The sequence below is a fragment of the Pseudomonas mandelii genome (genome assembly GCF_024138395.1).
Taxonomy (GTDB): Bacteria; Pseudomonadota; Gammaproteobacteria; order Pseudomonadales; family Pseudomonadaceae; genus Aquipseudomonas; species Aquipseudomonas mandelii_E.
Genome location: NZ_JAMYDU010000014.1, coordinates 1 through 115,343, shown reverse-complemented (window position 1 = coordinate 115,343; position 115,343 = coordinate 1). Strand labels below are relative to the sequence as shown.

General features: G+C 59.3%; 97 protein-coding genes, 1 tRNA gene, 1 other RNA gene and 5 pseudogenes (1 of these 104 running past the window's edge). 59 read left to right on the top strand and 45 right to left on the bottom strand.

All coding sequences use genetic code 11. From position 1 onward, the window contains the following. The 4 genes from NHU87_RS19775 to puuE form a co-directional block, all read right to left on the bottom strand. Positions 1 to 468 carry the 5' portion of an ureidoglycolate lyase gene (locus NHU87_RS19775; RefSeq protein ID WP_007898831.1) on the bottom strand. The gene continues 36 nt to the left of window position 1, outside the view, so only the first 468 of its 504 coding nucleotides appear in the window; the start codon lies at positions 466 to 468; its stop codon lies off the left edge, out of view. Between the two features lie 122 nt (positions 469 to 590). After that, the gene (gene alc, locus NHU87_RS19770) at positions 591 to 1,586 is read right to left on the bottom strand and encodes an allantoicase (protein WP_030131652.1); all 996 of its coding nucleotides are present in this window, start codon (positions 1,584 to 1,586) and stop codon (positions 591 to 593) included. A gap of 88 nt (positions 1,587 to 1,674) precedes the next feature. Further along, the gene (gene uraD / locus NHU87_RS19765) at positions 1,675 to 2,190 is read right to left on the bottom strand and encodes a 2-oxo-4-hydroxy-4-carboxy-5-ureidoimidazoline decarboxylase (RefSeq protein ID WP_253551776.1); all 516 of its coding nucleotides are present in this window, start codon (positions 2,188 to 2,190) and stop codon (positions 1,675 to 1,677) included. Continuing rightward, positions 2,187 to 3,113 carry an allantoinase PuuE gene (puuE, locus tag NHU87_RS19760; protein ID WP_253551775.1) on the bottom strand — a complete coding sequence of 309 codons (927 nt, stop codon included), beginning with the start codon at positions 3,111 to 3,113 and terminating at the stop codon, positions 2,187 to 2,189. Before puuE ends, uraD begins: the two co-directional genes overlap by 4 nt. A gap of 435 nt (positions 3,114 to 3,548) precedes the next feature. Between puuE and uraH the strand changes: the two genes are divergently transcribed. Further along, positions 3,549 to 3,902: a hydroxyisourate hydrolase gene (gene uraH / locus NHU87_RS19755; RefSeq protein WP_253551774.1), complete on the top strand. Its 354-nt coding sequence runs from the start codon at positions 3,549 to 3,551 to the stop codon at positions 3,900 to 3,902. Positions 3,903 to 4,113: 211 nt separating this feature from the next. Here the strand turns inward: uraH and NHU87_RS19750 are convergent, their stop codons facing one another. The 8 genes and pseudogenes from NHU87_RS19750 to NHU87_RS19715 all read right to left on the bottom strand — a co-directional run bounded on the left by NHU87_RS19750 (position 4,114) and on the right by NHU87_RS19715 (position 9,586). Beyond that, positions 4,114 to 4,740: a LysE family translocator gene (locus NHU87_RS19750; RefSeq protein WP_253551772.1), complete on the bottom strand. Its 627-nt coding sequence runs from the start codon at positions 4,738 to 4,740 to the stop codon at positions 4,114 to 4,116. A 79-nt stretch (positions 4,741 to 4,819) separates the two neighbouring features. Next, positions 4,820 to 6,169 (bottom strand): NCS2 family permease, encoded by a 1,350-nt coding sequence (locus NHU87_RS19745; RefSeq protein ID WP_437180843.1) that lies wholly within the window; start codon positions 6,167 to 6,169, stop codon positions 4,820 to 4,822. 318 nt (positions 6,170 to 6,487) lie between these two features. Further along, positions 6,488 to 6,595: pseudogene (locus NHU87_RS19740) on the bottom strand (MarR family transcriptional regulator); the annotation flags it as partial. Between the two features lie 215 nt (positions 6,596 to 6,810). Continuing rightward, on the bottom strand, positions 6,811 to 7,182 hold the full coding sequence (locus tag NHU87_RS19735) for a glutathione S-transferase N-terminal domain-containing protein (protein ID WP_253551770.1): 372 nt from the start codon (positions 7,180 to 7,182) through the stop codon (positions 6,811 to 6,813). A 104-nt stretch (positions 7,183 to 7,286) separates the two neighbouring features. Beyond that, on the bottom strand, positions 7,287 to 7,832 hold the full coding sequence (gene folE / locus NHU87_RS19730; RefSeq protein WP_253551768.1) for a GTP cyclohydrolase I FolE: 546 nt from the start codon (positions 7,830 to 7,832) through the stop codon (positions 7,287 to 7,289). A gap of 77 nt (positions 7,833 to 7,909) precedes the next feature. Then, positions 7,910 to 8,467 (bottom strand): Smr/MutS family protein, encoded by a 558-nt coding sequence (locus NHU87_RS19725; RefSeq protein WP_052963686.1) that lies wholly within the window; start codon positions 8,465 to 8,467, stop codon positions 7,910 to 7,912. Between the two features lie 75 nt (positions 8,468 to 8,542). Further along, a complete protein-coding gene (locus NHU87_RS19720; RefSeq protein WP_253551766.1) occupies positions 8,543 to 8,863 on the bottom strand; it encodes a hypothetical protein in 321 nt (106 codons plus the stop codon). Positions 8,864 to 8,995: 132 nt separating this feature from the next. Further along, positions 8,996 to 9,586 carry a cysteine hydrolase family protein gene (locus tag NHU87_RS19715; protein WP_008005646.1) on the bottom strand — a complete coding sequence of 197 codons (591 nt, stop codon included), beginning with the start codon at positions 9,584 to 9,586 and terminating at the stop codon, positions 8,996 to 8,998. Between the two features lie 238 nt (positions 9,587 to 9,824). On the opposite strand from NHU87_RS19715, the gene prmB reads away from it, so the two are divergent. Beyond that, positions 9,825 to 10,733 carry a 50S ribosomal protein L3 N(5)-glutamine methyltransferase gene (prmB, locus tag NHU87_RS19710; protein ID WP_253551764.1) on the top strand — a complete coding sequence of 303 codons (909 nt, stop codon included), beginning with the start codon at positions 9,825 to 9,827 and terminating at the stop codon, positions 10,731 to 10,733. 126 nt (positions 10,734 to 10,859) lie between these two features. Here prmB and NHU87_RS19705 read toward each other — a convergent pair whose 3' ends face one another. After that, positions 10,860 to 11,651, bottom strand: coding sequence for a hypothetical protein (locus tag NHU87_RS19705; protein ID WP_253551762.1), 792 nt, complete (start codon positions 11,649 to 11,651; stop codon positions 10,860 to 10,862). 99 nt (positions 11,652 to 11,750) lie between these two features. After that, positions 11,751 to 12,749 carry an alpha/beta hydrolase gene (locus NHU87_RS19700; RefSeq protein WP_253551760.1) on the bottom strand — a complete coding sequence of 333 codons (999 nt, stop codon included), beginning with the start codon at positions 12,747 to 12,749 and terminating at the stop codon, positions 11,751 to 11,753. 98 nt (positions 12,750 to 12,847) lie between these two features. Between NHU87_RS19700 and aroC the strand changes: the two genes are divergently transcribed. The 5 genes and pseudogenes from aroC to NHU87_RS19675 form a co-directional block, all read left to right on the top strand. Beyond that, positions 12,848 to 13,939 (top strand): chorismate synthase, encoded by a 1,092-nt coding sequence (aroC, locus tag NHU87_RS19695; RefSeq protein ID WP_030131637.1) that lies wholly within the window; start codon positions 12,848 to 12,850, stop codon positions 13,937 to 13,939. A 34-nt stretch (positions 13,940 to 13,973) separates the two neighbouring features. Then, on the top strand, positions 13,974 to 15,119 hold the full coding sequence (locus tag NHU87_RS19690; protein WP_253551757.1) for an MFS transporter: 1,146 nt from the start codon (positions 13,974 to 13,976) through the stop codon (positions 15,117 to 15,119). Between the two features lie 58 nt (positions 15,120 to 15,177). Continuing rightward, positions 15,178 to 15,279: pseudogene (locus NHU87_RS19685) on the top strand (hypothetical protein); the annotation flags it as partial. A gap of 20 nt (positions 15,280 to 15,299) precedes the next feature. Beyond that, positions 15,300 to 15,845 carry a 1,2-dihydroxy-3-keto-5-methylthiopentene dioxygenase gene (locus NHU87_RS19680; protein ID WP_253551755.1) on the top strand — a complete coding sequence of 182 codons (546 nt, stop codon included), beginning with the start codon at positions 15,300 to 15,302 and terminating at the stop codon, positions 15,843 to 15,845. A 15-nt stretch (positions 15,846 to 15,860) separates the two neighbouring features. Continuing rightward, positions 15,861 to 16,001, top strand: a pseudogene (locus tag NHU87_RS19675) (acireductone synthase); the annotation flags it as partial. A 201-nt stretch (positions 16,002 to 16,202) separates the two neighbouring features. On the opposite strand, the gene NHU87_RS19670 reads toward NHU87_RS19675, so the two are convergent. Further along, positions 16,203 to 16,481 carry a DUF3509 domain-containing protein gene (locus NHU87_RS19670; RefSeq protein WP_007898807.1) on the bottom strand — a complete coding sequence of 93 codons (279 nt, stop codon included), beginning with the start codon at positions 16,479 to 16,481 and terminating at the stop codon, positions 16,203 to 16,205. A gap of 355 nt (positions 16,482 to 16,836) precedes the next feature. On the opposite strand from NHU87_RS19670, the gene NHU87_RS19665 reads away from it, so the two are divergent. The 9 genes from NHU87_RS19665 (at position 16,837) to NHU87_RS19625 (ending at position 25,106) form a co-directional block, all read left to right on the top strand. Then, positions 16,837 to 18,675, top strand: a complete 1,839-nt coding sequence (locus NHU87_RS19665) for a long-chain-acyl-CoA synthetase (RefSeq protein WP_253551753.1) — start codon at positions 16,837 to 16,839, stop codon at positions 18,673 to 18,675. Between the two features lie 112 nt (positions 18,676 to 18,787). Next, positions 18,788 to 19,306, top strand: a complete 519-nt coding sequence (locus NHU87_RS19660) for an ankyrin repeat domain-containing protein (protein WP_007898805.1) — start codon at positions 18,788 to 18,790, stop codon at positions 19,304 to 19,306. Positions 19,307 to 19,597: 291 nt separating this feature from the next. After that, entirely contained in the window at positions 19,598 to 20,128 is a 531-nt protein-coding gene (locus tag NHU87_RS19655; protein WP_253551752.1) for a hypothetical protein, read from the top strand. Between the two features lie 83 nt (positions 20,129 to 20,211). Then, positions 20,212 to 20,403 (top strand): PLDc N-terminal domain-containing protein, encoded by a 192-nt coding sequence (locus NHU87_RS19650; RefSeq protein ID WP_007902193.1) that lies wholly within the window; start codon positions 20,212 to 20,214, stop codon positions 20,401 to 20,403. Positions 20,404 to 20,639: 236 nt separating this feature from the next. Next, a complete protein-coding gene (locus NHU87_RS19645) occupies positions 20,640 to 20,873 on the top strand; it encodes a hypothetical protein (RefSeq protein ID WP_253551751.1) in 234 nt (77 codons plus the stop codon). Positions 20,874 to 21,088: 215 nt separating this feature from the next. Beyond that, a complete protein-coding gene (locus NHU87_RS19640; RefSeq protein ID WP_007902188.1) occupies positions 21,089 to 21,430 on the top strand; it encodes a ribonuclease E inhibitor RraB in 342 nt (113 codons plus the stop codon). Between the two features lie 497 nt (positions 21,431 to 21,927). Continuing rightward, a complete protein-coding gene (locus tag NHU87_RS19635; RefSeq protein WP_223487611.1) occupies positions 21,928 to 23,337 on the top strand; it encodes a circularly permuted type 2 ATP-grasp protein in 1,410 nt (469 codons plus the stop codon). A 12-nt stretch (positions 23,338 to 23,349) separates the two neighbouring features. Beyond that, positions 23,350 to 24,300: an alpha-E domain-containing protein gene (locus NHU87_RS19630; protein WP_253551749.1), complete on the top strand. Its 951-nt coding sequence runs from the start codon at positions 23,350 to 23,352 to the stop codon at positions 24,298 to 24,300. After that, the gene (locus NHU87_RS19625) at positions 24,297 to 25,106 is read left to right on the top strand and encodes a transglutaminase family protein (protein WP_253551747.1); all 810 of its coding nucleotides are present in this window, start codon (positions 24,297 to 24,299) and stop codon (positions 25,104 to 25,106) included. Before NHU87_RS19630 ends, NHU87_RS19625 begins: the two co-directional genes overlap by 4 nt. Before the next feature lie 120 nt (positions 25,107 to 25,226). On the opposite strand, the gene NHU87_RS19620 is transcribed toward NHU87_RS19625, so the two are convergent. Beyond that, complete coding sequence (locus NHU87_RS19620) at positions 25,227 to 26,048, bottom strand: c-type cytochrome (protein WP_253551744.1); 822 nt, start codon at positions 26,046 to 26,048, stop codon at positions 25,227 to 25,229. A gap of 630 nt (positions 26,049 to 26,678) precedes the next feature. On the opposite strand from NHU87_RS19620, the gene NHU87_RS19615 reads away from it, so the two are divergent. The 3 genes from NHU87_RS19615 to NHU87_RS19605 all read left to right on the top strand — a co-directional run bounded on the left by NHU87_RS19615 (position 26,679) and on the right by NHU87_RS19605 (position 30,882). Then, positions 26,679 to 27,884 carry an acetyl-CoA C-acetyltransferase gene (locus NHU87_RS19615; protein ID WP_253551742.1) on the top strand — a complete coding sequence of 402 codons (1,206 nt, stop codon included), beginning with the start codon at positions 26,679 to 26,681 and terminating at the stop codon, positions 27,882 to 27,884. A gap of 23 nt (positions 27,885 to 27,907) precedes the next feature. Beyond that, positions 27,908 to 30,052, top strand: coding sequence for a 3-hydroxyacyl-CoA dehydrogenase NAD-binding domain-containing protein (locus tag NHU87_RS19610; RefSeq protein WP_253551740.1), 2,145 nt, complete (start codon positions 27,908 to 27,910; stop codon positions 30,050 to 30,052). 95 nt (positions 30,053 to 30,147) lie between these two features. After that, a complete protein-coding gene (locus NHU87_RS19605) occupies positions 30,148 to 30,882 on the top strand; it encodes an amidotransferase (protein WP_253551738.1) in 735 nt (244 codons plus the stop codon). Between the two features lie 108 nt (positions 30,883 to 30,990). On the opposite strand, the gene NHU87_RS19600 is transcribed toward NHU87_RS19605, so the two are convergent. The 3 genes from NHU87_RS19600 to NHU87_RS19590 form a co-directional block, all read right to left on the bottom strand. Continuing rightward, on the bottom strand, positions 30,991 to 31,962 hold the full coding sequence (locus tag NHU87_RS19600; RefSeq protein WP_253551735.1) for a magnesium and cobalt transport protein CorA: 972 nt from the start codon (positions 31,960 to 31,962) through the stop codon (positions 30,991 to 30,993). Between the two features lie 149 nt (positions 31,963 to 32,111). Continuing rightward, positions 32,112 to 32,834: a lysophospholipid acyltransferase family protein gene (locus tag NHU87_RS19595; RefSeq protein ID WP_253551733.1), complete on the bottom strand. Its 723-nt coding sequence runs from the start codon at positions 32,832 to 32,834 to the stop codon at positions 32,112 to 32,114. Positions 32,835 to 33,048: 214 nt separating this feature from the next. After that, positions 33,049 to 33,738 (bottom strand): crotonase/enoyl-CoA hydratase family protein, encoded by a 690-nt coding sequence (locus NHU87_RS19590; protein WP_253551731.1) that lies wholly within the window; start codon positions 33,736 to 33,738, stop codon positions 33,049 to 33,051. Positions 33,739 to 34,046: 308 nt separating this feature from the next. On the opposite strand from NHU87_RS19590, the gene NHU87_RS19585 reads away from it, so the two are divergent. The 9 genes from NHU87_RS19585 to NHU87_RS19545 all read left to right on the top strand — a co-directional run bounded on the left by NHU87_RS19585 (position 34,047) and on the right by NHU87_RS19545 (position 37,858). Continuing rightward, positions 34,047 to 34,136, top strand: a tRNA-Ser gene (locus tag NHU87_RS19585). A gap of 331 nt (positions 34,137 to 34,467) precedes the next feature. Further along, positions 34,468 to 34,650 (top strand): hypothetical protein, encoded by a 183-nt coding sequence (locus tag NHU87_RS19580; RefSeq protein WP_253551729.1) that lies wholly within the window; start codon positions 34,468 to 34,470, stop codon positions 34,648 to 34,650. Between the two features lie 73 nt (positions 34,651 to 34,723). Then, a complete protein-coding gene (locus tag NHU87_RS19575) occupies positions 34,724 to 35,044 on the top strand; it encodes a YbjQ family protein (protein ID WP_007902143.1) in 321 nt (106 codons plus the stop codon). A 210-nt stretch (positions 35,045 to 35,254) separates the two neighbouring features. Beyond that, positions 35,255 to 35,449, top strand: a complete 195-nt coding sequence (locus NHU87_RS19570; protein WP_253551726.1) for a hypothetical protein — start codon at positions 35,255 to 35,257, stop codon at positions 35,447 to 35,449. 347 nt (positions 35,450 to 35,796) lie between these two features. Then, complete coding sequence (locus tag NHU87_RS19565; protein ID WP_008072998.1) at positions 35,797 to 36,162, top strand: hypothetical protein; 366 nt, start codon at positions 35,797 to 35,799, stop codon at positions 36,160 to 36,162. 184 nt (positions 36,163 to 36,346) lie between these two features. Then, positions 36,347 to 36,766 (top strand): glycine zipper domain-containing protein, encoded by a 420-nt coding sequence (locus NHU87_RS19560; RefSeq protein WP_253551723.1) that lies wholly within the window; start codon positions 36,347 to 36,349, stop codon positions 36,764 to 36,766. A 129-nt stretch (positions 36,767 to 36,895) separates the two neighbouring features. Beyond that, positions 36,896 to 37,066, top strand: coding sequence for a hypothetical protein (locus NHU87_RS19555; protein ID WP_253551721.1), 171 nt, complete (start codon positions 36,896 to 36,898; stop codon positions 37,064 to 37,066). A gap of 108 nt (positions 37,067 to 37,174) precedes the next feature. Further along, positions 37,175 to 37,390 (top strand): hypothetical protein, encoded by a 216-nt coding sequence (locus NHU87_RS19550; RefSeq protein WP_253551719.1) that lies wholly within the window; start codon positions 37,175 to 37,177, stop codon positions 37,388 to 37,390. Positions 37,391 to 37,492: 102 nt separating this feature from the next. Continuing rightward, positions 37,493 to 37,858, top strand: a complete 366-nt coding sequence (locus NHU87_RS19545) for a hypothetical protein (protein ID WP_253551717.1) — start codon at positions 37,493 to 37,495, stop codon at positions 37,856 to 37,858. 59 nt (positions 37,859 to 37,917) lie between these two features. Here the strand turns inward: NHU87_RS19545 and NHU87_RS19540 are convergent, their stop codons facing one another. Both NHU87_RS19540 and NHU87_RS19535 read right to left on the bottom strand, forming a co-directional pair. After that, on the bottom strand, positions 37,918 to 38,307 hold the full coding sequence (locus tag NHU87_RS19540; RefSeq protein ID WP_253551715.1) for a hypothetical protein: 390 nt from the start codon (positions 38,305 to 38,307) through the stop codon (positions 37,918 to 37,920). Then, complete coding sequence (locus NHU87_RS19535; RefSeq protein ID WP_253551713.1) at positions 38,304 to 43,178, bottom strand: RHS repeat-associated core domain-containing protein; 4,875 nt, start codon at positions 43,176 to 43,178, stop codon at positions 38,304 to 38,306. Before NHU87_RS19535 ends, NHU87_RS19540 begins: the two co-directional genes overlap by 4 nt. Positions 43,179 to 43,441: 263 nt before the next feature. On the opposite strand from NHU87_RS19535, the gene NHU87_RS19530 reads away from it, so the two are divergent. After that, a complete protein-coding gene (locus tag NHU87_RS19530; RefSeq protein WP_253551712.1) occupies positions 43,442 to 44,137 on the top strand; it encodes an HAD-IA family hydrolase in 696 nt (231 codons plus the stop codon). Between the two features lie 74 nt (positions 44,138 to 44,211). Here NHU87_RS19530 and NHU87_RS19525 read toward each other — a convergent pair whose 3' ends face one another. Next, the gene (locus NHU87_RS19525; RefSeq protein ID WP_253551711.1) at positions 44,212 to 44,958 is read right to left on the bottom strand and encodes a 3-oxoacyl-ACP reductase family protein; all 747 of its coding nucleotides are present in this window, start codon (positions 44,956 to 44,958) and stop codon (positions 44,212 to 44,214) included. Positions 44,959 to 45,082: 124 nt separating this feature from the next. On the opposite strand from NHU87_RS19525, the gene NHU87_RS19520 reads away from it, so the two are divergent. Continuing rightward, positions 45,083 to 46,006, top strand: coding sequence for a LysR family transcriptional regulator (locus NHU87_RS19520; RefSeq protein ID WP_253551710.1), 924 nt, complete (start codon positions 45,083 to 45,085; stop codon positions 46,004 to 46,006). A 149-nt stretch (positions 46,007 to 46,155) separates the two neighbouring features. On the opposite strand, the gene NHU87_RS19515 is transcribed toward NHU87_RS19520, so the two are convergent. After that, on the bottom strand, positions 46,156 to 46,896 hold the full coding sequence (locus NHU87_RS19515) for a phosphoadenylyl-sulfate reductase (RefSeq protein WP_008074131.1): 741 nt from the start codon (positions 46,894 to 46,896) through the stop codon (positions 46,156 to 46,158). 174 nt (positions 46,897 to 47,070) lie between these two features. On the opposite strand from NHU87_RS19515, the gene thrH reads away from it, so the two are divergent. Then, positions 47,071 to 47,688 carry a bifunctional phosphoserine phosphatase/homoserine phosphotransferase ThrH gene (thrH, locus tag NHU87_RS19510; RefSeq protein ID WP_038979889.1) on the top strand — a complete coding sequence of 206 codons (618 nt, stop codon included), beginning with the start codon at positions 47,071 to 47,073 and terminating at the stop codon, positions 47,686 to 47,688. A gap of 105 nt (positions 47,689 to 47,793) precedes the next feature. On the opposite strand, the gene pabB is transcribed toward thrH, so the two are convergent. From pabB to NHU87_RS19490, 4 genes are all read right to left on the bottom strand, one after another. Beyond that, complete coding sequence (gene pabB / locus NHU87_RS19505) at positions 47,794 to 49,131, bottom strand: aminodeoxychorismate synthase component I (protein WP_253551709.1); 1,338 nt, start codon at positions 49,129 to 49,131, stop codon at positions 47,794 to 47,796. A gap of 203 nt (positions 49,132 to 49,334) precedes the next feature. After that, positions 49,335 to 50,321 (bottom strand): alpha-L-glutamate ligase-like protein, encoded by a 987-nt coding sequence (locus NHU87_RS19500; protein ID WP_038979893.1) that lies wholly within the window; start codon positions 50,319 to 50,321, stop codon positions 49,335 to 49,337. After that, on the bottom strand, positions 50,321 to 51,856 hold the full coding sequence (locus NHU87_RS19495) for an inactive transglutaminase family protein (protein WP_253551708.1): 1,536 nt from the start codon (positions 51,854 to 51,856) through the stop codon (positions 50,321 to 50,323). Before NHU87_RS19495 ends, NHU87_RS19500 begins: the two co-directional genes overlap by 1 nt. A gap of 5 nt (positions 51,857 to 51,861) precedes the next feature. Continuing rightward, positions 51,862 to 52,398, bottom strand: a complete 537-nt coding sequence (locus NHU87_RS19490; RefSeq protein ID WP_253551707.1) for an ATP-dependent zinc protease family protein — start codon at positions 52,396 to 52,398, stop codon at positions 51,862 to 51,864. Between the two features lie 300 nt (positions 52,399 to 52,698). Between NHU87_RS19490 and NHU87_RS19485 the strand changes: the two genes are divergently transcribed. From NHU87_RS19485 to prpD, 6 genes are all read left to right on the top strand, one after another. Beyond that, complete coding sequence (locus NHU87_RS19485; protein ID WP_253551807.1) at positions 52,699 to 53,418, top strand: GntR family transcriptional regulator; 720 nt, start codon at positions 52,699 to 52,701, stop codon at positions 53,416 to 53,418. Continuing rightward, positions 53,415 to 54,305 carry a methylisocitrate lyase gene (prpB, locus tag NHU87_RS19480; RefSeq protein ID WP_253551706.1) on the top strand — a complete coding sequence of 297 codons (891 nt, stop codon included), beginning with the start codon at positions 53,415 to 53,417 and terminating at the stop codon, positions 54,303 to 54,305. Before NHU87_RS19485 ends, prpB begins: the two co-directional genes overlap by 4 nt. A 223-nt stretch (positions 54,306 to 54,528) precedes the next feature. Beyond that, positions 54,529 to 55,656 carry a bifunctional 2-methylcitrate synthase/citrate synthase gene (gene prpC / locus NHU87_RS19475; protein WP_253551704.1) on the top strand — a complete coding sequence of 376 codons (1,128 nt, stop codon included), beginning with the start codon at positions 54,529 to 54,531 and terminating at the stop codon, positions 55,654 to 55,656. Between the two features lie 205 nt (positions 55,657 to 55,861). Further along, positions 55,862 to 58,459 (top strand): Fe/S-dependent 2-methylisocitrate dehydratase AcnD, encoded by a 2,598-nt coding sequence (gene acnD / locus NHU87_RS19470; RefSeq protein WP_253551702.1) that lies wholly within the window; start codon positions 55,862 to 55,864, stop codon positions 58,457 to 58,459. 71 nt (positions 58,460 to 58,530) lie between these two features. Continuing rightward, positions 58,531 to 59,721, top strand: a complete 1,191-nt coding sequence (gene prpF / locus NHU87_RS19465) for a 2-methylaconitate cis-trans isomerase PrpF (RefSeq protein WP_253551700.1) — start codon at positions 58,531 to 58,533, stop codon at positions 59,719 to 59,721. A 192-nt stretch (positions 59,722 to 59,913) separates the two neighbouring features. Then, positions 59,914 to 61,398 (top strand): 2-methylcitrate dehydratase, encoded by a 1,485-nt coding sequence (gene prpD, locus NHU87_RS19460; RefSeq protein WP_253551698.1) that lies wholly within the window; start codon positions 59,914 to 59,916, stop codon positions 61,396 to 61,398. A gap of 118 nt (positions 61,399 to 61,516) precedes the next feature. Here prpD and ppsR read toward each other — a convergent pair whose 3' ends face one another. After that, positions 61,517 to 62,335 carry a posphoenolpyruvate synthetase regulatory kinase/phosphorylase PpsR gene (gene ppsR / locus NHU87_RS19455; protein ID WP_007902088.1) on the bottom strand — a complete coding sequence of 273 codons (819 nt, stop codon included), beginning with the start codon at positions 62,333 to 62,335 and terminating at the stop codon, positions 61,517 to 61,519. A 174-nt stretch (positions 62,336 to 62,509) separates the two neighbouring features. Between ppsR and ppsA the strand changes: the two genes are divergently transcribed. From ppsA to NHU87_RS19415, 8 genes are all read left to right on the top strand, one after another. After that, positions 62,510 to 64,885, top strand: coding sequence for a phosphoenolpyruvate synthase (gene ppsA / locus NHU87_RS19450; RefSeq protein ID WP_253551696.1), 2,376 nt, complete (start codon positions 62,510 to 62,512; stop codon positions 64,883 to 64,885). A gap of 101 nt (positions 64,886 to 64,986) precedes the next feature. Next, positions 64,987 to 65,976, top strand: coding sequence for an alpha/beta fold hydrolase (locus NHU87_RS19445; RefSeq protein ID WP_253551694.1), 990 nt, complete (start codon positions 64,987 to 64,989; stop codon positions 65,974 to 65,976). A gap of 174 nt (positions 65,977 to 66,150) precedes the next feature. Next, positions 66,151 to 66,642, top strand: a complete 492-nt coding sequence (gene rraA, locus NHU87_RS19440) for a ribonuclease E activity regulator RraA (protein WP_253551692.1) — start codon at positions 66,151 to 66,153, stop codon at positions 66,640 to 66,642. A 25-nt stretch (positions 66,643 to 66,667) separates the two neighbouring features. Beyond that, positions 66,668 to 67,663 (top strand): zinc transporter ZntB, encoded by a 996-nt coding sequence (locus NHU87_RS19435; protein WP_253551689.1) that lies wholly within the window; start codon positions 66,668 to 66,670, stop codon positions 67,661 to 67,663. A 63-nt stretch (positions 67,664 to 67,726) separates the two neighbouring features. Then, the gene (locus NHU87_RS19430; protein ID WP_038979914.1) at positions 67,727 to 67,975 is read left to right on the top strand and encodes a hypothetical protein; all 249 of its coding nucleotides are present in this window, start codon (positions 67,727 to 67,729) and stop codon (positions 67,973 to 67,975) included. A 2-nt stretch (positions 67,976 to 67,977) separates the two neighbouring features. Further along, on the top strand, positions 67,978 to 68,802 hold the full coding sequence (locus NHU87_RS19425) for a mechanosensitive ion channel family protein (RefSeq protein ID WP_253551686.1): 825 nt from the start codon (positions 67,978 to 67,980) through the stop codon (positions 68,800 to 68,802). An 86-nt stretch (positions 68,803 to 68,888) separates the two neighbouring features. Beyond that, a complete protein-coding gene (sigX, locus tag NHU87_RS19420; protein WP_032830573.1) occupies positions 68,889 to 69,479 on the top strand; it encodes an RNA polymerase sigma factor SigX in 591 nt (196 codons plus the stop codon). A gap of 107 nt (positions 69,480 to 69,586) precedes the next feature. Next, on the top strand, positions 69,587 to 70,621 hold the full coding sequence (locus tag NHU87_RS19415) for an OmpA family protein (protein ID WP_095634289.1): 1,035 nt from the start codon (positions 69,587 to 69,589) through the stop codon (positions 70,619 to 70,621). Between the two features lie 168 nt (positions 70,622 to 70,789). On the opposite strand, the gene cobA is transcribed toward NHU87_RS19415, so the two are convergent. The 8 genes and pseudogenes from cobA to NHU87_RS19375 all read right to left on the bottom strand — a co-directional run bounded on the left by cobA (position 70,790) and on the right by NHU87_RS19375 (position 81,108). Then, positions 70,790 to 71,557 carry a uroporphyrinogen-III C-methyltransferase gene (cobA, locus tag NHU87_RS19410; RefSeq protein WP_253551684.1) on the bottom strand — a complete coding sequence of 256 codons (768 nt, stop codon included), beginning with the start codon at positions 71,555 to 71,557 and terminating at the stop codon, positions 70,790 to 70,792. Positions 71,558 to 71,567: 10 nt separating this feature from the next. Further along, entirely contained in the window at positions 71,568 to 74,285 is a 2,718-nt protein-coding gene (locus NHU87_RS19405) for a nitrate reductase (protein ID WP_253551682.1), read from the bottom strand. After that, positions 74,285 to 74,431, bottom strand: a pseudogene (locus NHU87_RS19400) (nitrite reductase small subunit NirD); the annotation flags it as partial. The gene NHU87_RS19405 and the pseudogene NHU87_RS19400, both read right to left, overlap by 1 nt. After that, a pseudogene (locus NHU87_RS19395) lies at positions 74,429 to 75,664 on the bottom strand (NAD(P)/FAD-dependent oxidoreductase); the annotation flags it as partial. The pseudogenes NHU87_RS19400 and NHU87_RS19395, both read right to left, overlap by 3 nt. A 391-nt stretch (positions 75,665 to 76,055) precedes the next feature. Further along, on the bottom strand, positions 76,056 to 77,726 hold the full coding sequence (locus NHU87_RS19390) for a bifunctional protein-serine/threonine kinase/phosphatase (protein ID WP_253551679.1): 1,671 nt from the start codon (positions 77,724 to 77,726) through the stop codon (positions 76,056 to 76,058). 7 nt (positions 77,727 to 77,733) lie between these two features. Continuing rightward, positions 77,734 to 78,945, bottom strand: coding sequence for a nitrate/nitrite transporter (locus tag NHU87_RS19385; RefSeq protein ID WP_253551677.1), 1,212 nt, complete (start codon positions 78,943 to 78,945; stop codon positions 77,734 to 77,736). Between the two features lie 360 nt (positions 78,946 to 79,305). Then, entirely contained in the window at positions 79,306 to 79,881 is a 576-nt protein-coding gene (locus NHU87_RS19380) for an ANTAR domain-containing response regulator (protein ID WP_008006986.1), read from the bottom strand. 15 nt (positions 79,882 to 79,896) lie between these two features. After that, positions 79,897 to 81,108, bottom strand: coding sequence for a CmpA/NrtA family ABC transporter substrate-binding protein (locus NHU87_RS19375; RefSeq protein ID WP_253551675.1), 1,212 nt, complete (start codon positions 81,106 to 81,108; stop codon positions 79,897 to 79,899). A 228-nt stretch (positions 81,109 to 81,336) separates the two neighbouring features. Here NHU87_RS19375 and NHU87_RS19370 point away from each other — a divergent pair, with 228 nt between their 5' ends. Beyond that, a complete protein-coding gene (locus tag NHU87_RS19370) occupies positions 81,337 to 82,356 on the top strand; it encodes a quinone-dependent dihydroorotate dehydrogenase (RefSeq protein ID WP_253551806.1) in 1,020 nt (339 codons plus the stop codon). Between the two features lie 290 nt (positions 82,357 to 82,646). On the opposite strand, the gene rmf is transcribed toward NHU87_RS19370, so the two are convergent. After that, positions 82,647 to 82,862 (bottom strand): ribosome modulation factor, encoded by a 216-nt coding sequence (gene rmf, locus NHU87_RS19365; protein ID WP_003223300.1) that lies wholly within the window; start codon positions 82,860 to 82,862, stop codon positions 82,647 to 82,649. 533 nt (positions 82,863 to 83,395) lie between these two features. On the opposite strand from rmf, the gene rlmKL reads away from it, so the two are divergent. Continuing rightward, positions 83,396 to 85,666 (top strand): bifunctional 23S rRNA (guanine(2069)-N(7))-methyltransferase RlmK/23S rRNA (guanine(2445)-N(2))-methyltransferase RlmL, encoded by a 2,271-nt coding sequence (gene rlmKL, locus NHU87_RS19360; protein WP_253551673.1) that lies wholly within the window; start codon positions 83,396 to 83,398, stop codon positions 85,664 to 85,666. A gap of 142 nt (positions 85,667 to 85,808) precedes the next feature. Continuing rightward, positions 85,809 to 88,199: a sensor domain-containing diguanylate cyclase gene (locus NHU87_RS19355; protein WP_253551671.1), complete on the top strand. Its 2,391-nt coding sequence runs from the start codon at positions 85,809 to 85,811 to the stop codon at positions 88,197 to 88,199. A 134-nt stretch (positions 88,200 to 88,333) separates the two neighbouring features. Here the strand turns inward: NHU87_RS19355 and dacB are convergent, their stop codons facing one another. Next, positions 88,334 to 89,794, bottom strand: a complete 1,461-nt coding sequence (gene dacB / locus NHU87_RS19350; RefSeq protein WP_253551668.1) for a D-alanyl-D-alanine carboxypeptidase/D-alanyl-D-alanine endopeptidase — start codon at positions 89,792 to 89,794, stop codon at positions 88,334 to 88,336. 234 nt (positions 89,795 to 90,028) lie between these two features. On the opposite strand from dacB, the gene NHU87_RS19345 reads away from it, so the two are divergent. Then, complete coding sequence (locus NHU87_RS19345) at positions 90,029 to 90,373, top strand: YggL family protein (protein WP_007896965.1); 345 nt, start codon at positions 90,029 to 90,031, stop codon at positions 90,371 to 90,373. A 138-nt stretch (positions 90,374 to 90,511) separates the two neighbouring features. On the opposite strand, the gene NHU87_RS19340 is transcribed toward NHU87_RS19345, so the two are convergent. Then, positions 90,512 to 91,705: a benzoate/H(+) symporter BenE family transporter gene (locus NHU87_RS19340; protein ID WP_253551666.1), complete on the bottom strand. Its 1,194-nt coding sequence runs from the start codon at positions 91,703 to 91,705 to the stop codon at positions 90,512 to 90,514. A 358-nt stretch (positions 91,706 to 92,063) separates the two neighbouring features. Between NHU87_RS19340 and NHU87_RS19335 the strand changes: the two genes are divergently transcribed. After that, complete coding sequence (locus tag NHU87_RS19335) at positions 92,064 to 92,828, top strand: GntR family transcriptional regulator (protein ID WP_253551663.1); 765 nt, start codon at positions 92,064 to 92,066, stop codon at positions 92,826 to 92,828. A 177-nt stretch (positions 92,829 to 93,005) separates the two neighbouring features. Here the strand turns inward: NHU87_RS19335 and guaD are convergent, their stop codons facing one another. The 4 genes from guaD to xdhA form a co-directional block, all read right to left on the bottom strand. Next, the gene (gene guaD / locus NHU87_RS19330) at positions 93,006 to 94,310 is read right to left on the bottom strand and encodes a guanine deaminase (RefSeq protein WP_253551661.1); all 1,305 of its coding nucleotides are present in this window, start codon (positions 94,308 to 94,310) and stop codon (positions 93,006 to 93,008) included. Positions 94,311 to 94,334: 24 nt separating this feature from the next. After that, positions 94,335 to 95,180: a xanthine dehydrogenase accessory protein XdhC gene (xdhC, locus tag NHU87_RS19325; RefSeq protein WP_253551659.1), complete on the bottom strand. Its 846-nt coding sequence runs from the start codon at positions 95,178 to 95,180 to the stop codon at positions 94,335 to 94,337. A gap of 135 nt (positions 95,181 to 95,315) precedes the next feature. Further along, positions 95,316 to 97,715 (bottom strand): xanthine dehydrogenase molybdopterin binding subunit, encoded by a 2,400-nt coding sequence (xdhB, locus tag NHU87_RS19320; protein WP_253551657.1) that lies wholly within the window; start codon positions 97,713 to 97,715, stop codon positions 95,316 to 95,318. Next, on the bottom strand, positions 97,708 to 99,162 hold the full coding sequence (xdhA, locus tag NHU87_RS19315) for a xanthine dehydrogenase small subunit (protein WP_253551655.1): 1,455 nt from the start codon (positions 99,160 to 99,162) through the stop codon (positions 97,708 to 97,710). The genes xdhB and xdhA overlap by 8 nt, the downstream gene beginning before the upstream one ends. Before the next feature lie 266 nt (positions 99,163 to 99,428). Here xdhA and NHU87_RS19310 point away from each other — a divergent pair, with 266 nt between their 5' ends. From NHU87_RS19310 to ffs, 6 genes are all read left to right on the top strand, one after another. Next, positions 99,429 to 100,088, top strand: coding sequence for a GntR family transcriptional regulator (locus NHU87_RS19310; RefSeq protein WP_253551653.1), 660 nt, complete (start codon positions 99,429 to 99,431; stop codon positions 100,086 to 100,088). Positions 100,089 to 100,090: 2 nt separating this feature from the next. After that, positions 100,091 to 103,579: a chromosome segregation protein SMC gene (gene smc, locus NHU87_RS19305; protein WP_253551651.1), complete on the top strand. Its 3,489-nt coding sequence runs from the start codon at positions 100,091 to 100,093 to the stop codon at positions 103,577 to 103,579. A 258-nt stretch (positions 103,580 to 103,837) separates the two neighbouring features. Then, entirely contained in the window at positions 103,838 to 104,692 is an 855-nt protein-coding gene (gene zipA, locus NHU87_RS19300) for a cell division protein ZipA (RefSeq protein WP_253551649.1), read from the top strand. Positions 104,693 to 104,859: 167 nt separating this feature from the next. Beyond that, positions 104,860 to 107,217: an NAD-dependent DNA ligase LigA gene (ligA, locus tag NHU87_RS19295; protein WP_253551647.1), complete on the top strand. Its 2,358-nt coding sequence runs from the start codon at positions 104,860 to 104,862 to the stop codon at positions 107,215 to 107,217. Positions 107,218 to 107,371: 154 nt separating this feature from the next. Further along, on the top strand, positions 107,372 to 108,535 hold the full coding sequence (locus tag NHU87_RS19290; RefSeq protein ID WP_253551645.1) for a zinc-binding metallopeptidase family protein: 1,164 nt from the start codon (positions 107,372 to 107,374) through the stop codon (positions 108,533 to 108,535). Positions 108,536 to 108,819: 284 nt separating this feature from the next. Beyond that, positions 108,820 to 108,916, top strand: an RNA gene (gene ffs / locus NHU87_RS19285) — signal recognition particle sRNA small type. A 336-nt stretch (positions 108,917 to 109,252) separates the two neighbouring features. On the opposite strand, the gene NHU87_RS19280 is transcribed toward ffs, so the two are convergent. Beyond that, positions 109,253 to 109,567, bottom strand: a complete 315-nt coding sequence (locus NHU87_RS19280) for a helix-turn-helix domain-containing protein (RefSeq protein WP_007933342.1) — start codon at positions 109,565 to 109,567, stop codon at positions 109,253 to 109,255. A 417-nt stretch (positions 109,568 to 109,984) separates the two neighbouring features. Between NHU87_RS19280 and NHU87_RS19275 the strand changes: the two genes are divergently transcribed. Next, entirely contained in the window at positions 109,985 to 111,685 is a 1,701-nt protein-coding gene (locus NHU87_RS19275; protein ID WP_253551642.1) for a putative bifunctional diguanylate cyclase/phosphodiesterase, read from the top strand. 11 nt (positions 111,686 to 111,696) lie between these two features. On the opposite strand, the gene NHU87_RS19270 is transcribed toward NHU87_RS19275, so the two are convergent. Then, complete coding sequence (locus NHU87_RS19270; RefSeq protein WP_253551640.1) at positions 111,697 to 112,446, bottom strand: substrate-binding periplasmic protein; 750 nt, start codon at positions 112,444 to 112,446, stop codon at positions 111,697 to 111,699. 144 nt (positions 112,447 to 112,590) lie between these two features. Between NHU87_RS19270 and dnaX the strand changes: the two genes are divergently transcribed. Beyond that, on the top strand, positions 112,591 to 114,684 hold the full coding sequence (gene dnaX, locus NHU87_RS19265; protein ID WP_253551638.1) for a DNA polymerase III subunit gamma/tau: 2,094 nt from the start codon (positions 112,591 to 112,593) through the stop codon (positions 114,682 to 114,684). A 67-nt stretch (positions 114,685 to 114,751) separates the two neighbouring features. Then, the gene (locus NHU87_RS19260; RefSeq protein WP_007905413.1) at positions 114,752 to 115,090 is read left to right on the top strand and encodes a YbaB/EbfC family nucleoid-associated protein; all 339 of its coding nucleotides are present in this window, start codon (positions 114,752 to 114,754) and stop codon (positions 115,088 to 115,090) included. The last annotated feature ends 253 nt before the right edge of the window (positions 115,091 to 115,343 follow it).

Here is a 115,343-nt window from a genome sequence, read left to right as displayed (position 1 = left end):
TTTGAAAAAATGCTCATCGCAGTTATTGCCTGTGCCACTGCGATCAACCACCAGGAAGTCATCCCGCTTTTCGATCGTCAGCACCGGGTGGTGCCAGACGCCGCGATGGTAATTAATGCCCTGCCTGCCGTTGGTGACGAAGGCGCGGACCAAGCCTGATACAGGTTCATCGCCAAGTGGCGCGACCACGATCAGAAAGGGGTTGCCGAGCAGCGGAATGAAAGCCTGGCTGCCCAGCGGGTGACGCTCCAGCATGCAGACGGTCAGCGGCATGTCCTGCGCGTCGGCGCGGAAGATGCTGATGATCGCCTTGTCCTCTGGCGTGGCGGTTTCAACCGTCGCCAGTTTGTGAAAGCGCATGGTCGAACCGTTGTTGATCATGAAGTGATCGCTGCCATCGGTTTCAATCACGTCACCGAAAGGGGCGAAGGCTTCTTTGGTCAGCGGTTCAATCGTCAGTGTGCGCATGCTGGTCTTCTTTTCGTTGAGTTCTGTGTTGTTTGATCTGGCGCCTTCGCGGGCAAGCCTCGCTCCTACAGGGTTTGCGTGATACCTGTAGGAGCGAGGCTTGCCCGCGAAGGGCGCGCCGCTTATTTAGCGACCTTGCCCAATACCCGCAGGCGGCTAACCCCACCATCCGGGAACACGTTCAGGCGGATGTGGGTGATCGGGCCCAGTGCCTTGATCTGTTCGGCGAAGGTGTGTTCGGCGTGCATTTCCAGCTTCTGGCTTGGCAACAATTCGCGCCAGAACAGCGATTGGGTTTCGATCTGGCTGTCGGTGCCGCCCTTCACGAACGCGCCCTGGATTGAGCAGGTGTCCGGGTAGTTGCCCTTGAAGTGCAGGGTGTCGACGATGACTTTCTCGATCTCGCCCGCATGGCCCAGCGCGACGATCACCCAGTCATTGCCCGGCGTACGACGACGTGCGGTTTCCCAGCCATCGCCCATGTTGATGCCACGGCCCGGGTTGAGGATGTTGCTCATGCGGCCGAAGTGTTCATCGGAGCAGGCCAGCGCACGCCCACCGTTCAGCGCTGCGGCCAGGTCGACCTGTTCGTTGTCGCCCACAGCGGACCAGTCGCGGAACGGAATGCCGTACACACGCAGACGGGCCACGCCGCCATCCGGGTAGATGTTGAAGCGCAGATGGCTGAACGCCTGGTCGTTGTTGATTTCGTGGTAGTGGTGGCTGTTGCCCTGCAACTCGACGGCAGACAGCACTTCAGTCCACTGGGTGTTTTCGTCTGGCTCGCCGGAGGCCAGGAAGCAGGCTTCCAGGGAGGCCGATGGCGGGAAGTTGCCGGTGAAGAATGAAGTGTCGATGTCCACGCCTTTGATCGAGCCCGGTACGCCCAGGCGGATCACCGCGCTGTCGTAGCCTTCGAAGCGCTTGCGGCGCGACTCCCAGCCGTCCATCCACTTGCCGTTGTCATCGAACACGCCCTCCTTCCACACGGCCGGGGTCGGTTGGAACAGACGGTTGGCGTCTGCGAACCAGTCATCGGTGACCGAGATGATTTTGGTGCCCAGACGGGCGTCGGCCAGGTTGACGAACTTCTCGAAAGGTACGGCGTAAGCTTTCATTCTTCTTGTCTGCCTTTAAATAAGTGGCTTGGGATGCTTGCAAGGCCCGGGGACGTTTTTTGCGTTCATCAACGGCGGGCCTGGCTTGCTATAGGGTCAGTAATCGGAACAGGGCGATCTTGTTGATCTGCGCCAGCGCGCATTTGAATTCGGTGTCGACCGAGTTGTGAATGCGCGTTTCGAACGCTGCGAGGATCTGATGCCGGTTGCTGCCTTTTACCGCCATGATGAAGGGAAACTTGAACTTGGCCTTGTAGGCGTCGTTCAGCTCGGTGAAGCGCTGGAACTCATCGCTCGAGCATTGGTGAATACCTGCGCCAGACTGTTCTTCAGTGCTGGCGGCGGTAAGCTGGCCCTGGACGGCGGCTTTGCCGGCCAGGTCCGGGTGGGCGTTGATCAGGGCCAGTTGGCTGGCGTGATCGGCGCTCAACAGGATGTCGCTCATGCGCTGGTGCAGGGTTTCGATCTCGTCGATCGAAGCGTCCTGGCCCAGGTCGAAGGCCTTTTCGGCCACCCATGGCGAGTGTTCGTAGATGTCGGCGAAGGCGGCGACAAACGCGTCGCGGCTCAGGGTCGATGGCTTCAGGGTTTGGAAGTGGCTCATTTCGCGGCCCCTTGATACGGGTGGGTTTCGTGCCAGTGGCGAGCGATGTCGACGCGACGGCTGAACCACACCTGTTCATGACTTTTAGCGTATTCGAGAAAGCGTTTGAGCGAGGCCAGACGCGCCGGACGGCCGATCAGGCGGCAGTGCAGGCCGATCGACAACATCTTCGGTGCTTCGGCGCCTTCGGCATACAACACATCGAACGCGTCTTTCAGGTATTCAAAGAAATCGTCACCCTTGTTGAAGCCCTGGACCTGGGTGAAGCGCATGTCATTGGTGTCCAGGGTGTACGGGATCACCAGATGCGGCTTGCCGGTCGGATTGTTCGGTTCCCAGTAGGGCAGGTCGTCGTCGTAGGTGTCGCAGTCGTAAAGGAAACCGCCTTCTTCCATCACCAGCCGACGGGTGTTCGGGCCGGTGCGGCCGGTGTACCAGCCCAGTGGGCGCTCGCCAGTGATTTCAGTGAGGATGCGGATCGCTTCGAGCATGTGCTCGCGTTCCTGCGCTTCGTCCATGTACTGGTAGTCGATCCAGCGATAGCCGTGACTGCAGATTTCATGGCCTGCATCGACCATGGCGCGGATCACGTCCGGGTGGCGCTGGGCGGCCATGGCTACGGCGAAGATGGTCAGCGGAATGTCGAATTCCTTGAACAGTTTCAGAATCCGCCACACGCCGGCACGGCTGCCATACTCGTAAAGGGATTCCATGCTCATGTTGCGCTCGCCTTGCAGCGGCTGCGCCGAGACCATCTCCGAGAGGAAAGCTTCGGACTCTTTATCGCCGTGCAAGATATTGCGCTCGCCACCTTCCTCGTAATTGAGCACGAAGGACAGCGCGATGCGGGCATTGCCCGGCCAGTGTGGGTGAGGAGGGTTACTGCCGTAACCGATCAGGTCGCGTGGATAGTCAGCGCTCACTGCAGTCTTCCTTCTTGTTCGTGTCGACTTATTCAAAGTCCGGGTGTGTGTGACGGCCTGGCGATGAGAGGGCAGGCTTGCATCACAGCGATGGACTGATTGTATACAACTTTATATCCACTTTGTAAGCCTGATTTTTTGCATTTTTCACTGACTGTCCACTTTGAGGAGTATTGCAAGAAACCTGCCTGACTGGTCAGCTAATGGATAGAAGGTCCTCTGATCTTATGGTTTGGCTCAGGATTCATTGCCAAACACGGGATGGCGGTGATAGCGGTAAAAATGTCGTTTTTATTGTGTACAATTTTTATGAAAAATGTCTTAATCAGTCGCTCGCCGCAGCTTTTCGTGCTCCGAAACGGTGCGGTCTCCTTTTCAACTGACTTCGGGAGGCGCGAGGCCTGACTGCTCCACGCAGGCAGGCGCGCAGAATCAATGGGACGTTTGACTACACACGTTTTGGACGCTGCACACGGTTGCCCGGGCAGTTCGATCAAGGTCGAGTTGTACCGCGTTGAAGGTTCGCAACTGGAATTGGTCTCCACTGCGATTACCAACAGCGATGGCCGTGTCGATGCGCCGCTGCTGCAAGGCAATGACTACCGGTCCGGGGTCTATCAGCTTCAGTTTCATGCGGGTGATTACTACCGTGCCCGTGGGGTTCAGCTGCCTGAGCCTGCATTCCTGGATGTGGTGGTGCTGCGTTTCGGCATTTCTGCGGAACAGGATCACTACCATGTGCCGTTGTTGATTTCGCCGTACAGCTATTCCACGTATCGAGGCAGTTGATCCCCCAAGCAGCTGCCTCCTCCGAGAAGCGACTGCGCATATAGCTTCTTTGGTCTTTCGCCCGCTCACACTGCGGGCTTTTTTTTGCCCTGAGGAATGTGGAGCTGGGAGGGACCCTTCGCGGGGAAGCCTCGCTCCTACAGGAATTACTCGTTCCTATGGCCGGAGAACGACGCAAACCTTGTAGGAGCGAGGCTTGCCCGCGAAGCTCTTAGCGGCTCAACAACGACGCCGCACCCGCGCCACTGAACAACCCCGCACTCACCCGGTTAAACCAGCTCTGCCCCTTGCCGCTGCGCAAATACCCCGCCGCGCCGTGAGCCCCCAGCCCATAAGCCAATTTGCACAGCAGATCCAGCACGGTCCAGGTCACAATCATCACCAGCAACTGCGGCAGGAACGGCTGTTCGGTGCTCAAAAACTGCGGCAGGAAAGCGGCGAAGAACAAAATGTCTTTCGGATTACTCGCGCCGAGCATGAACGCGCGCCCGAACAGTGCGCGAAAGCGCGGCACAGGTGCAGCCTGGGGCACTTCAGCGCCGTGGGAGGGCTGACGCGATTGCTGCCAGCTTTGCCAAGCGAGATAAAACAGGTACAACGCACCGACGATTTTCAGCGCGCTGAACAGCTGTTCCGACGCCAGCAACAATGCGCCCAAGCCAAGCGCCGAAGCACTGAGCAGGCAGATCGACGCAATCACGCCCCCCAGAAACGCCGGGTAAGAACGGCGCAAACCGTAATTCAGACTGTTGCTGATCATCAGCAACGACAGGGGCCCCGGGATCAGGATCACCACCAGCGCAGCGCCGCTGAACAGCAGCCAGGTTTCCAGACTCATCACTTTCCTCCCTATGTGCAAAAGCCCCACCCGAGGGGGTGAGGCTGTTTTGAAACACTGCTTTTGAATCGTAAACGGTTTACAAGAAAATGAACTTGGCGATGAAGATCGCGCAGAGCACCCACAGGCTGACGGAAATTTCCTTGTACTTGCCGGTGCCGGCCTTCAGCGTCACGTAAGTGATGAAGCCCAGCGCGATACCGTCAGCGACCGAGAAGGTCAGCGGCATCATGATCGCGGTAACGATCGCCGGAATGCTGTCGGTCGCTTCGTCCCATTCGATGTGCGCCATGCCGCCCATCATCAGCATCGCCACATAAATCAGCGCACCGGCGGTTGCATAAGCGGGAATCATGCCAGCCAGCGGTGCGAAAAACATCGCGGCAATAAATAGCACACCTACGGTGACAGCGGTAAGACCAGTCCGACCACCCGCTGCTACACCCGCGGCACTTTCCACGTAGCTGGTGACTGGCGGAACACCGACCACCGCGCCGAACACGCTGGAAGCACTGTCAGCTTTGAGGGCGCGGGAAAGGTTTTCGATCTTGCCGTCGGCATTCACCAGACCGGCGCGCTGGGCAACGCCCATCAAGGTGCCAGCGGTGTCAAACATGTGCACAAAGAGGAAGGCCAATACCACGCTGATCATGCTGACATTGAATACGCCGGCGACGTCCATGGCCATCCAGGTCGGAGCCAGGCTCGGCGGGGCAGACATGATGCCCCCGTAGTGCACCAGGCCCAGGCCCCAACCGGCCAGGGTCACGGTGATGATGCTGATGAGAATCGCACCGAACACTTTGTGGTAGCTGAGCACCGCAATCATCAGGAAGCAAATGGCCGCCAGCAACGGGCCTGGCTCGCGCAGGGAGCCGAGTTTGATCAAGGTGGCCGGGCTATCCACGACGATGCCCGCGGTTTTCAGCCCGATCAGGCCGAGGAACAGGCCCACACCGGCGCCCATGGCAAAGCGCAAACTCACTGGAATGCTATTGAGCAGCCATTCGCGAATCCGGGAAAAGGTCAGGAACATGAACAACACACCGGAAACAAACACCGCACCGAGGGCGGTTTCCCAGTTGTAGCCCATGGTGCCGACCACGGTGTAGGTGAAGAACGCGTTCAGGCCCATGCCCGGCGCCAGGCCGACCGGCCAGTTGGCGTACAGCCCCATCAACAGGCAACCCAGCGCGGCGGCGATGCAAGTGGCGACGAACGCCGCACCGTGATTGATGCCGGCATCGGCCATGATGTTCGGGTTGACGAAGATGATATAGGCCATGGTGATGAAGGTTGTCAGACCGGCGATCAGCTCGGTCTTCACCGTGGTGCCGTGCAAGCTGAGTTTGAAGATGCGCTCCAGCCAGCCATTGCGTGTTGGCGGCGAGAGTTCCAGCGTCGGGGCTTCGGATTTGCGGCTTTCCACAGCGAGTACTCCTCAAGAGTTTTATTGTTATTTCCAGGGCCGGACCCATGAGGGTGGCAGCGACCCTTTGAGGCACTTGCGAATTTGTTGACCTTTTGGTCAGGAACTCGCACGAAGCGAATTATGCTTTTGTATACAAATAAAGCAAATAATGTTTTGGATTTTGTAGACGAAAAGATTGGCAATAGGGATATATCGCCAGGAAGGACGCCTTCGCGGGCAAGCCTCGCTCCTACAGGTGAGCGCATTCCCTTGTGGGAGCGTGGCTTGCCCGCGATAGCTTTAGATCAGTCTATACACAGGTCGCGGGTAGAGCATTCAGTCAGCTGCCACCTGACTTTTCCCCAAAGCCAGATTCACCGCCAGCCATCCATTCACCGCCGTCTCCCCGGCCTCGGCAAACACCCGCTCGAGTAATTTCACCTGCATCAGGCACAGGCGGCAGAAGCGGCCTGAGGAGAGGGCGTAAACAAATAAACCGACCAATTGGCCGGTTTATTTTTGTCTGGATTTGCAGCGCTTGTGCCAACGTCTTCGCGGGCAAGCCTCGCTCCTACAGGGGCAAGGTGACCATTCGCACACACCGCCCCTGTAGGAGCGAGGCTTGCCCGCGAATAGGCCATCAGCAGCACCACAAAACTTCAGGCAGCAGCAAACCGCTTATCCAGATAATCAATGATCGCCTTGGATTCATACATCCAGGTGGTCTGGCCATTCTCTTCGATGCGTAGGCACGGCACTTTGATCTTGCCACCTTGCTCAAGCAGGGCCTGGCGATCCTGTTCGTTGTTCTTCGCATCGCGCAATGCCACCGGAACGTTCAGGCGGCGCAGGGTGCGGCGGGTTTTCACGCAGAACGGGCAGGCGTGGAACTGATACAGGGTCATGCCCTTGGCAGCGGTTTCGACCTGCGCCTGAGCGGCGGCGGGGCGCTGCTTCTTGCCTGGACGAGTGATGAAGTCGATGAAGATGATCAGTTGGCCGAGGCCGATACGAAGCGCTTTAACGAACACGGGATAAGCCTCACGGAGCGAATGTAGAAAGGCGCGCAGCTTACCTGATTTTTCGCAGGCGAAAAAAAACCGGCGATCAGTGCCGGTTTTCTTTGTGCTGCGAATTACTTGATCAGGCTGAGAAACTCGCTGCGGGTGGCCGCGTTTTCGCGGAACTCGCCGAGCATCACCGAGGTGATCATCGTCGAATTCTGTTTCTCCACACCGCGCATCATCATGCACATGTGCTTGGCCTCGATCACCACCGCAACGCCGATGGCGCCGGTGACTTGCTGGACCGCATCGGCGATCTGGCGGCTGAGGTTTTCCTGGATCTGCAGGCGGCGGGCGTACATATCGACGATCCGCGCGACTTTCGACAGCCCCAGAACCTTGCCGTTCGGAATGTAGGCAACATGAGCCTTGCCGATGAACGGCAGCATGTGGTGCTCGCACAACGAGTAGAGCTCGATGTCCTTGACCAGCACCATCTCGCTGTTATCGGAGCTGAACAAGGCACCGTTGGTGACCTCTTCCAGTGTCTGTTCATAACCGCGGCAGAGGTACTGCATGGCTTTGGCGGCACGTTTTGGCGTGTCGAGCAGGCCCTCGCGGGAGGCGTCCTCGCCTAATTGGCCGAGAATCTCGGTGTAATTCTGTTCCAGGGACATGAAACTACCTGTGGGATTTTACGCAAAGGGCAAGGGTACGGTGACGGACACGGCGCTGCAAGCGTGAAGCGACGGCATCACTCGTCGCGACCTTCCATCATGGTGCGTTTGAGCATCACATAAACCGCTCCGGCGCCGCCGTGTTTCGGTTGGCACGAGGTGAAGCCGAGCACCTGTGAATGCTGCCGTAGCCACGTGTTGACGTGGCTCTTGATCATCGGTCGCTTGCCGTCCAGGCGCACCGCTTTGCCGTGGGTGACACGTACGCAGCGGATTTCGAATTTTGTCGCTTCGGCCAGAAAGGCCCATAAGGTCTCACGGGCCTTTTCCACGTTCATGCCATGCAGGTCGAGGCTGCCTTCGAACGGAATCTGTCCGATCTTGAGCTTGCGCATCTGGCTTTCCTGAACGCCGTCGCGGGCCCACATCAGCTCATCTTCGGGGCCGACATCAATGACGAACTGATCGGACAGCCCGTCAACGGTGGTGGCATCGGTGCGCACAGTGGCGGCCTGGCGCAGCTTGGCGATGTGCGCGCGGTCGGCCTTGGGTTTACCGGTTTCGGCGCGATCATGCTTGATCGGCTTGACGCCTTGAATCGCGCTTTTGAACAGGGAAAAATCGTCGTCTTGCATGTCAGCCTCCGCGAAGGGCGGCCAGTTTACCCAAGTCGGAACGAATCGGGCGCGACAAAACGTCCGGTGTTGGGCTTAGTCGTGTTTTTTCATCAGGTGCGGTGCCATGTTCAGCTCCCGCGACTGGCGCGAGCGGCGACGGCAGCGGCGCCATAGCCACACGCCGATGTACAGCACGAACAGGCCCACGGCCAGAATGATCGCCGAGCCCAGCGGGCTGGCATTCAACTCGCCCAGCGCCGGTGGCCGGCCCAGCAGGCTGGCCGCGCCGGCCATCGCCAGCAACACACCGCACGTCGCCAGCAAGGCAGCGAATGCTGCGCCGAAGCGAAAACGCCAGTTGCTTTGGCCTTTGGGCCGCAAGCGGCGTGCATCAAAACCATCGGATAACTTCATTCCGACCTTCCTCAATGGGTATCGGCCCTTCGACCGGGAGTTGACCGGGATGTTCCTGAGGCTAGGGCAATTACAGCAAATGAGAGGCTTTTGCGGATGAGCGGCGGCATGGACCGCTCATCGAAGGGTTGATCAGATCAGTTCGCGGGTCTGGGCGAGGGTGGCGAAATTGTCCGCCATGATCGCCATCTCGGTATGCTGAACGTGCTCGGCGCTCAGGACGCCACCCTTGTAAGGCAGGTCGCGAGTCGCGCAGGCGTCTTCAACCAATGTGCAACGAAAGCCCAGGTTCTTTGCGGCGCGCACGGTAGTGCTGACGCTGGAATGGCTCATGAAGCCGCAGACAATAAGGTCCAGCGAGCCGAGATTCTGCAGGCGTTCCAGCAGTTCGGTGCCATGAAACGCACTCGGCAGCAATTTGCCGATGATGGTTTCGTCGCCCTGTGGTTCGAGCCCCGGGATGAACTCGCCGCGCTCGCCTTGCGGGTCGAACAGCCCTCCGACGGTGCCGAGGTGGCGCACGTGTACGATCGGCCGACCGGCTGCACGGGCAGCGGCTACCAGTTGCTTGATGTTCGCGACGGCAGCATCCATGCCGCTCAGTGCCAAGGGGCCGCTGAGGTATTCTTTCTGGGCATCGATGATGACAAGGGTCGCATGACCCAGGTTGGCCGCTGCATAACCACGGCCGCTGAGTTGAAACATCGTTTTTGGAACGGACATTCTGGGGCTCCTTCGGGTGGGGCTTTTGCGACATTGTCCTCTGGCTGAGCGCTTCTGTGAATCGCTACCATCGCAGGCACCGCCGTTGTTGGGTCGCAGCCTCGTCAAGATACTCGTTCTGTTCAATAGACTGCTGAAAAAATAGAAGAGTCCTACATCTGATCCGGTGTTTTTCCTGCGTCGTCGTGGCGTCTTTTGGCTGTTAGAATCGTCAGTCGTTTTTTCTGGAGTTTGCCCCGTGATCACTTCCCGACTTCGTACCCTGCGTGACCATATCCGTTGGGCCGTCAGCCGCTTCCATGGGGAGGATCTGTTTTTCGGCCATGGGACCGACAACGCCTGGGACGAAGCTCGTCAACTGGTGTTGGGTGCGCTGCACTTGCCGTGGGAAATCGCAGATAGCTATCTGGACTGCCGTCTGGAAGACGACGAACTGGTCAATCTGCAACGCTTGCTCAAGCGCCGCATCGAAGAGCGCATTCCGACCGCTTACCTGCTGGGCGAAGCCTGGTTCTGCGGTATGTCGTTCATTGTTGACGAACGCGTGCTGATCCCGCGTTCGCCAATTGGCGAGCTGATCGAAAAGCGTTTCGAACCGTGGCTCGGCTCAGAACCTGCGCGCATTCTCGACCTGTGCACCGGTTCCGGTTGCATCGGCATTGCCTGTGCTTACGAGTTCCAGAACGCCGAAGTGGTACTGGCCGATCTGTCGTTCGAAGCGCTGGAAGTGGCGAACCAGAACATCGAGCGCCACGGTGTCGATGAGCGGGTATTCACTGTTCAGGGCGATGGTTTCGATGGCTTGCCGGGTCAACGTTTCGACCTGATCGTGTCGAACCCGCCTTACGTCGATGCGGAAGATTTCGCCGACATGCCGGACGAGTATCAACACGAACCGGAGCTGGGCCTGGCCTGTGGCGACGACGGTTTGAACCTGGTGCGCCGCATGCTCGCCGAAGCGGCGGATCATCTGACCGAGAAGGGTTTGCTGATTGTCGAGGTGGGTAACAGCCAGGTTCACGTCGAGGCGCTGTACCCGGAAGTCGACTTCGCCTGGCTGGAGTTCGAGCGCGGTGGGCATGGAGTGTTCATGCTGACAGCGGAGCAGTGCCGCGATCATCAGGCATTGTTCGCTTCTCGCGTCTGACCTGAGAAAGCCTTCGCGGGCAAGCCTCGCTCCTACAGGTTTGGTGTGTGCCCATCATTTGGACACGACACAAAACCTGTAGGAGCGAGGCTTGCCCGCGAATGGCCGCGCCGCGGTCTCGGATCTTTACCGATGCGTGGCAATCCAGATCAACAACCCCGCCTGAAACACCGCAAACGCCACCAGACAGGTAATGGTAAAACGCAGCCCGGCGTCTTCGCGTTTGTACTTGCTGACCTTTTCTTCGTGCTTCTTCAGTTTGACTTCCTGCTCCGCCAGGTTCTGCTCGGCTTGCTGGAGCATCTGCGCGGCTTCGAGGATTTCTACCTGCTGCAGCTTTTCGCTGTTCCAGTCCCCGAGCAAATCCCCGACCAGCACCTCTTTAACGCTGCCCTTCAAATGCTGGGCGTCGGCGTAGACCACGTCAAAACCATGCACCCGCAGAAAGTGATCGCGGCGCAGGCGAGTGTCTTCGTTCAGCGCATCCTTGTTGTTCAGGTCGGTGCCGTCGACGGTGTAGGCGGGCCATTTCTTCTTCGCCCAAGTAATGCCCTGAGCCGCCATATAACGCCCGATGCCACGGTTCATCGGCTCGATCTGCAAGCCGCTTTCCGGCCCGAAATGCACGCGTTTGGTCGTGTGATCGACCCACACATCCAGATGATTCTGTTCTTTGCGCACGCGCTGGCCTGGCAATTTGATGGCCATGCGCAGCAGGCTGCGTTCCTTGCTGTTGCGTTCGGCATAGCCGAATTCGACAAAACGCAACGGCCGCCCACCGGTGTTGCGGTCGGTTTTCAGCGGCGCCAGGCGGAGCATTCTGTGGTGCTCGACGTGGACGTCCGCCCACGGCAGCTCGACCGCTGGCGGTGCGTCTTTTTCAGCGGTGGTGTCGGGTGAAGTCTGGGTATCAGTCATAACGGCGAGATCCTGTCCAAGCCCTGCTTGCCGCCAGCCAGTGCGCTGGCGACAAAGGCTTATCGGCCGTTTTTTTCAGGACTGGAGGGAAAACAGCGCTTAACTGGAGCGAAGTCCGTCAATAAACCCGAGGATTCGCGCACCGAGTTCGGCCGCTAGCGGTAATTGCGGATCTTTATAGGAGGCCAATTGCCGCTTCACGTCATTGGGCACGATGCGCATCACGTGGTTCATGCCTTCGATCAGCGCCAGTTCGGCGTCCGGTTTGGCGGCTTTCAGCATCCTGGCATCATCGATACCGACCTGGATGTCGTTGCTGCCCTGGATGATCAGGGCCGGCATCTTCAGCTTGGCGAAAGCGGCCGCCGGGTCCTGGCGGAACAGCGAAATCAGATACGGCTGCACGCTGGGGCGGAAAATCACCTGCAATTGAGGTGGTACGTTGTCGTCGGTGTGGCCGGCCTTGAGGCTGTCGAGCAGTTCATTGCTGCGCAGCATCAACGGAGGCGGCAGGCGATTGCTCAGTTGCTGGCGCAGGACTTGATCGATCGGCCGGGCACTGCCGGACATGGAAATCACCGCCCCGGCATCGACGTTTGGCGCCGCCAGGCTGGCGATCAAGGCCCCTTCGCTGTGACCCAGCAAAATCAATTTGCCAAAGCGCGGATCGGCTTTGAGCTTGTGGCCCCAGGCTTCGGCGTCGGCCACATAGGCCTCCACCGAGAGATTGCGTTCGTCCGGAGTCGCAGCCAGGCTCGCCGCCACGCCGCGCTTGTCGTAACGCACGCTGGCGATGTTGTGTTTGGCCAGTACCCAGGCCAGCCGTTTGAGGCTGTCGTTGCGTCCGCCGTCGGGGTTGTTTCCGTCACGATCCGTAGGGCCGGAGCCGGAAATGATCAGGACAACCGGTACAGGCGTGTCGGACTTGGGCAGCAAAAGCGAGCCGAAAAGCTCGCCGCTGCCCGTGTCCAAAGTGATCGGGCGTTGCAGGACAGTGGCCTGTGCAAAGCCGGTAAACAAGGTAAGGCTCAAGGCTAGAACTCGCAGCATCATCACGCCATCATCCACTCGGTGCCGGTTGGACTCGCAGGCGGCCATAAGGTTCGAGCATAAGGTTCGAGGATGAACTAGTCGGGTAGCCTGCGTATACTGGCGCGCATTACGTATTTTAGTGTCGATTTCACGGAGCGTCCCGCATGTCCGGCAATACCTACGGCAAGCTGTTCACTGTCACCACCGCGGGCGAAAGCCATGGTCCGGCGTTGGTCGCCATTGTCGATGGCTGCCCGCCGGGCCTGGAGATTTCCCTTGAGGATCTGCAGCGCGACCTGGACCGCCGCAAGCCCGGCACCAGCCGCCACACCACCCAGCGCCAGGAAGCCGACGAAGTCGAAATCCTCAGCGGCGTGTTCGAAGGCCGCACCACCGGATGCGCCATCGGTCTGTTGATCCGCAATACCGACCAGAAGTCCAAGGACTATTCGGCGATCAAGGATCTGTTCCGCCCGGCCCACGCCGACTACACCTACCACCACAAATACGGCGAGCGCGATTACCGCGGCGGCGGTCGCAGTTCGGCCCGTGAAACCGCCATGCGCGTGGCGGCCGGTGCGATTGCGAAAAAGTACCTGGCCACACAGGGCATCGTCATTCGCGGTTACATGAGCCAGCTCGGCCCGATCGAAATTCCGTTCAAGACCTGGGATTCGGTGGAAGAGAACGCTTTCTTCAGCCCCGACCCGGACAAAGTGCCGGAGCTGGAAGCCTATATGGATCAGTTGCGTCGCGACCAGGATTCGGTCGGCGCAAAGATTACCGTGGTCGCCGAAGGCGTGATGCCGGGCCTCGGCGAGCCAATCTTCGACCGCCTCGATGCAGAACTGGCCCACGCGCTGATGAGCATCAACGCGGTCAAAGGCGTGGAAATCGGTGCCGGGTTTGCCAGCATCGCCCAGCGCGGCACCGAACACCGTGATGAAATGACCCCGGAAGGTTTCCTCAGCAACAATGCCGGCGGCATTTTGGGTGGCATCTCGTCCGGTCAGCCGATCGTTGCGCATCTGGCACTCAAGCCAACCTCGAGCATCACCACGCCGGGCCGTTCCATCGACATCCATGGCAACCCGGTTGAGGTCGTCACCAAGGGCCGTCACGACCCATGCGTCGGCATCCGCGCCACGCCGATTGCCGAAGCGATGATGGCCATCGTGCTGATGGATCACCTGCTGCGTCACCGCGGGCAGAACGTCGATGTGCGCGTGAGCACTCCGGTGCTGGGTCAGCTTTAATGGCAGACCTTATGGCCGCCGGGGTCTGACGACGTTGGCGGCGCTTCCGTACTGGCGGCTTTCCAGTTTCTATCTGTTCTATTTCGCTTTGCTCGGTTCGACGGCGCCGTTTCTGGCGCTGTACTTCGATCACCTGGGCTTTTCCAGTGCGCGCATTGGCGAACTGGTGGCGATCCCGATGCTGATGCGCTGCGTGGCGCCGAACATCTGGGGCTGGCTCGGTGACTACACCGGGCAACGGCTGGCCATCGTGCGGTTCGGCGCGGTCTGTACGCTGCTGACCTTCTCACTGATTTTCGTCAGCAAAAGCTACGCGTGGCTGGCGATGGTCATGGCCTTGCACGCGTTCTTCTGGCACGCGGTGTTGCCGCAGTTCGAAGTCATCACCCTGGCGCACTTGAACGGCCAGACGTCTCGCTACAGTCAGATTCGCCTGTGGGGTTCCATCGGTTTCATCATCACCGTCGTTGCGCTCGGTCGGATGTTCGAATGGCTCAGCCTCGACATCTATCCGGTCACGCTGGTGCTGATCATGGCCGGGATCGTCGTCAGCAGTTTATGGGTGCCTAACGCGCAGCCGATTCAGGGTGAACGGTTGGCGGGGGAGGGATTCCTCCAGCAATTGCGCAACCCCGGGGTGTTGGCGTTCTACGGCTGCGTGGCGCTGATGCAGATGAGTCACGGGCCGTATTACACCTTTCTGACCTTGCACCTTGAGCGACTCGGTTACAGTCGTGGGCTGATCGGCATGCTCTGGGCGGTCGGGGTGGTCGCCGAAGTCTTGGTGTTTCTGGTCATGAGCAAGATCCTCGCGCGCTTCTCGGTGCGCCGGGTGTTGCTGGCGAGTTTCCTGCTGGCGGCTTTGCGTTGGTTGTTGCTCGGTTCGTTTGCCGAATTCCTCTGGGTGCTGCTGTTCGCCCAAGTGCTGCACGCCGCCACGTTCGGCAGCTTTCACGCGGCTGCCATCCATTTCGTGCAACGTAGCTTCGGCGCGCGTCAGCAGGGGCAGGGCCAGGCGTTGTATGCCGCGCTGGCCGGCACCGGCGGCGCGCTGGGTGCGTTGTATTCCGGCTACAGCTGGAATGCCCTCGGCGCCACATGGACCTTTAGTATCGCCAGTCTCGCCGCCTTCGCCGCTGCCGTTATCATTGCCACACGTATGCAAGAGGACAGGCCATGAGCCTTACCCGTGGACACCTCGCCCAGGAAATCATCGGCGCCGGGCGTTTTCTGTATGGTGGGGCGCGCGCATGAGCGACGCGCTGCGGCAGATCGAGGCCTTTGAATTTTTGTTCGAGTGCGAGTTGAAGACGCGCTCGCTCTCGAACCATAAAACATGAACCGTTAAGGAGTTGCCCCGATGAGCAGCCTGTCCGTTTACCACGTCAGCAGCCCCGACCTGCCGAACAAAGTGTTGACCCACCTCGAAGACATCGCCTCGACCCTGGCCGAACAGGGCGTGCGCTTCGACCGTTGGCAAGCCACGGCGAAAATCCAGCCCGGCGCCAGCCAGGAAGAAGTGATCGCCGCGTATCAGGAGCAAATCGACAAGCTGATGACCGAGCGCGGTTACATCACCGTCGACGTGATCAGCCTGACCAGCGATCACCCGCAAAAAGCCGAACTGCGCGCCAAGTTTCTCGATGAGCACCGCCATGGCGAAGACGAAGTACGATTTTTCGTCGCCGGCCGTGGCTTGTTCACCCTGCACATCGGCGATTACGTCTACGCCGTGCTCTGCGAGAAAAACGACCTGATCTCGGTGCCGGCCGGCACAAAGCACTGGTTCGAAATGGGCGAGCACCCGCACTTCGTCGCAATTCGACTGTTCAACAACCCCGAAGGCTGGGTGGCCAGTTTCACCGGTGATGACATCGCCAGCCGCTTTCCGCGTCTCGAGGACTGAGTCGATGACGATTTTTTTCTGTCCGACATCGTTCAGGAACTGGACGCGGCGCGTACCGCCGGGATGGCAACCTGTGGCCTGGCCCGTGAGGGCGGGGAACTGGGAGGGCATGTGACCGTCGACAGCTTTGCCAGAATCAATCCTTCTGCCCTATAAACCACCACATAACCTGTAGGAGCAGAGCTTGCTCGCGAAAGCGGTGGGTCAGGCGACATTAATGTTGACTGACCCGCCGCCTTCGCGAGCAAGCTCTGCTCCTACAGGGATTTGCGTAACCGCAGAAACAACTCAGGCCGTGAAGCGAAAGCTTTCACGGCCTGTTTGTTTGTAGCGCGTTTATTTATACAACCGCAGGATTTAAACCGAGTGATAGGTCGGCAAGGCGAACCGTTGCTGGCTTTGCAGCATGGAGATCTGCGGCAGTTCGCTGGCCTGTTCGGCGACGTCACGACGAATCGCGCTGATCACCCACGACAGCTGATCGCCGGCATGCAATTGCTGGTAGGAAATCGAACGTTTGAAGACTTTGCCGTCCGTACTGCGCAGGGTCAGCAGAATGCCGCCGTCAGGACGTGGCTGGGTGGTCACTTCGAAGTTGGAGAATAGCGACGAAAATTTTTCCTGAATCAGGCTCATGTCTATCAGCTCCGTTTGTGCTTGAAGGGCAACATGGAGAGGTAGTTGCAGTGATTGTGCCAGCACCCGATTTTTAAAAAATACCTATAAATCAATAAGTTAGAATATTAGTGTCTCTATGCTTTCGTGCAATCTGCATGAATGGTCATCGTGCATCCTGCATTTTGCGTGGTCGGCCGCGATTTGATGGAACCAATCACAACGCCAGGGCTCCGCTTTTCGATCTCTGGTCCGAACGCTTGGGTTCGCGGATACAAAACATTTCAAAAACCGCGTGTACAGCTCAAGAACCACTGACGTATTTTCGGCCTAAATCAACGCCACCCGACAATAAGAAGATCGAACGGGAGCATCAATGAGCCGCACGCTGAACGACACGATTACCTGGGGCATGATGCTCCGCAAGCTGCCTTCCATTGCCAAAGCCATTCCCCGCGTGGTGAAGGGCATGAAAGCCGCCAACGTCAAGGACCCGACCCAACCGTGTGGTCTCGGCTGGAGCTTCGAGCAGGCAACATTGCGCAATCCCGATGGCCCGGCCTTGCTGCAGGGCGAAGTGGCGCTCACTTATGCGCAAGTCAATCAGTGGGCCAATCGTATTGCCCATCACCTGATCGCCCAAGGCATCGGCAAGGGCGATGTGGTGGCGGTTTTTATCGAAAATCGTCCAGAGCTGCTGGTGACGATATTGGCGATGGCCAAGGTCGGTGCGATCAGCGCGTTGCTCAATACCTCCCAGACCCGCGATACCCTGGCCCATAGCCTGAACCTGGTGGCGCCCGTGGCGATCGTGGTCGGAGAAGAGCTGGTTTCAGCCTTTAATGCAGTCCGCGAGCGGGTGTCCATCGACGCGGCGCGCACCTGGTTTGTCGCCGATCAAGACACTTATCGCGATCCGGGCATTTCGCCCGATGGCTTCGTTAACCTGATGACGGCTAGCGCCCAAGCGTGCAGCGATAACCCCGTCAGCAGCCAGCAGGTTTTTCTTGACGACCCTTGTTTCTACATTTACACCTCGGGCACCACCGGGTTGCCCAAGGCCGGGGTGTTCAAGCACGGCCGCTGGATGCGCAGCTCCGCCAGTTTCGGGCTGATCGCTCTTGATATGCAGCCGCAGGACGTTGTTTATTGCACTTTGCCGCTGTACCACGCCACCGGGCTCTGCGTGTGCTGGGGCTCGGCAATCAGCGGGGCGTCGGGGTTTGCCATCCGCCGCAAGTTCAGCGCCAGCCAGTTCTGGAATGACGTGCGCAAATACCGGGCGACCACCCTCGGTTACGTCGGCGAATTGTGCCGCTACCTGGTGGATCAACCGCGCAGCATCTATGACAGTCAGCACAGCGTGACGAAGATGATCGGCAATGGTCTGCGCCCCGGCGCGTGGAGCGAGTTCAAAACGCGTTTCGCCGTTGACCATATCTGCGAGCTGTACGCCGCCAGCGACGGCAATATCGGCTTCACCAACATCCTCAACTTCGACAACACCATCGGTTTCTCCCTGATGTCCTGGGAACTGGTGGCGTACGACCACGACAGCGGTGCCCCCACCCGTGATGCCAAGGGCTTCATGCGCAAAGTGGCCAAAGGCGAGCAGGGATTGTTGTTGGCGAGAATCGACGACAAGGCACCGCTGGACGGCTACACCGATCCGCAGAAGACCGCCAAAGTCGTACTCCACGACGTATTCAAACAGGGCGACCGTTACTTCAATACCGGTGACCTGCTGCGCAACATCGGTTTTGGCCACGCGCAGTTTGTGGATCGCTTGGGCGACACCTACCGCTGGAAGGGCGAAAACGTCTCCACCACCGAGGTCGAAAACATCCTCCTGCAACACCCGCAGATCGCCGAAGCGGTGGCCTATGGGGTGGAGATCCACAACACCAACGGGCGGGCAGGGATGGCGGCAATCACGCCGGCCGAATCCCTGGCGACCCTGGATTTCAGCGAGTTGCTGGCGTTCGCCAGGCAGCAAATGCCCGCCTATGCGGTGCCACTTTTCCTTCGGGTCAAAGTGAAAATGGAGACCACCGGAACCTTCAAATACCAGAAGACCCGGCTCAAGGATGAAGCCTTCGACCCTGACAAGACCGGCGATGACCCTATCTACGCCTGGCTGCCGGGTACCGAGACTTACGTGCAAGTCACCGAGCAGGTGCTGGCGGATATTCACTGTGGCAGGTACCGCTATTGAATGTGGCTCTTATTAAATGTGGCTATGGCCCTCCATGAGAAAAAACAAGTGACAGGTGCAGGACTGCTCGGGAAACTATCGGCTTTCCGATTGACCGAATGTGGAGTCCCCAATGTCAGACAAAAGCCGCCAGATGACGCCCGAAGAGGCTGCTGAATTTGCCGAACAGGTGTTCAACAAAGCGCGCGAGGGCGATGCGGCCATGATGGCTGCGCTGCTGACCAAGGGCTTGCCGCCGAACCTGCGCAACCACAAGGGCGACACCTTGCTGATGCTCGCCGCGTACCACGGCCATGTCGAGACGGTAAAAGTGTTGCTCGAGCACAAGGCTGATCCTGAAATCCGCAATGACAACGGCCAGAGCCCGATTGCCGGCGCGGCGTTCAAGGGTGATCTGGCGGTGGTCAAGGCGTTGGTGGAAGGTGGCGCGCAAGTGGAAGGTTCGTCCTTCGACGGTCGCACTGCGCTGATGATGGCGGCGATGTTCAACCGCGTCGAAATCGTCGACTACCTGATCAGCAAAGGCGCCGATCCGAAAGCCAAGGATGCCAACGGCGTATCCGCGCTGGACGCAGCCAAAACCATGGGCGCGGTGGATACCACCGCACAACTGCAAAAACTCCTGGCCTGACCTCTGTGGCAGCGGGGCTTTTGTGGCGAGGGAGCTTGCCCCCGTTGGGTGTAGCAGCTGGCGAAGCCTGCGTTCGGCTGCGCAGCAGTCGTAAAATCAGAGATTGCGGTGTGTCAGGCGGACCGTGCCAGCCGGATTTGCGACTGCTTCGCAGCCGAACGCAGGCTTCGCCAGCTGCTACACCCAGCGGGAGCAAGCTCCCTCGCCACAGGTCATGCCTGGTCCCGCAATCCGTTTCCGAATGCGCTATCCTTCGCGCCCTCAAATCTCCCTCGCTACAGGATCCACCTCATGAAAGCCGCACTCGTCGAACTCATCAGCAAAATCAGCTCCGGGTGCATGAACGATGACGAAATCCTGAAGGTTGCTGACGAAGCAGCTCAGGCCTACGCCGATCCGGAGGCTTTTCTGACGGCCAATCCGGACATCAACTACGACGACACCTTCCCGATCCCATTGGGCGAGTGGGTAGTCGTCGGCAGCCTGCCGGAAACCGTGCTGTTCCAGGCCGACACCTACATGGACCTGTTTGCGCAAATCGTCGCTTCGTTCGGCCCCGACGTCGATTTCAACATCAAACCCAAGCAACTGGCCAAGACCGAAGCCCTGACGGCGCTCAATCGCATTCAAGTGCAGATGAGCAGCATGAACAAGGAAAATGGCGGTTACACGCTAATGAACTTCAGCCAGTTGCTCGACGACGAACTGCAAGTGGTGCTGGTCTATGGTAACGACGTGCCACGGGTTCTCGAATTGTGCGCCGAAGTCGGCATCGCCGCCGCGCCATCCCTGGAAGCCCTGAAAGTAGCGATCCACGTCTGAAGCTGTCTAGAACGGTAATAAAACGGAACCCTCGCAAGGCCCGACTATCCTAAGAGTGCATATCACTCTTCGGGAGCGTCACCATGGGTTCCACGTTCAACAGTCTGGTTGGCCTGATCATTCTTGCCCTGGATATCTGGGCCATCATCAACGTGCTTAAAAGTGGCGCCGAGACCGGGATGAAAATCATCTGGGTGCTGTTGATCCTATTGCTGCCGGTGCTGGGCCTGATCATCTGGGCCATCGCCGGGCCAAGGGGCAATGTGCGGATCTGACTGCATCCTACTAAAATGAACACATACCCCTGTAGGAGCGAAGCTTGCTCGCGAAAGCGGTGTATCAGTCGACATGTAAATTGACTGATACACCGCTTTCGCGAGCAAGCTTCGCTCCTACACAGGTTTCTGTGTTTTTTTGCATGCCTATACGCGGTAATCCGTTTGAACGATCACTCAGGGTAAAAGTCCAGATAGAAGTAAGCCCATCCATGGGTTTTATCGAGGAGGCACCGATGCAAAAGTGGAAAATCACTTTCGTGGATGATCACGGTGAAACAGTGGACGAACTCTTCGAGTGCGAGGAATGCCCGAATAGCGAGCAAGCCGCCAAACTCATTCTTGCCCGGCGCCTGCCGGTCGCTGCGGAACTTGACCTCAATGATCTGGAGGGTCGCACCGCTGATCCGACCGTCAAAAGTCTGAAATCCCAGTGCAGCATTGAAATCCTCAGTATTACTCCCATCTGATACACCTCTTGTCACATTCACACCCAGGCCTTGGCAGCAGCTCTATCTAAGGGCTACTCTGCAAGCGAGATCAGCGAATGACTCGCTAAGGTCTGGTCTTGTCAGCTACATGCTTGTTTCCCGTCGGCAACCTCTGTTGCCGTATCGCTCTCACCAATCGGTTGAAAGTGCAGGGAATACTGAAAGTCTATCCATCAGTCTGAGGGGGACGTTTCATGAGCACAGCCTATCAAGAAGACATCAGCAGCAGCGTGCTGCGCCGCATGAAAGAAGGCGGTTTCGACTTTTCACGATTCCATCCCATCGAGTTCTACGCCATTTTTCCGGACGAGGAGCGGGCACGCAGGGCGGCAGGTCATTTCTGTGGTGAATCCTTGAATGCCCAGATCAGCGTGCGCGACGACGGCGCGTGGCATCTGGAACTGAGCAAAGTGATGTACGCGACCTACGACGGGATCGGCGACTTTGAGCAGGACTTCGAGGCGGTGGTCGAGCCTCTGGGCGGTATCATCGAAGGATGGGGCGTCAAGCAGGAGGTACGAGGGTTACTCGCATAACGTTATGAACAGTGACAACAATCTGCAACGGCTGACCTTTGGGTTGGCCGTTTTCGTTTGTGGGTTTTGAAAGCAAGATCAAAAGATCGCAGCCTCGTTTCACTCGACAGCTCCTACATTGGAATGCGTCTCCTGTAGGAGCTGTCGAGTGAAACGAGGCTGCGATCTCTTGATCGTGTTTTTGATTCATAACGTTTCAAAAACGCAAAAAAAACCGCCTGAACAGGCGGCTAAAAGGGAAGGACGATAAGTTTTCCAGCGAATGCGCCGATTATCCGCATCGCCTCCTCGGGCAGTGAAATCAACTCTGACTATGCTGCTGATAGGCGACAGCATTGCTGCGCCATGAAGCGGGGACAATCAGGTTGGGGCATTTACCGCACAGGATTGGTGCGGTGCGTGCAGCGCCATTATCCAACTGATTGATATCAAAGCGTTTATGCCGATGGCACGGGCCTTGCGAAGGTCTGGATGTCCGGAGTGACAAGGAGTACGGCATGATCCGCACCTATTTTGATGAGATGTACGATGCCGGCGGCCAGGTCCGCCCGCATTATCGGGAGTTTGCCCGTTGGCTGGCCGAAACGCCTGACGAGCTTTTGGCACAACGGCGACGCGAGGCCGATCTGTTATTTCATCGTGCCGGGATTACATTCACGCTCTATGGTGATGAGCAGGGGACAGAGCGCCTGATTCCCTTCGACACCATTCCCCGCAGTATCCCCGCCAGTGAATGGCGGGTCGTCGAGCGCGGCTGCATTCAGCGGGTCAAGGCATTGAACATGTTCCTTGCCGACCTCTATCACGAGCAGCGCATCATCAAGGCGGGCATCATCCCCGCCGAGCAAGTGCTGGCCAACGAGCAATACCAGTTGGCGATGCAAGGGCTGGATCTGCACCGCGATATCTACTCGCACATTTCTGGCGTCGACCTGGTGCGCGATGGCGACGGCACGTACTACGTGCTCGAAGACAATCTTCGTACACCCAGCGGCGTGAGCTACATGCTCGAAGACCGCAAAATGATGATGCGCCTGTTCCCCGAGTTGTTCTCGGCCCAGCGCATCGCGCCGATCGACCACTATCCGAACCTGTTGCTCGACACCCTGAAAAGCTCTAGCCCGATCGACAACCCGAGCGTGGTGGTACTGACACCGGGGCGCTTCAACAGCGCGTTTTTCGAGCATGCGTTTCTGGCCCGGGAAATGGGCGTTGAACTGGTGGAAGGCGCGGACCTGTTCGTGCGCGACGACAAGGTGTTCATGCGCACCACGGATGGGCCGAAAGCCGTCGACGTGATCTATCGTCGCCTCGACGATGCCTTCCTTGATCCGCTGGCGTTCAACCCGGACTCGATGCTCGGCGTTCCAGGTCTGCTGTCGTCCTACCGCTCCGGCAACGTGGTGCTGGCGAATGCCATCGGCACCGGGGTCGCGGACGACAAGTCGGTGTATCCCTTCGTCACGGACATGATTCGCTTCTATCTGGATGAAGAGCCGATCCTGAAGAACGTGCCGACATGGCAGTGTCGTAATCCCTCGGAACTGTCCCACGTACTGGCCAATCTTCCAGAGCTGGTGGTCAAGGAAACCCAAGGCTCCGGCGGTTACGGAATGCTGGTGGGGCCGGCGGCGACGGCGGCGGAAATCGAATCTTTCCGTGAGCGGATCAAAGCCAAGCCCCACGCGTACATCGCCCAACCGACGCTGTCTTTATCGACCTGTCCGACCTTTGTCGAAAACGGCATCGCTCCACGCCATATCGACCTGCGTCCGTTTGTATTGTCTGGCCGCGAAACCCGGGTTGTGCCCGGCGGTTTGACCCGTGTCGCCTTGCGCGAAGGCTCCCTGGTGGTGAATTCATCCCAGGGCGGCGGAACCAAGGACACTTGGGTGGTCGAGGATTGAAGGAAGCCTGCCATGTTAAGTAGAACTGCCTCGGATCTGTATTGGATGTCGCGTTACCTGGAGCGAGCAGAAAACCTCGCACGGATGCTCGACATCAGTTATTCGCTGTCACTGATGCCTCAGGATGGTCGTGGCGACGGTTTACACGAACTCGCCATGCCGTTGCTGATCACCGGCACTCTGGACGATTACCTGGAGCGCCACGGCGATCTGCATGCCGAACGGCTGCTGCATTTTTTCGCCCTGGACGCGGCCAACCCGGCGAGCATCTACAGTTGCCTCGGTGCCGCGCGAGTCAGCGCCCATGCGGTGCGTGGGCGAATCACCGCCGACATGTGGGAAAACATCAACGCTACCTGGCTGGAAATTCGCGGGATCGCCGAGCAGGGCTTGAGTCGCTACGGCATGAGCCGTTTCTGTGAGTGGATCAAGGAACGTTCCCACCTGTTCCGCGGCGCATCCTACGGCACCATCATGCGTAACGACGCGTTCCGGTTCATTCGTCTGGGCACCTTTATCGAAAGGGCTGACAACACCTTGCGCCTGCTCGACGCCCGTTACGAAATGGCCGGCGATCAGGCCGCAGCGGTCAGCGACGGCACGGCTCACGCCTATTACCAGTGGAGCGCCTTGCTGCGGGCCTTGTCGTCGTTTGAGGCTTACACCGAGATTTACCGCGACGCCCCTGGCGCCCGGCACGTGGCCGAGTTGTTGCTGCTGCGCGCCGACGTGCCGCGATCCCTGCGCGCCTGCACCGAAGAAATCGACCAGATCCTCGCCCAATTGCCGGGGGCCAACGGCCGTCCCGCGCAACGTCTGGCCGCGGAAATGGACGCGCGCCTGCGCTACACCGGTATCAACGAAATTCTCGACGAAGGCCTGCACGCCTGGCTGACCGAGTTCATCCCACTGGTGCGCCAGTTGGGCAATGCCATACACAGTTCCTACCTGGAGGCTGCATGAGACTTTCCATTAGCCACGAGACCACCTATCACTACGAAGATCAGGTGCGGGCGAGCATCCAGTACTTGCGACTGACCCCTCACGACAGCGAGCGCCAACACGTGCTCAGCTGGCAGCTCGACCTGCCACGCCCGGTGCGCGCGCAACTCGATCCGTTCGGCAACATTCTGCATGTGCTGACCCTGGACGAACCCCACGAGGCAATCATCATCGGCGCCCGAGGGCAGGTGGACATCGACGAACTGCGCGAAGCCGAACATGAAAGCCAGTCGGCGCTGCCGTTTCTGCGCTTCACGCGCCTGACAGAAGCCGACGAAGCGCTGCGCGCGTTTGCCGAGAAGGCCTGCAAACAACGCAGGGATCGTACGGCGCTGATCGATTTGATGCATGGCCTGAACCAGCACATGACCTACACGCCGGGTTCCACCGAAGTGGACACCAGCGCCGCCCAGGCCTTTGCCGGGCGTTCCGGGGTCTGCCAGGACCACACCCATGCATTCCTCGCCTGCGCCCGCAGCCTGGGCATTCCCTCGCGTTATGTGTCGGGGTATTTGTACAGTGAGAATTGCGAACACCTGGCCAGTCACGCCTGGGCTGAAGCCTGGCTGGATGACGCCTGGTACAGCTTCGACGTGACTAACGAACTGGCCCGCCCGGAGCGTCACCTGAAACTGGCGGTGGGCCTGGATTACCTCGACGCCTGCCCGGTGCGCGGCATGCGCCGTGGCGGCGGGTGCGAGCAGATGCATGCGAAGGTGTTTGTTTCGCCGACGCCGGTGCCGGTGATCTCAGTGCAACAGCAATAAGTCAGGACACCGCAGAACCCTGTGGGAGCGGGCTTGCCCGCGATAGCGATACTTCAGACTCTGATGCAGTGACTGGAAGACCGCCATCGCGGGCAAGCCCGCTCCCACAGGGTGGATGTGTCAGGGCTTCACTTTGCGTCCCGCCATATGCTTCAAGTATCCCACCAACATTTCCAGATCCCCCTCCGGCAACACCTCTGCAGAAAATGCAGGCATCTTCGCCTGCGGCCACTGACGCAAGCTCTGCGGATCACGAATGTAGCGTTTGAGGAAATCCGCGCCGAAATACTCGGTCGGGTTGAACGGAATATTCAGGTCCGGCCCGAACTGCGAATCCCCCGCGCCATTCAATCGATGACACGCCAGGCAGTTCTTCTGAAACAGCGCAAAGCCCTTGTTCACCGGATCGTCCGCCTTCAGCGCAGGATCGGGCAGCAGGGCAGGGAAGCGTTCGGCCACCGGGGCCATGCGCTTGATGCTGGCCACTTCGAACGGCCATTGCTCGGGGCTGATGTTGCCTGCCTGCGGATCGGTCCAGACCAGATAAAACGGCCCGGCACTGTGCTTGCCCTCTGACAACGGCGGCCAAGGCTTGGCCGGGTCTTCAATCGCCAACCAGGCCCGCGCCCCTTGGGTATTGAGCAATGGCGCGGCAGCCAGTTCGGCGGCAAAACCGTCCAGGGCAACGGCTTGCAGGTGATCGTCAGGCTGGATACCCGTCAACAACGCCGCCAACGGCACGGCGCGATAGCTCATGTCCCGTTTGTAGGAAACGTCGTTAGTGATCGTGATGGTCTGAACCTGAGGATGCTTGAGCAATTGCTCGGTCTGCCAGGTGCGAGAACTCGCGCCCAGCTCAAGATTCAGCTGTGCGGCAGACAGAGGCATGCTGAGCAGCAAGGCCCCAAACAGAATGAGCGCTTTCAAATGATCGCCGTCCATGTCGTGGAAGTGCCGCAAAGGTTGGCACAGCCACGCTGACCCGGGTAGCGAGTCAATCACATTTTTATCAGGCGAAACGAAAACCCTGATGCTCGATCAGCCAATCACCTTGGTCAGGTTCGGCAAAATCAACAACAGTGTTGTGGCGAATAGAATGAGCCCGGCTTGACGTACTTTCGAATGCTTGAACATGGCTTGACCGCCTTTTTTGTTATTTCCTGGTGCCTGCCTGCATATCCATGACGGCAGAGCGCTGCACTTCCTGTAAGACGAGTGCCTCGGCAAAACCCGACGACAACTTCGTACAGGTTTACCTTAGGGCCCGCGTCACGCTTGGCTTAGATCCATTTCGTATGTGTTGAGCACTCATCGCTTTTAAAAAGGCATGAGGCTTATGGCCAGCTTCTTGGGCGCCCGTTTGCTAGACAGCTTGGTGATGGGAATCGGTTTATCCGATAGCAGACTACCGTTCGTCTGAGCGTGACCGTCAATGCCAATGAGCACTGCGGTCATTGAATCCACGGCTGCCGGGCATAAGGTGATGCATAAAGATCAGGATCACACGGTCTCCCGTAGGAGCTGCCGCAGGCTGCGATCTTTTGATTTTCATTCACCAGGTTCGAGGACGTCATGACCCAAGCTTTGATATTCGACGCGTTGCGCACGCCCCGCGGTAAAGGCAAGGCCAATGGCGCCTTGCACAGCGTCAAGCCAGTGAACCTGGTGGCCGGGCTGCTGACGGCGCTGCAGCAGCGCACGTCTCTGGACACCAGTCAGGTCGATGATGTGGTGCTCGGCTGTGTGACGCCCATCGGCGACCAGGGCTCCGACATCGCCAAGACCGCTACGCAGGTGGCCGATTGGGATGTCAGCGTGGCCGGCATGCAGCTCAATCGCTTTTGCGCGTCGGGGCTGGAAGCGGTGAACCTCGGAGCGATGAAAGTGCGTTCCGGCTTCGAAGACCTGGTGGTGGTCGGTGGCGTCGAGTCGATGTCCCGCGTGCCCATGGGCAGCGACGGCGGCGCTTGGGCGCTGGATCCTGCAACCAATTTGCACAACCACTTCACGCCCCAGGGCGTGGGTGCCGACCTGATCGCCACGATTGAAGGCTTCAGTCGTCAGGACGTCGATGCCTTCGCGTTGCACTCCCAACAGAAGGCGGCGCGGGCGCGGGCGAACGGTTCGTTCAACAAGTCGCTGGTGCCGGTGCAGGACCAGAACGGCATCATCCTGCTCGATCACGATGAGTTCATTCGCGCCGACTCGACGATGGAAGGCCTGGGCAAGCTCAAGCCGAGTTTCGACATGATCGGGCAAATGGGCTTCGATGCCACGGCATTGCGGGTTTACAGCCAGATCGAGCGGATCAACCACGTACACACGCCGGGCAACAGTTCCGGGATCGTCGATGGCGCGGCGCTGATGCTGATCGGCTCCGAGGCCAAGGGCCGGGCGCTGGGCCTGCAGCCACGGGCGCGAATCGTCGCCACGGCGGTCACCAGCACCGACCCGACCATCATGCTCACCGGCCCGGCGCCGGCCACTCGCAAGGCGTTGGCCAAGGCCGGGTTGCGGGTCGAAGACATCGACCTGTTCGAAGTCAACGAAGCGTTCGCTTCGGTGGCGCTCAAGTTCATCAAGGACATGGCCATCGACCCTGACAAGGTCAACGTCAACGGCGGCTCCATCGCCATGGGCCACCCGCTCGGCGCCACCGGCTGCGCGATTCTCGGCACGCTGCTCGATGAACTGGAAGCCCGGCGCCTGCGCTATGGCCTGGCGACATTGTGTGTCGGCGGCGGCATGGGCATTGCCACCATCATCGAACGTCTCTGAGCCCTGACTTCAAGGAAATTGCCATGACCCAAGCCATCCGTTACGAAAAAGGTCAGGACCAGATCGTCGTCCTGACCATCGACATGCCGGGCCAGAGTGCCAACACCATGAATGCGGTCTACCGCGATGCCATGGCCTCCTGCGTCGCCCGACTGGTCGCCGAAAAGGACGCCATTGCCGGCGTGATCATCACCTCGGCCAAGAAGACCTTCTTCGCCGGCGGCGACCTCAATGAACTGATCAAGGTCGGAAAACCCGAAGCCAAAGCCTTTTACGACATGGTGCTGACCCTCAAGGGCCAACTGCGCACTCTGGAAACCTTCGGCAAACCGGTGGTCGCTGCGATCAATGGCGCGGCGCTCGGTGGTGGATGGGAAATCTGCCTGGCGTGCCATCACCGTGTGGCGCTGGACAACCCGTCGGTGCTGCTTGGCTTGCCGGAGGTCACTCTCGGCCTGTTGCCGGGCGGCGGCGGAGTGGTGCGCATGGTTCGCATGCTGGGCATCGAAAAAGCCCTGCCGTATCTGCTTGAAGGCAAAAAAATCCGGCCGCAACAGGCGTTGCAGGCGCGGTTGATCGACGAGTTGGCAGCCGATCGCGATGAGCTGATGGCCAAGGCGCGGGCATGGATTGTCGCTCACCCGGTCGCTGTGCAGCGCTGGGATGTGAAGGGTTATCAAATTCCTGGCGGTACGCCGTCGGACCCGAAGCTCGCGCCGATGCTGGCCATCACGCCATCGATCCTGCGCAGCAAAACCCAGGGCTGCCTGCCTGCTCCGGAGAAAATCCTCTGCGCGGCGGTGGAAGGCGCTCAGGTGGATTTCGACACCGCGCACCTGATCGAAACCCGCTACTTCACCGAGCTGACCACCGGCCAGGTGTCGAAAAACCTCATTGGCACGTTCTGGTTTCAGCTCAATGAGATCAATGCCGGCGGCTCGCGGCCCCAAGGCATAGCGCCTTATGTGACGAAGAAAGTCGGCGTGCTTGGCGCCGGGATGATGGGCGCGGGCATCGCGTTTGTCAGCGCATCAGCCGGCATCGACGTGGTGCTCAAAGACATCAACCTCGCCGCGGCAGAGAAGGGCAAGGCCCACTCGGCGGCGTTGCTGGACAAGAAAGTTGCGCGTGGTCGGTTAACCCGGGAGCAGCGCGAAGAGATTTTGGCGCGAATCCATGCCACCGAAAACGATGCGGACCTGGCGGGTTGCGATCTGATTATTGAAGCGGTGTTTGAGGATCGCGAACTGAAGGCCAAGGTCTCATCGGCTGCGCAAACAGTCGTCGGCCCGGACGCGGTCATCGCCTCCAACACCTCGACCTTGCCGATCTGCGGCTTGGCCACCGCCGTTCCGGACCAGACGAAATTCATCGGCCTGCATTTCTTCAGTCCCGTGGAAAAAATGCCACTGGTGGAAATCATCAAGGGCGTCCATACCAGCGACGAAACCCTGGCTCGCGGATTCGATTTCGTCCTGCAAATCAAGAAGACGCCAATCGTGGTCAACGACAGTCGCGGCTTCTTTACCTCACGAGTATTTGGCACCTTCACCAACGAAGGCATCGCCATGCTCGGTGAAGGTGTGAGCGCGCCGATGATCGAGACCGAAGCGCGCAAGGCCGGCATGCCTGTCGGGCCTCTGGCGATCTCCGACGAAGTTTCCCTCAGCCTCATGAGCCATATCCGCGAACAAACCGCCAAAGACCTGCGAGCAGAAGGGAAAACCCTGATTGAGCACCCGGCCTTCGCCGTGATTGACTTGCTGCTCAAGGAATACAAGCGTCCGGGCAAGGCCGCTGGAGGTGGTTTCTACGATTACCCGGCCACAGGGCAGAAGCATTTGTGGCCAGAGCTGAAAACCCGTTTCGAGACAGCCGATGGGCAGATTTCGCCGAAGGACATACGCGATCGACTGCTGTTCGTCCAAGCCATCGAAACCGTGCGCTGTATGGAAGAGGGTGTGCTGACCTCGACGGCGGATGCCAACGTTGGCTCGATCTTCGGCATCGGCTTCGCGGCCTGGACCGGCGGTGCGCTGCAATTCATCAATCAGTACGGAGTGAAAGACTTCGTCGCCCGCGCGCAGTACCTGGCCGAGCAATACGGCGAGCGTTTCACACCGCCTGCGCTGCTGTTGGAGAAGGCGGCAAAAGACACGCTGTTTTAAGGGACCGATGACGCGTTCCGGGGCTTGCCTTGCCACCGTGTTTCAAGGCAGGCTCTGGGGTGTGCATTATTCCCTTCATGTGTCAGGTATTTTTTATGTCGTTACGCATCTGCATTCTGGAAACCGACATCCTGCGTCCGGAACTGGTCGATCAATATCAGGGTTACGGGCAGATGTTCCAGCGTCTGTTTTCGCAGCAACCCATCGCTGCCGAGTTCACCGTGTACAATGTGATGCAGGGCGATTATCCCAGCGATGACGAGACTTTTGATGCGTATCTGGTCACCGGCAGCAAGGCCGATTCCTTCGGTACCGATCCGTGGATTGAAACCCTCAAGACGTACCTGCTGAACCGCTACGAGCGCGGCGACAAACTGTTGGGCGTGTGCTTCGGCCATCAGTTGCTGGCGCTGTTGTTGGGTGGCAAAAGTGAGCGGGCGACCCAGGGTTGGGGCGTCGGCACCCACAGCTACAAACTCGCGGCCAAAGCACCGTGGATGAGCCCATTGAGGGAGGAGCTGACGCTGCTGATCAGCCATCAGGATCAGGTCACCGCGCTACCGGAAAACGCTACGGTGATTGCTTCGAGCGATTTCTGCCCGTTCGCCGCGTACCACATCAACGATCAAGTGCTGTGCTTTCAGGGGCACCCGGAGTTCATTCACGATTACTCGCGCGCATTGTTGGATATTCGTCAGGAAGCGCTGGGCGAGCAGATTTATTCGAAAGGCATGGCGAGTCTTGAACACGAGCATCACGGCACTACCGTCGCAGAGTGGATGATGCGGTTTGTGTCGCACAAGCCTGAGGGTGAGTCGGTTAAGCCTTGAAAGCTTCGCGGGCAAGCCTCGCTCCTACAAGAACACCGAAACTCCTGTAGGAGCGAGCGGTGCGGCGATCCGACTTGCCCGCGAATTTCGAAGACGCCTCGATCCTGACTACAACCACCCCGACCGCTTGAAACTCGTCCACAAACCGACGCACCCAACAGTAATAAACCCCAACACCCCGAAATACCCGAAATGCCAGGTCAGCTCCGGCATGTTTTCGAAGTTCATCCCGTAAATCCCGGCCACCGCCGTCGGGAACGCCAGAATCGCCGCCCACGCCGCAAATTTGCGCTGCACCACACTCTGGCGTGACGCCTCCAGCAACACACCGATCTCGATGGTCTGGCTGGCGATGTCTGCCAAGGTCGTCAGGTCTTCCATTTGCCGCCTGACGTGAATCTGCACATCGCGAAAATACGGACGCATGTTCTTGTCGATAAATGGAAAGCTCAGGTTCTGCAATTCCTCACTGATCTCCACCATCGGCGCTGCAAACCGGCGCAAGCGCAATACATCGCGGCGCAGACTGTGGAGTTTCTGAATGTCGCGCTCATTCAGGGAGCTGCACATTACGCTGCTCTCCAGCTCATCGATTTCGGCATGGATCGCTTCGCCCATCGGCTGGTAGTTTTCAATCACGAAGTCGAGGATGGCATAGAGTACGAAATCTTCCCCATGCTCCAATAACAGCGGCCGCGCCTCACAACGCTGTCGGACAAGGGCGTAGGACGCCGAATGACCATTGCGTGCGGTAATGACATAGCCCTTGCCGGCAAAGATATGAGTCTCGATGAACTGCAGTTTGCCTTCATTGCGAATCGGCGAATACGTGACAATAAACAGTGCGTCGCCGAACGTTTCCAGCTTCGGGCGGCTGTGTTTTTCCAGGGCGTCTTCGATGGCCAGTTCATGCAGGTTGAACTGGCGTTGCAGGTTGAACAGCTCCTGGGCGTTCGGCTCTTCGAGGCCAATCCACACAAAGTGGCCAGGCTTGGCAGCCCAGGCAGCGCCTTCATCGAGGGTGATATTGGTGACTTTCTTACCGGCGCTGTAAACCGCAGCAGCAACGACTCTACCCATAATGATGATTCACTTCTTATTAACCACTTTCTATTGATGAAGACTGGCAGTGCCAAGCGGGATTCAGCTTACCCCTGTCTGTTGTTTCAGAGTCAGCAAAATCTGTAGAGTTCGCGGGCAAAAGAAAACCCGCACAGGGCGGGTTTCTTTCAAGCGGCTTGCAGTTGCCGATCCATCGAGTCGATGCACTCGCGCATCTGCTCGCGGCACTGGGCGATCAGCATCGGCATGTCATCCAGGCTCAATCCCGCTGTAGGAATCGCCGGCAGCGAGCGGATCAGAATTTTCCCACTGCGCCAGCGGTTCAATCGCATGTGTTTGACGTAACTGCTGACACACACCGGCACGATTGGCACGCCCGCGGCAATCGCCATCTGGAACGCGCCTTTCTTGAATGGCAGCAGCTCTTCGCCGAGATTGCGCGTGCCTTCCGGGAAGACCCAGATCGAGGTGTCTTCATGCTGCAAGGTGTGAGTCGTGGTCAGCATCGACTGACGTGCCTTGTGCGCATTGCCGCGGTCAATCAACACATTGCCGGCCAGCCAGAACAACTGCCCGAACAGCGGCACCCACTTCAGGCTCTTCTTGCCAATGCACACAGTGCGGCGGGGCACCACGTTGCCGAACACAAACAGATCGTAGTTGGACTGGTGGTTGGCGATGATCACGCAGCTGTCAGGCTTATCCATCAACGGCCCGACGTCGGCCTTCACCCGCAAACGCAAAATGCACATTGCTGGCCACGCATACAAACGCGCGCATAAACGGCTGTTGTCCGGATTGAACGGCCGGAGTAGACCCAGAATCACCCCAAGCAGACCGGCCAGAATAAAGTGCAAGCCCATCAATAACATACGAAACACAAACAGCATCTAAAGGGCCCACCGGGACAAAAGGTGGCGCAGTGTACGGATGTGCACTGTTTTCGGCAATTGTCGCTATAGAAGTGGGAGATGGCCGATGTTTGAGCGCATGTTTCCGACTTATGGGTCAGATGCGATCTAGAGCGGTTGTAAGGTTTTAAACCAGACACGCAAGAAAAAGCCCGACACGACGGTCGGGCTTTTCGTTACAGCGCGTTCGGGCTTAACCCATATGCTCCTGATCCAGGATGATCGCGTTGTCCAGCGTCTCCAGCAGTGCCTTGCGCACTTTTAGCTTGGTGTTCTTGTGGGCGATCATGTTGAGCTTCTTCAACTGACGAGCCGCCGCCAGCGCCGCGCCTTGCAGCTCTTCGGCCGACACCACCAGATCAAGGAAACCGGCATCCACGGCACTCTGCGGATTGAACATCTCGGCATTGATCACCGCACGATGAAACGCCGACTTGCGCAGGCGATCACGCGCCAGCTCGATACCGGCGTGGTGCATGGTCATACCGATCTGCACTTCATTCAGACCAATGCTGAACGGGCCATCGACGCCAATGCGGTAGTCCGCCGACAACAGAATAAACGCACCCTTGGCCACCGCATGCCCAGGGCAGGCCACGACCACCGGGAACGGGTGCGACAGCAGGCGACGAGCCAGGGTCGAACCGGCAGCCACCAGTGCAATCGCCTCTTTAGGGCCGGCCGTCATCACTTTCAAGTCATAACCACCCGAAAAAATGCCCGGCTGACTGGTAATGATCACCACCGCCCGATCCGCCACCGCCCGATCCAGCGCAGCGTTAAACGCAACAATCACATCCGGCGAGATGGCATTGACCTTGCCATTGCTCAAGGTCAGGGTCGCGATACCGTCTTCGAGATGGTAGGAAATCAACTCACTCATGACGTCAATCCTTCTAATAAAGTAGGGCAGACGTTACCCACCGCCGTAGGCCAGGTAAAGCGCCATGACTGACTCGCCAGTCACCCTTTCTCCGCCCATCAGCCGTAGTCAGCCACGTCCGCCGCGCATTGGCTTCTATATAGAAGGGAAGGCGAAGCCGGAGATTGGCAGGTTTGCCATACCCTTGAACGGCGCGAAAGGGTTAACGGCGTTAACCGCATGAAAATTCTGAAAAAAATGTTTGCCATCGGAAAAGCTTTCGACTACATTAGCGCGCCTCGACAGACAGAACATGTTTGAAGAGATACGGTGAAGTGTCCGAGTGGCTTAAGGAGCACGCCTGGAAAGTGTGTATACAGGAAACTGTATCGAGAGTTCGAATCTCTCCTTCACCGCCACATTCGATGTAACCAAAACCCCTGATTTCGAGAGAAGTCAGGGGTTTTGTGGTTTCTGGTGTCTGGATTTTTCAATCATGGCTGCCCGCTGGCTCAGGTGCATCAGAAAAGGCGCGTCTGAAAATGATGTAGGACAAGTGCTGGGTGTGTGGGAAGTAATGCTGGAAAGCCAGGCGGTTGGGTGCTTCCATAGGTTCAGCACCTCACATGAGCCATCTCGGGAAGGGGTATTTGTTTTGCGCCTCTAGGGTGCAAAATGAATCAAAGGGCAGCGCAAATGATGCCCCCCATTATCCGGAACGGACGTACGCACGTTATGCAGGAAATGACCATGAAACAGGCAGAGCTGGAAAAGGTTCATGTGGAGATCGTCAAGCTGATCGCTGAACAGCGCAAGTTGAACGCCGAGGCCGGCAAGATGACCCGTGAGACTTTTTGGTATCCAGTGGCAGTTGCTATTGGGCTAATTGGTACGGTAGCTACCGTTACTGCGGTGTTGATCAAGCTGCTCTAATACTTCAGGCACCAGTCCCAATGAGCAACGAACGTCGCATCAAATCGACGACAGCTCTGAACAAGGAAATCTCATGATCACCACCACAACTCACACCATCGAAGGTCGGCAAATCACCGCTTACCTGGACATCGTCAGCGCCGAGTCGGTGCAGGGCGTTAACGTGATCCGCGATCTGTTCGCAGGCATGCGGGATTTTTTCGGCGGGCGTTCTCAAACGTTGGAGCGGGCATTGAAGGATGCGCGGATTCAGGCCACCGACGAGATCAAGGAGCGGGCTCGGGCGCTTCAAGCGGATGCAGTGGTGGGGCTCGATTATGAGATCAGCATGCCGGCCGGCAAGGGTGGAATGGTGGTGGTGTTTGTGACCGGGACGGCGGTCAAGCTGCGGTAAGTGGGCGGGGAAAAATCTTGAGGAGGAGCGCGCACATTTTGTTTTTTCGCCATCCGGTTTTGTAGGAAGCAGGCGCTGGCCATTCGTCGGGCACGTAACAATCTGAATCACAAGTCCGGGAATGACCGACTAGTCTCAAAATCCTGGGTGGTCGATATTTTCCAGGCAAATAGGGCTTGCCGGTATCGACCCGCTGAGAGGAGCGAAGATATGACTGAGCCGTATATCGAAGACGACGGGGCGGAATTTCCAATCAATAATTGCGTGCAGTGTGGTCAGTCGGACTATGTGCCGAGCTTCGGTGAAGACCGTATCAAAATCAACAAAATCAAATCTGCAGTGCCCCGAACTCGGGGGCCGAAGTCGAAGTTCATGCCCAAGCTGGGTGCGCCTTCCAGGAAGTAAACAGTGATTCGTACGAGCCCCGCCATTGAGCGGGGTTTCTTGTTTTTGAAGGGTAGAAAGCGTGCTTGGAGGCAATGCGGAGAAACGTCCTGCACATTGCAAGCACTCGTGTTTTTTTTCACAAACTTTTCACACCTGCCTACGTAGTCTCAGCTCATCCGTTAGAAAGCAGTACCCTGGCCCGTTTCCCCAGCGGGCTTTTTTTTGCCTGTCATAAAACCTTTTCCATAAATGCTGTCCAACCGTCGCTAATGATGAGGTTGTTCCGTGTTTGTGTCTGGACTTTGCCTCCTCCAAAGCATTCAATCTCCGGCCTTTCGGTTTCCCCTTTTTTTGAGGTTCACGTTATGCGTTTGACACTGCCTGCTCTGGTTCTAGGCCTTTTGGTTGCTCAAGGTGCAATGGCTGCCGGTGATGGCACTGCCGCGCTCGGTGGTGGTCTGGGTGGTGCGCTGGGTAATGTGATCGGCCAGAAAATGGGCGGCAGCACAGGCGCAGCGATTGGTGCCGGCGTAGCGGGCGCAGCCGGCAGTGCTGTTGCAGCACGCAAAGGCAGCCGTACCAAAGCGGCCATCGGCGGCGGTGTCGGCGCGGCGGGCGGTTCGGTGATCGGCAACAGTCTGGGTGGCAAGACGGGTTCCACCATCGGCGCCGGTCTGGGTGGTGCATTGGGCGGCGGCGTGGGCAGCAATCTGTCCAAAAAAGGCCACTGATCCTGAAGGATCCCCTGAAAAAGCCCGGCTCGAATGCCGGGCTTTTTCGTTTTTGAACGTTTCTCCTGTATGTGGCTCAAATCTCGTACAGTCAGTATCTGGTTTGCTCACCAGACGCAGATGCCAGGCTGAGGCCTATCCGCGGCACGATCTTCCCCCGATGCGGAAATTAGAGGTTCATATCATGCGTTTGACATTGTCCACGGTGGTTTTGGGACTTTTGGTTGCTCAGGGTGCGATGGCTGCCGGCGACGGCACCGCTGCAGTGGGCGGTGGTCTTGGCGGCGCGTTGGGTAACGTGGTCGGCGGTCAACTAGGCGGCAGCACGGGAGCAGCCGTTGGCGCTGGCGTCGGCGGTGCGGCAGGCAGCGCGGTCGGTGCGCGCAAGGGCAGTCGAACAGAAGCGGCCGTTGGCGGCGGTATTGGCGCGGCGGGCGGCTCGGTGATCGGCAATAGCCTGGGCGGCTCTACCGGCTCGACCATTGGTGCGGGCGTAGGCGGTGCAGCCGGTGGCGCGGTGGGCAGCAACCTGGGTAATGACAGCGGCAGCTCGCATTCCGGCGGCGGCAAGCACAAGCATAAACACAAGAATAAACACCACTAAACTCGACATCGAGTAACAGTAGAAACCCGGCCTGGTGCCGGGTTTTTCGTTTCTGTCTCCAGGACTCAGGAACGTTTGCCCGTAGGACGCCTCGAACTTCATACACCCCTGAACGTTGTGAGGCATGTCATGACTCCGCAAACCGAAGGCATGGAAGATGAAGGTCCGATCAACGATCCTGGCAACGAAGATCCGGGGTCTCTGATGGACGACGCCACGGTGCCGCTCAACGATGCCGATGACGCAGGCGACGTGGGCAATTGCGAGTATGACGAGTACGACGAGGAAGACGACGAGTGATGGTGTTTTGCGGTCGGGCCGACCGATCGTCCCTCTGATCGAACCGTGTCTATCGTGTTGTCCTCGAAATATCAGGATCTGCTTTTCAGGTCCATTGAGAGGTGCGTTATGAATGCTGATCCGAAAGACACCGATATCGACGATACCCCCGAATATCCGCTGCCTTCCCCCACCAACCCCCTGAGTCGCGATCAGCGCCCGCCCGACGATGACGACACCGCTGTGGAACAGGTGCCCACCGATGATGTGAAACGCGGTGACGTGGAAGCCCATCCCGATGACCCGGACATTGCCGGTGACGATTTATCGGGAGAACCGAGCTGAAACCCTGCGTAGCGATCCATCGCCGCTCGTCGATTGTGCGGCACCTTTAAAAAGCGACCGCTGCCAGAGATCAGATAAAGCACTCTTTAAAGGAGGTGCGCCATGATCAGGTCAAAACTGACGACCCTGACGATGGTCGGCTTATTGTCGATCAGTTCATTGGGGGCGTTTGCTCAATCTTCTGGACGCGATGCACCGGTCGACAAGGGCGGAATGCCACCTTACTCGGAAATGAACGCAGGTTCCTCGGACGGGAAGATGCCGCCGCCGGACACCATTGGTGGTGGGAATGGCGAAGATGCCAGTGGTAGTAGCACCAGCCCGGGGAAGGGAAGTGGCTCGATGAGCGATGGAAGTTCGATGGGGAGTGGTTCTGGAGGTGGGTCTGGAGAGTCAGGTGATTTTGAAATTGATGAGAGCGGTGGTGGAGTAGGAAGTGGAGGTGAGACCGGTGGTTCTGGGGGTTAAGTCAAAGTGTTTACTTCAAACTGAGCCCAGCCTCGAGCTGGGCTTGGATGTTGGCGTTGTTATATTAATGATTCAATCCAGTTTTTATAGAAGGTTTTTTGCTCCTCAATATCGCTAGTAATATTTTCGTCTTCGTAGTCGAAAATTCGTACTATGTCGTCTTCTTCGCTAGGTTTTCCAAGTTTAAGTTCGTATGCGACTAAGCCGCTAGACATTTGGGACGACATACGTGAAGGATGAACATTCAATTTGGCGCCTTTGCACAGAAATTTTATATCAGGGTAGTCGGCTCTTAACATGCCAAAGCATACGTAAAGGTCATAGGCCGTATAAGTTTTTTTTAAGCCACTTTGCATCGTAAATGTGAGTGTCGATTTTTTTCTGTCGCATTCGATTTTGGCCGTCTCTACGATCCCATGATTGTTTATTAGGATTTCTATTATTTTCATGGCTGCTTCCTGAACGGGTTGGGTATGGAGTAGCCCTTGTAGCTACCATCATCATGGACCGGGGTAACTCCCACGATGTCGTGATTTTTTATTCCTCCGGGAAACGCTATCTCAACTTCACGCCGATGTGGTGACATCATGCCAAGTTCTTTATTTACATCGATGCCACGAATATTTTTTAGTACATATATATAACCGTCTGCGAGCCCATAGCCTGTGGCAAACTTTTTTGCCTCATTTTCGTTTGTCGTAGTGCTGACAAAGTAACTGGGAGGGCTTCTGTTATCTGATGCATGCAAATACAGATCTGTACTGTCTCCCAAGGGTTCAAATCCTGCCTCAAAAATTTCCCATGGTTCTCGGTCATCACCACGGTATAAATAATAGTTCTCTTGTTTTGGATTTGGGGTTCCGGGCTCCCCCTCATCAACCCCCACCTTACCCGCCGGATCCTCATCCCCAAACGACGGCTTCTTACACCCATCCCCACCAGGGCACTCACTCAACCCCAGCGGATCAACCCAACCCGCCGGATTGCGCGTGTATTGATAGCCGTTTAACCCGCCCGCCAACTTGCTCGGGTCTGGCGTCAGGAACCGCCCGATATCCGGATTGTAGTAGCGATGCCGGTTGTAATGCAGGCCGGTTTCCGCGTCGAAATACTGCCCTTGAAAGCGCAGCGGCTGATCGAGGATCTGGTGAGTGTCGCGGTTGAGGCGGGTGAGGCGGCCATAGGCGGTGTATCGGGCGGCCCAGATGATGTCGCCGCTGTAGTCGGTGAGTTCTTGCGGTGTGCCGAGGTGGTCGAGTTGGTAGTAGAACGGGCAGGCTTGGCGCGGGCCTTTGCCGTCGAGCATGGCCAGTGGACGGAAGGTGCCGGGTTCGTAGATGTAGCTTCGATGGTGATCCTGGTTGTGTTCGGCGACGAGGTGGTCGCCTTGCCAGAAGAACTCGGTGGTGTTGCCATCGACGGATTTGCTGATACGGCGGCCGAAGGCGTCGTAGCGGTAAGTGGCTTGGCTGCCATTGGGCAGGGTGGCGCCGATCAATCGATGCTGGCAGTCGTAGTGGTATTCGGTGACGAGTTTTTGCGCGGTGCCGCGGCGTTCGCGAATCAGGTTGCCGAAGGCGTCGTAGTCGTAATGTCGATCGCCTTGCATCAGCAGGCGATTACCCTGCACCTTCGCAACGCCGGGACGATCCTGCATCAACAGATTGCCAGCCGGGTCGTGGGCGAAGCTTTCCGGCGATTGGTCACGGGAATGGCGGACGCGGATCAGGCGGTCGAGCGAGTCATACTGATAGCTGCGCTGGCCATGGCGGGTGTCGGCGATGTGGTCGAGATTGCCGTTGGCGCTATAGGCATAGTCGCGGCGGTACAGTGGATGTTGATGTTGGCTGACGGCATGGGCTTTCAGCCGGCCCTGGTCGTCGTAGGCGTATTCGCTGAGCAGCAGACCCTGTTGGCGGTTTTGTTCGCGACCGAAGGCAAACTGGTGGTTGGTGAGGCGTGTGCCGTTGAGGTCAATGGCCGTCAGCGTGCCACCCTTGGCGTGGTGATAGTCGAGTTTGCTGTTGTCCGGCAGGCGCAAGTGGTTGAGTCGACCGCACGCGTCGTAGCGATAACGCAACGTGCCCCAGCCTTGGTGTTCGGTGATCAGCCTGTCCTGGGCGTCGTATTCGAATTCCAGCGGATGGTCGTGGCCGTCGTCGACACTGACCAGTCGGCCCAACGAGTCGTAGCGGTACTTGACCTTGATGCCGTCGGGCAGGGTCTTGACCAGCAGACGTCCAGCCGAGTCCCGCTGATAAGCCGTGACCAGCTGCGAGCCGTCATCGCCAAACTCGGTTTTCTCCTGCAGGTGGCCGTTGAGGTCGTAGGCGTAGGCGGTGCGACGGCCGTCGAAGCCGGTTTCCTGCCGGATCAGGCCGTTGGGCGTGTAGTCCAGCCGATAGTGTTCGCCGGATTCGTTTTCGATTTCCGTGAGCAACAGCTGCGCATTGTCGTAACGGTACTGGAGTTGGGTGCCATCGGGATTGATCCGGCGGCTGACCAGGTGCAGATCGTCGGCGTATTCGTAGCGGGTGACGCGGCCCAGTTCATCGCGTTCGGCGGTGATCTTGCCGTAGGCGTTGTAGCTGAACCCGCGGCTGGCGCCGGTAGGCAGCGTCGTCTGAACCAGTCGGCCGACGGCATCCCATTGATACTGGGTAACCGCCCCGTGTTCGTCCTGACGGGTCGCCTGCCGACCCAGCGCATCGTAGGAAAAGCGTCGCTGGCCGCCATCCGGCAGCGTTTCCTCAAGCAACTGCCCCAAGGTATTCCAGACAAATACATGCCGACTGGTGTCCGGGTAGCGGATCGACAGCAAACGCCCCTGAGCGTCATAGTGATAATGGGTGACATGGCCTTGCGGATCGGTGGCTTCAGTGACGTCACCCTGCGCGTTGCGCTGATAGGTCCACACCGCTTTGCCGCGATAGCGCGCATGCAGGAATCCGTTGCGGTATTCGTAGGACGTTGGCTCATCTTCCGGTGGAATCAGCGCCACCAACCGCCCGACTTCGTCGTAACGGTATTCGGTGACGGCGCCCAGCGGATCCTGGTCGGCCACCAACCGGCCCTGATCGTCATAGGCCTTGAGCTGTTCGCCGCCACCCAGCTCGACCCGGCGCATCAGCCGTGCGCGGTCATCGTGCTCGTAAACCTCTTCACTGCCATCGGTGTTTTTAACCACCACGCTGCCGTTGTCATCCCAGACATAACGCGTATCCATCTGCGCAAACGACGCCCAGTGCCGCACGCAGCGCGCTGCCTTGCCAGACCGTTCCCACTCCCAGAAGAAACTCGCGCCACCGGCCAGTTGCCGCTGCAGAATCACGTGCCGGTCGTCGTAGTCGTAACGCTCGCTCTCACTGGCGGCGTTGGTCGCTTCGATCAAGCGTTGGCGAGCGTCGTAGCGATAGAAAACCAGCGTCTGCTCTGTACGCCAGGCTTCGCCCGAGGAATCGCTGGGGTGAAACGATTGGTATTCGACGGCAACGAGGTGCCTGCGCTCATAGCACAACAGCAGCGAACGACCGGCGCCGTTATCGAGGCGTTGAATGCGATCCTGACGGTCGCGGGTGATACGCAGGCGGTTGTTGTAGGCGTCGCTGATTGCTGTCAGCCGACCGTTATGAAAGTGATAAAAACGTGTGTCGTCGCCAGCCAGGGCGAGGATCAGTTCTTCTGGCTCATTGCCCAGATAAATCGCCGCCCGCGACAGGCTGTTGTGGATCACCGGGCGCTCGACACTCGGCAGCGGAAACGTCGTACGACGGTTTTCGTGGTCGACCCAGACGACCTGTTTATCATCCAGCTCCAACCGCTGCGCCAGAGAATGGCTCCAACCCCAGCCCAGCCCGCAATCGATCTCCGCCGCGCTGGTGCGGTACAACCGGGTGAAGTTGAACGGCAGAAGCCCATCCAGCGAACCATCGGTCAGGGTCAGCAGTTCTTCGCCGGTGACCATCGACACTGGACAGTTGTTGGTGCAAGTCAGTGCCGCGCAATCGGCGCTGTCGCCATTGGGGTTTTTCGCCTGACTCGGTGCATCGTCGTGAGGTTCGTGACGCCCCAGCCGGGTCATGGCGTTGGACTTGTCGCGAGCAATGGCAACCGGATTGTTCACCTGTACAACGGGAGAGTCGCCAGCACGGATCTGTAACGGAACCGTCGGTGCCGGTTTCAGCGGTGCATTACGCGCGCGGACCACGAGCGGTTTGAGCGCACCAGCGTGGGATGTCAGGTCGGATTTGGCCGTCAGTTCGGCCAGCCGCAAACTGGCCCCCGCCAACCATTGCCGAGCCTGCTGGGACTTGATCTTGTCCAGAACTTTAGCGCTCATGCCGAGCTTCAAGCCCGTAGGCCCGGTGAGGCGCACCAGCAGGAAACTGATCAACAGTTCCGTGCGAATTTGCGCCACGACTTCGGCGATGTACTGCGGCGGCAGCATCCTCAGCCAACTGGTGAAGGCCGCAAGATGAATGAACATCAACGGCTCATCGCTCAACATCAGCAGCACATTGGCGATGGCTTCAGTCGAGGCATTCAGCAGCGTCTCGAGCTCGCCTTGGGTCAGGTACTCAAGGAGTTTTTCGCTATTGGTTTGCAGGTCTGCCAGCAGGGCGTAGACCTGCTTCACGTCATCCCACAAACCGTGCAGCGAACGCTCGAAACCGCGCCAGTCAGCCTGCTGCAGCATGCCGTAGCGCTGGGTGAACCCCGCCTCGGAAAAACCGGCCCATAAAGGCTCGAACTCGCTCGACCATTCATTGCGCAACCAGCCTTCCAGGTCGCCGATCACGTCCTGATAGGAGGCATAGAGCGCCTTGACGTGATCAGTGGAAACATTGGGAAAGAAAGTGATGCGATAACGCTGGCCGCGCCAGCAGTCGGGGATTTCGAGGATGCCGCTGGGGCCAATGGTTTCGTGGACGGGCTCACCGAACGTCAGTTCGCCATTGCGCTGCGAGATAACCGGTTCGAGCATCACCGGCGTATTGCCAATCGGCACGAAACGCGCGGCCTCGAACACATGCACCAGGGTCAATGGCCCGCTGGCCGGGCACATGGCGAGCGTCGAACTGACAGGGGTGGTGGAGTCCTTCGGCGCCGTGAGCCGGACTTCATTGCCGACCTTGAATACCTGCTCGACATTCAGCGCCCCACCGGTCCAGAAATTTTCTGCCCAGGCCTCGTAGTTGTTGAGGCAAAGTCGAAAATCCCCGAGCAGCGCTTTGACGTCCGGCTGCTCGGGATTCATGGCGGCGACCACCAGAAGGCCGATGGCATTGTTCAAGGCCAGGACCTTGTCAGGTTCGAACATTCGCAATCCCTCGCGCTGATCAATTAGGAGCGCAAGACTTTGCGGGGGATCAACAAGGAAAGAAGTCGGGAAAGGAGGTGTTTGGTGTAGGGCAAGTCGCTAAATCATCGCGGGCGCCTCGACATAGCTTTTTTGTGTCCGCCTGGCATTGCCCGTTGCTCTCTGCCAACCGCGCTCGCTATGCTGCTGAACCCTTTAATCCATCACGGCCCCGGCCTGTCTTGGCCGCTCCTGGGATGTCATGAGAAAACGGATCAGATGCGATGAATGCACCCTTGGATGAGTTCGGCCCGATCAAGGCCGTGATTTTCGACATGGACGGCTTGTTGCTGGACACCGAGGGCATCTACACCGAGGTCACGTCCATCATTGCCGAGCGTTATGGCCGGACCTTCGACTGGAGCGTCAAACAGAACATCATCGGTCGTGGCGCGGGTGATCTGGCGCGCTATGTGGTCGAGGCGCTGGACCTGCCGATTACAGCCGAAGAATTCCTGGTGATCCGCGAACCGCTGATGCGCGAGCGTTTTCCGACAGCGCTGGCCATGCCTGGCGCAGAGGAGCTGGTTCGGCACTTGAAGGCCAACAACATTCCTATAGCGGTGGGCACCAGTTCTTCACGTCAGTCGTTCGGCCAGAAAACCACCTTGCACCGCGACTGGTTCGCGCTGTTCGACTTCATCGTCACTGCTGATGACCCGGAGGTGGGCGCGGCCAAACCGGCGCCGGATATCTTCCTGACGGCGGCGCGGCGCCTGGGTGTCGCACCCGAGGATTGCCTGGTATTCGAGGATTCACCGTTCGGCGTCACCGCGGCGAAAGCGGCAGGGATGACGGCGATTGCGATCCCGGATGCGGCGATGGCTGACGAAAAGTACGCACACGCCGATGGCATTCTTCGCACGTTGAAGGCGTTCAAGCCCGGTGCATGCGGCCTGCCGGCGCTCGAGTGGGCTTGAGTACCTGATAATCCCGGGCACAAAAAAACGCCGGCAATCTGTTGCCGGCGTTTTTGTTTCAATCGAACGCTTTATCAGGCGCCGAAACCACCGTCGATGGTCAGGCTGGCACCGGTGATGTAGCCGGCTTCGGGACCGACAAGGTAGGCGACGAAGCTGGCGATTTCTTCCACTTTGCCGTAACGACCCACGGCCATCAGCGGAATCAGGCTTTCAGCGAAGTCGCCGCTGGCGGGGTTCATGTCGGTGTCTACCGGGCCCGGCTGCACATTGTTGATGGTGATACCCCGTGGGCCGAGGTCGCGGGCGAGGCCTTTGGTCAGGCCGACCAGCGCCGATTTGCTCATGGCATACGGGCCACCACCGGCGAAGGGCATGCGCTCGGCATTGGTGCTGCCGATGTTGATGATGCGACCGCCTTCGGTCATATGTCTGGCGGCTTCCTGGGTGGCGATGAACACGCTGCGCACGTTGATGGCCAGGGTCTGGTCGAAGTCTTCGAGTTTGAAGTCTTCCAGCGGCGCGACGGCCAAAACGCCTGCGTTGTTGACCAGAATGTCGAGGCGACCGAAGGCTTCGACGGTGGCATTAACGGCATTGCGAATGGCGACGGCATCGGCGCTGTCGGCCTTGATGGCCAAGGCTTTGCCGCCATCGCTGATGATGCTGTTTTGCAGCTCTTCAGCTTTGGCGGTGGAGCTTACGTAAGTGAAGGCGACGGTAGCGCCTTCGGCGGCCAGGCGTTTGACGATGGCAGCACCGATGCCGCGTGAACCGCCTTGAATCAGAGCTACTTTACCGCTGAGGTGTTGAGTGGTCATGTCGATCTCCAGAAATTCAAGGCGGGCTGCCTTGTTGTCGGAGTCGAGTATCGGCCTCGCAATACACTCCGGGTAGACTGTCGTTGCTATAGTCTGTGTAAACCAAAAGTTTATAGTGGCGCTTATGGAAACCTTCAGCAGTATCGAATGCTTTGTGCGCAGCGCCGAGGTTGGCAGCTTCGCCGAAGCGGCGCGGCGCTTGAGCCTGACGCCGGCGGCGGTGGGCAAGAGCGTCGCCAAGCTGGAGGCTCGACTGGGTGTGCGGCTATTCCAGCGCAGCACTCGCAGCCTGACGCTGACTGAGGCCGGCCAGCTGTTTCTCGGCGAAGTCAGCACCAGCCTGCACACGATTCAGAATGCCGTGGCCAACCTGGCCAGCGCCGAAGGACGCCCGGCGGGAACGCTCAAGGTCAGCATGGGGACCGTGTTTGGGCGCTTGTACATCGTGCCGCTGTTGGGAGAGTTTCTGCAGCGCTTTCCGGCGATCAACCCGGACTGGCATTTCGATAACCGCCAGGTCGACCTGATCGGCCAGGGTTTCGATGCGGCGATTGGTGGCGGATTCGAACTGCCTCAGGGTGTGGTGGCGCGCAAGTTGACGCCTGCCCATCGGGTATTGGTGGCTTCAGCCGAGTACCTCGCGGGGCACGAGGCGATCGTCGAGCCCGACGACCTCAAACACCACGATGGCATCTTGATACGCTCGCCGCAGACGGGGCGCGTGCGTTCCTGGCAGTTGACCAGCCGCGCCCGGCAACACAGCCCGCTGACCCTCAAGGCGCGGATGACCATGAGCGATTCGGAAGCCGCCTGCGCCACGGCGGCTCAGGGGCTGGGCATTGCGTTGGTGAGCATGCCGTTTGCCGTGGGCTATCTGGATGCGGGGACGTTGCAGCGGGTGTTGCCTGACTGGTACGTCGACGACGGCAACATCTCCATCTATTACGCCGAACACAAACTGCTGCCGGGCAAGACCCGGGCGTTTGTCGATTTCATCATTGAGCAGTTTGCGGAACAGGGGTTGGGGCAGCGGTTCAGTGCGCTTTGAACCTGGCTTGAGACCGAAGTGCGGCCTTCGCGGGCAAGCCACGCTCCCACAGGGTTTTGAGTCGTATCGTAAAGATGTAAACGACACAGAACCCTGTGGGAGCGTGGCTTGCCCGCGATGAACGATAACGCGGTCCGGGACTGTGATTTTTAAGCTTTGGATTTGCTGATGATGTTGCCGGCATGCAGCCCGCATTCTTTCTGCGTGGCTTCTTCCCACCACCAACGGCCTTCGCGCTCATGCTGGTTCGGCAACACCGGACGGGTACAAGGTTCGCAGCCGATGCTGATGAAGCCGCGCTCATGCAGGCTGTTGTACGGCAGCTCCAGCATGCGGATGTAGCCCCAGATCTCTTCGCTGGTCATTTGCGCCAGCGGGTTGAATTTGTACAGAGTGCGTTCCGGAGTGGAGAACGCGGTATCGATTTCCAGCACGGCGACCGCGCTACGGGTGCCCGGGCTCTGGTCCCGACGCTGGCCGGTGGCCCACGCAGTCACGCCCGACAGCTTGCGACGCAACGGCTCGATCTTGCGGATGCCGCAGCACTCGCCATGGCCGTCCTTATAGAAGCTGAACAGGCCTTTTTCCTTCACGAAAGGTTCGAGCTTGGTGTAGTCCGGCGATACCACTTCGATGTCGATCTTGTAGTGCTCGCGCACCTGTTCGATGAAGCGGTAGGTCTCGGGGTGCAAGCGGCCGGTGTCGAGGCTGAACACCTTGACGTTCTTGTTCAGCTTCCAGGCCATGTCCACCAGCACCACATCCTCGGCGCCGCTGAAAGATATCCACAGATCATCGCCGAACTCGGCGAACGCGAGTTTCAGGATGTCCTGAGCGGATTTGTTGGCATAGGTCGTGGCGAGTTCCACGACATCGAACGATGGGCTCATCAGGGCGGCTTCCTACAGGTCGGTGGCGCTGGGCGCTCTATATGTGCCTGATGGTAACAAAATCCTGCGGCGGCTGGTGCGCCCTCTGCGTTGCACGGAGGAGGGCGAGTCGCTAGAGTTCGGCAGTCCTTTTGCTCGCTCGACTCAATAAACAGTACAAAATGGGAGTGTCTTGTGGAAATTGCCTGTCTGGATCTTGAAGGTGTGCTGGTCCCGGAAATCTGGATCGCCTTTGCCGAAAAAACCGGGATCGAATCCCTCAGGGCCACCACTCGGGACATTCCCGACTACGACGTGTTGATGAAGCAGCGCCTGCGGATTCTCGACGAGCACGGCCTGAAGCTTTCCGACATCCAGGAAGTGATCGCCACGCTAAAGCCTCTGGAAGGCGCCAGTGAATTTGTCGACTGGCTGCGTGAGCGCTTTCAGGTGGTGATTCTGTCGGACACCTTTTACGAATTCTCCCAGCCACTGATGCGTCAACTGGGCTTTCCGACCTTGCTTTGCCATCGTCTGATTACTGACGATGCCGGTCGGGTCACGGGTTATCAGTTGCGTCAGAAAGATCCCAAGCGTCAGTCGGTATTGGCGTTCAAGAGCCTGTACTACCGGGTGATTGCGGCGGGAGATTCCTACAACGATACGACGATGCTGGGCGAGGCGGATGCCGGGATTCTGTTCCATGCGCCGGACAATGTGATTCGCGAGTTTCCACAGTTCCCGGCGGTGCACAGCTTTGCGGAGTTGAAGCAAGAGTTCATCAAGGCTTCGAATCGGGCGTTGAGTCTGTAGTCGTCTGCGAGGGCGCCTTCGCGGGCAAGCCTCGCTCCTACGGGTCGATTCTGGCATTGTGGTTCGCCCCGGACCCTGTAGGAGCGAGGCTTGCCCGCGAAGCTTTTAAAGGCTCCGCAAAGTATCGAGCAACACCTTCACCTTGGTGATCGATTCCTGATATTCCGCCTGCCAGTCCGAATCCGCGACGATCCCGCCGCCACCCCAGCAACACACCTGCCCATCCTTGACCAGTAAACTGCGAATGGCGATGGAGCTGTCCATCTCGCCGCGCACGTCCAGATACAGCAATGAACCGCAATACAACCCACGACGGGTCGGTTCCAGCTCATCGATGATCTGCATCGCGCGAATCTTCGGCGCGCCGGTAATCGAGCCGCCGGGGAAGCTGCCGGCGATCAAATCCAGCGCATCCTTGTCATCCGCCAGCTCGCCGGTAACGCTGCTCACCAGGTGATGCACGTTCGGATAGCTTTCCAGACTGAACAACTCCGGCACCCGCACCGAGCCGATGCGGCAAGTACGGCCGAGGTCGTTGCGCAACAAATCGACGATCATCAGGTTTTCCGCGCGGTCCTTGGGACTGGCCAGCAGTTCGGCGGCGTTCGCCGCATCTTCAACGGCAGTCAGACCGCGGGGGCGGGTGCCTTTGATCGGGCGGGTTTCGACGTGGCGCTCGCTGACTTTGACGAAACGCTCCGGTGACAGGCTCAGCACGGCGTCGCCGTCGGGCAGGCTCTGGAAGCCGGAAAACGGCGTCGGGCACGCCGCCCGCAGCGCGCAGTACGCGGCCCATGGATCGCCTTGGCATTGCGCACGAAAGCGCTGGGCGAAGTTGACCTGATAGCAGTCGCCGGCCTGGATGTACTGCTGAATGCGCTCGAAGGCTTGTCGATAGTCGTCAGCGCTCAAGTCGGCACTCATCGGGCCGTCCAGTTTGAAAGGCTGGATTTTCTGAGGTGCAGGTTGCGTGAACAGTTCGATCAGCCGCTGTCGTTCGCTGTCGATCAGCGTCGGGTGAAACACCAGTTGGCTGGTGGCCAGGTGGTGGTCGCTGATCAGTGCCCAGTCGTACAGCCCGAAACGTGCGTCGGGCAATTGCAGGTCGTCCCGCGCCTGGCTCGGCAGGTTTTCCAGATGCCGGCCGAAGTCATAGCTCAGATAACCGATCAGCCCGCCGGCGAAAGGCAGGTCGAAAGGAACAGTGGCTTCGCCGAGTCGCGTCAGAGTGTCGCGAAGGCGTTGCAGGAAATGGTTGCCGCTTTCGTCCGGTAATACGGCCAATTGCTCCAGCGGCCAGGCGCTGAGCAGGTCATAACGCCCACGCTCGGCGCTCGGCCGGCCGCTGTCGAGCAGTACGGCGCCGGGGGCATGACGAATCGCCGCGAAGTACTCGGCGGGGTTGGCGCGATAGGGCAGCGGGTGTACGGAACAGGTCAACATGGGCGGGGCAGATCAGCCATCGAGGCGGGGGAGCGATTGTAGTCCTCTGCAGGATTTGCTCCTAGAGGGGATGTCGCGGATTGGCAGGTTGAGAGCTTTGGTGGCTGTCAGTCAGCCTTCGCGGGCAAGCCTCGCTCCTACAGATACAGCGGCATCCTTGTAGGAGCGAGGCTTGCCCGCGAATGGGACGACTCGGTCTTGGATCAACCCTCAACCGCAGGAATATGCCCAAACATTTCCTGAACGAACTCCACGCGTTCCTGCGCTGTTTCGATTATCCCGCGGGCCTGTAATTCTTCCAGTCGCGCTTCGACCGCGTGGGTACGCAACGTCAACCCGCAATCGTTGGCGATCTGAATGTTCAACCCGGGCCGGGCGTTGAGCTCAAGAATCAGCGGCCCTTTCTCCTGGTCGAGCACCATGTCGACACCGATGTAACCCAGCCCGCACAGCTCATAGCAGCCGGCAGCGAGCTTCATGAAGCCGTCCCAGTAGGGCAGTTGCACGCCGTCCACTGCGTTGGTGGTGTCCGGGTGTTTGGTGATGATGTTGTTCAGCCAGGTGCCGCGCAATGTCAGGCCTGTGGCCAGGTCGACACCGACGCCGATGGCGCCCTGGTGCAGGTTGGCCTTGCCGCCAGATTGGCGAGTCGGCAGGCGCAACATGGCCATCACCGGATAGCCCATCAGTACGATGATGCGAATGTCCGGCACGCCTTCATAGCTGATGCTTTTGAAGATCTGGTCCGGGGTCACGCGGTATTCGATCAGCGCGCGGTCACGGTGACCGCCGAGCGAGTACAGGCCGGTAAGGATGCTGGAGATATGGTGCTCGATTTCCTCATGGCTGATGATCTTGCCGGACACCGTGCGATAGCGACCCTCAAAGCGGTCGGCAATCACAATGATGCCGTCACCGCCGGCGCCCTGGGCCGGTTTGACCACGAAATCGGTGCGCCCGCCGATGATCTCGCCGAGGTTGTCGATTTCCTTCTCGGTGGAGATCACGCCGTACAGCTCCGGCACATGGATGCCGGCGGCGATGGCGCGCTCCTTGGTGATGATCTTGTCATCGACGATCGGGTACAGGCTGCGTTTGTTGTACTTGAGCACGTAGTCTGCGTTGCGCCGATTGATCCCCATGATGCCCCGGGCCTCCAGGGCTTTCCAGGTCTTCCAGAGACCGAACATCAGGCGTCAGCCTTCTTCAGGAAAGCCTTGAAGCGCACCAGTTCGGTCAGGCGGTAACCGCGATAGCGACCCATGGCCAGCATGAAGCCCACCAGAATCAGCAGAATCGCCGGGAACGTGAACACGAAGTACACCAGCTCAGGCACGCTCATGATCAGGTGCGCCAAAGAGGCTGCGAACAGTGTGCCGATCGCCACTTTCATGGCATGGCCGCCACCGCGCTCTTCCCAGGTGATCGACAGGCGTTCGATGGTCATGGTCAGAATCACCATCGGGAACAGCGCCACCGACAAGCCGCGTTCCAGGCCGAGTTTGTGGCTGAACAGGCTGATCGCCGCGATCAGCACCACCACGAAGGTCAGCACCACCGACAGCCTCGGTAGCATTTGCAGTTTCAAGTGTTCAAGGTAGGAGCGTAGCGACAGCCCCAACGTCGTGATGATCGTAAATAGCACGATGCCGAAACCGAGCTGTGTTTCCCGGAAGGCGAGGGCGATCAGCACCGGGGTAAAGGTGCCGAGAGTCTGAATGCCGATCAGGTTGCGCAGAATAAGGATCACCAACACGCCGATCGGGATCATTACCATGATCATGAAGGTCTGCTGGGTTTGCAGCGGCAGGCCGTACAGTGAGTAGTCGAGGAAGTTGGCGTCGGAGTTTTCGTCGGTCAGCTTGGCCAGACGAATGGCGTTCATTTCGCTGTTGTTCAGGCTGAAGGTGACGTTGGCTTTTTTGCCGCCATCGACGGTGATCAGGTTTTCGTCGCCGGTCCACCACAGCAAGCGGTCAGTGGGCAGGCCCTGTTCGCCGGTTTCCGGGTTGAAGTACAGCCAGTCGGTACCGTTGAAGCTGCGCAACCAGAGTTCAGGCATTTGTGGCTGATCGGCCACCAGGCGAATGGTGTGCACCTTTTCCACCGGCACATGGGCGATGGACAATACCAGCTCGACGATTTTGGCTTTGTTCGCGGTGGACGGATCGCCCGCCAGCAGCAGTTTCACGTTGTCGTCGTTGAGGTTGTTGACACGCTTGATGGCTTCGCCGATGAAGGTTTCGACGTCGGCCGAGTGTTGGCGGATCGGCGCGAGCAGGGCATCTGCGGCGATTTTTTCCGGGCCTTCGACAGCGATGCTGTCGCGGAAGGTCGGGCCTTTGACCTTGGATTTTTCGCCGCTGTAGCGCTTTGTCAGCACCAGTCGGTAATAAAGGGTCTGGTTGCCCTTGGCCCGACGCGCCGACCAGGTGACCTTGCGGTTACCGTCGGCACGGTTTACCGCCACGCCATAATTATTGGAAATGAAACTCTCGTTGAGGCTCACGTAGTCGCGGCTCAGCGGCGGCACGAACATCTGGATCTTGATCGGATCCTTGGCGTTGGCGACGAACTCGACCTTGGCGTCGATGTTCCACAAGTCGTCGGTAGCGTCTTCGGTCACCGGAATTCCGAGCACGAAAATCTGATAGGCCGTAACTGAAATGCCCAGCACCACCAGGATGGCGATCAGCAGTTTCAGATGGAGGGTAAGAGAGCGCATTGGAATTACTCTGCGGTATGTGCGTCGGTGGCGCAGGCGGGTTTGCCAGCAGCGTATTTAAGACTGGGGTCGACCAGCGCATCGAAACGTTTGAGCGCTTCGGAGCCGATCAAGAGCGGGTATTGGAAGGCACTGCGGTCGGTCAAGTTCACTTCGATGCTGCGTAAAGCCGAACCCATGCAGATATCCAGCTCGATGACCGGACGGGCGGTGTACTTCTTGCCTTCTTCCGGGTCGTAGTCACCGGCCCGGCGCTTGATCTTGCTGACACGGGCCAGCGGTCGTTCGATCGGGTGCGAATGCGCGGCGTCGATAGCCAGATAGAAGCGCACCCAGGATTCGCCGTTGCGTTTGAAACGTTTGATGTCGCGGGCACTCAGTGAAGCGGTTTTCGCCCCGGTGTCGAGTTTGGCGGCGACTTCCAGATTGATGCCGTCCAGTGAAGCGTACTCATTGAGGCCGTACACAGTCTTTTCCCCTGCCGCGGCGAAACCTGGCAGGCCAAGAAGACAAAGGAATGTGATGAAGGGCTTGAGTCTCATAAATCCTGGTGCGCAGCGGTCCGTTCTTCAATTCAAGGCCCTGGCATTGCTGCACAAGCTCCCTCGTATGCCTGTCCGCTTTTTATGACAGGCAATGCAGATGACAAGCAAATGCGGCCGGCATTCTAGCACGGTGGGTTTATGGCGCCAGCGCTGGCCGACGGCTATAACTTGAGAGGTTGCTTCGTTATGGTGCAGCGGGTTATTAGACGATTGTCGACAATATCGAATTATCCTTTGACGTAACCGGCCATATTCGCTAGTTTTTGCGGCATTGGTTTTCAAGGTGTCGACAATATGCTGGATCAACTCGATCCTCCGGTTACGATTCCGGATGACTCGGAAACACTTTCCGAAAACGTCTTCCGACGTATTCAGGCGGCAATCGTCAAGGGCGAGATCGCCCCGGGCAGCAAGATCTCCGAGCCAGAGCTGGCGCGCACCTACGGCATTAGCCGCGGGCCGTTGCGTGAGGCCATTCACCGTCTGGAAGGCCAGCGTCTGCTGGTTCGCGTGCCGCACGTCGGGGCGCGGGTGGTGTCGCTGAGCCACGCCGAACTGCTGGAACTCTACGAAATTCGCGAATCCCTGGAAGGCATGGCGTGCCGTCTGGCGGCTGAACGCATGACGGTCGAAGAAATCGACGAACTGCGTCGGGTGCTCGAAACCCACGAGCGCGATGCGGCGTTTCAGGCAGGTGTCGGTTACTACCAGCAGGAAGGCGATTTCGACTTTCATTACCGGATCATCCAGGGCAGCGGCAACCGCACCTTGACCCAGATGCTGTGCGGTGAGCTCTATCAACTGGTGCGCATGTACCGCATCCAGTTTTCCACCACGCCCAATCGGCCGCGCCAGGCGTTTGCCGAACACCACCGAATTCTCGATGCCATCGCCGACCGTGACGGTGAATTGGCCGAGTTGTTGATGCGCCGTCACATCGGCGCCTCCAAACGCAATATTGCCCGTCACTACCAGGACGGCGCTAACCCGACAGCCACTGAACGAGGTGAGTCATGAGTTCCAACAAGAGCACTCCAGGCCAGCGTTTCCGCGATGCGGTCGCCAGCGAACATCCGCTGCAAGTGGTCGGCACGATCAACGCCAACCACGCACTGCTGGCCAAGCGCGCCGGTTTCAAGGCTATCTACCTGTCGGGTGGCGGGGTGGCTGCCGGCTCCCTCGGCGTGCCGGACCTGGGGATTACCGGTCTGGATGACGTGCTGACCGATGTGCGTCGCATTACTGACGTCTGCGACTTGCCACTGTTGGTGGACGTGGACACCGGTTTCGGTTCTTCTGCGTTCAACGTCGCCCGTACTGTGAAGTCGATGATCAAATTCGGCGCGGCGGCGATTCACATCGAGGACCAGGTCGGCGCCAAGCGCTGCGGTCACCGTCCTAATAAGGAGATCGTCACGCAGCAGGAAATGGTCGACCGCATCAAGGCAGCTGTCGATGCCCGCACTGATGACAGCTTCGTGATCATGGCTCGCACTGACGCCCTGGCGGTGGAAGGTCTTGAATCTGCGCTGGAGCGCGCGGCGGCATGCATCGAGGCCGGCGCCGACATGGTGTTCCCGGAAGCGATCACCGAGCTTGAGATGTACAAACTGTTCGCCAGCCGCGTGAAAGCGCCGATCCTGGCCAACATCACCGAATTCGGCGCGACGCCGCTGTACACCACCGAGCAGCTCGCCGCCGCCGATGTGTCGTTGGTGCTGTACCCGCTGTCGGCGTTCCGCGCGATGAACAAAGCCGCGGAAAACGTCTACACCGCGATCCGCCGCGACGGCACGCAACAGAACGTCATCGACACCATGCAGACGCGCATGGAGCTTTACGATCGCATCGACTACCACACCTTCGAGCAGAAGCTCGATGCGTTGTTTGCCGCGAAGAAATAATGACGGACGCACTCCTGTAGCAGCTGCCGAGCCCGCGAGGCTGCGTTCGAGGCCGAAGGACTCGCCAAGCCGGGTTTACGACTGCTTCGCAGCCGAACGCTGCCTCGCGGTGCTCGACAGCTGCTACGAGCGAACGCAGGCTTCGCCAGCTGCTACAGATGTGCGATGTAATTTGAATCAATTTGCCGATTCCCTAACAAATTCAAGAAAACTGGAGACAGCAATGGCCGAAGCAAAAGTACTCAGTGGCGCCGGGCTCCGTGGCCAGGTTGCCGGGCAAACCGCACTGTCCACCGTGGGCCAGTCGGGCGCAGGCCTGACCTATCGCGGCTATGACGTTCGCGACTTGGCGGCTGACGCCCAATTTGAAGAAGTGGCTTACCTGCTGCTGTACGGCGAACTGCCGACCAAAGCGCAACTGGCTGCCTACACCCAGAAACTGAGCAAGCTGCGTGACCTGCCGCAAGCGCTGAAAGAAGTGCTGGAACGCATCCCCGCCGACGCTCATCCGATGGACGTGATGCGCAGCGGTTGCTCGTTTCTAGGCAACATCGAGCCGGAGAAAGACTTCTCCGAGCAGCACGACAAAACCGACCGCCTGTTGGCCGCGTTCCCGGCGATCATGTGCTATTGGTACCGCTTCAGCCACGACGGCAAACGCATCAATTGCGTGACCGACGAAGCCTGCATCGGCAGCCATTTCCTGCACCTGCTGCACGACAAGAAACCGAGCGAGTTGCACGTCAAGGTGATGAACGTTTCGCTGATCCTCTACGCGGAACACGAGTTCAACGCCTCGACTTTCACCGCCCGCGTGTGTGCGTCTACGCTGTCGGATCTGTATTCCTGCATCACGGCGGCCATTGGCTCTCTGCGCGGCCCGCTGCACGGCGGCGCCAACGAAGCGGCGATGGAAATGATCGAGCGCTTTTCGTCGCCGGAAGAGGCGGTCAAAGGCACCCTCGACATGCTCGCGCGCAAGGACAAGATCATGGGCTTCGGCCATGCGATCTATAAAGACAACGATCCGCGCAACGAGGTGATCAAGGCCTGGTCGAAAAAACTCGCCGACGAAGTGGGCGACACCGTGCTGTTCCCGGTGTCCGAAGCCATCGACAAGACCATGTGGGAACAGAAGAAACTGTTCCCGAACGCCGACTTCTACCATGCCTCGACGTACCACTTCATGGGCATTCCGACCAAGTTGTTCACGCCGATCTTCGTCTGCTCGCGCCTGACCGGCTGGGCAGCGCATGTGTTCGAACAACGTGCCAACAACCGCATCATCCGCCCGAGCGCCGAATACGTCGGCGTCGAACAGCGCAAGTTCGTGCCAATCGAACAACGCTGACTGGGGGAGGGCGCCGGTGCCGGTTGCTGAATGAACCGAGACCCCTGTAGGAGCGAAGCTTGCTCGCGAAGACGGACTGACATTCAACATTAATGTCGACCGACAGATCGCTTTCGCGAGCAAGCTTCGCTCCTACAGGACCGTGTTCACTTCGGGAACTGCGCCAGGCCCCACCCTTTGTAACCACCGTGACCGAGTCTTGACGATGAACACAAAATTCCGCAAACCGCTGCCCGGCAGCCATCTGGATTATTTCGACGTCCGCGCGGCGGTCGATGCTATTCAACCTGGCGCCTACGACACCCTGCCGTACACCTCCCGCGTGCTGGCGGAAAACCTTGTGCGTCGCTGCGACCCGGCCACGCTCACCGAATCCCTGAAGCAATTCATCGAGCGCAAACGCGATCTCGATTTCCCATGGTTCCCGGCCCGCGTGGTGTGCCACGACATTCTCGGCCAGACCGCCCTGGTGGACCTCGCCGGCCTGCGCGACGCCATCGCCCTGCAAGGTGGTGACCCGGCGCAAGTGAACCCGGTAGTGCCGACTCAGTTGATCGTCGACCACTCCCTGGCCGTTGAGCGCGGTGGCTTCGATCCCGAGGCGTTCGAGAAGAACCGCGCCATTGAAGACCGTCGCAACGAAGACCGTTTCCACTTCATCAACTGGACCAAAAAAGCCTTCAAGAACGTCGACGTGATTCCGCCGGGCAACGGGATCATGCACCAGATCAATCTGGAGAAAATGTCGCCGGTGATTCAGGTCCGCGACGGCGTGGCCTTCCCCGATACCTGCGTCGGCACCGACAGTCACACCCCGCACGTCGATGCGCTGGGCGTGATCGCCATTGGTGTTGGTGGTCTGGAAGCGGAGAGCGTCATGCTCGGTCGCGCATCGTGGATGCGCTTGCCGGAAAGCGTCGGTGTCGAACTGACTGGCAAGCTGCAACCGGGCATCACCGCCACCGACATGGTGCTGGCGCTGACCGAATACCTGCGCAAACAAAAAGTCGTCGGCGCATGGCTGGAGTTTTTCGGTGAAGGGGCTTCCGCGCTGACCCTGGGTGACCGCGCGACCATTTCCAACATGGCCCCGGAATACGGCGCCACGGCGGCAATGTTCTACATCGACCAGCAGACCATCGACTACCTGAAACTCACCGGCCGTGAAGACGAGCAAGTGCAGCTTGTGGAGAATTACGCCAAGCAGACCGGCCTCTGGGCCGACAGCCTCAAAGGCGCGCAATACGAGCGCGGGCTGAGCTTCGACCTGTCCTCGGTGGTGCGCAACATGGCCGGCCCGAGCAACCCGCATGCCCGTGTCGCCACGTCCGATCTCGCGGCTCAAGGCATCTCCGGCCAGTGGGACGACGTGCCGGGCCAGATGCCGGACGGCGCGGTGATCATTGCCGCCATCACCAGTTGCACCAACACCAGTAACCCGCGCAACGTGATTGCCGCAGGTCTGCTGGCGCGCAACGCCAACAAACTCGGGCTGAGCCGCAAACCGTGGGTCAAATCCTCGCTGGCGCCGGGTTCGAAAACCGTGGCGCTGTATCTGGATGAAGCCGGGCTGACTAAAGAGCTGGAGCAACTCGGCTTCGGCGTCGTGGCATTCGCCTGCACCACGTGCAACGGCATGTCCGGCGCGCTGGACCCGGTGATCCAGCAAGAAATCATCGATCGCGATCTGTACGCCACGGCCGTACTCTCCGGTAACCGTAACTTCGACGGGCGGATTCACCCGTACGCCAAAAACGCGTTCCTGGCGTCGCCGCCATTGGTGGTGGCTTACGCCATCGCCGGGACCATTCGTTTCGACATCGAAAAAGATGTGCTGGGCCTGACCGCCGATGGCAAGGAAATCCGCCTGAAAGACATCTGGCCGAGCGACGAAGAAATCGATGCGGTGGTGAAAACTTCGGTCAAACCGGAGCAGTTCCGTCAGGTGTACATCCCGATGTTCGCCATCCACGAAGACACCGGTCCGAAGGTCACGCCGCTGTATGACTGGCGCGAGATGAGCACTTACATCCGCCGTCCGCCGTACTGGGAAGGCGCGCTGGCCGGCGCTCGTCCGCTCAAGGGCATGCGCCCGTTGGCGGTGCTGCCGGACAACATCACCACCGATCACCTGTCGCCATCGAACGCGATCATGCTCGACAGCGCGGCGGGTGAATACCTGGCGAAAATGGGCCTGCCGGAAGAAGACTTCAACTCCTACGCCACGCACCGCGGCGACCACTTGACCGCGCAGCGCGCAACCTTTGCCAACCCGAAACTGTTCAATGAAATGGTTCAGGAAAACGGCAAGGTCAAGCAGGGTTCCCTGGCGCGAGTCGAGCCGGAAGGTCAGGTCATGCGCATGTGGGAAGCCATCGAAACTTACATGGAACGCAAGCAGCCGCTGATCATCATCGCAGGCCAAGACTATGGCCAGGGTTCGTCCCGCGACTGGGCGGCTAAAGGTGTGCGGCTAGCGGGTGTGGAAGCGATTGCCGCTGAAGGGTTCGAGCGCATCCACCGCACCAATCTGGTGGGCATGGGCGTGCTGCCGCTGGAGTTCCAGCCGGGCACCGATCGTCACACCCTGGCCATTGACGGCAGCGAAACCTTTGATGTGATCGGCGACCGCACCCCGCGTGCGACGCTGACGCTGGTGATCAATCGCAAGAATGGCGAACGCGTCGAAGTGCCGGTGACCTGCCGCCTCGACACCGCCGAAGAAGTGTCGATCTACGAGGCCGGCGGCGTGTTGCAGCGTTTCGCTCAGGACTTCCTCGAAGAATCGGCGGTTGCCGTTTAAATCACGAAGTGCGGACACGGGGTTTCAGACTTTGTGTCTGCCTTCTTTTACGATAAGGAGTAGGAGCACCAATGGCTCACGCACCTCAGATCAAAATCCCCGCCACCTACATGCGCGGCGGCACCAGCAAAGGCGTGTTCTTCAGCCTGAAAGACCTGCCCGAAGCGGCGCAGATTCCCGGCCCGGCTCGCGATGCGTTATTGCTGCGAGTGATCGGCAGCCCCGACCCTTACGACAAGCAAATCGATGGCATGGGCGGCGCGACGTCCAGCACCAGCAAAACCGTGATCCTGTCGAAAAGCCTCAAGGCCGATCACGACGTCGATTACCTGTTTGGTCAGGTTTCCATCGACAAGCCTTTCGTTGACTGGAGCGGCAACTGCGGCAACTTGTCGGCGGCGGTCGGTTCGTTCGCTATCAGCAATGGCTTGGTGGACGCCAGCCGCATTCCGCACAACGGTGTGGCGGTGGTGCGCGTGTGGCAGGCCAACATCGGCAAGACCATCATCGCCCATGTGCCGGTCACCAACGGCGAGGTCCAGGAAACCGGCGATTTCGAACTCGACGGCGTGACCTTTCCGGCGGCCGAAGTGCAGCTCGAATTCATGGACCCAGCGGCGGAAGAAGAGGGTGGCGGTGGTTCGATGTTCCCCACCGGCAATCTGGTGGATGACCTCGAAGTGCCGGGCGTCGGTACGCTCAAGGCGACCCTGATCAACGCCGGCATCCCGACCATTTTCATCAATGCCGAAGACATCGGTTACACCGGCACCGAATTGCAGGGCGCGATCAACGGCGACCTGAAGGCCCTGGCGATGTTCGAAACCATCCGCGCTTACGGCGCGCTGCGCATGGGGCTGATTCAGCACCTGGACGAAGCGGCCAAGCGTCAGCACACACCGAAGGTGGCGTTCGTCGCCAAGCCGGCGGATTACATTGCGTCCAGCGGCAAGAAGATCGCTGGCACCGACATTGACTTGCTGGTGCGCGCGCTCTCCATGGGCAAACTGCACCACGCGATGATGGGCACCGCAGCGGTGGCCATCGGCACGGCGGCGGCAATTTCCGGCACGTTGGTCAACCTGGCGGCGGGCGGCGTCGAACGCAACGCTGTGCGCTTCGGTCACCCCTCCGGCACCTTGCGCGTGGGCGCCGAGGCCAGCCAGGTCAACGGTGAATGGACCGTGAACAAAGCCATCATGAGCCGCAGTGCGCGAGTGTTGATGGAAGGTTACGTCCGCGTGCCGGGGGATTCTTTCTAAACACACATACTCCTGTAGGAGCTGCCGAAGGCTGCGATCTTTTGATCTTGCCTTTTAAAAGCAAAATCAAAAGATCGCAGCCTTCGGCAGCTCCTACATTCAATCCCGTTCCTACAATAAGAAAGCAGTGCAGCCAGAGATTGATCCTGAACCGAGGTCCCATCAGCGAACCACTGACCGAGTGAATCGAACATGAGCGCCAACGTCGACCTGAACAACCGCCCCGACTACGACACGGTCCTGCAGGACATCGCCGACTACGTCCTCAACTTCAAAATCGAATCTGCCGACGCGCTGGACACCGCCCGCAATTGCCTGATGGACACCCTCGGCTGCGGTCTGCTGGCCCTGCGTTTTCCCGAATGCACCAAACACCTGGGACCCATCGTCGAAGGCACGGTCGTTCCCTTCGGCGCTCGCGTGCCGGGCACCAGTTATCGTCTTGATCCGGTCAAAGCGGCATGGGACATCGGGTGCATCGTCCGCTGGCTCGATTACAACGACACCTGGCTCGCCGCCGAATGGGGTCATCCGTCCGATAACCTCGGCGCCATTCTTGCGGTGGCCGACCACCTGTCGCAAAAACGCCTCGCCAATGGCGACGCACCGCTGACCCTTCGCGTGGTGTTGGAAGCCATGATCATGGCCCATGAGATTCAAGGCGTGATTGCGTTGGAAAACTCCTTCAACCGCGTCGGCATCGATCACGTCATCCTGGTGAAAGTCGCCTCGACCGCCGTCACCGCCAAGCTCATGGGCGCCAATCGCGAGCAACTGCTGTCGGCGTTGTCCCATGCCTTTGCCGACGGCCAGGCGCTGCGCACTTACCGGCATGCACCCAATGCCGGGTCGCGTAAATCCTGGGCAGCAGGGGACGCGTCCAGCCGTGGCGTGCGTCTGGCGGACATTGCGATGCGCGGGGAGATGGGCATTCCCGGTGTGCTGACCGCCAAACAATGGGGTTTCTACGACGTACAGTTCAGCCACACCAACAACGATCTGGCGCTCAAGCCTGAAGACAAGCGAGCCTTCAGATTCTCTCGGCCGTTCGGCAGCTACGTGATGGAAAACGTGCTGTTCAAGGTCAGCTTTCCCGCCGAGTTCCACGCGCAAACTGCCTGCGAGGCTGCCGTTACCCTGCATCCATTGGTCAGGAACCGCCTGCACGAAATCGACAGAATCGTCATCACCACCCACGAATCGGCGATCCGCATCATCTCCAAGGTCGGCCCGCTGGCCAACGCTGCGGACCGCGACCACTGCATCCAGTACATGATCGCCGTACCTCTGGTGTTCGGTAATCTGGTGGCGGAGCAGTACGAAGACGACTTCCACGCGGTGCATCCGATCATCGACGTGCTGCGCGACAAAATGGTCATCGTCGAAGACCCACGCTTCACTCGCGAATATCTGGAGCCGGATAAACGTTCCATTGCCAATGCGGTGCAGGTGTTCTTCAAGGACGGTTCCAGCACCGAGAACGTGGTGGTGGAATACCCGATCGGCCATCGCCGTCGCCGCACCGAGGGTATTCCGCTGCTGGAAGAGAAATTCAAGGCCAATCTGGCGACGCGATTCACGGCGCAGCGCAGTGCCGAGATCTTTGCGTTGTGCAAGGACCAGGCACGGCTTGAGGAGACGGCGGTGAACCGGTTTGTGGATTTGTTTGTGATCTAGGAGAGGGAGACCGCGTTATCGTTTTTCGCGGGCAAGCCTCGCTCCTACAGTGATGTGTTGTTCACAAAACCCTGTAGGAGCGAGGCTTGCCCGCGAAGGCCTGACAGGCACTAAAGAACTACTTGAACCGTCGCTCCACGCCTTTCTCTACTAGAATCTTCGCAGAGATCTCTTCCACGGAGAAATGCGTGGAATTGATGTGGGCAATGTTCTCGCGGCGAAACAAGTTCTCCACCTCGCGCACTTCGAATTCGCACTGCGCGTAGCTCGAATAGCGGCTGTTGGGCTTGCGCTCATTGCGGATAGCTGTAAGCCGGTCCGGGTCGATGGTCAGGCCGAAGAGCTTGTGATGATGGGCGCGCAGGGCGGTTGGCAGTTGCAGGCGCTCCATGTCGTCTTCGGTCAGCGGATAGTTGGCCGCACGGATGCCGAATTGCATAGCCATGTACAGGCACGTCGGCGTCTTACCACATCGCGACACGCCCACTAGTATCAGGTCGGCCTTGTCGTAATAGTGCGTGCGTGCGCCATCGTCGTTGTCGAGGGCGAAGTTCACCGCCTCGATCCGCTCCATGTAATTGGAGTTGCCACCGATGGAGTGGGATTTGCCGACGGTGTAGGAAGAATGCTCGGTCAGTTCCTGTTCCAGCGGGGCCAGAAAGGTCGAGAAAATGTCGATCATGAAACCATTTGAGGTTGCGAGAATCTCACGAATGTCCTGGTTGACGATGGTGTCGAAAATAATCGGACGAAAACCATCGTTTTCGGCGGCTTTGTTGATTTGTTGTACCATGGCCCGCGCTTTATCGGCGTTGTCGATGTAGGGTCGCGTGATTTTGCTGAAGGTAATGTTTTCGAACTGCGCCAACAGGCTTTGACCGAGGGTTTCGGCCGTAATACCCGTGCCATCGGAGATAAAGAAAGCAGATCGTTTCATTTGCACCTTGGGCCTTAAGCTAGTGACGATTCTTGGATATAGTAGGCGCGATTTGCCGGCCACCCATGGCCCGCATTCTCACTTATTTTCCAGGTCCAGGCCATACAGCCGGCAAAGGCTCCCCCGAGTCGCCGGCTTCTGAGCTTTTCCAACACAGTTAGTGGAGAGATCACCTTGGTAGAGTACGTAGTTTCCCTCGATAAGCTCGGCGTCCATGATGTAGAGCATGTGGGGGGCAAGAACGCATCCCTGGGCGAGATGATCAGTAACCTTGCAGGTGCCGGTGTATCGGTTCCCGGTGGCTTCGCCACGACAGCTCAGGCATATCGTGATTTCCTGGAACTGAGCGGTCTGAACGACCAGATCCACGCCGCCCTCGACGCGCTGGATGTCGACGATGTCAACGCCCTGGCCAAAACCGGCGCCCAGATCCGTCAATGGATCATGGAAGCCGAGTTCCCCGAGAAGCTCAACGCCGAGATCCGCACCGCGTTCGCCACGCTGTCGGCCGGCAACCCTGACATGGCCGTGGCCGTGCGCTCTTCCGCTACCGCCGAAGACTTGCCGGACGCTTCCTTCGCCGGCCAGCAGGAAACTTTCCTGAACATCCGTGGTGTCGAAAACGTTATTCGCGCCGCCAAAGAGGTGTTCGCCTCCCTGTTCAACGACCGTGCGATTTCCTACCGCGTCCACCAAGGCTTCGACCACAAGCTGGTTGCCCTGTCGGCCGGCGTGCAGCGCATGGTCCGTTCCGAAACCGGCACCGCCGGCGTGATGTTCACCCTCGATACCGAATCGGGCTTCCGTGACGTGGTGTTCATCACCGGCGCTTACGGCCTGGGTGAAACCGTCGTACAAGGCGCGGTGAACCCGGATGAATTCTATGTCCACAAAGGCACGCTGGAAGCCGGTCGTCCGGCCATCCTGCGTCGCAACCTAGGCAGCAAAGCGATCAAGATGATCTACGGCGAAGTGGCCACGGCCGGTAAATCGGTCAAGACCATCGACGTGGACAAGGCCGATCGTGCACGTTTCTGCCTGAGCGACGCTGAAGTCAGCGAGTTGGCCAAACAAGCAATGATCATCGAGAAGCACTACAAGTGCCCGATGGACATCGAATGGGCCAAAGACGGCGACGACGGCAAGCTCTACATCGTTCAGGCCCGTCCTGAAACCGTGAAGAGCCGCACCCAGGCCAACGTCATGGAACGTTACCTGTTGAAAGAAACCGGCACCGTGCTGGTGGAAGGTCGTGCCATCGGCCAGCGCATCGGCGCCGGCAAGGTGCGGATCATCAAGGACGTGTCCGAGATGGACAAAGTCCAGCCGGGCGACGTTCTGGTTTCCGACATGACCGACCCGGACTGGGAACCGGTCATGAAGCGCGCCAGCGCCATCGTCACCAACCGTGGCGGTCGTACCTGCCACGCGGCGATCATCGCTCGCGAGCTGGGTATCCCGGCCGTGGTCGGTTGCGGCAACGCCACCCAGCTGTTGAAAGACGGCCAGGGCGTGACTGTTTCCTGCGCTGAAGGCGACACCGGTTACATCTTCGAAGGCGAACTGGGCTTCGACATCAAGAAAAACTCCGTGGATGCCATGCCGGATCTGCCGTTCAAGATCATGATGAACGTCGGCAACCCGGACCGCGCCTTCGACTTCGCGCAGCTGCCGAACGCCGGTGTGGGCCTGGCCCGCCTGGAATTCATCATCAACCGCATGATCGGCGTACACCCCAAAGCACTGTTGAACTACGACGGCCTGCCGCAAGAAATCAAGGACAGCGTCGACAAGCGCATCGCCGGTTACGACGACCCGGTCGGCTTCTATGTCGAGAAACTGGTCGAGGGTATCAGTACCCTGGCGGCAGCGTTCTGGCCGAAAAAGGTCATCGTGCGTCTGTCGGACTTCAAGTCCAACGAATACGCGAACCTGATCGGCGGCAAGCTCTACGAGCCGGAAGAAGAGAACCCGATGCTGGGCTTCCGTGGCGCTTCGCGTTACATCAGCGAATCGTTCCGCGACTGCTTCGAGCTCGAATGCCGCGCCCTCAAGCGCGTGCGCAATGAGATGGGCCTGACCAACGTCGAAATCATGGTGCCGTTCGTTCGCACCCTGGGCGAAGCGAGCCAGGTGGTCGATCTGCTGGCCGAAAACGGTCTGGCCCGTGGCGATAACGGTTTGCGCGTGATCATGATGTGCGAACTGCCGTCCAACGCGATCCTGGCTGAAGAGTTCCTCGAGTTCTTCGACGGCTTCTCCATCGGCTCCAACGACCTGACTCAGCTGACACTGGGCCTGGACCGTGACTCCGGGATCATCGCGCACCTGTTCGACGAGCGTAATCCTGCGGTCAAGAAGCTGCTGGCCAATGCTATTCAGGCCTGCAACAAGGCCGGCAAGTACATTGGTATCTGCGGCCAGGGCCCTTCGGACCACCCGGACCTGGCCAAGTGGCTGATGGATCAGGGTATCGAAAGCGTTTCGCTGAACCCCGATTCCGTGCTCGAAACCTGGTTCTTCCTGGCTGAGGGTCAGGCTTCGGTCTGATTCGTGAATGAAGCCTCGGTCCAGTGTTAGTGTGGGTCGAGGCTTTAAGACTCAAGTAGGGCGGGCTCCTCTGGATGCCGCCCTTTTTTGTGCAAGAGCTTATGCAAAGCAGCAGCAACCTATTTCCTGTCGCCCTGATCAGCGCCGAGCGGCGCGGTGATCTGAGCGAAGACGTCTATCGTTTGAAACCCGGTAACAGCCCCGACGGCACCGTCGAACTGGCTGTGACACGCCTGGGTCTGGCCGATGAGCCGGCGGTGCGTGGCGTGCCGGTGATTCTGTTGCACGGCAGCTTTTCCAATCGACGGTTCTGGTTCTCTCCCAAAGGTTTGGGGCTGGGGGCTTATCTGACGCGTCTGGGATTCGATGTGTGGATCCCGGAAATGCGCGGTCATGGGCTGTCTCAGCGCAACCAGGACTATCGCAAGAACCGCGTCGCCGACTACGCGCGTTACGATTTGCCGGCCATTGGCGCGTTCGTGCGCGAGCAAAGTGGGCAAGTCCCACACTGGATCGGTCATTCGCTGGGCGGGATTACCTTGGCGGCGGCGCTGGGCGGTGAATACATAGGCGAGCCTGTCGTCGCATCTGCGGCGTTTTTCGGCACGCAGGTCAGCCGCACCTACTGGCCCTTGAAGTTTCCGCCGGTGGAATGGAGCGGGCGCTTCATTCTCAAGCGCTTTGCCCAACTGTCAGGTTCCCGGCTCAAGCGCGGCCCGGAGGATGAGCCGATAGGCCTGGCCCTGGAAAGCATGCGCTGGTACGGGCTGTTCGGGCGTTTTGGCGATGCCGACAAGGATTGGTGGGCGGGTTTGGCCGAGGTTCAGTTGCCGGTGCTGGCCGTGAGCGCCGCGGGTGATCATCAGGACCCGACCTGGGCCTGCCGCAAGCTGTTCGATCAGGTCGGCTCCGAGCACAAGCAGTTCATTACCCTTGGCCGCGAGCAAGGCTTTGGCGATAATTTCGGTCATGTGGAGATGCTTGTCAGCAAGGCTGCGCAGACTGAAGTCTGGCCGTTGGTGGCACGTTGGCTGGCGGATCAACAGACGCCCTTGCTGGGTGGAAAGCCGGATTTGGACGCGGCCGTGTGAGCCTGATGCTCTAACAAGGGCATTTCGCTCTGAACGGCTTGCGGCTAAGATATGACGCATTAAGCGGTTCTGGTCACTTTTGGTGATTGATTCGATCGGCGCGTTTGCGGCCGTTCAGCCTTGGTCCGCGTATGCTGCCTACTCGATTGTCTTCCTTCTTACAGGAGTTTCTCGATGAACCATTACATCACGCCTGACCTATGCGACGCCTACCCGGAGTTGGTACAGGTGCTGGAACCGATGTTCAGCAATTTCGGTGGCCGTGATTCTTTCGGTGGCGAAATCGTGACCATCAAATGTTTCGAAGATAATTCGCTGGTCAAGGAGCAAGTCGCGCTCAAGGGTAACGGTAAAGTGTTGGTGGTGGACGGTGGCGGTTCCCTGCGCCGCGCGCTGTTGGGCGACCTGCTGGCCGAGAAAGCCGCCAATAACGGTTGGGAAGGGCTGGTGATCTACGGTTGCATCCGCGACGTTGACGTCATCGCGCAAACCGATCTGGGGGTTCAGGCGCTGGCCAGTCACCCGATGAAAACTGACCGGCGCGGTGTTGGTGAACTCAATATTGCCGTGACCTTCGCGGGTGTGACCTTCCACCCGGGTCACTATGTTTATGCGGACAACAACGGCGTGATCGTTTCGCCGAGCCCGCTGAAGATGCCTGAATAAAGCGCGTTTCATTAAAGGGGTGAGGATGTTCGAGGAAGAAAACGCGCAGTGGGGGCTGGTGCATGCCCTGGTGCTGGACGGTAAAGGCGGTGCGCGTTCGATAGCCCGGACAGAACTCGATGACTTGCAACTGCAGGCCCATGAAAGCCTGTGGCTGCATTGGGATCGCAGTCATCCGCAAACCCAGACCTGGCTGCGTAAATACAGCGGTCTGAGTGAATTTAGTTGCGACTTGTTGCTGGAAGAGAACACCCGACCGCGTCTTTTGCCGCTGCCGAACTCCGAGCTGTTGCTGTTTCTGCGCGGGATAAACCTCAATCCAGGTGCCGAGCCGGAAGACATGGTCTCGGTGCGGATCTTCGGTTCGGCCCAGCGGGTGATTTCCCTGCGTCTGCGGCCGTTGCGCGCCACCGATGAGTTGTTGGTGCAGCTGGCCGAAGGCAAAGGGCCAAGAACCGCTTCCGAACTGATCCTTTATATGGCGCAATACCTCACCAACAAAGTGCAGGATCTGGTCAGTTGCCTCTCGGAAATCGTCGATGAGGAAGAAGAAAAGCTGGATACCGACGAACGGTATACGCCGGAGCATGGGGCGGTTTTGCAAATCCGTCGCAGAGCGGCCGCGCTGAAACGGTTTCTGGCACCTCAACGGGATATTTTCGGTCAGCTGACGCGGATAAAACTCCCGTGGTTCGTTGAAGACGATGGCGATTACTGGAACGAATTGAACAACAGCCTGACCCGTTATCTCGAGGAGCTGGAATTGACCCGGGAGCGCGTAGGGCTGGTCCTGGAGGCCGAAGACCGGCGTCTGAGCGTGCGCATGAATCGCACGATGTACCGCTTCGGGATCATCACCGGGATCTTTTTGCCGATGAGTTTTCTGACTGGTCTTTTGGGTATCAACGTCGGCGGCATTCCGTTCTCCACCAGCCCTTATGGCTTCCTGATCGCCTGCTTGCTGGCAGGCTCGGTAGCGCTGGGGCAGTGGTGGCTATACCGACGTTTGCGCTGGTTCTGATGATGAGTCATGTGACCCGAGCAAATTTGACCGCGTCTTTCACAGATATCACGAGAGGTGCGTATGCACGATCCGTTTGAACAGTCTTTGCGTGACATGCTCAAAGCTTCGCCGTCCAGCCGTGACGACGATGCTTGCCTGGGGCGCGTGCTGAAAACCGCCAACCGCCAGGTCGGTGCCGGCGATCTGTTCAGCCTGCTGGGCCGTTGGCTGCCCGCGCTGATGATCGCCCTGAATAACGGGTCGGCCCATGTCGCGCCGGTCTCCCGTCTTCGTAAACCTTCCGCTCGCACTGCTGATAAGGCTGATTGAATATGGAACTTGACCTCTGGACTCAGAGCCTCGTCACTGCAATGACTGCGTTATGGACCAAAGTTGCGAACTTCATTCCGAACCTGTTTGGCGCACTGGTTGTGCTGCTATTGGGTTTTGTCGTGGCCAAACTGCTGGACACGCTGCTCTCCAAATTGCTCGCCAAACTGGGCCTCGATCGCCTGATGGGCGGTACCGGGCTCACCAAATTGCTGTCCCGAGCGGGCCTTCAAGTGCCTATCTCGACATTGATCGGCAAGATCGTTTATTGGTTCGTTCTGCTGATTTTTCTGGTTTCGGCCGCAGAATCACTTGGACTTGAGCGAGTTTCGGCTACGCTGGACATGTTGGCGCTGTATTTGCCGAAAGTATTTGGCGCGGCGCTGGTGCTGCTGGTGGGTGTTTTGCTGGCGCAACTGGCCAATGGGCTGGTGCGTGGCGCGGCAGAAGGCGTAGGTCTTGATTACGCCGCAGGCCTGGGGAGAATTGCCCAGGGCCTGGTGATCATCATCAGTATTTCGGTTGCGATCAGCCAGTTGGAGGTCAAAACTGACCTGCTCAACCATGTGATCGTGATCGTTTTGATTACCGTTGGTCTGGCGGTTGCGCTGGCCATGGGCTTGGGAAGCCGGGAAATTGCCGGTCAGATTCTTGCGGGAATCTATGTGCGTGAGTTGTATCAGGTTGGGCAACAAGTGCGTGTGGGTGAGGTCGAAGGTCAGATCGAAGAGATCGGCACGGTTAAAACCACCGTGCTGACCGATGAGGGTGAGCTAGTCTCTCTCTCGAATCGGTTTCTCTTGGAGCAGCATGTGAGTAGCCGCTAACCCGGCAAATCCTGCTAATGTATGCCGCCGCAAAATGTCCTGAAGGATTGCGGCGGACATTGACCTGACTGTCGGCCAGACTTGTTTTGAATAAAGCTCAATCGCTCTCCACGCGCTACGACCCCCGCGAGCTCTCTGATGAGGAGTTGGTCGCGCGCTCGCATACCGAGCTGTTTCACGTAACGCGCGCTTATGAAGAACTGATGCGGCGTTACCAGCGAACATTATTTAACGTTTGTGCACGGTATCTTGGGAACGATCGTGACGCAGATGATGTCTGTCAGGAAGTGATGTTGAAGGTGCTCTACGGCCTGAAGAACTTCGAGGGGAAATCGAAGTTCAAGACATGGCTATATAGCATCACGTACAACGAGTGCATCACGCAGTATCGGAAAGAACGGCGAAAGCGTCGCTTGATGGACGCTTTGAGTCTGGACCCCCTCGAGGAAGCATCTGAAGAAAAGATGCCGAAACCCGAGGAGAAGGGCGGACTTGATCGCTGGCTGGTGTATGTGAACCCGATCGACCGTGAAATTCTGGTGCTACGATTTGTCGCAGAGCTGGAATTTCAGGAGATCGCAGACATAATGCACATGGGTTTGAGTGCAACAAAAATGCGTTACAAACGCGCTCTAGACAAATTGCGTGAGAAATTTGCAGGCATTGCTGAAACTTAGTTCGGCGCAAATATCTCTTACGTGTAGGCAAGTTCTGATAGACTTGCCGCCGAGTTGTCCCCCGGTTTGCGGGACTGCTTCACAATCACCAGATGGGGATTTAACGGATGAAACTGAAAAACACCTTGGGCTTGGCCATTGGTTCTCTTATTGCTGCCACTTCGTTCGGCGCTCTGGCACAAGGCCAAGGCGCAGTTGAAATCGAAGGCTTCGCTAAGAAAGAAATGTTCGATAGCGCTCGTGACTTCAAGAACAACGGCAACCTGTTCGGCGGTTCGATCGGTTACTTCCTGACCGACGACGTTGAACTGCGTCTGGCCTACGACGAAGTGCACAACGCACGTGCCGAAGATGGCCGTAACATCAAGGGCTCCAACACCGCTCTGGATGCTCTGTACCACTTCAACAACCCGGGCGACATGCTGCGTCCGTACGTATCGGCTGGCTTCTCCGACCAAAGCATTGGTCAGAACGGCAAAAGCGGTCGTAACGGTTCCACCTTCGCCAACGTTGGCGGCGGTGCCAAGCTGTACTTCACCGACAACTTCTACGCCCGTGCTGGCGTTGAAGCTCAGTACAATATCGACCAGGGCGACACCGAGTGGGCTCCTAGCGTTGGTATCGGTGTGAACTTCGGTGGCGGCTCCAAGCCTGCTGCTGCTCCAGTTCCAGCACCAGCTGAAGTCTGCGCCGACAGCGACAACGATGGCGTTTGCGACAACGTTGACAAGTGCCCGGACACCCCAGCCAACGTAACTGTTGATGCTGATGGCTGCCCAGCAGTTGCTGAAGTTGTTCGTGTTGAGCTGGACGTGAAGTTCGACTTCGACAAGTCGGTAGTCAAGCCTAACAGCTACAGCGACATCAAAAACCTGGCTGACTTCATGAAGCAGTACCCATCCACCACTACTACTGTTGAAGGTCACACTGACTCCGTCGGTCCTGACGCTTACAACCAGAAACTGTCCGAGCGTCGTGCAAACGCCGTTAAGAACGTTCTGACCAACCAGTACGGTGTTGAATCTTCCCGCGTTCAGTCTGTTGGCTACGGCGAATCCCGCCCAGTTGCTGACAACAAAACTGACGCTGGTCGCGCTGTAAACCGTCGCGTAGAAGCGCAGGTTGAAGCTAGCGCTAAGTAATTAGCTCGCAGCTCTGGAAAAGCCCGGCTTAGGCCGGGCTTTTCTTTGTCTGCGATTTGGGTTTCAGCGAGGGTTTGGCGGTGTTCCGAAAGGATCGCAGCCTGCGGCAGCTCCTACAGGGATCGCATTTCAAATGTAGGAGCTGCCGCAGGCTGCGATTTTCGAGTCCTATAGGGATAAACGTCGAACCACTGTAGGAGCTGCCGAAGGCTGCGATCTTTTGATCTCATCACAGGCCGCCACCGCGCCGATTACCAAAATCGCCGGACTCTTGAGCTGGAAGCTGCAGGCATCGTCTTCCATGGCCGCCAAGTCGCTCCGACATTCCCGTTGGTGCGGCAGGGAAGCATTTTCGATCATCGCCACAGGCGTATCAGCCGCCATTCCTCCGGCCAGCAGTTGCTCGCGAATTTCACTGAGCTTCGCCACGCCCATGTAGATCACCAGCGTGGTGCCTCCTTGAGCCAGGGCCTGCCAGTTCAAGCTGCTGTCATCCTGAGTGTGTGCCGTGACCAGTGTCACCCCACGCGCAACACCCCTCAGCGTCAGCGGAATATCGCATTGGGTCGCGCCGGCAAGGCCAGCGGTGATGCCATTGACCAGCTCAACCTCGACGCCACGCTCGCGCAGCCACTGCGCTTCTTCACCGCCGCGCCCGAAGATGCACGGATCACCGCCCTTGAGCCGCACCACGCATTTGCCGTGGCGGGTATAGCGCAACATCAGGCGATGAATGAAGGCTTGAGGCGTGGAGCGACAGCCGCCGCGCTTACCCACAGGAATAATGCGCGCGTTCGGGCAATGCTCCAGCACCGCGTCATTGACCAGATCGTCGATCAACACCACGTCCGCTTCGCGCAACGCTCGGACCGCCTTGAGGGTCAGCAATTCAGGGTCGCCAGGACCCGCACCCACCAGCCAGACTTTTGCGCTCATAGTGTTTTCCTCACGAGATGTCGGCGACTGGCTGCGCAGTGGCAGCCAGCAAACGCTTGATTTCCGGAACGCAGGAGCCGCATTGCGTGCCGCAGCCCAGTTCTTGTTTCAAACCCTGCAAATCCAGACCACGGCTGATGCCGGCACATACCGCGTTCTGGCTGACGTTCATGCAGTTGCACAGGGTTTTGGTGCCCGATGCCGGACCGCCAGCGCTGCCCGGTGGCGCACTCAAGGGCGCCAGCAGCGAACGGCGTAGTTGTTCGTCGGCACGACCTTCGAGCCACAGGCTTTGCAGCCAGTGCTGAGCGAGGGTTTCACCGGCCAGACGAATCGCGGTGATCCGGCCATTCTCGATTCGTATCCGCTTGCCGATCGAGCGCCGAGGATCGTCATAGGCCAATACCGGACCGTCGTTAAGCTCCAGGCATTGATCGATATCACGCAATAGTTGCGGCTCTGGCGCGGTGGCGCTGGCGGCGCGTATCAGCAATGCAGGGCGTTCGCGGCCGGCAAGGCTGAGGCTTGCGTAGGAAAACGCTTCGCAGAGCGGTCGCAGCGTCTCCAAGTGCTGTTGAACATCACCCTCTATCAGGGCGAAAAGCTGCCAGGGCAATTGCACAGGCTCGAGTCGCACACCGCTGTGTTTGAGTTCCGGTTGTTTCGACAATGGGTCGAAGGCGGGAAGGGTGAGGGTATTCACGCCGCCCTTGAAAAAGCGGTCACCCCAATGCATTGGCAGAAATGCCTGGCCCGGACGTACGCTGTCGTCGCTGCTGACCGGCACGATCACCGAGCCCCGGCGACTTGTCAGATTGATCAGATCGCCCGGTTGCAGGCGATGCCGACGCAGTTCATCCGGGTGCAGGCTCAACACGGCTTCGCTGACATGGCCGAACAACTGCGCGGCGGTACCGGTGCGGCTCATGCCGTGCCACTGATCGCGCAGGCGGCCGGTGATCAGGGTCAGCGGGAAGCGCGCATCGCGTTGCTCCTTGGCGGCGCGATACGGGTCGGTCACGAACTGTGCACGCCCACTGGCGGTCGGGAAAATTCCGTCGAGATACAGCCGCGCCGTGCCTTCTCGGGCTCCGGCGGGGAAGGGCCATTGCTGCGGACCGAGCTGGTCGATCAATTCATGGCTGATCCCGGACAGGTCGAGGTCGCGGCCGCGAGTCAGGTGTTTGTATTCGTCGAAGACCTGCGCCGGGGTTTCAAAGGCAAACAGGCTGGTTGCTCCAGGGCGCAGAATTTTTTCCAGGCGCTGTGCGAAATCCACGGTAATTGCCCAGTCGGGCCGTGCTTCACCGGGTGCGCCAATGGCCTGACGGACGTGGGAAATGCGCCGTTCGGAGTTGGTGACCGTGCCGTCCTTTTCACCCCAACTGGCGGCGGGCAGTAGCAGGTCGGCGAACGCGGCGGTTTCGGTGGTGCGAAACGCTTCCTGCAATACCACGAATGGGCAGGCTTGCAGTGCCTCGCGCACAGCGGTCTGATCCGGCAACGACTGCGCGGGGTTGGTGCAGGCGATCCACAGGGCTTTGATCTTGCCGCTGCGCATCTGCTCGAACAGTTCGATGGCCGTCAGCCCGGTGTTCGTGGGCAGTTGATCAACGCCCCAGTAGTCGGCCACTTGCGCGCGGTGTTCGGCATTGGCTGCTTCGCGATGGCCTGGCAGCAGGTTCGACAAACTGCCGGTTTCCCGGCCGCCCATGGCATTCGGCTGACCAGTCAGCGAGAAAGGTCCTGCACCGGGCCGGCCGATTTGTCCGGTGGCCAGGTGCAGGTTGATCAGCGCGCTGTTCTTCGCGCTGCCGGCGGTGGACTGATTCAGCCCCATGCACCACAGCGACAGAAAGCTTGGTGAAGTGCCGACCCATTCCGCGCATTGATGCAGTTGCTCGACGCTGATGCCACAGAGTTGCGAAACCATTGTCGGGGTGTAATCACGCACCAGGTTTTTCAGCTTGGTGAGGCCTTCGGTGTGGGCCTTGATGAAATCGCGGTCGACCCAGTCTTCCCACAGCAACAGGTGCAAAATTCCATGGAACAAGGCGACATCGGTACCGGGCAGAATCGCCAGATGCAGGTCAGCCAAATCGCAAGTGTCGGTGCGCCGTGGGTCGATGACGATGACTTTCATCTGTGGGCGGCGGGATTTGGCTTCTTCCAGGCGACGAAACAGTATCGGGTGGGCGTAGGCCATATTGCTGCCGACGATCATCACGCAGTCGCTCAATTCCAGGTCTTCGTAGTTGCAGGGCGGAGCGTCGGCACCGAGGCTGCGCTTGTAGCCGACCACCGCCGAAGACATGCACAGCCGCGAATTGCTGTCGATGTTGTTGGTGCCCACCAGCGCTCGCGCCAGTTTGTTGAAGGCGTAGTAATCCTCGGTCAGCAATTGCCCGGAGATATAGAACGCAACGCTGTCCGGGCCATGCTCGGCGATGGTTTCGGCGAAGACGCTGGCGGCGTGATCGAGAGCAGTGTCCCAGTCGGTGCGGCTGCGGGCCAGGCCTTTGCCCAGGCGCAGTTCCGGGTACAACGCCCGTGCCGCCAGGTCGCCAGTCAGGTGCAGGGTCGAACCTTTACTGCACAATTTGCCGAAGTTGGCCGGGTGCGCCGGATCGCCGCTGACGCCGAGGATGCGCTCGCCGTCGTGTTCGATCAGCACGCCGCAGCCGACCCCGCAGTAGCAGCAGTTGGAGGCGGTGATTTGACGGTCCATCAGCTTGCTTCCCGTAAGGCGAGCAGCACCTGGCCGTCCTCGACCCGTGCCGAGTGATGGTGGGCGCAGCCGACATCCGGGGCCTGGGCCTCGCCGGTTTCCAGGTCGATCTGCCAGTTGTGCAGCGGGCAGGCCACTCGTTTGCCTGTGTCACCGAGGGCCTGCTCCATGGATGAAGAGACGCCGAACATCAGGTGATCGCGGATTTGCCGAATATCATGGTTCTCACGAATCTGCCGGAAATACCAACCGCCATCTGCCGTATCGCCGTACAGACAGGCGCCGACCAGCACGTCATCCTTGATCACCAGTTTTTTGTAGACCCCGCCGATCGGGTCGGAGAGGGTGATGGTCTCGGTGCCTTCGCCGCCCATGAAGTCGCCGGCGGAAAACAGGTCGATTCCGGTGACTTTCAATTTGGTCGAAGTCACCGAACCCTTGTAGGTGGCGAAACCCAGTTGCGCGAGGTGATTGGCGCAGACCTTGGCCTGTTCGAACAGCGGCGCGACCAGACCGTAAGCGATGCCACGGTGGCTGGCGCATTCGCCGATGGCGTAGACCCGAGGGTCGTAGGTTTGCAGGGTGTCGTTGACCAGAATCCCGCGGTTGCACGGGATACCGGATTTTTCCGCGAGCTCGGTATTCGGGCGAATACCGGCGGCCATCACCACCAGGTCGGCAGGGATGATGTCGCCGTTCTTGAACTGCACCGAGCCGACCCGGCCATTGCCGGCGTCGTGCAGGGCCTGGGTCTGTTCGCACAGGCGGAAATGCAGGCCACGTGCTTCCAGGGCGGTTTGCAGGAGTTGGCCACTGGTTTTGTCCAGTTGCCGTTCCAGCAGCCATTCGCCGATGTGCACCACGGTGACGTGCATGCCGCGCAGCATCAGGCCGTTGGCAGCTTCAAGACCCAGCAGGCCGCCGCCGATGACCACGGCGTGTTTGTGGGTCTTGGCGGCGTCGATCATCGCTTGGGTGTCGGCAATGTCGCGATAGCCGATCACGCCCTGCAGGGTATTGCCGGGGATCGGCAGGATGAACGGGGTCGAGCCGGTGGCAATCAGCAGGCGGTCGTATTCGGCCTCGGTGCCGTCTTCGGCGATAACCCGGCGTTTGACCCGGTCGATCTCCACCACTTTGCGGTTGAGCAGCAGCTTGATGTCGTTTTCCAGGTACCAGTCCAGATCGTTGAGCACGATCTCTTCGAACGTCTGTTCGCCGGCCAGCACGGGAGACAACAGGATGCGGTTGTAGTTGGTATGAGGTTCGGCGCCGAAGACCGTGATGTCGTACAGCTCATTACTCAGCTTGAGCAGTTCTTCGAGGGTACGAACCCCGGCCATGCCGTTGCCGATCATCACCAGTTTTAGTTTTTTCATCAGGTTCTCCGGGGAGCTCGGGCCTGCCTCATCAGGGCATTCAGGCCTTGCTCGACAAAATTTGCGCAAACAAAAAAAGGCGTCCCGCTAGTTAACTAGCGAGGACGCCTTTGTCCTTGTCCCGTTCTCTCGGGCAGCGCAGCCTTCTACGTTGAAGGTTGGGCTTTATGTATGGTGGGGAAGGTAATGCAGTGGTTGTGCCAAGTCGCACAAATGCCGAATTTATGGGCTCTCAGCGTGGGAAGAGGGAGTTTGTGTGCACCGGTTCAAGGCGCGACGCCCGGTTTTGAAGCAGAAAAAGATCAAAAGATCGCAGGCTGCGCCAGCTCCTACAGGGGATCGTGGGCCACCCGTAGGAGCTGGCGCAGCCTGCGATCTTTTGATCTTCTGGTCAGTCATGAAACAGCAAAAACAGCAGCACCAGATTCACCAGCAACGACACCAGCGCCAACGTCCGCCAGACTTTCAACGGTTCGCGTTCCAGCAACGGTCTGGGGCGCACGCTCAAACTGCGTCGTTCTCCCTGTTCCAGTAGCAACAACCATTCTTCCGCCGTTTCAAAACGCTGATCCGGAGCCGCCGCCACCGCGCGCTCCAGACTTTGCGCGATCCATTCCGGCAGGTCGGGCCGGTAGCGGCTGGCGCTGACAGGCACACCAAACCGAGGGCGCTGGAACGCTTCGATTTCGCCGTAGGGATAATGCCCGGTCAGCAGGTAATACAAGGTCACGCCGACCGCATACAAATCCTGTTGTGGTGTAGGAACGTCACCTCGAAAGGCTTCCGGCGCGATATAGCTGGGCGTTCCGGGCAAGGCGCAAGCTTGGTCTTCGGACAGCCCGGGGCAGTAGGCGAGACCGAAATCCAGCAGGCGCAACTCGCCGTCGTCCCCCAGCAGCAGGTTCTCCGGTTTGATATCGCGATGCAGAATCTGCCGTCGATGCAACATGCCGATGGCCCGCAGCAGGCGTTCGGCCAGGTCCAGCCATTGAGCCAATGGCAGCGTTGCGACACGCTCATGCAGCTCAGCCAAGGTCGACCCGGAATATTCCCGCATCACATAGTACAAATGCTGACGCTGACTGGCGGCATGGACTTCAGGAAAATGCCGCCCGGCCACACGCTTGAGAAACCATTCCTCCGACAACAATGCCTGCCCGGCCTGGTGATCGTCACGGAGCGCACCGGGTAAGGTTTTCAGCAGCCAGGGCTGTTGTTGTGCGTCGCGTACCCGGTAGAGCAGCGATTGCTGGCTCTGGCCGAGGATCCCTTCGACCTGCCAGCCTTCGAAAGTCTGGCCCGGCTTCAGCGCGGGCGGGAGTGGCCATTGCTGCAGATGAATCAGTGCGTCGCCAATGCTGGTTTCACCGAGGGCATCGACCCGCACCAGCAGGGCGCTGGCATTGTCCTGACTGCCGGCCAGGTGCGCGGCGTTGACCAATGTCTGCGCGGCACTGTTCAGGTCGGGTTGATCGCGCAGAATTGCCGCAATGGCCGTGTCGCCCAGCACGGCCCAGATGCCGTCGCTGAGCAGCACGAAACTCTCGTTCAGGCGCAGTTCGCCATCGAGAAAGTCCAGCACCAGGTGTTGATCCAGCCCCAGGGCCCGCTTAAGCACATGCTGCATGCCCGGCTGGTCCCAGACGTGATCCTCACTCACCCGTTGCAACGTGTCGGCGTGCCAGCGATAAACCCGGCAATCGCCGACATGAGCCAGGGTGAAACGCCGGCCGCGCATCACCAAGGCACTGACCGTGGTCAGCAGCGGTTGCCCGCCGCCGTTAGCCTGCAACCAGCGATTTTGCGCCAGTAGCAGACGGTCCAGTGCCTGGGCGACACCCCAGGTTTCCGGGGTGGCGTAGTAGTCCAGCGCCAGCGCCTGCAAGGTCGAACGGGCGGCGAGCCCACCATCGGCACATTGGCTGACGCCGTCGGCGATGGCGAATAGGTAACCCTTGCTTGCCGCCAGCGCCGGGGCCGGAGTGACCAGGCGCAGAGCGTCCTGGTTTTCCTCGCGGGGGCCGATGGCGCTGTGTTCGGCAAAACTCAGTTGCAGGCTCATTCAGTCCTCATACCCGTGCAGCGGTGACGGCTGCCGAACCCCAAGTGGTTCTCCAGCGACGCTTCACCCCATGCAGACCGAACCAGGCAAGTACGCCGAGGCTGGCAAACAACCACAAGGCCAGTTGATAGCTGCCAGTGCTTTGCTTGATTGCGCCCATGCCGGCTGCCAATGCGAAGCCACCGATGCCGCCGGCCATGCCGATCAGCCCGGTCATCACACCAATCTCCCGGCGAAAACGCTGCGGGACCAACTGGAATACTGCACCGTTGCCTGCACCCAAACCGAGCATGGTGCAGACGAAAAGCGCCAACGCGGCGTAGGAACTCGGCAGATTGAAACCCACTGTCGCGATGCAGATTGCCGCCACGGTGTACATCGCCAACAAGGTGCGAATCCCGCCGAAGCGATCCGCCAGCGCGCCGCCCAACGGACGCATCAGGCTGCCACCGAATACACAAGCAGCAGTGTAGTAGCCGGCGGTCACCGGGCTCAGGCCGTATTGGTCGTTGAAGTAGCCGGGCAGGGCGCTGGCCAGACCGATGAAGCCACCAAAGGTCACGCTGTAGAAAAACATGAACCACCAGCTGTCGCGATCACCCAGAGCCTTGAAGTAGTCGGACATGGACTTGGCTTTCGGCCGTTCAGGTGCATTCTTGGCCAGCCAGGCGAAGACGATCAGGGTCAGGATCAGCGGGATCAGGGCGAAGCCGAACACGTTGCTCCAGCCAAACGCGGCAGCCAGCACCGGGGCGATCAGGGCGGCGAGCACGGTGCCCGAGTTACCGGCACCGGCGATGCCCATGGCTTTGCCTTGGTGCTGAGGCGGATACCATTGCGAGGCCAATGGCAGGGCGACGGCGAAGGACGCACCGGCCATGCCGAGGAACAGGCCCAGCAACAGCGCTTGCTCGTAACTGTGAATGCCGACTTTCCAGGCGACGAACAGGGCGCAAATGACGATCACCTGGCCGATTATCCCGGCGGTTTTTGGCGACAGGCGATCAGCCAGCAGGCCCATCGCAAAGCGCAATACGGCCCCGGCCAGAATCGGCGTGGCCACCATCAGCCCGCGCTGTTGGGTGGTCAGCTGCAGGTCAGCGGCGATCTGTACCGCCATTGGGCCGAGAAGGTACCAGACCATGAAGCTCAGATCGAAATAGAGGAAGGCTGCGAACAGGGTCGGGGTATGGCCGGATTTCCAGAAGCTTGAATTCATCGCGCACCTCAGCTGTCAGGCGTATCAAGAAGGAGTCATGAGCTTGCAGGTGGGGCGCCGCAACGGCCGCACCACCAGCCCCGGTCTCTGGGGCCAAAACGGAAAAACGCCGCTACCCGATCCGCCAAGGGGAGGCGAATGAGGTGAGCGACGTCTTTGTCGTAGGTGGGGCAACCGCCGTTGGTTACCTTGCAGGGATTTACGTAGCGAGATTTGTGCCAACACGTCAGATCGGGGTTGTGGCCATTCGCGGGCAAGCCTCGCTCCTACAAGTTTTGTGTCGTTTACAACATCTGAATTCCACAAACCTGTAGGAGCGAGGCTTGCCCGCGAAGGCGTCAGCACTGGCTCCGCAAGGCTTCAGCCAAGCAACTCACTCATGGCAATAATCTGCTCCGCCACCTGGATCAGCTTCTGCTGGCGGCTCATGGCCTGGCGGCGCATCAGGGTGTAGGCCTCTTCTTCGTTGCAGTCCTTCATCTTCATCAGCAGCCCCTTGGCCAACTCGATGCGCTTGCGCTCGGCCAGTTGCTGGTCGCGGGCGTGCAGTTGCGCGCGCAGGGCCTGGTCGCTTTCAAAGCGCGCCATGGCCACGTCGAGAATCGGCTGCAAGCGTTGTGCGTGAATGCCTTCGACGATGTAGGCACTGACGCCGGACTTGATCGCCCGGCGCATCACGTCGGGGTCGTGTTCGTCGGTGAACATCACAATGGGCCGTGGTTGGTCACGGGTCACCAGCACCACTTGCTCCATCACATCGCGGCTCGGTGACTCGGTATCGATCAGGATCACGTCCGGGCGCACCGTTTCGACGCGCGCGGGCAGGTCGATGGTCAGGCCGGACTCGTCGATGACCTCAAACCCGGCTTCGGTCAGGGCCGCTTTCAGACGCCCGACTTTTTTCGCAGTGTCATTGATCAGCAGGATACGCAACATATTCGCAGGCTCCTGTCAGCGGCTGGCGAGAAGGGGAGCACTGTCGCTCATGGCATGCAGGGTGAAGCTGCGGGCATAGCCGGCCGGGTCCGAGCCGTCCCAGACTTTGCCGTCGATCAGTTGACTGCTGCGCATTTCCTGACTCCGGGCGGGCACGCCGACAGCGGTGGCGGCCTCACGGTATAAGTCTAGTTGCTGGACCTGCCGGGCCACGCCGAGGTAATCCGGGTCGTCACGCAACAAACCCCAACGCCGGAACTGGGTCATGAACCACATACCGTCGGATAAATACGGCAAATTGACCTCGCCATCGCGGTGGAAACGCATGGCGTGCGGGTCTTGCCAGCGATTGCCCAAACCATCGGCATAGTCACCGAGCAAGCGTGGTTCGATGCAGTCCAGCGGTGCATCCAGATACTCAGGCGCACTCAACAGTTGCGCGGTGCTACGGCGATTTTCGCCGCTGGCTTCGATGAATCGGCTGGCTTCGAGGATCGCCATCACCAATGCCCTTGCGGTGTTGGGGTATTGCTCGACAAAGGCGCGGGTGCAGCCGAGGACTTTTTCCGGGTGATCGGGCCAGATCGTCTGGCTGGTGGCCATCGTAAACCCGAGATTCTGCTGCACCGCACTGGCCGCCCACGGCTCGCCGACACAGAAACCGTCGATGCGCCCGGCTTGCAGGTGCGCGACCATTTGCGGCGGCGGCACCACCACGCTGTCGACATCCTGCAATGGATGAATGCCCTGGCTCGCGAGCCAGTAATACAGCCACATGGCGTGGGTGCCCGTAGGAAATGTCTGGGCGAAGGTCAGTTTTGGGCGACTTTGGTGCACATGCCGGTCCAATGCTTCAGGACTGGTCACGCCCAACGCCTGCAAGCCGTGGGAGAGGTTGATGCTCTGACCGTTCTGGTTCAGGCCCATGAGCACGGCCATGTCGGTGGAGGCTACGCCGCCGATGCCCAGATGCACCGCATAAATCAGGCCGTACAGGCTGTGGGCGGCGTCGAGTTCGCCGCTGACCAGTTTGTCCCGCAGGTTGGCCCAGGATGACTGGCGCTTGAGGTTCAGGGTCAGGCCGTAGGGTTGGGCGAAACCCTGAGTCGCGGCAACCACCATTGAGGCGCAGTCGCTCAGGGCCATGAAGCCGAGGTTGATTGCGGTTTTTTCCGGGGCATCGCTGCCATTGACCCAGGCCAGTGGGCCGGCTGATGGTTCGTTCATCGATTTCGCACCTTCCAAAAAAAGCGTCGTCCCAAGGCCTTTGCGTGAGCAAAGCCGGGTGACGACGCCATTGTCCTTCCACTCATCCCGCCGTTGGCATGAGTGCTGATGCTTGTGACGGTGCAAGGCATATGCCATCGCTGGCTGATTTTATTGCGCGCCTCGCGTGAAGCCCTGATGCGCGGCTATAATCGCCGCCTCTCATCGCCAACCGAGTCAAGCCTGCCCATGTACACCCTGGCCCGTCAGCTGTTGTTCAAACTTTCCCCGGAAACCTCCCACGATCTGTCCCTGGACCTGATTGGCGCGGGCGGGCGTTTGGGCCTCAACGGCTTGCTGTGCAAGGCACCGGCGAAACTGCCGGTGACGGTCATGGGCCTGGAGTTCCCGAACCCGGTGGGTTTGGCGGCCGGTCTGGACAAAAACGGCGCGGCAATCGACGGGTTTGCCCAATTGGGTTTCGGTTTCGTCGAAATCGGCACCATCACCCCGCGTCCGCAACCGGGCAACCCGAAACCACGGATTTTCCGCTTGCCGGACGCCGAGGCGATCATCAACCGCATGGGCTTCAACAACCTCGGTGTCGATCACTTGCTCGCTCGCGTGGCGGCAGCCAAGTACAAGGGCGTGCTGGGCATCAACATCGGCAAGAACTTCGATACGCCGGTTGAACGTGCGGTCGACGATTACCTGATCTGCCTGGACAAGGTCTATGCCCACGCCAGCTACGTGACGGTCAATGTCAGTTCGCCGAACACCCCGGGCCTGCGCAGCCTGCAATTCGGCGATTCGCTCAAGCAATTGCTCGCCGACCTGGCCACCCGCCGGGCGGAACTGGCCCTGCGCCACGGCAAACATGTTCCGCTGGCGATCAAGATCGCGCCAGACATGACCGACGAAGAAACCGCCCAAGTCGCTCAAGCGTTGATTGAAACCGGGATGGATGCGGTGATTGCCACCAACACCACCCTGAGCCGCGTTGGCGTCGAAGGCATGGAACATGGTGAGGAGGCGGGCGGTTTGTCTGGTGCACCGGTTCGCGACAAGAGCACTCATACGGTGAAAGTGCTGGCGACGGAACTGGGTGGTCGCTTGCCGATCATCGCTGTGGGCGGCATCACCGAAGGCAAGCACGCGGCTGAGAAAATTGCCGCGGGTGCGAGCCTGGTGCAGCTCTACTCCGGCTTCATCTACAAAGGCCCGGCGTTGATTCGTGAATCCGTAGACGCCATCGCGGCCCTGCGCTAACCCTTGTAGCAGCTGCCGAGCCTGCGAGGCTGCGTTCGGCGGCGCAGCCGTCGTAAACCCTGCATACACGGTGTACCTGTAACGCGGCGATGTCTGATTTCACGACGGCTGCGCCGCCGAACGCAGCCTCGCAGGCTCGGCAGCTGCTACAACGTTCGGTGTATGAGATGAAAGGACATAAAAAAGGGCTCCTCGAAGGAGCCCCTGGGCCGAAGCCCGCCGTCCGGATGGGACGTGCGTGGTTAAGTCGTTGCGTAATCAGATTGTCGTGTCGGAGTGTGTGCCCTGTATTAGCCGACGGCGTGAAGTTCGTTGAGTCTGTGGATTCCCGCAGTGCCGGTCATACCGTCCCAGTTGTCGCCGCGTCCTTCTCGCCAGCCATTGATCCAGGCTTGGCGTACCGACGGTAGAGTAAATGGGCAAAGCTCACGGGATTTACCACCAACGCCATATTGATATCCGCGCAAAAATGCTCTTTCCAACGGATCACGCTTAAGTCTTCTCATAGGGTGTTGCCCTCACTTGTTGACTGTATTTATCGCGTCGACCTCAATCGAGGTCAGGCAGAAAAATCCTGCCGTTGGTGGCTCGCTGCCGGCGTCGCGAGCCAAGGTGTTGACGCCGTTGCGACGTCAACCTGAGTTGAGTTCTAACCAATGCGTCACATCGAGGGAATGATCGTTTTGTCATAAGAACGTAACCATAAAGATGCTATGGCCATAAGTAACACGATATTTGTCCGGCGTTCCTTGGCCAAACCCCGGTATGATCGGGGCCTGCGCTAGATGGTAGAGGTAAGCCTTTAACGAGAATGACACCCGTTGCACTTGGGGATTATTCGACGAAGGGTCGACTTATGACATTTTGTTGCATCAACTTTTATATCTGTCCTGGCATCTAAGCTCTTTTAACCCCGAGCAGTCAGGGTGGGGACGGCACACCTTCGTGCCACGCGGGCGCTCTGTTAGAAAAGCGCCTGATTGAAAACCGGATCGGCAATGCGTTGCCGGTTCACTTAGCTAAAGGCTCTGGAATTACCATGTCCGATCGTTTCGAACTCTTCCTCACTTGCCCCAAAGGCCTTGAAGGCCTGCTTATCGAGGAAGCCGTCGGGCTTGGCCTTGAGGAAGCACGTGAGCACACCTCGGCTGTGCGCGGCATGGCCACCATGGAAACCGCCTATCGCCTGTGCCTGTGGTCGCGTCTGGCGAACCGGGTGCTGCTGGTGCTCAAGCGCTTCCCGATGAAGGACGCCGAAGACCTCTATCACGGCGTGCTGGATATCGAGTGGCAAGACCACATGCTCAACGATGGCACCCTGGCCGTCGAGTTCAGCGGTCACGGTTCGGGCATCGATAACACGCACTTCGGCGCCTTGAAGGTCAAAGACGCCATCGTCGATAAACTGCGTACTCCGCAAGGCGACCGTCCGTCGATCGACAAGCTCAACCCGGACCTGCGCATTCACCTGCGCCTGGACCGTGGCGAAGCGATTCTGTCCCTCGACCTGTCCGGTCACAGCCTGCACCAGCGCGGTTATCGCTTGCAGCAAGGCGCGGCGCCGCTGAAGGAAAACCTCGCGGCCGCGATTCTGATCCGTTCCGGCTGGCCACGGATTGCCGCCGATGGCGGCGCGCTGGCTGACCCGATGTGCGGTGTTGGTACGTTCCTGGTCGAAGCAGCGATGATCGCCGCCGACATGGCGCCGAACCTGCGTCGCGAGCAATGGGGCTTCACCGCTTGGCTCGGCCACGTGCCGGCGCTGTGGAAAAAACTCCACGAAGAAGCCACCGAACGCGCTGCGGCTGGCCTGGCCAAGCCACCGCTGTGGATTCGCGGTTACGAAGCTGACCCACGCCTGATTCAACCGGGCCGCAATAACGTCGAACGTGCCGGCCTGAGCGAGTGGATCAAGATCTACCAGGGCGAAGTCGCGACGTTCGAGCCGCGGCCGGACCAGAACCAGAAAGGCCTGGTGATCTGCAACCCGCCGTACGGCGAGCGTCTGGGCGATGAGGCGAGCCTGCTCTACCTCTACCAGAATCTCGGCGAACGTCTGCGTCAGGCGTGCCTGAACTGGGAAGCGGCGGTATTCACCGGCGCCCCGGACTTGGGCAAGCGCATGGGCATCCGCAGCCACAAGCAGTATTCGTTCTGGAACGGCGCCTTGCCGTGCAAATTGCTGCTGATCAAGGTCACGCCGGACCAGTTCGTCACCGGCGAGCGTCGTACTCCGGAACAGCGCCAGATCGAGCGCGAACAGGCCGAGTCCGATGCACCGTCGAACATCGAAGCGCCGGGCAAGTACGAGAAGTACAACAAGAATGGCAACCCGATCAAACCGGCCCCGGTGGTGATCGAGCAACCGCGCTTGAGCGAAGGCGGGCAGATGTTTGCCAACCGCCTGCAAAAGAACCTCAAGGCCCTCGGTAAGTGGGTCAAGCGTGAAGGCATCGACTGCTACCGCGTCTATGATGCCGACATGCCGGAATATTCCATGGCCATCGACCTGTATCACGACTGGGTCCACGTTCAGGAATACGCCGCGCCGAAATCCATCGATCCGGAAAAAGCCTCGGCGCGGATGTTCGATGCCCTGGCGGCGATCCCGCAGGCGTTGAACATCGACAAGAACCGCGTGGTAGTCAAACGTCGCGAGCGTCAGAGCGGCACCAAGCAGTACGAGCGTCAGGCAGCACAGGGCAAGTTCGTCGAGGTCAACGAAGGCGGCATCCAGCTGCTGGTGAACCTCACCGACTACCTCGACACCGGCCTGTTTCTCGACCACCGGCCGATGCGCATGCGGATTCAGAAAGAGGCAGCCGGCAAGCGCTTCCTCAACCTGTATTGCTATACCGCGACCGCCAGCGTTCATGCGGCCAAGGGTGGCGCGCGCAGCACCACCAGCGTCGACTTGTCGAAAACCTATCTGGATTGGGCGCGGCGTAACCTGTCGCTGAACGGTTTCTCCGACAAGAACCGTCTGGAGCAGGGTGATGTGATGGCTTGGCTCGATGCCTGCCGTGACGAGTACGACCTGATCTTCATCGACCCGCCGACCTTCTCCAACTCCAAGCGCATGGAAGGGATCTTCGACGTGCAGCGTGATCAGGTGCAGTTGATCGACCTGGCCATGGCGCGTCTGGCGCCGGGCGGGGTGTTGTACTTCTCCAACAACTTCCGCAAGTTCACGCTCGAGGAAAACCTTGCCGAGCGTTATGCCGTTGAAGAAATCACCGCCCAGACCATCGATCCGGATTTCGCCCGTAATGGCAAGATCCACCGTGCGTGGAAGATCACTGCTCGCTGATACTTGAGCCTGATTGGATCCAGAGCCTTGATTTTTAAAGGCTCTTGGGTTCTTTCAGTGCTGGTCAAATTAATGGCTAATAGCTATAACTCAACTCGTGGCCAATGGGCTTTTCCGGCACCTGGCGTTTTGAGTTGTATCTATGTCGTTGCACGCCGTGCGCCCCAAGATCCTGGGTTTTATCCGCGAAGATGTTTCGGCCTGGCTGGTCGCGCTGTTGGCATTGTTCGTCGGCGGGATTCTCACGGGGTTGCTGGCCTGGGCGACGTTCAATCAATTTCATCAGCAATTGCGGCAACGTTTTCAGCTGCTCGCCAGTGAACGTTACAGCCGTATCGAAGAACGTTTCGAAGATCAGGAGCAGCGCCTCGATGGCCTGCGCCGGTTCTTCGTCAATTCCGAATCGGTGTCCCGCGAGGAATTCGACGGTTACGCCAAACCTCTTTTGCGTCGCACCCAAGCCTACTCCTGGGCTCCCCGGGTTTCCCGCGCCGAACGCCCTCTACTTGAACGCGCGGTGCTTGAACAGGGTGTGAGCAATTTCATCTTTCGAGAACTCAACGCCGATGGTCAGTTGCAGCCAGCCGGCTTGCGAGATGAATACGTACCCGTGCTCTACACCCAAACCCAGAGCCGACTGCCCACGCCGCTGGGTTACGACCTGCTGGCCCAGCCCCTACGCCGTTCGACCCTGGAACGAGCCGATCGCAACGGCAACATGGCCGTGTCGCAACCGTTGCATCTGGTAGGCATCGAGCCGGCCTATTCGCGGGGTGTGTTGCTGGTAGCGCCAGTCAGTCGTCAGAACCTTCCGAATGCCGCACCCGCCGGCTATGTCATGGCGGTGATCAGCATGCGCCAGCTGCTGGCGGACGGGCTACCGGACGAGAATCATGACTCTCTCTCGGTGCGCATCCTCGACTTGTCCACCGATGATCAACACGAAGTGTTGTACGAGTCGACCAACACCGCGGGGGCCAGTGACTTGTCCTCCACGCGTTTGCTGCGTCTGGCCGACCATGATTATCAAGTGGATATGCGCCCCAGCGCTGCGTTCCTGAAAGCCAACCATTCCTCGGTAGCCAGCCTGGTGGTGCTCGGCGGTTTGCTCAGTTTGCTGCTCAGTGTGTTTCTCTATGTGCTGGTCAACCAGCGCCGGCGAGCGCTGAAGATGGTGGAGCAGCGGACCCAAGAGCTGCACGACCGTGAGCAAGAGTTGCGCGGCACGCATGGCCAGTTGCGCGGTGTGCTGGATGCCGCGACGCAGGTGGCAATCATCGCCACCGACTTGCGCGGGGTGATTAGCACCTTCAACGCCGGTGCAGAGCAAATGCTCGGTTATTCCAGTGCGCAGGTCGTAGGCCATATGACCCTGGAAAGTCTGCATCTGCCCCGGGAACTCGAAGCGCGCTCGGCGGAGTTGAGCGCGCGCTATGGCAAGCCGATCCCGACGTGTCAGGCGATGTTGGTCGAAGGCGGGGAAGAGGGCGGTCACGAAGCCCGGGAGTGGACGTTGGTCCGTCACGACGGCAGTCACGTGACGGTGAACATGCTGGCGACCCCGGTCCTCGACGAGCAAGGCTTGTGGGTCGGACACCTGGCGATTTGTATCGACATCACCGAGCGCAAGCGCGTCCACGAAGCGCTGGCGGCACGGGACCTGTTGTTGAAGAAACTCAGCGCCCATGTGCCCGGCGGAATCTACCAGTTCAAGATGGAATTCGATGGGCGCTTCAGCGTGATCTACGCCAGCGACGGCATCCGCGAAATCTACGAACTCGAGCCGGACGTGCTGTTGCTCAACGCCGAGGCGGTGTTCGCGCGGATTCATCCTCAGGATACGCGCCGGGTCCGCTTCTCGCTCCAGGCGTCGGCGGACAACCTCAGCCCATGGCGTGAGGAGTACCGCGTGCAATTGCCCGAGCGTGGTCTGCGTTGGGTCCGAGGCGAAGCGACGCCAGAGGAACTGCCCGGTGGCGGTGTGCTCTGGCATGGCTACATCTCTGACATTTCCGACCTCAAGCGTGTGGAAGAGGAATTGCGCGCACTGTCGGTGACCGACTCCCTGACCGGAATCCATAATCGTCGCTACTTCCAGGAGCGCTTGACCACCGAAATGGCCCGGGTCGAGCGCGGCGGTGGCGAGTTGTCGGTGATCATGCTCGACATCGATCACTTCAAGCGCATCAATGACCAGCATGGTCATGCGGTGGGCGATCGGGTGTTGCAGGCCGTGTGCGAGCGCATTGGCGGTCGCTTGCGGCGCACCGATGTGTTCTGTCGCCTGGGCGGCGAAGAATTCATGGTGCTCTGTCCGGATATCGACGGCGAACAGGCCCATGTGCTGGCCGTGGAGTTGTGGCAAGGGTTGCGCAGCGCGCCGATCGACGAGGTCGGGATAGTCACCGCGAGTTTCGGGATTGCCAGTTGGCGAGCCGGAGAGGGTGCGGATGCGCTGCTGTTGCGGGCTGACTCAGGGGTGTATGCGGCGAAGCAGGCGGGAAGGGATCGGGTTGAGGGGCAGATGAATTAACCCAGGCAGGATATGATCGTTCCCACGCTCTGCGTGGGAATGCCTCAATGGACGCTCCGCGTCCGCTTTGGCAGTGACGCGGAGCGTCACCGGCTGCATTCCCACGCAGAGCGTGGGAACGATCAGATTGGGGGTTACAACACCGAAGCCGTTTCCGGCAGTTTCGGCTGGCGGTACAGGTCCAGCAGCACCTGATCCAGCACCGAGGAGGCGCCAAACGGTGCCTTGTCGTTGAGGATCGCCACGACCGCCCAGGTATTGCCATTGATGTCGCGGCTGTAACCGGAGATCGCGCGCACGGTGTTCAGAGTGCCGGTCTTCACGTGGGCTTCACCGGCCATCGCCGTACGTTTCAGACGTTTGCGCATGGTGCCGTCGGTGCCGGCGATCGGCATCGAGCTGATGAATTCGGCGGAATACGGGCTGCGCCAGGCGGCCTGCAACATTGCAGCCATCTCACGAGCACTCACTCGCTCGGCACGGGACAGACCGGAGCCGTTCTCCATTACCAGATGCGGCGCAGTGATGCCTTTCCTTGCCAGCCACTGACGCACCACGCGCTGAGCCGCCTTGGCATCGTCACCGTCGGCATCAGTGCGGAATTTCTGGCCCAGGCTCAGGAACAACTGCTGAGCCATGGTGTTGTTACTGTATTTGTTGATGTCGCGAATGATTTCCGCCAGGTCTGGCGAATAGGCCCGGGCCAGCACCTTGGCATTGCTCGGCGTCGGTGCCAGACGATCCTGGCCCTGGATGCTGCCACCCAATTCTTTCCAGATCGCCCGCACAGCGCCGGCGGTGTAGGTCGCGTGATCGAGCAGCGACAGGTAGGTCTGGGAGCTGCAACCTTCGCCCAACTGGCCGCCAACGGTCACGGTGACGCTGCCATCAGCCTGGGGCACCGGGTTGTAGCGCACGCCACCGGTGCATTGCTTGGAGTTGAGCGCCTTGACCTGATTGTCGATGCGGATGCTGGCAATCGGCGGCTCGACCGACACCAGGACCTTGCCCGAATCATTGCGGGCCACGAAGCGCAGGGCCTTGAGGTTGACCAGCAGCGCGTCCGGTTTGACCAGGAACGGTTTGTTCTCGTCATTGCCGTCATCGTTGAATTCGGGCAGTTGCGGTTGCACGAAGAAATTGCGGTCCAGCACCAGGTCGCCGGTGACTTGCGTCACGCCGTTGGCGCGCAAATCGCGCATCAGCAGCCAGAGTTTTTCCATGTTCAGCTTCGGATCGCCGCCACCCTTGAGGTAGAGGTTGCCGTTGAGGATGCCACCGCTGAGGGTGCCATCGGTGTAGAACTCGGTTTTCCACTGGTGGTTCGGGCCGAGCATTTCCAGCGCGGCGTACGTGGTCACCAGCTTCATGGTCGAGGCCGGGTTAACCGAAACATCAGCGTTATGAATGGTAGGGGTGCCCGGGCCGTTGAGCGGGATCATCACCAGCGACAAGGCACTGTCCTGCAGTTTGCTGGCTTTGAGGGCCTTTTCGACATTGGGCGACAGCGCGGTGTTGATCGAAGCGGCGGAAACGGGGAGGGCCAGGGGCAGAAGAAGACTGGCCAGCAGCAATGGACGCAAAGATTTGATCATCTGAAATAAAACCCTACAGCCGAGGGGAAAAAAGACGAGGGCATGGAAATAAATTCCCTCAGCGGTCATGAAAGTGTCGGCATTATGCCCCAAGGTGCAACAGCTTGTGCCGTACCCTGGTCTGCTAATCCGCTATTTTTTTACCGACGGTAGGCGTAGCGCCGTTCTGAGGCGGGCAATCGGCGCTTGAAACTGCTAAAGTGCGGCCCGTTATTACTTATGAGGATTGTTCCAATGGCGACTAACCGTTCCCAGCGTCTGCGCAAAAAACTGTGCGTCGATGAATTTCAAGAGCTGGGTTTCGAACTGAACCTGGATTTCAAAGAAGATTTGGCTGATGAAGCCATTGATGCTTTCCTCGACGCGTTCCTGAAAGAAGCCATGGAAGCCAACGGTCTGGGCTATGTTGGCGGCGACGACTTTGGTCTGGTGTGCCTGCAGAAGCGTGGCTCGGTCTCCGAAGAGCAGCGTGCCGCTGTTGAAGCCTGGCTCAAGGGCCGCAGCGAACTGACCGAAGCAACCGTCAGCCCGCTGATCGACGTCTGGTACCCGGAAAAGCCGATCAATCCGGTAGCTTGATGTTCTAAAAAACGGCGACCCAAGGGTCGCCGTTTTTTTATGCGTGCTTTTTGTAGGAGCGAGGCTTGCCCGCGAAGGCGTTGTGTCAGTCGATATCAATGTTGAATGACAGTACGCCTTCGCGGGCAAGCCTCGCTCCTACAGGGCCTTGCGCCAATTCAAAATCACCAGCGTCAACACCCCCGCCACAATCCCCCAAAACGCCGAACCGATGGAAAACAGCGTCAGCCCCGACGCCGTGACCATAAAGGTAATCAGCGCCGCTTCCCGTTCCTGCACTTGCGCCATGGCAATGCTCAAGCCATTGATGATTGAGCCGAACAGCGCCAGCGCGGCAATCGACAGCACCAGTTCTTTAGGCAATGCGGCAAACAACGCCGCCAGCGTCGCGCCGAACACTCCGGCAATCCCGTAGAAAATCCCGCACCAGACGGCGGCCGTGTAGCGCTTGTTGCGATCTTCATGAGCATGCGGCCCAGTGCAGATCGCCGCGCTGATGGCGGCCAGGTTGATCCCGTGGGAGCCGAACGGCGCCAGCAGCAACGAGGCAATGCCGGTGGTGGTGATCAGTGGCGAGGCCGGCACGTTGTAGCCGTCGGCGCGCAATACGGCGATGCCCGGCATGTTCTGCGAGGTCATCGCCACCACGAACAGCGGAATGCCGATGCTGATGGTCGCGGCCAGGGAAAAATGCGGCGTGGTCCAGACCGGCGTCGCGACTTCCAGGTGAAAGCCACTGAAATCCAGCAGCCCCATGAACCCCGACAATGCGGTGCCGATCAACAGCGCGGCGAGCACGGCGTAGCGGGGCGACAGGCGTTTGACCACCAGATACGTGAAGAACATCCCCAGCACCAGCGCAGTGCGGTGCTGGGCGGCGACGAAAATCTCGCTGCCGATCTTGAACAGAATTCCCGCCAGCAATGCCGCCGCCAATGAGGCCGGAATCTTTTTCACCAACCGTTCGAAACTGCCGGTCAGGCCGCAAATGGTCACCAGCACTGCGCAAGTGATGTAGGCGCCGATAGCCTCGCCGTAGCTGACACCGCCCAGGCTGGTGATCAGCAACGCCGCGCCGGGGGTCGACCAGGCGATGGTGATCGGCGTGCGATAGCGCAGGGACAAGCCGATCGAGCACACCGCCATGCCAATGGAGATCGCCCAGATCCACGACGAAATCTGCCCGCTGGTCAGCCCCGCCGCTTGCCCGGCCTGGAACATTAGCACCAATGAGCTGGTGTAGCCGGTCATCATGGCGATGAACCCGGCGACGATGGCCGAGGGGGACGTGTCAGTCAGAGGGCGAAGCTGCGTGTGCGTGGCGTCGGTCATGACAGCGGTGTTCCTTATACCTATGAAAATATCCGAACCAACGATGAACCCTGTAGGAGCGAGGCTTGCCCGCGAAGGCGTCGTGTCAGTCGATATCAATGCTGAATGACACGACGCCTTCGCGGGCAAGCCTCGCTCCTACAGGGGATCGCGTTTGAGCCACGGATTCTGCGTTCAAGCCTAAACTGAAAAGTAACCGGTCGTTGCAATACAGCGGGGGCGACAAACAGCCGTACAGTCGTGTTGCCACCTTCCATTGTGTACAATCGCGGTGTTTTTTACGCGATACTTGCCAGCGACCCACTGTGCCGTATTACAGTCACGGTCAATTCGCCGCAGTTCTCCGACTCGAGTGCCCATGAACGAACAGTTGCAACCCCTCAAGAAACAACCGCGAGCAGGCAAAGCCGGCCGCAGCGGTACCCAGGACGATATTGTCTACGCGCATATCTTCGAGGCCATCCTCGAACAGCGTCTGGCGCCCGGCACCAAGTTGAGCGAAGAAGCGCTGGGGGAAATTTTCGGGGTCAGCCGAACCATCATTCGCCGCGCGCTGTCGCGTCTGGCCCATGAAGGCGTGGTGTTGCTGCGACCGAATCGCGGTGCTGTCGTTGCCAGCCCGAGTGTCGAAGAGGCCCGTCAGGTGTTTCTGGCGCGGCGTCTGGTGGAGCGGGCGATCACTGAATTGGCGGTTCAGCACGCCACCGCCGAGCAACTGCTTGAACTGCGGCAGATGGTCAACGACGAGCGCGACAGTTTTTCCCGTGGCGATCGCGGTGCCGGTATCCGTCTGTCCGGCGAGTTCCACTTGAAACTGGCCGAAGCGGCAAAAAACGCGCCGCTGATCAGCTTCCAGCGCAGCCTGGTGTCCCAGACTTCGTTGATCATCGCCCAGTACGAGAGTGGCAACCGTTCCCACTGTTCCTACGATGAACACACCCAGTTGATCGACGCGATCGAAGCGCGGGACGCGACGCTGGCGGTGGACCTGATGATGCATCACATGGACCACATCGACAGCAAACTCAACCTCGACGAAGAAAGTGCGTCGGATGATTTGCATGCGGTGTTTTCGCATTTGTTGCAGACCAAGAAGCCTGGGCGGCCAGTCGCGAAACTCTGATGGACCGAGGTGCGGCCTTCGCGGGCAAGCCTCGCTCCTACAGGTTTTGTGTCGTTCACATTATTGTGATCCACCACCCATCTGTAGGAGCGAGGCTTGCCCGCGAAGGCGGCCTCAAAGACACAAAAAATCCCCCGGAACCAACGATTGCGGGGGATATTTCATGCCCGGAAAATCTTAGCGCTGGTGCACCAGATTCCCCCCCGCATACGTCTGCAACACCGTTCGGTCATCTCCCAGCGTCATCAATACAAACAACGTCTCGGCAATGTTATTGGCCTGCTTCAGGCGATAGCCGAGCAGTGGCGTGGCGTTGTAGTCCAGCACCAGGAAGTCCGCGTCGCTGCCTGGTTGCAGGGTACCGATCTTGTCTTCCAGGCGAAGGGCGCGGGCGCCACCGAGGGTGGCCAGGTATAGCGATTTGAACGGGCTCAGCCGCGCGCCTTGCAGTTGCATGACTTTGTAGGCTTCGTTCAGGGTTTGCAGCAGCGAGAAACTGGTGCCGCCACCGACGTCGGTACCGAGGCCGACATTGAGTTTGTGTTTCTCGGCCATCGGCAGATTGAACAGACCGCTGCCAAGGAACAGGTTTGAGGTCGGGCAGAATGCAATCGCCGAACCCGTCTGCGCCAGTCGCGCACATTCGTCGTCGCACAGGTGAACGCCGTGAGCGAACACCGAGCGCTCGCCGAGCAGTCGATAGTGATCGTAGACGTCCAGGTAGCCCTTGCGCTCCGGGAACAGCGCCTTGACCCACTCGACTTCCTTGAGGTTTTCGCTGATGTGGGTCTGCATGTACAGATCCGGATATTCGCTGAGTAACTGGCCAGCGAGGGTCAGTTGTTCCGGGGTGCTGGTCGGGGCGAAGCGCGGGGTGACCGCGTAGTGCAGACGACCCTTGCCATGCCAGCGCTCGATCAGCGCCTTGCTTTCGACGTAACTCGATTCGGCGGTGTCGGTCAGGTAGTCCGGCGCGTTGCGGTCCATCATTACCTTGCCGGCGATCATCCGCAGGTCCAGCTGTTCGGCGGCCTCGAAGAACGAGTTCACCGACTGCGGATGCACGCTGCCGAACACCAGCGCAGTGGTGGTGCCGTTGCGCAGCAACTCCTTGATGAAAATGTCCGCGACCTGGTCGGCGTGGGCCTTGTCGGCGAACTGGCTTTCGCATGGGAAGGTGTAAGTGTTGAGCCAGTCCAGCAGTTGCTCGCCGTAGGCGCCGACCATGCCGGTTTGCGGCAGGTGGATGTGGGTGTCGATAAAGCCCGGGGTGATCAGCGCGTCCTGATAATGCGTGATCTGGATATCGGCCGGCAGGGTCGGCAGCAATTCGCTGGCGTGGCCGATGGCACTGATCTGGCCGTTTTCGACCACCAGCAGGCCGTCTTCGAAATACTCGTACGAGGCTTCGATGCCCACTTCGGCGGGATCGGCGATGCTATGCAGGAGGGCAGCGCGGTAGGCTTTGCGAGTCAAAGGCATGGGATCTCTCAGTTTTCAGGCTTATCAATTGGAAGCTTGGCTGCGGCGTGAAGCAGGCAGCAGTTTGGCGATCGATGATCCGGCGCTGGCGGTGTGCTGGCCGAAATTCGCGTTATAGGTGGCGATGATTTCGCCGGCGATGGAGATAGCGATTTCCACAGGCAACTTGCCTTTGACTTCGCCGATGCCCATCGGGCAACGCATGCGTTGCAGCACGGTGTTGTCGAAGCCGCGGTCACGCAGGCGATGTTCGAACTTCACCCGTTTGGTCTTCGAGCCGATCAGGCCGAAGTAGGCGAAGTCGTTGCGCTTGAGGATCGCGGCGGTGAGTTCGAGGTCGAGTTGGTGGTTGTGGGTCATGACGATGCAGTAGCTGCCGGCGGGCAGGTCATCGACTTCGTCCAGCGGTTCTTCAGTGACGATTTTGCGCACGCCGTGGGGGATCTGTTCGGGGAACTCAGCTTCCCGCGAGTCGATCCAGCGTACCCGGCAGGGCAGGCTGGCGAGCAGCGGCACCAGCGCCCGACCGACGTGGCCGGCGCCGAACACCGCAATCTGCGCCTGGACCTGGCCCATCGGTTCGAACAGCAACACGGTCACGCCACCGCAGCACTGGCCCAGGCTGGCGCCGAGGCTGAAGCGCTCCAGATGGGTGTCCTGCCGGCCGCTGGCCAGCATCTCGCGACCGATCTGCATGGCCTTGTATTCCAGATGCCCGCCACCGATGGTGTCGAACGTTTGCGTGGCGCTGATGACCATCTTCGAGCCAGCATTGCGCGGCGTCGAGCCGAGCTCTTCGATGATGGTCACCAACACGCAGGGTTCGCCCCGGGTTTGCAGGTCGGCGAGGGCGTCGATCCAGTTGTACATGTTTTCACCCCTACAACATTGTTGTCTGTTCGGGCCTCTTCGCGGGCAAGCCTCGCTCCTACAGGATTGATAGCGGTCACACGATCACCGTAAACCTGTAGGAGCGAGGCTTGCCCGCGAAGGCCACGCCTCGGTCTAAAGCGAAGCCAACTCCGGCTCAGCCTCGGTAGCCTTCGCCACCTTCAACTGCCGCATCTGTTCACAGCCCCACAACACCCGCTCCGGGGTCGCCGGTGCGTCGATTTTCGGTTGATGCTGGTAGTCGCCCAGGCTCGCCACGGCGTCCTTGATCGCACACCACGCCGCAATGCCGAGCATGAACGGTGGCTCACCGACAGCCTTGGAATGGAACACCGTGTCTTCCGGGTTCTTGCGGTTTTCCACCAGCTTCACCCGCAGGTCCAAAGGCATGTCTGCCACCGCCGGGATCTTGTAGCTGGCCGGGCCGTTGGTCATCAGTTTGCCTTTGTTGTTCCACACCAGTTCTTCCATGGTCAGCCAACCCATGCCCTGGATGAAACCGCCCTCGACCTGACCGATGTCGATGGCCGGGTTCAGCGAGTCGCCGACATCGTGAAGGATGTCGGTGCGCAGCATCTTGTACTCGCCGGTCAGGGTGTCGACGATCACCTCGGCACAGGCCGCACCGAAGGCGTAGTAGTAGAACGGCCGACCACGGGCCTGACTGCGGTCGTAGTAGATTTTCGGGGTCTTGTAGAAGCCGGTGCTCGACAGCGACACCTGGGCGAAATACGCCTGCTGGATCAGCGATTCAAACGTCAGAATGTGATCGCGGACCCGTACATGACCGTTGTGGAATTCCACGTCTTCCTCGCTGACCTTGTATTGGCGCGCGGCGAATTCCACCAGGCGTTTCTTGATGATTTCAGCCGCGTTCTGCGCCGCTTTACCATTCAAGTCGGCACCACTGGAAGCCGCGGTCGGCGAGGTGTTCGGGACCTTGTCGGTGTTGGTCGCGGTGATCTGTACGCGGTCCATTTCCACCTGGAATACTTCAGCCACAACTTGCGCAACTTTGGTGTTCAGACCCTGGCCCATTTCGGTGCCACCATGGTTCAGATGGATGCTGCCGTCGGTGTAGATGTGGATCAGTGCGCCGGCCTGATTGAGGAAGCTGGCGGTGAAGGAAATACCGAATTTCACCGGAGTCAGCGCCAAGCCTTTTTTCAGGATCGGGCTGTTGGCGTTGTAGCGACGGATCGCTTCGCGGCGCTCGGCGTACTGGCTGCTTTCTTCCAGTTCGGCGGTCATTTCCTCGAGCATGTTGTGCTCGACGGTCTGGTAGTAATGGGTGATGTTGCGCTCGGTCTTGCCGTAGTAGTTTGCCTTGCGCACCGCTAGCGGATCGAGACCCAAATGGCGCGCGATGGCGTCCATCACTTCTTCGATGGCGACCATGCCTTGCGGGCCGCCGAAACCCCGGTAAGCGGTGTTCGACGCGGTGTTGGTCTTGCAACGGTGACCGTTGATGGTCGCATCGCCCAGGTAGTAAGAGTTGTCGGCATGGAACATCGCGCGGTCGACAATCGATGCCGACAAATCCGGTGAACAACCGCAGTTACCGGCCAGTTCCAGGGCAATGCCGTGCAGGCGACCGGTGCTGTCGAAGCCCACGTCGTACTCGACGTAAAACGGGTGACGCTTACCGGTCATCAGCATGTCTTCGACACGCGGCAGGCGCATTTTGGTCGGCTGACCGGTCAGGTGCGCAATCACCGCGCACAGGCACGCCGGGCTTGCCGCTTGAGTCTCCTTGCCGCCGAAACCACCGCCCATGCGGCGCATGTCGACGACGATCTTGTTCATCGACACGTCCAGCACTTCCGCCACCAGTTTCTGCACTTCGGTGGGGTTCTGGGTCGAGCAGTAAACGATCATGCCGCCGTCTTCGGTCGGCATCACCGAAGAGATCTGGGTTTCCAGATAAAAGTGTTCCTGGCCGCCGATGTGCAGCGTGCCTTGGATGCGATGCTCTGCAGTAGAAAGCGCAGTGGCTGAATCGCCACGCTGATGCGTATGACTGTCGAGCACAAAGTGGCGTTTGCGCAAGGCTTCGACCACGTCCAAAACCGGTTCCAGATCTTCGTATTCGATGATCGCGGCCATGGCCGCTTTGCGCGCGGTTTCCAGGTCTTTCGCCGCCACCGCCAATACCGGTTGACCGACGAACTGCACGTCATCAATGGCCAACAACGGATCGCCCGGCAACAGTGGGCCGATGTCTTTCAGGCCCGGCACATCTTCGTGGGTAATGGCGATGCGCACGCCTTCGAAGGCGTAGCAAGGCTTGGTGTCGATGCTGATGATTTTCGCGTGGGCGCGGTCCGACAGTCGTGCGTAAACGTGCAGCTGATTGGGGAATTCCAGCCGATCGTCGATGTACTGCGCTTCACCGGACACGTGCTTGTCGGCGCTGTCGTGCTTGACGCTGCGGCCGACTCCGGTGGTCAGGTCCTTGGCGAACAATTCAGCCAGTTCGGCTTGGGTCTTCTCTACAGCGTGATGATTAGACATAAGCGGTCACCCGAGTCTCGATGTGCGGTGTTTGCAGTTCGATGAAGTATTTACGCAGCAGATTCTGCGCGCTGAGCAGGCGGTATTCCTTGCTGGCGCGGAAGTCCGAAAGCGGGGTGAAATCTTCGGCCAATGCAGCGCAGGCGCGTTCGACGGTGGCGTTGTTGAACGGCGCGCCAACCAGCGCGGCTTCGCAGTGTTTGGCACGTTTTGGAATGGCTGCCATGCCGCCGAAAGCAACACGGGCGTCGGCGATCACGCCATTGTCGATACGCAGGTTGAACGCGGCACAAACGGCGGAAATGTCATCGTCCAGACGCTTCGAAACCTTGTAGGCGCGGAACAGTTGTTCGGCGCTGGCCCGTGGCACGATGATCTTTTCGATGAACTCGCTTTCCTGACGCGCGGTGACCCGGTAATCGATGAAGTAATCTTCCAGGGCCATGGTGCGGCGGGTTTCGCCTTTGCACAGGACGATCTGCGCGCCGAGGGCGATCAGCAGCGGTGGCGAGTCGCCGATTGGCGAGGCGTTGCCGATGTTGCCGCCCAAAGTGCCCTGGTTGCGGATCTGCAATGAGGCGAAGCGCTGCAGCAGTTCCCCGAAGTCCGGGTACTCGGCCTTCAAGGCGTCGTAACAGTCGGAGAGGGCGGTAGCGGCACCGATTTCCAGGCGATCGTCGAAGCGTTCGATGCGTTTCATTTCGGCGACGTTGCCGACGTAGATCATCACCGGCAAGGTACGGTGGAACTGCGTGACTTCCAGCGCCAGATCGGTGCCGCCGGCCAGCAGACGGGCCTGTGGATAAGCGTCGTAGAGGTCGGCCAGATCGGCCACGGTCAATGGCACCAGGCAGCGCTTGTCGCCACTGTTGAGTTCGCCGATGTCGGTGGGGGCGATGGCTTTCAGGCGAGCGATGGTGTCCGCTTCACGAGCATCGAATTGGTCGGGTTGTTTACCGCAGCAGGATTGCTCGGCTGCGGCCAGAATCGGCCGATAACCGGTGCAGCGGCAAAGGTTGCCGGCCAGCGCTTCGTGGGCTTTGTGAGAATCCGGTTGATCGCTGTTCTTTTGCAGCGCGAACAGCGACATCACGAAGCCGGGTGTGCAGAAACCGCATTGTGAGCCGTGGCACTCGACCATGGCTTTTTGCACGCTGTGCAGTTCGCCTTGGTGCTTGAGGTCTTCGACGCTGATCAGTTGCTTGCCGTGCAAGGAGGAGACGAACGTCAGGCACGAGTTGAGGCTGCGATAGCGAATGTGTTCGCGGCCCGAGTCGTCCGTCTGTAACTCGCCGACCACCACGGTGCAGGCACCACAGTCGCCGCTGGCGCAGCCTTCTTTGGTGCCGGGTTTGCCCACATGTTCGCGCAGGTAATTGAGCACGGTCAGGTTCGGGTCCAGGGCGTGCTCGCTACGGAGTTCCTGGTTTAGTAAAAACTGGATCACGGAAGGCCTCGCAAACTCATTATTGTTGTTAACCGACATGAGCCGAATTTATCAGGTCTGACTTTTCGGTCAATGATTTTCTGACTTAAAGGTCAGGAAATAGCATTTTGTCGATCAACGACTCGTTCCTTCATTATTGACCCTCACGGGATAGCTTGCCTTTTGCTTGAATCGTGCCAAAAACCGCTGGGTGGGCACTCCGCCATGACCCATCAATTGCGCTACACTGCGCCGCTTGTGCAGATCGAAGAGTTTGAAGGACAACCATGACGTTCAAGGCGCCGGACAGCCTCGCCGAGCAAATCGCTCACCACCTCGCCGAACGTATCATTCGTGGCGAAATGAAGCCGGGGGAGCGCATTCAGGAACAGAAGGTCACGCTGGCCCTTAATGTCAGCCGCGGTTCAGTCCGTGAGGCCTTGCTGATTCTCGAGCGCCGCCACTTGATCGCGATTTTGCCGCGACGTGGCGCCCACGTGACTGAACTCACGGCACACAAGGTGCAGAGCCTGTGCACGCTGATGAGCGAGCTATACATTCTGCTCGGCAACGCCGTGGCCAGCGGCTGGCAAGTCCAGACCGACATGGTGCCGTTTCTGCAGATCCAGCAGCGCCTGACCGACAGCTACGAACGCCAGGACATCCGCACGTTCGTCGACGACAGCTTCAGTGTGATGCGCGCCGCGTACCCGTTCGCCAACAACCCGTACTTGCAGGAAACTGTCGAGAATTTACAGCCGGCCATGAGCCGCGCGTATTTCCTCGCGCTGGATCAGCGCAAGGCCTCGATGAGTGAGTTCCTCGAGCTGTTCGAACGCTTGCTCGCTGCCGTGCTGGCGCGTGACCTTCCTCAGATTCGCGTGGTGCTGACGGCGTATGCCCAGCGCAGTTGCGATCTGGTGATTTCTGCCCTGACGGTCGCTTAAGCGTGCGGCTCAAGTGCATCAAACTCGCGGGGTTCAAATCCTTCGTCGACCCGACCACGGTGAACTTCCCCAGTAACATGGCGGCTGTGGTCGGGCCCAATGGCTGCGGCAAGTCGAACATCATCGACGCCGTGCGTTGGGTGATGGGCGAGAGCTCGGCCAAGAACTTGCGCGGCGAGTCGATGACCGACGTCATCTTCAACGGCTCGACCAGCCGTAAACCGGTGAGCCAGGCGAGCATCGAGCTGGTGTTCGATAACTCCGACGGCACTCTGCTCGGCGAATGGGCTGCCTATGCGGAAATTTCCATTCGCCGCAAAGTGACCCGCGACAGCCAGACCACCTACTACCTCAACGGCGCCAAATGCCGCCGCCGCGATATTACCGACATCTTTCTGGGTACCGGCCTCGGTCCGCGCAGCTATTCGATTATCGAGCAGGGGATGATCTCCAAGCTGATTGAGTCCAAGCCCGAAGACCTGCGCAATTTCATCGAAGAAGCCGCCGGGATTTCCAAGTACAAGGAACGGCGGCGCGAGACTGAAAACCGTATCCGCCGCACCCACGAAAACCTTGCCCGCCTGACCGACCTGCGCGAAGAGCTCGAGCGCCAGCTTGAACGCTTGCACCGCCAGGCCGAGGCCGCCAAGAAGTATCAGGAATACAAGGGCGAAGAGCGGCAGCTCAAGGCCCAGCTGTCGGCCCTGCGCTGGCAGGCATTGAACGAACAGGTCGGCCAGCGCGAATCGATTATCGGCACTCAGGAAATCACCTTCGAAGCCTTGGTGGCCGAGCAACGCAATGCCGACGCTGCCATCGAACGCCTGCGTGACGGTCATCACGATCTGTCCGAGCGCTTCAATCTGGTGCAGGGGCGTTTCTATTCGGTCGGCGGCGACATCGCCCGGGTCGAGCAGAGCATCCAGCACGGTCAGCAGCGTTTGCGTCAGTTGCAGGACGATCTGAAGGAAGCCGAGCGTGCGCGGCTGGAAACCGAGTCTCACTTGGGCCACGACCGCACCTTGCTGCTGACCTTGGGCGAAGAGCTGGACATGCTCACGCCGGAACAGGAAGTCACCAGCGCCGCCGCCGAAGAAGCTGCTGCCGCGCTCGAAGAATCCGAAACCACCATGCACGCCTGGCAGGAGCAGTGGGACACGTTCAACCTCACTGCCGCCGAGCCGCGCCGTCAATCTGAAGTTCAGCAATCGCGGATCCAGCAGCTGGAAACCAGCATGGAACGTTTGGCCGATCGCCAGAAGCGTCTTGGCGAAGAACGTGCGTTGCTCTCGGCGGACCCGGAAGACGCGGCGATCATGGAGCTCAGCGAGCAATTGGCTGCGTCCGAGGCCACGCTCGAAGACTTGCAAGCCAGTGAAGAGGCTCAGGTCGAGCGCCTTGAGCAACTGCGTCAGGAACTGCAGCAAGCCCTTTCGGCGCAGCAGCAAGCCCAAGGTGATTTGCAGCGTCTCAACGGTCGACTGGCATCGCTGGAAGCCTTGCAGCAAGCCGCCCTTGATCCGGGCACCGGCACCGCCGAATGGCTGCGCGAACAGCATCTGGCGGATCGTCCGCGTCTGGCCGAAGGCCTGAAGGTCGAGGCTGGTTGGGAACTGGCGGTGGAAACCGTGCTCGGCGCCGACCTGCAAGCGGTGCTGGTGGATGACTTCGGTGACTTCGATTTGGCCGGGTTTGCCCAAGGCGATTTGCGCCTGCTCAGCCCGGCCAGCGATGGCGTGCGCGTCCCCGGCAGTTTGCTCGACAAGGTCGAGGCGCAGATTGATTTGTCGCCATGGCTGGGGCAGGTCAAACCGGTCGACAGTCTTGAGCAAGCCTTGGCCTTGCGTGGGCAATTGGCCGCCGGGCAAAGCCTGATCAGCCGCGACGGTTACTGGGTCGGCCGACACTTTTTGCGTGTGCGTCGGGCCAGCGAAGCGGAAAGCGGTGTGCTCGCCCGTGGCCAGGAAATCCAGCGCTTGGGCCTTGAGCGCGAAGAGCGCGAGGCCACGGTCGAAACCCTCGAAACTCAATTACAAAACCTGCGGGCGCAACAGCGTCAGCAGGAAAACGGTCGCGAACATTTGCGCCGTCTGCTGCAAGACGAAGCCCGTCAGCAAGGCGAATTGAAAGCCCAGTTGTCCGCCGGCAAAGCCAAGGTCGAGCAGTTGACCCTGCGCCGCACCCGTCTCGATGAAGAACTCACCGAGCTGAGCGAACAGCGCGCCCTGGAACACGAAAACATCGGCGAAGCGCGCCTGCAATTGCAGGAAGCCCTCGATAGCATGGCGCTCGACACCGAGCAGCGCGAGTTGCTGCTGGCCCAGCGCGACAGCCTGCGCGAACGCCTCGACCGGGTGCGCCAGGAGGCCAGACAGCACAAGGATCATGCGCATCAACTGGCGGTACGCCTCGGTTCGCTGAAGGCGCAACACGATTCCACTCGTCAGGCCCTTGAACGGCTGGAAATGCAGTCCGAGCGCCTGACCGAGAAGCGCGAACAGTTGAGCCTCAACCTCGAAGAGGGCGAGGCCCCACTGGAAGAGCTGCGGCTGAAACTTGAAGAGCTGCTCGACAAGCGCATGACCGTCGACGAAGAACTCAAGACCGCGCAAATCGCCATGGAAGACGCCGACCGCGAACTGCGTGACGCTGAAAAGCGCCGCACTCAGGCCGAGCAGCAATCGCATTTGATACGCAGCCAACTCGAGCAGCAGCGCATGGAATGGCAAGCGCTGACGGTGCGGCGCAAGACTTTGCAGGATCAATTGCTCGAGGACGGCTACGATCTCAACGGCGTGCTCGCCACGCTGCTGGCCGGGGCCAACGAGAAAGACGCCGAAGAAGAACTCGAGCGCATTGCCGCGCGGATTCAGCGCCTCGGCGCGATCAACCTCGCGGCCATCGATGAATACCAGCAACAATCCGAGCGTAAACGTTATCTGGATGCTCAGAACGACGATCTGGTGGAAGCGCTGGACACGCTCGAGAACGTGATTCGCAAGATCGACAAGGAAACCCGAAACCGCTTCAAAGATACCTTTGATCAGATCAATGGCGGTTTACAGGCGCTTTTCCCAAAAGTTTTTGGTGGAGGACGCGCGTATTTGGAACTGACGGGCGAAGATCTACTCGATACAGGGGTGACGATCATGGCGCAGCCGCCAGGAAAGAAGAACAGCACCATCCATTTGCTCTCCGGCGGTGAAAAAGCCCTGACCGCATTGGCCCTGGTATTTGCCATCTTCAAGTTGAACCCGGCGCCGTTCTGCATGCTCGATGAGGTTGACGCGCCATTGGATGACGCTAACGTTGGACGCTACGCACGGCTGGTCAAAGAGATGTCGCAGACGGTGCAGTTCATTTACATCACCCACAACAAGATCGCCATGGAAATGGCCGATCAATTGATGGGGGTGACGATGCACGAACCCGGTTGCTCGCGTCTGGTGGCAGTGGATGTGGAGGAGGCGATGGCCATGGTGGACGCCTGAGTCATTGCGTGTAGGGCAAGTAATTCTGAGCTGTAGGGCTTTTTACCTGCCTTGACTTGCTGGCCAATCGACATAATTCGCGCAAGCCACTGAGAGAGACGGTGTAAAGTTGCCTTTGGTCGTGCTAGTTTAATGTCAATTTTTCGTATACGTGGGCAAAACGCCTGTCAGAACATAGAGTTGGCGCCACGTTTTAAAGCGGTTTGCACAATGTAAACCCCTTATTTTTCAGCATTTTTTATAGAGGCACGGGATTACATGGAAATCGGTCTGCGCGAGTGGCTGATCGTCATCGGCATTATTGTCATTGCCGGTATTCTTTTCGATGGCTGGCGTCGCATGCGCGGCGGCAAGGGAAAACTGAAATTCCGTCTTGACCGAAGTTTGTCCAATCTGCCGGATGAGGACGCCAGCGCCGAGCTGTTGGGCCCGCCCCGCGTGCTGGATAACCATAAAGAACCGCAACTGGACGAGCATGATCTGCCGTCGGTGAGCATGCCTGCCCGTGAACCTCGCGAGTCGGGTTCCAAGCGCGGCAAGCGTGGCCATGGCGAACCATCGCAAGGCGACTTGAACCTCAACCTGGATCTGGACGGCGGCCCGAGCTTCAACAGCCGTGACGACGATTTCCCGGATGACACCAAGGCTTCGAGTTCGGCCAGCGACAAGGAGCAACCGCAAGCCGAAGAAGTGCTGGTGATCAGCGTGATCTGCCGCGACCCGGCCGGCTTCAAGGGCCCGGCACTGTTGCAGAACATTCTGGAAAGCGGCCTGCGTTTTGGCGAGATGGACATTTTCCACCGCCACGAAAGCATGGCCGGTAACGGCGAAGTCCTGTTCTCCATGGCCAACGCGGTCAAGCCGGGGGTCTTCGATCTGGATGACATCGATCATTTCAGCACCCCGGCGGTGAGCTTCTTCCTCGGTCTGCCAGGCCCGCGTCATCCCAAGCAAGCCTTCGACGTGATGGTGGCTGCGGCACGCAAACTGTCCCAGGAGCTGAACGGCGAACTGAAAGACGACCAGCGCAGCGTGCTGACCGCCCAAACGATTGAGCACTACCGTCAGCGCATCGTCGAGTTCGAGCGTCGCGCTTTGACCCAGAAGCGTTAACGATCAAAAGATCGCAGCCTCGTTGCACTCGACAGCTCCTACAGTTAAATCGCAATCCCTGCAGGAGCTGTAGGAGCTGTCGAGTGAAACGAGGCTGCGATCTCTTGATCTTGATGAGATGAGATAGAGCAGCCTCGGCTGCTCTTTTGCTTTATGAGAGAACACCCATGACCGCCGCCAAAAACCGCATTCTAGAGCTGCGCGCCGAGCTCGATCAGCACAACTATCGTTACCACGTGCTGGACGAACCCAGCATTCCGGACGCCGAATACGATCGCCTGTTTCACGAGCTCAAAGCCCTCGAAGCGGCCCATCCCGAATTGATCACCAGCGACTCGCCGACCCAGCGTGTCGGCAGCGCGGCGCTGACGGCGTTCACTCAGGTGCGTCATGAAGTGCCGATGCTCAGCCTGGGCAACGCCTTCGAAGAAACCGACATGCGCGAATTCGATCGCCGGGTGACAGAAGGGCTGGACCTGCCGGTCGGCGACTTGTTCGGCGGTGGCGCAGCGGTGGAGTACAGCTGCGAACCCAAGCTCGATGGCCTGGCGGTCAGTCTGTTGTATCAGGACGGTGTGCTGGTGCGCGGCGCCACCCGCGGCGATGGCACCACTGGTGAAGACATCAGTGTCAACGTGCGCACCGTGCGCAATATCCCGCTCAAGCTGCACGGCACCGGTTGGCCGGCGACCCTGGAAGTGCGCGGCGAAGTCTTCATGTCCAAGGCCGGTTTCGAGCGGCTCAACGCCACGCAACTGGAAGCGGGTGGCAAGACCTTCGCCAACCCGCGTAACGCGGCGGCGGGCAGTTTGCGGCAGCTGGATTCGAAGATCACCGCCAATCGTCCGCTGGAATTCTGCTGCTACGGCATCGGCCAGATTTCGGCCGATATTGCCGACACGCACATTGGCAATCTGAAGCAACTCAAAGCCTGGGGGATGCCGATCAGTCATGAGCTGAAACTGGCGCATGGCATCGAAGAATGCCTGAATTACTACCGCGACATCGGTGAGCGCCGCAATGCGCTCCAGTATGAAATCGACGGCGTGGTGTTCAAGGTCAACAGCATTGCATCCCAACGTGAACTGGGGTTCCGTGCTCGCGAACCGCGTTGGGCGATTGCCCACAAATTCCCGGCCATGGAAGAGCTCACCGAATTGCTCGATGTGGAATTCCAGGTCGGTCGCACCGGTGCCGTGACGCCGGTGGCGCGCTTGAAGCCGGTCAGGGTCGCGGGCGTCACCGTGGCCAATGCGACGTTGCACAACATGGATGAAGTTGCGCGGCTGGGCTTGATGATTGGCGACACCGTAATTATCCGGCGCGCCGGTGATGTGATCCCGCAAGTGGTGCAAGTGGTCACCGAGCGCCGCCCGGAGAATGCCCGGGCGGTGCAGATTCCCCAGCAGTGCCCGGTGTGCGGCTCTCATGTCGAGCGCACGCAACTGGTCAAACGCAGCAAGGGCCGCGAGACCATCAGCGAAGGCGCCGTGTATCGCTGCGTCGGCCGTCTGGCCTGCGGTGCGCAGCTCAAGCAAGCGATCATTCACTTCGTTTCGCGCCGCGCCATGGACATCGAAGGGCTGGGCGAGAAGAGCGTCGAGCAGCTGGTGGACGAAGGCCTGGTGAGTTCGCCGGCCGATCTCTACGCCCTGACGTTCGAGCAAATCGTCGATCTGGAAGGCTTTGCCGAGCTGTCGAGCAAGAACTTGCTCGGTGCCATCGAAGACAGCAAGCAGCCGAGTCTGGCGCGGTTCATCTACGCCTTGGGCATTCCCGATGTCGGCGAAGAGACGGCCAAGGTCCTCGCGCGTTCTCTCGGCTCGCTGGAGCGGGTTCAGCAGGCGTTGCCGCACGTGCTCACGTACTTGCCGGATGTCGGCCTGGAAGTGGCTCACGAGATTCACAGCTTCTTTGAAGATGCGCATAACCAACAGGTAATCAAGGATCTGCTCAAGCACGGCCTGCAGATTCAGGATCAGGGCGAGCTGGGTGCCGAATTTTCCGCCAGTACCACGCTGGGCGGCTTCCTCGACAAGTTGCACATTCCATCGGTCGGGCCGGGCGGGGCGCAGAAGCTTGCGGACAAGTTCGGCTCGCTCGAAGCGGTGATGAGTGCTGATTGGCTGGATATGCGTCAGGCGCTGCCGGAGAAACAGGCGACTTCGGTTCGCGAGTTCTTTGCGGGCACGGAAAATCGTCAGCTCGCCGAGGCCGCCGAAAAGCAGCTGCGCGATTTCGGCATGCATTGGCAGAGCGAGAAAAAAGTTGTCGAAGGGTTGCCGCTGGCCGGGCAGACCTGGGTGCTGACCGGTTCGCTGGAGCTGATGAGTCGCGATGTCGCCAAGGACAAACTTGAAAGCCTCGGCGCCAAAGTGGCCGGTTCCGTGTCGGCCAAGACCCATTGCGTGGTCGCCGGCCCGGGTGCGGGGTCGAAGTTGGCCAAGGCCAATGAGCTGGGATTGAAGGTGCTGGATGAAGAGGCGTTTGTCGGGTTTCTTGGCAAGCACAATATTTCGGTTTAACTGATCGTTCCCACGCTCTGCGTGGTAACGCATCCCGTGACGCTCTGCGTCGCAGCGGACGCGGAGCGTCCGGGGCGGCGTTCCCACGCAGAGCGTGGGAACGATCATGCCTGAGGAATGATCTAGTCTTGGCAGGCCCCAGGGAGAGATCGCCATGTACCGCTTCTTCGAACAGCTCACTTCACGCATCGCCGCCCCCTTCATGGGAGAGCGTTCGCGCAACAGCAAGGTCTGGCATTGTCGTTGCGGGCAGTCGCTGTTCTTTCGCAACAGCCAGTGCCTGGCCTGTTCGGCGGCGCTCGGTTATCAGCCGCAGCAGAGTCGCTTGTCGTCATTGCAGCCCGGCCCACAGGCCGATACCTGGTTGCTCGACGCCGATCCTGAAGCTGGAGTGTTCCGACGCTGCGCCAATCTCGACTCTCCGGCCGCGTGCAATTGGCTGCTGCCAGCCAATGAACACGATGGATTGTGTATCGCCTGTAGCCTGAATCGCACCATCCCCGACCTGTCGATCCCCGAGAACCACGAGCGCTGGCGCAAAGTGGAAATCGCCAAGCGTCGTCTGGTCGCGCAGTTGATCAGCCTGGGCTTACCCGTCATTCCGAAATCCATGGACGAAGACATCGGTCTGGCCTTCGACTTCATCGGTATCGACCTCGAAGGCACACCGCCGACCACCGGGCATGCCAACGGTCTGATCACCCTCGATATCAAAGAAGCCGACGACGCCCACCGCGAGCAGGTTCGCGTGCAGATGCACGAACCTTATCGCACGCTGCTCGGGCACTTTCGTCACGAGGTAGGGCATTACTACTGGGACCGCCTGGTCGCCAACAGTCATTGGCTGGAATCTTTTCGGGACGTGTTCGGTGACGAACGAGCCAGCTACGCCGAGGCGCTGGAGCGACATTATCAGCAAGGCGCGCCGCTCGACTGGCAGCAACATTACGTCAGCGCCTACGCCACCATGCACCCTTGGGAGGACTGGGCCGAAACCTGGGCTCACTACCTGCACATGATGGATGCGGTGGACACTGCTTTGGGGTTTGGCATGAGTGCGCAGGAAATGGATTTCGATTACCAGCCGTTTCCGCCTAACACTCTGTTCGACCCGCAGCACCCCGGCGGCCCGGCGTTCCTGTCGTTCGTCAACGCATGGATCGAACTGGCCGGCATGCTCAACGAATTGTCACGCAGCATGGGCCAGCCGGATTTCTATCCGTTCGTTCTGCCATCGGCGGTGATTGCCAAGCTGCACTTCATTCACTTGGTGATTCAGCAGGAGGGTGGCAGGGCGGATGAGGTGTTGGCGCAATAGGATCAAAAGATCGCCCTTGTAGCAGCTGCCGAAGGCTGCGTTCGGCTGCGAAGCAGTCGTAAATCCTGAGCCCACCATTTAACTGAAAGACCGCAGCGTCCGATTTCACGACGGCTTCGCCGCCGAACGCAGCCTTCGGCAGCTGCTACAGGGGTGGTGTTTCAGGGGCAGCGCATGTCCTTGAAGCGGCTCATGTTTTTTAATCCGCCCGAACGGTTGTAACTTCGTCTCAGATAGGTACAATGGCGCGGCTCGCCGTCAGGTGAGCGTCGTTATGGTGACCCCATCGGTCCCCCCGCAACGATTACCCGTGAACCTGGTCAGACCCGGAAGGGAGCAGCCACAGCGGGAACATTGTGTGCCGGGGTGTGGCTGGTGGGGTTGCCTCCATAACGCAACACGAACCCTCTTTCGTGTTTTCTATCTAAAACTGTTTTATTTCCCTGCCATGGAGTTCATCCAGGGCGGTGTTTTATCGTTTCCGAATTAAAGCGCGAGTTATAAAAAAGTAGGCCGATCTGTCAATGCCTGTCAGTTAAGCGAAATTTCTGTAGGAGCGAGGCTTGCCCGCGAAGAATGCACCGCAGTTTTTCAGGTATTACGCGTCATCGTTCTTCGCGGGCAAGCCTCGCTCCTACAGATTCCGCCTTAACTGGCAGGCATTAGGCCGATCTGTCGCATTTCGACAGATCGGCCTCCTTTTTTCATTTACTGGCATCAAGGCTTGGACAAGGCCTGGTCAACCGCTGCGATCAGCTTTCCCAGATCCTTCGGGGTGGCTTTGTGTATGACGCTGAACAGGTACGCCCGCTGTTCATCTTCGTCGCCCAGATCTGCGAAAAAGGCTTTCAGCTTCACGCCCAGCACGTCGGCAAGCAGGAACAATGCTTCCACGCTGGGGGTATAGGTGCCGGTTTCGAAGCGGCTGATGGTTTTGGGGTCAAAACCGGTTTTTTCGCCGAGTTCAGCCTGAGTAAGCCCTGCGACCTTGCGGTAGCGTCGGATGGCTGGACCCAAACTTGAAATTTGCATCGCTCAATTCCCATTTAGAATCAAGAACTTAACGATAGATTTTTGCATTAGGCAACTGCATGATCCATCACCTTGCTTTGCAAAATGTGATGCATTTCGTAGAATCGCCGCTCCGAAGGGGTTTTTGGTGACCCGCTCTCTGAAGTTTAGGCGATATGAAACAGCCAGCATTGCGTTCCCTGCCGGGTTTGCGCAGAGGCTGTTGGCGATCTGAAATCTTGCGAAATGTTACCAGAGTCGGTGTTGCTACCTTGCCCGAGGCCTTTGAGCCTGGTTGAACTTCGGGGAGGCCGGAGGGCCATCAAATGCTGTTCATGGAGTGATAACGTGTCTCTGCGCAGTACGTCTCAAAACATCTCTTCCGGGCATCCTGCGCTGGTCGAGCGGTACCACCGCTAGCGACAGTGAGCCTGACTCATGGATGAGAAATACCGCAGGGCCGTGGATGCCGCAGCAATTTTTTCCGAGACCGATCTCGACGGCCGGATTACCTACGTCAACGATCAATTCTGCGCCGTGTCCGGCTATAGCCGCGAAGAGCTGCTGGGGCAGAATCATCGCTTGCTGAACTCCGGCCTGCATTCCGCTGATTTCTTCGCCGCCATGTGGCGCACCATCGCCCTGGGTAATATCTGGAAAGGCGAAATCTGTAATCGCGCCAAGAATGGCAGCCTGTATTGGGTCGACAGCACCATGGTGCCGGTGCTCGATGATGTCACCGGGCGCGTTCACCGATACCTGTCAATTCGTTTCGACATCAGCGAAAAACGCCAACTGCTGCAATCCCTGCAATGGCGGGTCGGGCATGACGTGCTGACCGGGCTGCCCAATCGCGCCTTCCTGTCGGATTTGCTCGATCAGGCGCTGGAATTCTCCCGGCATGAAAACATTCCGCTGGCGGTGTGCATGCTTGACCTCGACGGGTTCAAGGCGGTCAACGACGGCTATGGTCACGCCAGTGGCGATATGTTGCTGGTGGAGGTGGCCAAGCGTTTGCGCGACATTGTGCGCGGCGAAGACGTGGTGGCGCGACTGGCCGGTGACGAGTTCGTGCTGGTGTTGCGTTACGTGCGTGATCTGCCGGAATTGCGCGCAGCGCTGAATCGCGTGTTGGGGGCGATTTCGGCGCCTTACACGCTGCACGGCAAGGACATCAATGTATTTGCGAGTATCGGCGTCACCCTGTTTCCCCATGACAGCGAAGATGCCGAAACCCTCCTGCGTCATGCCGATCAGGCGATGTACGTGGCCAAGCAGAGCGGGCGAAACCGCTTTCATCTATTCGATGTCTCGCGGGATAAGGAGGTCAAGGCCACTCACCAGACCGTCGAGCGGGTGCGTCAGGCGCTGGCCGCCGGTGAGTTACGCCTGCACTTTCAGCCCAAGGTGAACATGCGCCGTGGCGTGGTCGTCGGTTTCGAGGCCTTGTTGCGTTGGGAGCATCCGCAAAACGGCATGGTGCCACCTCGGGAGTTTTTGCCGCTGGTGGAGGACACCGACCTGATCATCGATATCGGTGAATGGGTGATGGACCAGGTTCTGTCGCAGTTGCACCGTTGGCAGCAAGCGGGGCAGGGCTGGCCGGTCAGTATCAATATTGCGGCGCGACATTTTCAGCGCGCGGACTTCGTCGACCGGCTCAGGCAGGTACTCGCTCGACATACCCAGGTCGCCCCGCAGATGCTCGATCTGGAAATCGTCGAATCGGTGGCGATCGAAAATATCCAGCATGTCAGCGCCTGTTTACAGGCCTGTCAGGCGTTGGGCGTGCAGTTTTCGCTGGGCGACTTTGGCACGGGTTATTCGTCCCTGAGTTACCTCAAGCGTTTACGCACCCAAACCATCAAGATCGATAAGTCGTTCGTGCGCGACATTCTGAGTGATCGTGACGACTTGGCCCTGACCACGGCGGTGATTGGCCTGGCCCGTGCCTTCGGTCGGCAGGTGATTGCCGAGGGACTGGAAAGCGTTGAGCACGGTGAATTGCTGTTGCGGCTGGGATGCGAAGTCGCTCAAGGCTATTTCATCGCTCGCCCGATGCCGCCCGGTGAGGTGCCGGACTGGGTGGCGCGGTTTATCGCCCCGTCGCAATGGCAGGCGCTTGATCAGACTGCCTGAGCGCTCATGCGCTACAGATTGGCAGCAGGGTTACCGGTATAGAGCCGGATAATGTCATCGATCTCCCCGGACATTTTCATTTTCAGCAAGGTGCGCAGAATGCGCTGCACGGGTACTTTGGGGTCGTCGCGCACATAGCAGCCGACGCTTTGTTCGTGCACCAGCGCTACGCTTTGCAGTTGTTGCTCGGGCAGCAGGCGCTGGTTGAACCAGTCCAGGGTCCATTGGTTGCTCACCGCATAGCGGTAGCGTCCGGCCAGCAGTTTTTCCAGCACCTGTTCCTGATTGCGCGCGTCATCGCGGTGCAGTTGATTGGCGTCGAACAGCGGTTGCAAGGTCGGGTAGCTATAGCCGCGGACGGTGCCGATCGACTGTTGCGGCAGGTCTGCCGGGTTGACCGAGACGGATGAGCCTCGCCGGCCAATCAGCAAGTCGCGCTGAACCAGCAATGGAACGCTCCAGATATAATCGCCGGACAGGTTCGGCAGCCAGGATTGTGAGACATAACAGCGCACATCGACTTCGCCGTGATCCATGGCATTTTGCACACGCGCCCGAGGCAATATATGAAATTGCGCCGGCATGCCGACCTGTGTCGCCAGGCTGAGCATGATGTCGTGCAGAATGCCTTGGGTCGGCCGGCCGCGCTCCATCTGCACCATGGGCATGGCCCAGCTGTCGGACACGACAAAGCGCAACGGCGCCTCGGCGGCCGCGACGCTCAGGCTGACCCACAGCAATGCCCCCAAGGCAAAACGCATAAATGCTCCGGTACGGCTCAAACCTGAGCCAATAAAAGCCCTTCAAAGTGCAGCTTAGCCAGAATAGACGAGCGCACCGGATGCAATTTTGGCCTTGCTCCGCTAGCATTAGCCGCTTCTGTTCCTTCGTTGCGACGGTTTTCGATGAGTTATCAGGTTCTTGCACGTAAATGGCGTCCGCGCTCGTTCCGCGAAATGGTCGGCCAGACCCATGTGCTCAAGGCTCTGATCAATGCCTTGGACAGCCAGCGGCTGCACCACGCCTACCTGTTTACCGGTACTCGCGGGGTTGGCAAGACCACCATCGCGCGGATCATCGCCAAATGCCTGAATTGTGAAACAGGTATCACTTCGACCCCCTGCGGGGAGTGCTCGTCGTGTCGCGAGATCGATGAAGGCCGCTTCGTCGACCTGATCGAGATCGACGCCGCGAGCCGGACCAAGGTCGAAGACACCCGCGAGCTGCTCGACAACGTGCAGTACGCGCCGAGCCGCGGGCGCTTCAAGGTCTACCTGATCGACGAAGTGCACATGCTCTCCAGCCATTCCTTTAATGCGCTGTTGAAAACCCTCGAAGAGCCGCCGCCCCACGTCAAGTTCATCCTGGCCACCACCGATCCGCAGAAACTTCCTGCAACGATTCTCTCGCGGTGCCTGCAGTTCTCCCTGAAGAACATGACCCCGGAACGGGTGGTCGAGCATTTGACCCACGTGCTGAGCGTCGAGAACGTACCGTTCGAAGACGACGCGCTGTGGCTGTTGGGCCGCGCCGCCGACGGTTCGATGCGCGACGCCATGAGCCTCACCGATCAGGCCATTGCTTTCGGTGAAGGCAAAGTCATGGCCGCCGACGTGCGGGCCATGCTCGGTACTCTCGATCACGGCCAGGTCTATGACGTCCTACATGCGCTGATCGAAGGCGATGCCAAGGCGTTGCTCGAAGCGGTGCGCCATCTGGCCGAACAAGGTCCGGACTGGAACGGTGTGCTTTCGGAAATTCTCAATGTGCTGCACCGTGTCGCCATCGCCCAGGCCCTGCCTGAAGGCGTCGATAATGGCCATGGCGACCGTGACCGCGTATTGGCACTGGCCCAGGCATTGCCGGCCGAAGACGTGCAGTTCTATTACCAGATGGGCCTGATCGGTCGGCGGGATTTGCCGCTGGCGCCGGACCCGCGCGGCGGTTTCGAAATGGTCCTGCTGCGAATGCTCGCATTCCGGCCCGCAGACACCGCGGACGCGCCGAGGCAACCGCTAAAGACAGTGGGGATCAGCCAGGCCACAGTTGATTCCGCAAACTCAGTGGCTGCCGCGCCGGTTGTTGCGCCGGTAGTCGCTGCGGCCGTTACACCACCTCCGATTGCGCCGGTGGTTGCTCCGGCTCCTGTCCCGGTTGCTGCGCCTGAGCCGGTCGCGCCCGTGCCTGTAATCGCGCCTGAGCCAGAGCCTGTTGTCGAACCCGTAGCGGTCGAAGAAGTCGTCGATCTGCCGTGGAACGACCCGGTAGAGCCCGAAGTTGTCCAGCAGCCCGCCGTCGAGCCGGTGCTGGAAACGGCCGGCGAACAGCCCGAATTGCCACCGATGCCCATGCCGACCCCGGACAGCGTGGTGCCGGATGCGCCGGAATGGGCCGCTGCGCCGATTCCGGAACCGTCCATGGCCGAAGTCGATGCCGCTACGCCAGGCATGGATCAGGACGACGAGCCGCCGCTGGACGAGGATTACATCGAGCCGGACATGGATTCGGCTTATAGCTACCTCGACGAATTGGCCAGCGAGCACACCGCTGAACCTGCGCCGGAACCCGAGCCAGAACCGGCCGCGATGCCGGCCACCGGTCTGGCCCTGCAATGGCTGGAGGTGTTCCCGAAATTGCCGGTGTCCGGCATGACCGCCAGCATCGCCGCCAACTGCACGCTGATCGCCGTCGATGGCGACAATTGGTTGTTGCACCTGGACCCGGCCCACAGCGCCTTGTTCAACGCGACACAACAACGTCGCCTCAACGATGCGCTGAACCAGTTTCACGGGCGCACGCTGACCCTGAGCATGGAGCTGATCAAGCCCGAGCAGGAAACCCCGGCTCAGGCCTCATCCCGCCGCCGTGCCAACCGTCAGCGCGAGGCCGAGGAATCGATCCACGGCGATCCGTTCATCCAGCAAATGATGCAGCAGTTCGGGGCGGTGGTCCGTCACGATACTATTGAACCTGTCGAGGCCCTGGTCAGTCAGGACTAATAACTGAAGGCGCTTGGCCGCATTCGCCGGGCGCTGTTTTTATCCAAGTACTTTTGAGGTGATTCCCATGATGAAAGGTGGCATGGCCGGCCTGATGAAGCAGGCGCAGCAGATGCAGGAAAAAATGGCCAAGATGCAGGAAGAACTGGCCAACGCCGAAGTCACCGGTAAAGCCGGCGGCGACATGGTCACCGTGGTGATGACCGGTCGTCACGACGTCAAGCGCGTGACCATCGACCCAAGCCTGGTCGAAGGCCTGAGCGAAGACGACAAGGAAATGCTGGAGGCGGTATTCGCCGCAGCCGTCAACGACGCCGTGCGCAAGATTGAAGCCAACAGCCAGGACAAAATGTCCGGCGTGACCGCTGGCATGCAATTGCCACCGGGTATGAAACTGCCATTCTGATTCGCCAACGCGCGTCGGATGGGTTACAAAAAAATGCCAGGCATCGCGCCTGGCATTTTTGTTTCTGTCTGTTGGAAGTGTGGTGCCTGTGAGGCAGCCTTCGCGGGCAAGCCTCGCTCCTACGGATATCGGTTATTCGCGAATATTCGCACGACGCAAAACCTGTAGGAGCGAGGCTGATCTGGTCAAGTAATCCCGGACACCGGTTACGGTGTTTATGCCGCTTTTTGCTCCATAGCTATCGGCGACAGGT

Coding starts and splice junctions, on each gene's coding strand:
- NHU87_RS19750 (WP_253551772.1), bottom strand. CDS start 4,740: ATGAGTCTGGAAACCTGGCTGCTGTTCAGCGGCGCTGCGCTGGTGGTG.
- prpC (WP_253551704.1), top strand. CDS start 54,529: ATGGCCGAAGCAAAAGTACTCAGTGGCGCCGGGCTCCGTGGCCAGGTT.
- NHU87_RS19655 (WP_253551752.1), top strand. CDS start 19,598: ATGAAAGCCGCACTCGTCGAACTCATCAGCAAAATCAGCTCCGGGTGC.
- NHU87_RS19490 (WP_253551707.1), bottom strand. CDS start 52,398: ATGAGACTCAAGCCCTTCATCACATTCCTTTGTCTTCTTGGCCTGCCA.
- prpF (WP_253551700.1), top strand. CDS start 58,531: ATGGCTCACGCACCTCAGATCAAAATCCCCGCCACCTACATGCGCGGC.
- NHU87_RS19345 (WP_007896965.1), top strand. CDS start 90,029: ATGGCGACTAACCGTTCCCAGCGTCTGCGCAAAAAACTGTGCGTCGAT.
- NHU87_RS19720 (WP_253551766.1), bottom strand. CDS start 8,863: ATGAAGTTATCCGATGGTTTTGATGCACGCCGCTTGCGGCCCAAAGGC.
- NHU87_RS19610 (WP_253551740.1), top strand. CDS start 27,908: ATGACCCAAGCCATCCGTTACGAAAAAGGTCAGGACCAGATCGTCGTC.
- NHU87_RS19640 (WP_007902188.1), top strand. CDS start 21,089: ATGAGCACAGCCTATCAAGAAGACATCAGCAGCAGCGTGCTGCGCCGC.
- NHU87_RS19625 (WP_253551747.1), top strand. CDS start 24,297: ATGAGACTTTCCATTAGCCACGAGACCACCTATCACTACGAAGATCAG.
- xdhB (WP_253551657.1), bottom strand. CDS start 97,715: ATGTCTAATCATCACGCTGTAGAGAAGACCCAAGCCGAACTGGCTGAA.
- NHU87_RS19560 (WP_253551723.1), top strand. CDS start 36,347: ATGCGTTTGACATTGTCCACGGTGGTTTTGGGACTTTTGGTTGCTCAG.
- NHU87_RS19435 (WP_253551689.1), top strand. CDS start 66,668: ATGTTCGAGGAAGAAAACGCGCAGTGGGGGCTGGTGCATGCCCTGGTG.
- NHU87_RS19680 (WP_253551755.1), top strand. CDS start 15,300: ATGAGCAGCCTGTCCGTTTACCACGTCAGCAGCCCCGACCTGCCGAAC.
- rraA (WP_253551692.1), top strand. CDS start 66,151: ATGAACCATTACATCACGCCTGACCTATGCGACGCCTACCCGGAGTTG.
- NHU87_RS19725 (WP_052963686.1), bottom strand. CDS start 8,467: ATGCAAGACGACGATTTTTCCCTGTTCAAAAGCGCGATTCAAGGCGTC.
- NHU87_RS19445 (WP_253551694.1), top strand. CDS start 64,987: ATGCAAAGCAGCAGCAACCTATTTCCTGTCGCCCTGATCAGCGCCGAG.
- NHU87_RS19430 (WP_038979914.1), top strand. CDS start 67,727: ATGCACGATCCGTTTGAACAGTCTTTGCGTGACATGCTCAAAGCTTCG.
- acnD (WP_253551702.1), top strand. CDS start 55,862: ATGAACACAAAATTCCGCAAACCGCTGCCCGGCAGCCATCTGGATTAT.
- ppsR (WP_007902088.1), bottom strand. CDS start 62,335: ATGAAACGATCTGCTTTCTTTATCTCCGATGGCACGGGTATTACGGCC.
- NHU87_RS19590 (WP_253551731.1), bottom strand. CDS start 33,738: ATGAGTGAGTTGATTTCCTACCATCTCGAAGACGGTATCGCGACCCTG.
- NHU87_RS19580 (WP_253551729.1), top strand. CDS start 34,468: ATGAAACAGGCAGAGCTGGAAAAGGTTCATGTGGAGATCGTCAAGCTG.
- NHU87_RS19575 (WP_007902143.1), top strand. CDS start 34,724: ATGATCACCACCACAACTCACACCATCGAAGGTCGGCAAATCACCGCT.
- dacB (WP_253551668.1), bottom strand. CDS start 89,794: ATGATCAAATCTTTGCGTCCATTGCTGCTGGCCAGTCTTCTTCTGCCC.
- NHU87_RS19385 (WP_253551677.1), bottom strand. CDS start 78,945: ATGAATTCAAGCTTCTGGAAATCCGGCCATACCCCGACCCTGTTCGCA.
- NHU87_RS19565 (WP_008072998.1), top strand. CDS start 35,797: ATGCGTTTGACACTGCCTGCTCTGGTTCTAGGCCTTTTGGTTGCTCAA.
- NHU87_RS19595 (WP_253551733.1), bottom strand. CDS start 32,834: ATGCTGTTTGTGTTTCGTATGTTATTGATGGGCTTGCACTTTATTCTG.
- NHU87_RS19530 (WP_253551712.1), top strand. CDS start 43,442: ATGAATGCACCCTTGGATGAGTTCGGCCCGATCAAGGCCGTGATTTTC.
- NHU87_RS19535 (WP_253551713.1), bottom strand. CDS start 43,178: ATGTTCGAACCTGACAAGGTCCTGGCCTTGAACAATGCCATCGGCCTT.
- NHU87_RS19425 (WP_253551686.1), top strand. CDS start 67,978: ATGGAACTTGACCTCTGGACTCAGAGCCTCGTCACTGCAATGACTGCG.
- NHU87_RS19340 (WP_253551666.1), bottom strand. CDS start 91,705: ATGACCGACGCCACGCACACGCAGCTTCGCCCTCTGACTGACACGTCC.
- NHU87_RS19335 (WP_253551663.1), top strand. CDS start 92,064: ATGAACGAACAGTTGCAACCCCTCAAGAAACAACCGCGAGCAGGCAAA.
- dnaX (WP_253551638.1), top strand. CDS start 112,591: ATGAGTTATCAGGTTCTTGCACGTAAATGGCGTCCGCGCTCGTTCCGC.
- NHU87_RS19520 (WP_253551710.1), top strand. CDS start 45,083: ATGGAAACCTTCAGCAGTATCGAATGCTTTGTGCGCAGCGCCGAGGTT.
- NHU87_RS19500 (WP_038979893.1), bottom strand. CDS start 50,321: ATGTTCGGTCTCTGGAAGACCTGGAAAGCCCTGGAGGCCCGGGGCATC.
- pabB (WP_253551709.1), bottom strand. CDS start 49,131: ATGTTGACCTGTTCCGTACACCCGCTGCCCTATCGCGCCAACCCCGCC.
- NHU87_RS19390 (WP_253551679.1), bottom strand. CDS start 77,726: ATGAGCCTGCAACTGAGTTTTGCCGAACACAGCGCCATCGGCCCCCGC.
- NHU87_RS19670 (WP_007898807.1), bottom strand. CDS start 16,481: ATGAGCCTGATTCAGGAAAAATTTTCGTCGCTATTCTCCAACTTCGAA.
- NHU87_RS19700 (WP_253551760.1), bottom strand. CDS start 12,749: ATGGCCGCCTGCGAGTCCAACCGGCACCGAGTGGATGATGGCGTGATG.
- NHU87_RS19545 (WP_253551717.1), top strand. CDS start 37,493: ATGATCAGGTCAAAACTGACGACCCTGACGATGGTCGGCTTATTGTCG.
- NHU87_RS19635 (WP_223487611.1), top strand. CDS start 21,928: ATGATCCGCACCTATTTTGATGAGATGTACGATGCCGGCGGCCAGGTC.
- NHU87_RS19645 (WP_253551751.1), top strand. CDS start 20,640: ATGCAAAAGTGGAAAATCACTTTCGTGGATGATCACGGTGAAACAGTG.
- rmf (WP_003223300.1), bottom strand. CDS start 82,862: ATGAGAAGACTTAAGCGTGATCCGTTGGAAAGAGCATTTTTGCGCGGA.
- NHU87_RS19515 (WP_008074131.1), bottom strand. CDS start 46,896: ATGAGCCCATCGTTCGATGTCGTGGAACTCGCCACGACCTATGCCAAC.
- NHU87_RS19550 (WP_253551719.1), top strand. CDS start 37,175: ATGAATGCTGATCCGAAAGACACCGATATCGACGATACCCCCGAATAT.
- NHU87_RS19260 (WP_007905413.1), top strand. CDS start 114,752: ATGATGAAAGGTGGCATGGCCGGCCTGATGAAGCAGGCGCAGCAGATG.
- alc (WP_030131652.1), bottom strand. CDS start 1,586: ATGAAAGCTTACGCCGTACCTTTCGAGAAGTTCGTCAACCTGGCCGAC.
- NHU87_RS19540 (WP_253551715.1), bottom strand. CDS start 38,307: ATGAAAATAATAGAAATCCTAATAAACAATCATGGGATCGTAGAGACG.
- xdhC (WP_253551659.1), bottom strand. CDS start 95,180: ATGTACAACTGGATCGACGCCCTCGCCGACCTGCAAACCCGGGGCGAA.
- NHU87_RS19375 (WP_253551675.1), bottom strand. CDS start 81,108: ATGAACGAACCATCAGCCGGCCCACTGGCCTGGGTCAATGGCAGCGAT.
- NHU87_RS19405 (WP_253551682.1), bottom strand. CDS start 74,285: ATGGACCGTCAAATCACCGCCTCCAACTGCTGCTACTGCGGGGTCGGC.
- NHU87_RS19715 (WP_008005646.1), bottom strand. CDS start 9,586: ATGTCCGTTCCAAAAACGATGTTTCAACTCAGCGGCCGTGGTTATGCA.
- NHU87_RS19605 (WP_253551738.1), top strand. CDS start 30,148: ATGTCGTTACGCATCTGCATTCTGGAAACCGACATCCTGCGTCCGGAA.
- NHU87_RS19495 (WP_253551708.1), bottom strand. CDS start 51,856: ATGCGCTCTCTTACCCTCCATCTGAAACTGCTGATCGCCATCCTGGTG.
- prpD (WP_253551698.1), top strand. CDS start 59,914: ATGAGCGCCAACGTCGACCTGAACAACCGCCCCGACTACGACACGGTC.
- NHU87_RS19660 (WP_007898805.1), top strand. CDS start 18,788: ATGTCAGACAAAAGCCGCCAGATGACGCCCGAAGAGGCTGCTGAATTT.
- NHU87_RS19615 (WP_253551742.1), top strand. CDS start 26,679: ATGACCCAAGCTTTGATATTCGACGCGTTGCGCACGCCCCGCGGTAAA.
- guaD (WP_253551661.1), bottom strand. CDS start 94,310: ATGCCTTTGACTCGCAAAGCCTACCGCGCTGCCCTCCTGCATAGCATC.
- NHU87_RS19570 (WP_253551726.1), top strand. CDS start 35,255: ATGACTGAGCCGTATATCGAAGACGACGGGGCGGAATTTCCAATCAAT.
- NHU87_RS19555 (WP_253551721.1), top strand. CDS start 36,896: ATGACTCCGCAAACCGAAGGCATGGAAGATGAAGGTCCGATCAACGAT.
- aroC (WP_030131637.1), top strand. CDS start 12,848: ATGTCCGGCAATACCTACGGCAAGCTGTTCACTGTCACCACCGCGGGC.
- NHU87_RS19275 (WP_253551642.1), top strand. CDS start 109,985: ATGGATGAGAAATACCGCAGGGCCGTGGATGCCGCAGCAATTTTTTCC.
- NHU87_RS19705 (WP_253551762.1), bottom strand. CDS start 11,651: ATGACTGATACCCAGACTTCACCCGACACCACCGCTGAAAAAGACGCA.
- NHU87_RS19665 (WP_253551753.1), top strand. CDS start 16,837: ATGAGCCGCACGCTGAACGACACGATTACCTGGGGCATGATGCTCCGC.
- NHU87_RS19415 (WP_095634289.1), top strand. CDS start 69,587: ATGAAACTGAAAAACACCTTGGGCTTGGCCATTGGTTCTCTTATTGCT.
- NHU87_RS19630 (WP_253551749.1), top strand. CDS start 23,350: ATGTTAAGTAGAACTGCCTCGGATCTGTATTGGATGTCGCGTTACCTG.
- NHU87_RS19600 (WP_253551735.1), bottom strand. CDS start 31,962: ATGGGTAGAGTCGTTGCTGCTGCGGTTTACAGCGCCGGTAAGAAAGTC.
- NHU87_RS19270 (WP_253551640.1), bottom strand. CDS start 112,446: ATGCGTTTTGCCTTGGGGGCATTGCTGTGGGTCAGCCTGAGCGTCGCG.
- NHU87_RS19650 (WP_007902193.1), top strand. CDS start 20,212: ATGGGTTCCACGTTCAACAGTCTGGTTGGCCTGATCATTCTTGCCCTG.
- NHU87_RS19620 (WP_253551744.1), bottom strand. CDS start 26,048: ATGGACGGCGATCATTTGAAAGCGCTCATTCTGTTTGGGGCCTTGCTG.
- NHU87_RS19370 (WP_253551806.1), top strand. CDS start 81,337: ATGTACACCCTGGCCCGTCAGCTGTTGTTCAAACTTTCCCCGGAAACC.
- NHU87_RS19310 (WP_253551653.1), top strand. CDS start 99,429: ATGACGTTCAAGGCGCCGGACAGCCTCGCCGAGCAAATCGCTCACCAC.
- NHU87_RS19525 (WP_253551711.1), bottom strand. CDS start 44,958: ATGACCACTCAACACCTCAGCGGTAAAGTAGCTCTGATTCAAGGCGGT.
- uraD (WP_253551776.1), bottom strand. CDS start 2,190: ATGAGCCACTTCCAAACCCTGAAGCCATCGACCCTGAGCCGCGACGCG.
- zipA (WP_253551649.1), top strand. CDS start 103,838: ATGGAAATCGGTCTGCGCGAGTGGCTGATCGTCATCGGCATTATTGTC.
- rlmKL (WP_253551673.1), top strand. CDS start 83,396: ATGTCCGATCGTTTCGAACTCTTCCTCACTTGCCCCAAAGGCCTTGAA.
- uraH (WP_253551774.1), top strand. CDS start 3,549: ATGGGACGTTTGACTACACACGTTTTGGACGCTGCACACGGTTGCCCG.
- cobA (WP_253551684.1), bottom strand. CDS start 71,557: ATGAGCGCAAAAGTCTGGCTGGTGGGTGCGGGTCCTGGCGACCCTGAA.
- folE (WP_253551768.1), bottom strand. CDS start 7,832: ATGTCCCTGGAACAGAATTACACCGAGATTCTCGGCCAATTAGGCGAG.
- ligA (WP_253551647.1), top strand. CDS start 104,860: ATGACCGCCGCCAAAAACCGCATTCTAGAGCTGCGCGCCGAGCTCGAT.
- NHU87_RS19290 (WP_253551645.1), top strand. CDS start 107,372: ATGTACCGCTTCTTCGAACAGCTCACTTCACGCATCGCCGCCCCCTTC.
- prpB (WP_253551706.1), top strand. CDS start 53,415: ATGAGTTCCAACAAGAGCACTCCAGGCCAGCGTTTCCGCGATGCGGTC.
- NHU87_RS19355 (WP_253551671.1), top strand. CDS start 85,809: ATGTCGTTGCACGCCGTGCGCCCCAAGATCCTGGGTTTTATCCGCGAA.
- NHU87_RS19280 (WP_007933342.1), bottom strand. CDS start 109,567: ATGCAAATTTCAAGTTTGGGTCCAGCCATCCGACGCTACCGCAAGGTC.
- NHU87_RS19380 (WP_008006986.1), bottom strand. CDS start 79,881: ATGTTGCGTATCCTGCTGATCAATGACACTGCGAAAAAAGTCGGGCGT.